112 protein-coding genes and 11 pseudogenes (1 of these 123 running past the window's edge) are annotated in these 111947 nt (G+C 56.2%); 51 read left to right on the top strand and 72 right to left on the bottom strand.

All coding sequences use genetic code 11. The annotated features are described in order from the left end of the window. Together LIX93_RS27970 and LIX93_RS27965 are read left to right on the top strand one after the other, a co-directional pair. A protein-coding gene (locus LIX93_RS27970; RefSeq protein ID WP_226507262.1) for an IS3 family transposase occupies positions 1-1139 on the top strand; the annotation gives its coding sequence in 2 pieces (ribosomal slippage) (positions 1-298 and positions 298-1139; 1188 coding nt in all); it begins 48 nt to the left of the window's first position. A 75-nt stretch (positions 1140-1214) separates the two neighbouring features. Further along, a pseudogene (locus LIX93_RS27965) lies at positions 1215-1562 on the top strand (sensor histidine kinase); the annotation flags it as partial. A 264-nt stretch (positions 1563-1826) separates the two neighbouring features. Here the strand turns inward: LIX93_RS27965 and LIX93_RS27960 are convergent. Both LIX93_RS27960 and LIX93_RS27955 read right to left on the bottom strand, forming a co-directional pair. Next, a complete protein-coding gene (locus LIX93_RS27960) occupies positions 1827-3425 on the bottom strand; it encodes an EAL domain-containing protein (protein WP_226507261.1) in 1599 nt (532 codons plus the stop codon). A 206-nt stretch (positions 3426-3631) separates the two neighbouring features. Beyond that, positions 3632-5209: a sensor domain-containing diguanylate cyclase gene (locus LIX93_RS27955; protein ID WP_226507260.1), complete on the bottom strand. Its 1578-nt coding sequence runs from the start codon at positions 5207-5209 to the stop codon at positions 3632-3634. Between the two features lie 429 nt (positions 5210-5638). Between LIX93_RS27955 and LIX93_RS27950 the strand changes: the two genes are divergently transcribed. Further along, the gene (locus tag LIX93_RS27950; protein ID WP_346015251.1) at positions 5639-5932 is read left to right on the top strand and encodes a DDE-type integrase/transposase/recombinase; all 294 of its coding nucleotides are present in this window, start codon (positions 5639-5641) and stop codon (positions 5930-5932) included. Between the two features lie 254 nt (positions 5933-6186). Here LIX93_RS27950 and LIX93_RS27945 read toward each other — a convergent pair whose 3' ends face one another. From LIX93_RS27945 to LIX93_RS27925, 5 genes and pseudogenes are all read right to left on the bottom strand, one after another. Beyond that, a complete protein-coding gene (locus LIX93_RS27945; protein WP_226507258.1) occupies positions 6187-7101 on the bottom strand; it encodes a tripartite tricarboxylate transporter substrate-binding protein in 915 nt (304 codons plus the stop codon). A gap of 187 nt (positions 7102-7288) precedes the next feature. Then, positions 7289-9103 (bottom strand): sensor domain-containing phosphodiesterase, encoded by a 1815-nt coding sequence (locus LIX93_RS27940; protein ID WP_226507257.1) that lies wholly within the window; start codon positions 9101-9103, stop codon positions 7289-7291. 123 nt (positions 9104-9226) lie between these two features. Then, positions 9227-10543, bottom strand: coding sequence for a PAS domain-containing methyl-accepting chemotaxis protein (locus LIX93_RS27935; RefSeq protein WP_226507256.1), 1317 nt, complete (start codon positions 10541-10543; stop codon positions 9227-9229). 413 nt (positions 10544-10956) lie between these two features. Next, positions 10957-12570 (bottom strand): methyl-accepting chemotaxis protein, encoded by a 1614-nt coding sequence (locus LIX93_RS27930; protein WP_226507255.1) that lies wholly within the window; start codon positions 12568-12570, stop codon positions 10957-10959. Between the two features lie 117 nt (positions 12571-12687). Next, a pseudogene (locus LIX93_RS27925) lies at positions 12688-13046 on the bottom strand (site-specific integrase); the annotation flags it as partial. A 188-nt stretch (positions 13047-13234) separates the two neighbouring features. On the opposite strand from LIX93_RS27925, the gene LIX93_RS27920 reads away from it, so the two are divergent. The 7 genes and pseudogenes from LIX93_RS27920 (at position 13235) to LIX93_RS27890 (ending at position 16856) form a co-directional block, all read left to right on the top strand. After that, complete coding sequence (locus LIX93_RS27920; protein ID WP_226507254.1) at positions 13235-14590, top strand: PAS domain-containing methyl-accepting chemotaxis protein; 1356 nt, start codon at positions 13235-13237, stop codon at positions 14588-14590. Positions 14591-14638: 48 nt separating this feature from the next. Beyond that, on the top strand, positions 14639-15097 hold the full coding sequence (locus LIX93_RS27915; RefSeq protein ID WP_226507253.1) for a hypothetical protein: 459 nt from the start codon (positions 14639-14641) through the stop codon (positions 15095-15097). A 78-nt stretch (positions 15098-15175) separates the two neighbouring features. Continuing rightward, positions 15176-15340: a hypothetical protein gene (locus tag LIX93_RS27910; RefSeq protein ID WP_226507252.1), complete on the top strand. Its 165-nt coding sequence runs from the start codon at positions 15176-15178 to the stop codon at positions 15338-15340. A gap of 43 nt (positions 15341-15383) precedes the next feature. Further along, on the top strand, positions 15384-15635 hold the full coding sequence (locus LIX93_RS27905) for an antirestriction protein ArdR (RefSeq protein WP_226507251.1): 252 nt from the start codon (positions 15384-15386) through the stop codon (positions 15633-15635). Positions 15636-15842: 207 nt separating this feature from the next. Further along, entirely contained in the window at positions 15843-16073 is a 231-nt protein-coding gene (locus tag LIX93_RS27900; protein ID WP_226507250.1) for a hypothetical protein, read from the top strand. 167 nt (positions 16074-16240) lie between these two features. Beyond that, positions 16241-16581: pseudogene (locus LIX93_RS27895) on the top strand (type II toxin-antitoxin system RelE/ParE family toxin). Then, positions 16578-16856, top strand: a complete 279-nt coding sequence (locus LIX93_RS27890) for an XRE family transcriptional regulator (RefSeq protein ID WP_226507249.1) — start codon at positions 16578-16580, stop codon at positions 16854-16856. Before LIX93_RS27895 ends, LIX93_RS27890 begins: the two are co-directional and overlap by 4 nt. A 54-nt stretch (positions 16857-16910) precedes the next feature. Here the strand turns inward: LIX93_RS27890 and LIX93_RS27885 are convergent. Continuing rightward, positions 16911-17480, bottom strand: a pseudogene (locus LIX93_RS27885) (site-specific integrase); the annotation flags it as partial. Between the two features lie 141 nt (positions 17481-17621). Here LIX93_RS27885 and LIX93_RS27880 point away from each other — a divergent pair. Further along, a complete protein-coding gene (locus LIX93_RS27880; RefSeq protein WP_226507248.1) occupies positions 17622-17810 on the top strand; it encodes a hypothetical protein in 189 nt (62 codons plus the stop codon). 417 nt (positions 17811-18227) lie between these two features. Next, the gene (locus tag LIX93_RS27875) at positions 18228-18911 is read left to right on the top strand and encodes a lipopolysaccharide kinase InaA family protein (RefSeq protein WP_226507247.1); all 684 of its coding nucleotides are present in this window, start codon (positions 18228-18230) and stop codon (positions 18909-18911) included. Between the two features lie 24 nt (positions 18912-18935). Here the strand turns inward: LIX93_RS27875 and LIX93_RS27870 are convergent, their stop codons facing one another. After that, on the bottom strand, positions 18936-20531 hold the full coding sequence (locus tag LIX93_RS27870; RefSeq protein WP_226507246.1) for a histidine kinase famiy protein: 1596 nt from the start codon (positions 20529-20531) through the stop codon (positions 18936-18938). 56 nt (positions 20532-20587) lie between these two features. Then, positions 20588-20950, bottom strand: coding sequence for a response regulator (locus LIX93_RS27865; protein WP_226507245.1), 363 nt, complete (start codon positions 20948-20950; stop codon positions 20588-20590). Between the two features lie 427 nt (positions 20951-21377). Between LIX93_RS27865 and LIX93_RS27860 the strand changes: the two genes are divergently transcribed. Further along, complete coding sequence (locus tag LIX93_RS27860; RefSeq protein ID WP_226507273.1) at positions 21378-23003, top strand: methyl-accepting chemotaxis protein; 1626 nt, start codon at positions 21378-21380, stop codon at positions 23001-23003. Between the two features lie 537 nt (positions 23004-23540). After that, on the top strand, positions 23541-23891 hold the full coding sequence (locus LIX93_RS29780; protein ID WP_346015250.1) for a DUF3800 domain-containing protein: 351 nt from the start codon (positions 23541-23543) through the stop codon (positions 23889-23891). Between the two features lie 81 nt (positions 23892-23972). Here the strand turns inward: LIX93_RS29780 and LIX93_RS27855 are convergent, their stop codons facing one another. Beyond that, positions 23973-24953 (bottom strand): IS5 family transposase, encoded by a 981-nt coding sequence (locus LIX93_RS27855; RefSeq protein WP_226507272.1) that lies wholly within the window; start codon positions 24951-24953, stop codon positions 23973-23975. A 43-nt stretch (positions 24954-24996) separates the two neighbouring features. Between LIX93_RS27855 and LIX93_RS27850 the strand changes: the two genes are divergently transcribed. Beyond that, complete coding sequence (locus LIX93_RS27850) at positions 24997-25602, top strand: DUF3800 domain-containing protein (protein WP_226507244.1); 606 nt, start codon at positions 24997-24999, stop codon at positions 25600-25602. 446 nt (positions 25603-26048) lie between these two features. On the opposite strand, the gene LIX93_RS27845 is transcribed toward LIX93_RS27850, so the two are convergent. The 29 genes from LIX93_RS27845 to LIX93_RS27705 all read right to left on the bottom strand — a co-directional run bounded on the left by LIX93_RS27845 (position 26049) and on the right by LIX93_RS27705 (position 51701). Continuing rightward, positions 26049-27710, bottom strand: a complete 1662-nt coding sequence (locus tag LIX93_RS27845; protein ID WP_226507243.1) for a DNA repair protein — start codon at positions 27708-27710, stop codon at positions 26049-26051. Positions 27711-27733: 23 nt separating this feature from the next. After that, the gene (locus LIX93_RS27840) at positions 27734-28615 is read right to left on the bottom strand and encodes a nucleotide-binding protein (RefSeq protein ID WP_226507242.1); all 882 of its coding nucleotides are present in this window, start codon (positions 28613-28615) and stop codon (positions 27734-27736) included. A 526-nt stretch (positions 28616-29141) separates the two neighbouring features. Beyond that, complete coding sequence (locus LIX93_RS27835) at positions 29142-30104, bottom strand: tyrosine-type recombinase/integrase (RefSeq protein ID WP_226507241.1); 963 nt, start codon at positions 30102-30104, stop codon at positions 29142-29144. 245 nt (positions 30105-30349) lie between these two features. Continuing rightward, on the bottom strand, positions 30350-33088 hold the full coding sequence (locus LIX93_RS27830; RefSeq protein WP_226507240.1) for a conjugative transfer ATPase: 2739 nt from the start codon (positions 33086-33088) through the stop codon (positions 30350-30352). Next, on the bottom strand, positions 33088-33504 hold the full coding sequence (locus tag LIX93_RS27825) for a TIGR03751 family conjugal transfer lipoprotein (protein WP_226507239.1): 417 nt from the start codon (positions 33502-33504) through the stop codon (positions 33088-33090). The genes LIX93_RS27830 and LIX93_RS27825 overlap by 1 nt, the downstream gene beginning before the upstream one ends. Continuing rightward, positions 33467-34978 (bottom strand): TIGR03752 family integrating conjugative element protein, encoded by a 1512-nt coding sequence (locus tag LIX93_RS27820; protein WP_226507238.1) that lies wholly within the window; start codon positions 34976-34978, stop codon positions 33467-33469. Before LIX93_RS27820 ends, LIX93_RS27825 begins: the two co-directional genes overlap by 38 nt. Further along, the gene (locus tag LIX93_RS27815; RefSeq protein ID WP_226507237.1) at positions 34968-35783 is read right to left on the bottom strand and encodes a TIGR03749 family integrating conjugative element protein; all 816 of its coding nucleotides are present in this window, start codon (positions 35781-35783) and stop codon (positions 34968-34970) included. Before LIX93_RS27815 ends, LIX93_RS27820 begins: the two co-directional genes overlap by 11 nt. Next, positions 35780-36421 carry a PFL_4703 family integrating conjugative element protein gene (locus tag LIX93_RS27810; protein ID WP_004407564.1) on the bottom strand — a complete coding sequence of 214 codons (642 nt, stop codon included), beginning with the start codon at positions 36419-36421 and terminating at the stop codon, positions 35780-35782. Before LIX93_RS27810 ends, LIX93_RS27815 begins: the two co-directional genes overlap by 4 nt. Continuing rightward, positions 36418-36819: a TIGR03750 family conjugal transfer protein gene (locus tag LIX93_RS27805; RefSeq protein ID WP_226507236.1), complete on the bottom strand. Its 402-nt coding sequence runs from the start codon at positions 36817-36819 to the stop codon at positions 36418-36420. Before LIX93_RS27805 ends, LIX93_RS27810 begins: the two co-directional genes overlap by 4 nt. A 7-nt stretch (positions 36820-36826) precedes the next feature. Next, positions 36827-37204: a TIGR03745 family integrating conjugative element membrane protein gene (locus LIX93_RS27800; protein ID WP_226507235.1), complete on the bottom strand. Its 378-nt coding sequence runs from the start codon at positions 37202-37204 to the stop codon at positions 36827-36829. 18 nt (positions 37205-37222) lie between these two features. After that, positions 37223-37462, bottom strand: a complete 240-nt coding sequence (locus LIX93_RS27795) for a TIGR03758 family integrating conjugative element protein (protein WP_226507234.1) — start codon at positions 37460-37462, stop codon at positions 37223-37225. Beyond that, positions 37459-37761, bottom strand: a complete 303-nt coding sequence (locus LIX93_RS27790; RefSeq protein ID WP_226507233.1) for an RAQPRD family integrative conjugative element protein — start codon at positions 37759-37761, stop codon at positions 37459-37461. The genes LIX93_RS27795 and LIX93_RS27790 overlap by 4 nt, the downstream gene beginning before the upstream one ends. 121 nt (positions 37762-37882) lie before the next feature. Beyond that, entirely contained in the window at positions 37883-38131 is a 249-nt protein-coding gene (locus LIX93_RS27785; protein ID WP_226507232.1) for a hypothetical protein, read from the bottom strand. Beyond that, the gene (locus tag LIX93_RS27780) at positions 38132-38884 is read right to left on the bottom strand and encodes a hypothetical protein (protein WP_226507231.1); all 753 of its coding nucleotides are present in this window, start codon (positions 38882-38884) and stop codon (positions 38132-38134) included. Between the two features lie 147 nt (positions 38885-39031). Beyond that, a complete protein-coding gene (locus LIX93_RS27775; RefSeq protein ID WP_260524946.1) occupies positions 39032-39778 on the bottom strand; it encodes a TIGR03747 family integrating conjugative element membrane protein in 747 nt (248 codons plus the stop codon). An 18-nt stretch (positions 39779-39796) separates the two neighbouring features. After that, entirely contained in the window at positions 39797-41920 is a 2124-nt protein-coding gene (traD, locus tag LIX93_RS27770; RefSeq protein WP_226507230.1) for a type IV conjugative transfer system coupling protein TraD, read from the bottom strand. 10 nt (positions 41921-41930) lie between these two features. Beyond that, positions 41931-42404, bottom strand: a complete 474-nt coding sequence (locus LIX93_RS27765; protein ID WP_226507229.1) for an integrating conjugative element protein — start codon at positions 42402-42404, stop codon at positions 41931-41933. Next, the gene (locus LIX93_RS27760) at positions 42401-42955 is read right to left on the bottom strand and encodes a transglycosylase SLT domain-containing protein (protein WP_226507228.1); all 555 of its coding nucleotides are present in this window, start codon (positions 42953-42955) and stop codon (positions 42401-42403) included. Before LIX93_RS27760 ends, LIX93_RS27765 begins: the two co-directional genes overlap by 4 nt. Next, positions 42937-43650 carry a TIGR03759 family integrating conjugative element protein gene (locus LIX93_RS27755; RefSeq protein WP_226507227.1) on the bottom strand — a complete coding sequence of 238 codons (714 nt, stop codon included), beginning with the start codon at positions 43648-43650 and terminating at the stop codon, positions 42937-42939. The genes LIX93_RS27760 and LIX93_RS27755 overlap by 19 nt, the downstream gene beginning before the upstream one ends. Positions 43651-43659: 9 nt before the next feature. After that, positions 43660-44328, bottom strand: coding sequence for a hypothetical protein (locus tag LIX93_RS27750; protein ID WP_226507226.1), 669 nt, complete (start codon positions 44326-44328; stop codon positions 43660-43662). Then, positions 44325-44846 carry a PilL N-terminal domain-containing protein gene (locus LIX93_RS27745; protein WP_226507225.1) on the bottom strand — a complete coding sequence of 174 codons (522 nt, stop codon included), beginning with the start codon at positions 44844-44846 and terminating at the stop codon, positions 44325-44327. The genes LIX93_RS27750 and LIX93_RS27745 overlap by 4 nt, the downstream gene beginning before the upstream one ends. Positions 44847-45018: 172 nt before the next feature. Beyond that, complete coding sequence (locus LIX93_RS27740) at positions 45019-45735, bottom strand: hypothetical protein (RefSeq protein WP_226507224.1); 717 nt, start codon at positions 45733-45735, stop codon at positions 45019-45021. Positions 45736-45808: 73 nt separating this feature from the next. Beyond that, positions 45809-46366 carry a hypothetical protein gene (locus LIX93_RS27735; RefSeq protein WP_226507223.1) on the bottom strand — a complete coding sequence of 186 codons (558 nt, stop codon included), beginning with the start codon at positions 46364-46366 and terminating at the stop codon, positions 45809-45811. Positions 46367-46440: 74 nt separating this feature from the next. Further along, complete coding sequence (locus LIX93_RS27730; RefSeq protein ID WP_226507222.1) at positions 46441-47019, bottom strand: hypothetical protein; 579 nt, start codon at positions 47017-47019, stop codon at positions 46441-46443. Between the two features lie 95 nt (positions 47020-47114). After that, on the bottom strand, positions 47115-47603 hold the full coding sequence (gene radC, locus LIX93_RS27725) for a DNA repair protein RadC (RefSeq protein ID WP_226507221.1): 489 nt from the start codon (positions 47601-47603) through the stop codon (positions 47115-47117). 87 nt (positions 47604-47690) lie between these two features. Continuing rightward, positions 47691-47948 (bottom strand): hypothetical protein, encoded by a 258-nt coding sequence (locus LIX93_RS27720; protein ID WP_226507220.1) that lies wholly within the window; start codon positions 47946-47948, stop codon positions 47691-47693. A 66-nt stretch (positions 47949-48014) separates the two neighbouring features. Next, positions 48015-48512, bottom strand: coding sequence for an STY4534 family ICE replication protein (locus LIX93_RS27715; protein WP_226507219.1), 498 nt, complete (start codon positions 48510-48512; stop codon positions 48015-48017). Positions 48513-49272: 760 nt separating this feature from the next. Next, complete coding sequence (locus LIX93_RS27710) at positions 49273-51255, bottom strand: DNA topoisomerase III (protein ID WP_226507218.1); 1983 nt, start codon at positions 51253-51255, stop codon at positions 49273-49275. A gap of 101 nt (positions 51256-51356) precedes the next feature. After that, positions 51357-51701 (bottom strand): helix-turn-helix transcriptional regulator, encoded by a 345-nt coding sequence (locus LIX93_RS27705; RefSeq protein WP_226507217.1) that lies wholly within the window; start codon positions 51699-51701, stop codon positions 51357-51359. Between the two features lie 188 nt (positions 51702-51889). Between LIX93_RS27705 and LIX93_RS27700 the strand changes: the two genes are divergently transcribed. Further along, positions 51890-52147 (top strand): DUF4880 domain-containing protein, encoded by a 258-nt coding sequence (locus LIX93_RS27700; RefSeq protein ID WP_226507216.1) that lies wholly within the window; start codon positions 51890-51892, stop codon positions 52145-52147. Positions 52148-52222: 75 nt separating this feature from the next. Here the strand turns inward: LIX93_RS27700 and LIX93_RS27695 are convergent, their stop codons facing one another. The 10 genes from LIX93_RS27695 to LIX93_RS27650 all read right to left on the bottom strand — a co-directional run bounded on the left by LIX93_RS27695 (position 52223) and on the right by LIX93_RS27650 (position 59710). After that, positions 52223-52666, bottom strand: coding sequence for a single-stranded DNA-binding protein (locus LIX93_RS27695; RefSeq protein WP_226507215.1), 444 nt, complete (start codon positions 52664-52666; stop codon positions 52223-52225). After that, positions 52663-53172 carry a DUF3158 family protein gene (locus LIX93_RS27690; protein ID WP_226507214.1) on the bottom strand — a complete coding sequence of 170 codons (510 nt, stop codon included), beginning with the start codon at positions 53170-53172 and terminating at the stop codon, positions 52663-52665. The genes LIX93_RS27695 and LIX93_RS27690 overlap by 4 nt, the downstream gene beginning before the upstream one ends. After that, on the bottom strand, positions 53169-53921 hold the full coding sequence (locus tag LIX93_RS27685) for a PFL_4669 family integrating conjugative element protein (RefSeq protein ID WP_226507213.1): 753 nt from the start codon (positions 53919-53921) through the stop codon (positions 53169-53171). Before LIX93_RS27685 ends, LIX93_RS27690 begins: the two co-directional genes overlap by 4 nt. A gap of 258 nt (positions 53922-54179) precedes the next feature. Next, positions 54180-55403 (bottom strand): STY4528 family pathogenicity island replication protein, encoded by a 1224-nt coding sequence (locus LIX93_RS27680; protein WP_226507212.1) that lies wholly within the window; start codon positions 55401-55403, stop codon positions 54180-54182. After that, the gene (locus LIX93_RS27675) at positions 55400-55948 is read right to left on the bottom strand and encodes a DUF2857 domain-containing protein (RefSeq protein WP_226507211.1); all 549 of its coding nucleotides are present in this window, start codon (positions 55946-55948) and stop codon (positions 55400-55402) included. Before LIX93_RS27675 ends, LIX93_RS27680 begins: the two co-directional genes overlap by 4 nt. Further along, positions 55945-57522: a ParB family protein gene (locus LIX93_RS27670; RefSeq protein WP_226507210.1), complete on the bottom strand. Its 1578-nt coding sequence runs from the start codon at positions 57520-57522 to the stop codon at positions 55945-55947. Before LIX93_RS27670 ends, LIX93_RS27675 begins: the two co-directional genes overlap by 4 nt. A gap of 12 nt (positions 57523-57534) precedes the next feature. Then, positions 57535-57744: a hypothetical protein gene (locus tag LIX93_RS27665; RefSeq protein ID WP_226507209.1), complete on the bottom strand. Its 210-nt coding sequence runs from the start codon at positions 57742-57744 to the stop codon at positions 57535-57537. 30 nt (positions 57745-57774) lie between these two features. After that, positions 57775-58620, bottom strand: coding sequence for a ParA family protein (locus LIX93_RS27660; RefSeq protein ID WP_226507208.1), 846 nt, complete (start codon positions 58618-58620; stop codon positions 57775-57777). A 2-nt stretch (positions 58621-58622) separates the two neighbouring features. Beyond that, complete coding sequence (locus LIX93_RS27655; protein ID WP_200656371.1) at positions 58623-58847, bottom strand: AlpA family transcriptional regulator; 225 nt, start codon at positions 58845-58847, stop codon at positions 58623-58625. Positions 58848-58969: 122 nt separating this feature from the next. After that, positions 58970-59710, bottom strand: a complete 741-nt coding sequence (locus LIX93_RS27650; RefSeq protein ID WP_226439379.1) for a hypothetical protein — start codon at positions 59708-59710, stop codon at positions 58970-58972. Between the two features lie 601 nt (positions 59711-60311). Between LIX93_RS27650 and LIX93_RS27645 the strand changes: the two genes are divergently transcribed. Continuing rightward, complete coding sequence (locus tag LIX93_RS27645) at positions 60312-60572, top strand: hypothetical protein (RefSeq protein ID WP_226439380.1); 261 nt, start codon at positions 60312-60314, stop codon at positions 60570-60572. A 6-nt stretch (positions 60573-60578) separates the two neighbouring features. Here LIX93_RS27645 and LIX93_RS27640 read toward each other — a convergent pair whose 3' ends face one another. From LIX93_RS27640 to LIX93_RS27630, 3 genes and pseudogenes are all read right to left on the bottom strand, one after another. Then, complete coding sequence (locus tag LIX93_RS27640; RefSeq protein WP_226439381.1) at positions 60579-61220, bottom strand: TetR/AcrR family transcriptional regulator; 642 nt, start codon at positions 61218-61220, stop codon at positions 60579-60581. A 51-nt stretch (positions 61221-61271) separates the two neighbouring features. After that, positions 61272-61892 (bottom strand): SDR family NAD(P)-dependent oxidoreductase, encoded by a 621-nt coding sequence (locus tag LIX93_RS27635; RefSeq protein WP_226507207.1) that lies wholly within the window; start codon positions 61890-61892, stop codon positions 61272-61274. Positions 61893-61966: 74 nt separating this feature from the next. Then, a pseudogene (locus tag LIX93_RS27630) lies at positions 61967-62593 on the bottom strand (substrate-binding domain-containing protein); the annotation flags it as partial. Between LIX93_RS27630 and LIX93_RS27625 the strand changes: the two are divergent. Together LIX93_RS27625 and LIX93_RS27620 are read left to right on the top strand one after the other, a co-directional pair. After that, positions 62508-63125, top strand: coding sequence for an ATPase domain-containing protein (locus LIX93_RS27625; protein ID WP_346015249.1), 618 nt, complete (start codon positions 62508-62510; stop codon positions 63123-63125). The pseudogene LIX93_RS27630 and the gene LIX93_RS27625 sit on opposite strands and share 86 nt — an antisense overlap. A 33-nt stretch (positions 63126-63158) precedes the next feature. Beyond that, a pseudogene (locus tag LIX93_RS27620) lies at positions 63159-63374 on the top strand (transposase domain-containing protein); the annotation flags it as partial. A 50-nt stretch (positions 63375-63424) separates the two neighbouring features. Here the strand turns inward: LIX93_RS27620 and LIX93_RS27615 are convergent. Both LIX93_RS27615 and LIX93_RS27610 read right to left on the bottom strand, forming a co-directional pair. Further along, positions 63425-63583: pseudogene (locus tag LIX93_RS27615) on the bottom strand (GNAT family N-acetyltransferase); the annotation flags it as partial. A gap of 17 nt (positions 63584-63600) precedes the next feature. Next, the gene (locus LIX93_RS27610; protein ID WP_226507205.1) at positions 63601-64356 is read right to left on the bottom strand and encodes a hypothetical protein; all 756 of its coding nucleotides are present in this window, start codon (positions 64354-64356) and stop codon (positions 63601-63603) included. Positions 64357-64654: 298 nt separating this feature from the next. Here LIX93_RS27610 and LIX93_RS29775 point away from each other — a divergent pair, with 298 nt between their 5' ends. After that, on the top strand, positions 64655-65875 hold the full coding sequence (locus tag LIX93_RS29775) for a reverse transcriptase domain-containing protein (protein ID WP_346015248.1): 1221 nt from the start codon (positions 64655-64657) through the stop codon (positions 65873-65875). Positions 65876-66558: 683 nt separating this feature from the next. Here LIX93_RS29775 and LIX93_RS27600 read toward each other — a convergent pair. The 3 genes from LIX93_RS27600 to LIX93_RS27590 are packed head-to-tail and all read right to left on the bottom strand — an operon-like array spanning position 66559 to position 69238. After that, positions 66559-67890, bottom strand: coding sequence for an aminotransferase class III-fold pyridoxal phosphate-dependent enzyme (locus LIX93_RS27600; RefSeq protein WP_226507204.1), 1332 nt, complete (start codon positions 67888-67890; stop codon positions 66559-66561). 1 nt (position 67891) lies between these two features. Beyond that, a complete protein-coding gene (locus tag LIX93_RS27595; protein ID WP_226507203.1) occupies positions 67892-68638 on the bottom strand; it encodes an SDR family oxidoreductase in 747 nt (248 codons plus the stop codon). Positions 68639-68680: 42 nt separating this feature from the next. Next, positions 68681-69238 (bottom strand): phosphonate degradation HD-domain oxygenase, encoded by a 558-nt coding sequence (locus tag LIX93_RS27590; protein WP_226507202.1) that lies wholly within the window; start codon positions 69236-69238, stop codon positions 68681-68683. Between the two features lie 242 nt (positions 69239-69480). Between LIX93_RS27590 and LIX93_RS27585 the strand changes: the two genes are divergently transcribed. The 9 genes from LIX93_RS27585 (at position 69481) to LIX93_RS27545 (ending at position 79114) form a co-directional block, all read left to right on the top strand. Beyond that, the gene (locus tag LIX93_RS27585) at positions 69481-70260 is read left to right on the top strand and encodes a DeoR/GlpR family DNA-binding transcription regulator (RefSeq protein WP_226507201.1); all 780 of its coding nucleotides are present in this window, start codon (positions 69481-69483) and stop codon (positions 70258-70260) included. 316 nt (positions 70261-70576) lie between these two features. After that, complete coding sequence (locus LIX93_RS27580; protein WP_226507200.1) at positions 70577-71050, top strand: NUDIX domain-containing protein; 474 nt, start codon at positions 70577-70579, stop codon at positions 71048-71050. A 140-nt stretch (positions 71051-71190) separates the two neighbouring features. Continuing rightward, positions 71191-72066: a D-amino acid aminotransferase gene (locus LIX93_RS27575; RefSeq protein WP_226507199.1), complete on the top strand. Its 876-nt coding sequence runs from the start codon at positions 71191-71193 to the stop codon at positions 72064-72066. 16 nt (positions 72067-72082) lie between these two features. After that, the gene (gene alr / locus LIX93_RS27570) at positions 72083-73168 is read left to right on the top strand and encodes an alanine racemase (RefSeq protein WP_226507198.1); all 1086 of its coding nucleotides are present in this window, start codon (positions 72083-72085) and stop codon (positions 73166-73168) included. Between the two features lie 45 nt (positions 73169-73213). Then, on the top strand, positions 73214-74236 hold the full coding sequence (locus LIX93_RS27565; protein WP_226507197.1) for a putative 2-aminoethylphosphonate ABC transporter substrate-binding protein: 1023 nt from the start codon (positions 73214-73216) through the stop codon (positions 74234-74236). 53 nt (positions 74237-74289) lie between these two features. Further along, a complete protein-coding gene (locus LIX93_RS27560; protein WP_226507196.1) occupies positions 74290-75375 on the top strand; it encodes an ATP-binding cassette domain-containing protein in 1086 nt (361 codons plus the stop codon). 9 nt (positions 75376-75384) lie between these two features. Next, on the top strand, positions 75385-77124 hold the full coding sequence (locus LIX93_RS27555; RefSeq protein ID WP_226507195.1) for a putative 2-aminoethylphosphonate ABC transporter permease subunit: 1740 nt from the start codon (positions 75385-75387) through the stop codon (positions 77122-77124). Between the two features lie 44 nt (positions 77125-77168). Then, on the top strand, positions 77169-78155 hold the full coding sequence (locus tag LIX93_RS27550) for a D-alanine--D-alanine ligase (RefSeq protein WP_346015247.1): 987 nt from the start codon (positions 77169-77171) through the stop codon (positions 78153-78155). 2 nt (positions 78156-78157) lie between these two features. Further along, positions 78158-79114, top strand: coding sequence for a bifunctional enoyl-CoA hydratase/phosphate acetyltransferase (locus tag LIX93_RS27545; RefSeq protein ID WP_226507193.1), 957 nt, complete (start codon positions 78158-78160; stop codon positions 79112-79114). 134 nt (positions 79115-79248) lie between these two features. Here LIX93_RS27545 and LIX93_RS27540 read toward each other — a convergent pair whose 3' ends face one another. Continuing rightward, complete coding sequence (locus tag LIX93_RS27540) at positions 79249-79794, bottom strand: TetR/AcrR family transcriptional regulator (RefSeq protein WP_226507270.1); 546 nt, start codon at positions 79792-79794, stop codon at positions 79249-79251. A gap of 545 nt (positions 79795-80339) precedes the next feature. Between LIX93_RS27540 and LIX93_RS27535 the strand changes: the two genes are divergently transcribed. The 3 genes from LIX93_RS27535 to LIX93_RS27525 all read left to right on the top strand — a co-directional run bounded on the left by LIX93_RS27535 (position 80340) and on the right by LIX93_RS27525 (position 83393). After that, entirely contained in the window at positions 80340-81104 is a 765-nt protein-coding gene (locus LIX93_RS27535) for an SDR family NAD(P)-dependent oxidoreductase (protein ID WP_226507192.1), read from the top strand. Beyond that, positions 81101-81979 (top strand): alpha/beta hydrolase, encoded by an 879-nt coding sequence (locus LIX93_RS27530; protein ID WP_226507191.1) that lies wholly within the window; start codon positions 81101-81103, stop codon positions 81977-81979. The genes LIX93_RS27535 and LIX93_RS27530 overlap by 4 nt, the downstream gene beginning before the upstream one ends. A 499-nt stretch (positions 81980-82478) precedes the next feature. Further along, complete coding sequence (locus LIX93_RS27525) at positions 82479-83393, top strand: alpha/beta hydrolase (RefSeq protein WP_226507190.1); 915 nt, start codon at positions 82479-82481, stop codon at positions 83391-83393. Positions 83394-83395: 2 nt separating this feature from the next. Here LIX93_RS27525 and LIX93_RS27520 read toward each other — a convergent pair. Together LIX93_RS27520 and LIX93_RS29640 are read right to left on the bottom strand one after the other, a co-directional pair. Beyond that, positions 83396-84315: pseudogene (locus tag LIX93_RS27520) on the bottom strand (IS66 family transposase). Positions 84316-84418: 103 nt separating this feature from the next. Further along, the gene (locus LIX93_RS29640) at positions 84419-84784 is read right to left on the bottom strand and encodes a hypothetical protein (protein WP_260524942.1); all 366 of its coding nucleotides are present in this window, start codon (positions 84782-84784) and stop codon (positions 84419-84421) included. 32 nt (positions 84785-84816) lie between these two features. On the opposite strand from LIX93_RS29640, the gene LIX93_RS27515 reads away from it, so the two are divergent. Together LIX93_RS27515 and LIX93_RS27510 are read left to right on the top strand one after the other, a co-directional pair. Beyond that, positions 84817-85146 carry a hypothetical protein gene (locus LIX93_RS27515; protein WP_226507189.1) on the top strand — a complete coding sequence of 110 codons (330 nt, stop codon included), beginning with the start codon at positions 84817-84819 and terminating at the stop codon, positions 85144-85146. Between the two features lie 18 nt (positions 85147-85164). Then, positions 85165-85347, top strand: coding sequence for a hypothetical protein (locus LIX93_RS27510; protein ID WP_226439386.1), 183 nt, complete (start codon positions 85165-85167; stop codon positions 85345-85347). Positions 85348-85571: 224 nt separating this feature from the next. On the opposite strand, the gene LIX93_RS27505 is transcribed toward LIX93_RS27510, so the two are convergent. Then, complete coding sequence (locus LIX93_RS27505; protein ID WP_226439387.1) at positions 85572-86333, bottom strand: SDR family oxidoreductase; 762 nt, start codon at positions 86331-86333, stop codon at positions 85572-85574. Between the two features lie 133 nt (positions 86334-86466). Here LIX93_RS27505 and LIX93_RS27500 point away from each other — a divergent pair, with 133 nt between their 5' ends. From LIX93_RS27500 to LIX93_RS27490, 3 genes are all read left to right on the top strand, one after another. Next, the gene (locus LIX93_RS27500) at positions 86467-87360 is read left to right on the top strand and encodes a LysR family transcriptional regulator (RefSeq protein ID WP_226439388.1); all 894 of its coding nucleotides are present in this window, start codon (positions 86467-86469) and stop codon (positions 87358-87360) included. Positions 87361-87541: 181 nt separating this feature from the next. Next, complete coding sequence (locus LIX93_RS27495) at positions 87542-88450, top strand: LysR family transcriptional regulator (protein ID WP_226439389.1); 909 nt, start codon at positions 87542-87544, stop codon at positions 88448-88450. A 176-nt stretch (positions 88451-88626) separates the two neighbouring features. After that, positions 88627-89610: an aldo/keto reductase gene (locus LIX93_RS27490; RefSeq protein ID WP_226439390.1), complete on the top strand. Its 984-nt coding sequence runs from the start codon at positions 88627-88629 to the stop codon at positions 89608-89610. 148 nt (positions 89611-89758) lie between these two features. Here LIX93_RS27490 and LIX93_RS27485 read toward each other — a convergent pair whose 3' ends face one another. The 3 genes from LIX93_RS27485 to LIX93_RS27475 form a co-directional block, all read right to left on the bottom strand. Continuing rightward, the gene (locus LIX93_RS27485) at positions 89759-90757 is read right to left on the bottom strand and encodes an NAD(P)-dependent alcohol dehydrogenase (protein ID WP_226507269.1); all 999 of its coding nucleotides are present in this window, start codon (positions 90755-90757) and stop codon (positions 89759-89761) included. A gap of 217 nt (positions 90758-90974) precedes the next feature. After that, entirely contained in the window at positions 90975-91763 is a 789-nt protein-coding gene (locus LIX93_RS27480) for a carboxymuconolactone decarboxylase family protein (RefSeq protein ID WP_226507188.1), read from the bottom strand. After that, the gene (locus LIX93_RS27475; protein ID WP_226439392.1) at positions 91760-92251 is read right to left on the bottom strand and encodes a cupin domain-containing protein; all 492 of its coding nucleotides are present in this window, start codon (positions 92249-92251) and stop codon (positions 91760-91762) included. Before LIX93_RS27475 ends, LIX93_RS27480 begins: the two co-directional genes overlap by 4 nt. Before the next feature lie 291 nt (positions 92252-92542). On the opposite strand from LIX93_RS27475, the gene LIX93_RS27470 reads away from it, so the two are divergent. The 7 genes from LIX93_RS27470 to LIX93_RS27440 all read left to right on the top strand — a co-directional run bounded on the left by LIX93_RS27470 (position 92543) and on the right by LIX93_RS27440 (position 100047). After that, positions 92543-93040: a DUF2255 family protein gene (locus LIX93_RS27470; RefSeq protein ID WP_226439393.1), complete on the top strand. Its 498-nt coding sequence runs from the start codon at positions 92543-92545 to the stop codon at positions 93038-93040. Beyond that, positions 93037-94290, top strand: coding sequence for a multidrug effflux MFS transporter (locus LIX93_RS27465; protein WP_226439394.1), 1254 nt, complete (start codon positions 93037-93039; stop codon positions 94288-94290). Before LIX93_RS27470 ends, LIX93_RS27465 begins: the two co-directional genes overlap by 4 nt. A 17-nt stretch (positions 94291-94307) precedes the next feature. Then, entirely contained in the window at positions 94308-95072 is a 765-nt protein-coding gene (locus LIX93_RS27460; protein ID WP_226439395.1) for a glucose 1-dehydrogenase, read from the top strand. A gap of 86 nt (positions 95073-95158) precedes the next feature. Further along, positions 95159-97543, top strand: coding sequence for a membrane-bound PQQ-dependent dehydrogenase, glucose/quinate/shikimate family (locus LIX93_RS27455; RefSeq protein WP_226507187.1), 2385 nt, complete (start codon positions 95159-95161; stop codon positions 97541-97543). Between the two features lie 113 nt (positions 97544-97656). Then, entirely contained in the window at positions 97657-98439 is a 783-nt protein-coding gene (locus tag LIX93_RS27450) for an isochorismatase family protein (RefSeq protein WP_226507186.1), read from the top strand. 9 nt (positions 98440-98448) lie between these two features. Then, on the top strand, positions 98449-99537 hold the full coding sequence (locus LIX93_RS27445; RefSeq protein ID WP_226507185.1) for an aldo/keto reductase: 1089 nt from the start codon (positions 98449-98451) through the stop codon (positions 99535-99537). Between the two features lie 81 nt (positions 99538-99618). Next, positions 99619-100047 (top strand): cupin domain-containing protein, encoded by a 429-nt coding sequence (locus LIX93_RS27440; protein WP_226507184.1) that lies wholly within the window; start codon positions 99619-99621, stop codon positions 100045-100047. A gap of 317 nt (positions 100048-100364) precedes the next feature. Here LIX93_RS27440 and LIX93_RS27435 read toward each other — a convergent pair whose 3' ends face one another. Continuing rightward, on the bottom strand, positions 100365-101051 hold the full coding sequence (locus LIX93_RS27435) for a LysR substrate-binding domain-containing protein (protein WP_226507183.1): 687 nt from the start codon (positions 101049-101051) through the stop codon (positions 100365-100367). 284 nt (positions 101052-101335) lie between these two features. Between LIX93_RS27435 and LIX93_RS27425 the strand changes: the two genes are divergently transcribed. Genes LIX93_RS27425 through LIX93_RS27420 form a run of 3 tightly spaced genes read left to right on the top strand, consistent with a single transcriptional unit; the run spans position 101336 to position 102504 of the window. After that, a complete protein-coding gene (locus LIX93_RS27425) occupies positions 101336-101839 on the top strand; it encodes an acetoacetate decarboxylase (RefSeq protein ID WP_260524941.1) in 504 nt (167 codons plus the stop codon). After that, positions 101830-102075, top strand: a complete 246-nt coding sequence (locus LIX93_RS29635; protein WP_346015246.1) for an acetoacetate decarboxylase family protein — start codon at positions 101830-101832, stop codon at positions 102073-102075. The genes LIX93_RS27425 and LIX93_RS29635 overlap by 10 nt, the downstream gene beginning before the upstream one ends. Positions 102076-102087: 12 nt before the next feature. Next, a complete protein-coding gene (locus LIX93_RS27420; protein WP_226507181.1) occupies positions 102088-102504 on the top strand; it encodes a 3-hydroxyacyl-CoA dehydrogenase NAD-binding domain-containing protein in 417 nt (138 codons plus the stop codon). On the opposite strand, the gene LIX93_RS27415 is transcribed toward LIX93_RS27420, so the two are convergent. Beyond that, positions 102501-103720, bottom strand: a protein-coding gene (locus LIX93_RS27415; protein WP_226507180.1) for an IS3 family transposase whose coding sequence is annotated in 2 segments (ribosomal slippage) — positions 102501-103375 and positions 103375-103720 — 1221 coding nt in all. Because the reading frame shifts where the segments join, the coding sequence is not laid out codon by codon here. The two genes, LIX93_RS27420 and LIX93_RS27415, sit on opposite strands and share 4 nt — an antisense overlap. 56 nt (positions 103721-103776) lie before the next feature. Between LIX93_RS27415 and LIX93_RS27410 the strand changes: the two genes are divergently transcribed. Continuing rightward, on the top strand, positions 103777-104346 hold the full coding sequence (locus LIX93_RS27410; protein ID WP_226507179.1) for a 3-hydroxyacyl-CoA dehydrogenase NAD-binding domain-containing protein: 570 nt from the start codon (positions 103777-103779) through the stop codon (positions 104344-104346). A 4-nt stretch (positions 104347-104350) separates the two neighbouring features. Here the strand turns inward: LIX93_RS27410 and LIX93_RS27405 are convergent. The 3 genes and pseudogenes from LIX93_RS27405 to LIX93_RS27395 form a co-directional block, all read right to left on the bottom strand. Continuing rightward, positions 104351-105185: pseudogene (locus tag LIX93_RS27405) on the bottom strand (3-hydroxyacyl-CoA dehydrogenase NAD-binding domain-containing protein). A gap of 88 nt (positions 105186-105273) precedes the next feature. Beyond that, positions 105274-105801 carry a cupin domain-containing protein gene (locus LIX93_RS27400; RefSeq protein WP_226439411.1) on the bottom strand — a complete coding sequence of 176 codons (528 nt, stop codon included), beginning with the start codon at positions 105799-105801 and terminating at the stop codon, positions 105274-105276. A 139-nt stretch (positions 105802-105940) separates the two neighbouring features. Further along, the gene (locus tag LIX93_RS27395; protein WP_226439412.1) at positions 105941-106978 is read right to left on the bottom strand and encodes an AraC family transcriptional regulator; all 1038 of its coding nucleotides are present in this window, start codon (positions 106976-106978) and stop codon (positions 105941-105943) included. A 132-nt stretch (positions 106979-107110) separates the two neighbouring features. Between LIX93_RS27395 and LIX93_RS27390 the strand changes: the two genes are divergently transcribed. From LIX93_RS27390 to LIX93_RS27380, 3 genes are all read left to right on the top strand, one after another. Next, positions 107111-108058 carry a 3-hydroxyacyl-CoA dehydrogenase family protein gene (locus tag LIX93_RS27390; protein WP_226439413.1) on the top strand — a complete coding sequence of 316 codons (948 nt, stop codon included), beginning with the start codon at positions 107111-107113 and terminating at the stop codon, positions 108056-108058. Next, positions 108058-108996 (top strand): 3-keto-5-aminohexanoate cleavage protein, encoded by a 939-nt coding sequence (locus LIX93_RS27385; protein WP_226439466.1) that lies wholly within the window; start codon positions 108058-108060, stop codon positions 108994-108996. The genes LIX93_RS27390 and LIX93_RS27385 overlap by 1 nt, the downstream gene beginning before the upstream one ends. Before the next feature lie 112 nt (positions 108997-109108). Then, on the top strand, positions 109109-110470 hold the full coding sequence (locus tag LIX93_RS27380; RefSeq protein WP_226439414.1) for an MFS transporter: 1362 nt from the start codon (positions 109109-109111) through the stop codon (positions 110468-110470). 758 nt (positions 110471-111228) lie between these two features. Here LIX93_RS27380 and LIX93_RS27375 read toward each other — a convergent pair. Next, positions 111229-111523: pseudogene (locus LIX93_RS27375) on the bottom strand (transposase); the annotation flags it as partial. Positions 111524-111577: 54 nt separating this feature from the next. After that, a pseudogene (locus LIX93_RS27370) lies at positions 111578-111802 on the bottom strand (transposase); the annotation flags it as partial. Positions 111803-111947: the final 145 nt, after the last annotated feature.

The following is a 111947-nucleotide window of genomic DNA, read 5'->3' as shown; positions in this document are numbered from 1 at the left end:
CGACGCCGTTGGAGCACCGACCAGAAGCTGGCCATGGTTCGCGAGAGCCTCGAACCCGGCCAAAGTGTGTCCGTAGTGGCCCGGCGAAACGGCATCAATGCCAACCAGCTGTTCCTGTGGCGCAAGCTTTACCAGGACGGGAGCTTGTCGGCGGTCAGTGCTGGCGAGGCCGTGGTACCGGCGTCGGAACTGAGCGATGCGCTCAAGCAGATCCGAGAGTTGCAGCGGATGCTGGGCAAGAAAACGATGGAGGCCGAAGTCCTCAAAGAGGCAGTGGAGATCGCCCGGTCGCGAAAATGGACTGCGCACTCACCCTTGTTGCCGGGGGACGACCAGTGAAACTGGTCAGCGAATGTCTCGGTGTGTCGCGCTCGCAATTAACGGTTCGAATCAAGCAATCCGTATCGCCCAAAGTGCGGCGACGTCGGCTGGTGAACGATACGGAGTTGGTCGCTGAGATTAAGCGGCAAGTCAGCGAGTTGCCGAGCTATGGCTACCGTCGTGTTTGGGGCTTGTTGCGCCGCGAGCGTGAAGTCCAGTTATTGGCCCCGATCAATGTGAAACGGGTTTACCGCGTCATGCGCGACCACGATCTCTTGCTGGAACGACGCATCAAGCAACCTGGTGTGCAACGCCGGCATGAAGGCCGAATTGCCGTTACTACCAGCGATACGCGCTGGTGCTCGGACGGCTTTGAGTTTCGCTGCGACGACGGTGCAAAGTTGAGCGTGACTTTTGCCCTGGACTGCTGTGACCGCGAAGCCATCGGCTGGGTCGCTAGCCCGACGGGCTACAGCGGTGACGACATCCGAGACTTGATGTTGGAAAGCGTGGAGAAGCGATTTGGGGATCAACTACCGAGCACGCCGGTGCAGTGGTTGAGCGATAACAGTTCGGCCTATATCGCCGAACAGACGCGCCTGTTTGTCCGTCAGATCGGCCTGCAGCCGGTGACCGTACCGGTACGCAGCCCGCAAAGCAACGGCATGGCAGAGACCTTCGTGAAGACGATCAAGCGAGATTACGTGGCGCACATGCCCAAGCCGGATCGAGAAACAGCGCTGCGAAATCTGACGATTGCCTTCGAGCATTACAACGAGCAGCATCCGCACAGCGCTTTGAAATATCGGTCGCCGTGAGAATTTAGGCGTTTGGTAGCAGCATCAATTTAATGGGGAGTTGGTGTCCGGTCTGGTAGGGGCAAGTCCACTCGTCTCGAGCAGGTATTTTCTAATCTGATAGGCAATGCGCTGCAGCACGGGAAGGCGAAGTCACCGGTGAAAATCACTCTTGGGACAAAGGGCGGTTCACTGAAGTTTCGTGTTCATAACCATGGGCATGCCATCCCTAGCGAGCGCCTCCCTGCGCTCTTCAATCCGATGGGGCAATATTGTCTGCAGGACACCCAAAATCGCGGTCCACAAGCGAGCCTGGGGCTGGGCTTGTATATCGCGGCTCAGATCGTGGCATCTCATGATGGCGTCATCGAGGTGACCTCAGACGAGAAGCACGGAACGGAGTTCGTGGTGAATATCCCTTTCGCTGAAAAAGATGCCGTCTGATCCAATGCCGATGGGAGGGTTGCCAGTCTCTTCCCTCCGATGACACGGTGCTTCGCATTCTGAATCGCGTCAGAGGTCGTCTAAGCGGTTTGGGATGATACAGCGCCGAGGCCTCAACGAGCACCGTTCTCATTGAACAGTACACACCTGTTCAAACGTGGATTATCGGGTTCATTCCCAAGTCGTTCCCACTCGTCGGTCTGAGTGCTCGAAATCGTGCACCGAGTGTCCATTTAGGTATATAGGTCTGATTGTTCAACTCGCCTATGCTTCAGGAGCCTCAATACCAGTGAGGCATAGAACACTGTGTCGTGGAACGGCGATGTCGGTAGCTGACTGAGGCCTCCCATAAAGGTATCCCTGAGCATAATGACAACCGTTCTGCGCTAGCCATTCAGGCAGGTAGGGCAGGTGGAAGTCCTCGATACCTTCAGCAGTTACCCTCATCTTCAGGCTTTGAGCCATTCCTAGGATTGCCTCGACCATAGGCAAATGCTCGAGCTTACCGGCCTCGAAGAAAGATCGGTCAATCTTGATCTTGTCGATGGATAGCCGCGTCAGATGATACAAACCCGAGTAGCCAATCCCAAAGTCATCCAGGGCTACGACAATGCCATACGCGTGGAGCTTACTAAGGTTTCGTTGTGCGGCTTCAAGATTTCCCACAAGAGCCTCCTCAGTGATTTCCACCTCAAAACGTTCGAATGGAAATTTCTCTTGCCGAAGCTGAGCCAGAAGGCGATCAGGAAACGACTCATCGGTAATCATGGAAGCACTGACGTTGAGCGATAAATGCAGCGAATCATCCCACTCGCTGGCCGCTTGGCAGGCTTGCTTGACCAGCGAGTGCGTCATGGCTGGAATGAGATCCAGGCGCTCGAGTTGCGGTATGAAGTCTACCGGCATTCCCGTGGTGCCATCAGCCTTCATCCAGCGGGCCAGTATTTCGTAGCCCACCACTGTTTGCGAGGGCAGGGCCACAATTGGCTGATAGAAGGGAACAATTTCCTCTTTTTCCACCGCCATGATCAGTGCAGCCTCAAGATCTTGTTGAGCCAACCTCTCTTGTTCGTAAGCACAGTCGTAGAAATTAAAGGCGGAGCGACCGCTATGTTTGCCTCTGTACATGGCGGCGTCTGCATAATGCAGCAGCATCGAAGGATCCTGTGAGTCTTTCCATGAGCGTGCCACACCAACGGTTGCCCCTAGCTGAGCTGCTATGGAGACCTCTGGCATAGGCGCGCCCAACAGTGCGATCGTCATCTGCGCGATCTGAGTCAGTTCGCTTTGATCTTTTTGACCCATCAGCAGCAGGCAGAACTCATCGCCACCCAACCGTACGGCCACGCCTTCATGTTGATTGGCAATGCCCTGTAGCCTTCGAGCCGCTTCAACCAGCGTTGCATCACCGACTGAATGGCCGTGCTCGTCGTTGATGGCCTTGAAATGATCGAGGTCGATGAGCATGATCGCCAGGGGTTTGTGCTGAGCGAGTTGCTCGCGCAACACATCCATGAAAACGCGGCGATTGGTCAGACCGGTCAAAGAATCGTTGTTGGCTAGACGCTCAGTTTGAACCTGGAGCCGCAACAAACGGCGGTGAATTTTTTGGGTGTTGGAGACCATACGTTTGAGTACAACACTTGGTACGATCATCGCAATCAGCGAAAAACTTGCTGAGGTCAGAATAAACCGCAACCGCTCGCCATCTTCAAAATCGCCGTCGTACGGTAGCCCCAGCCAGTGCATAGCATAGGCCTCAAGTTCGAACTCCCAGAGGGTGGCAAGACCGGCAACTGTCAGCAAAGTTGCGAGCAAAAGCAAAGGCAAACGATAGGGGTTGGTACGCAGCAAGTCGGTCATGGCAGGCCTCGCAGGCCCAATGTGGCGAGAGTGATATCGGACAGCCATCATCCCGCAAATGTCCCTACCGCTGATCGTTCTTGGATGCATTTCGTCGACAACTCGCTGCAGCGCTATTCCAGACCCCTGGGGTGATGAAATCCGAATACAAAATCCGTCAGTCCCAGACACTCAGATCAATTTCTGCATGCACAAATCTTTCACTCTCAACCATCACGGACCAAGTTCAATGCCGTTGCAGCTTTGCCGACCCCATCCAAACCTTGAATCAGTCGACCCTCTACTCGGTTGCGCCCCTTGGCTTTAGCGCAGTAAAGAAGCCGATCTGCCTCTTCTAACGCGTGGCTATGGCCATCCTTGATAGGTGTGCTGATCGCCACAACCCCTGAACTGATGGTCACATTACCCACCGGGCTTGCCGAGTGGTCTATGAGTGCATTTACAATAGACAACCTCACTTTTTCGGCGACGCTCAAAGCGCCTTCCAGATCCGTTTCAGGCAACAAGATCACAAACTCCTCACCGCCATACCGTGCCGCAAGATCTCCCGCCCGATTGATACAGCTGCCAATGAGCCCTGAGACTTGCCTCAGGCACTCATCACCCCGCAGATGACCATAGTGGTCGTTGTATTGCTTGAACCAGTCAATATCCAACAAAATAATTGCAATGATTGAATTATTCCGGCTAGCCCGCCCCCATTCCCTTTCTAAAACGGTATCGAAGCAGCGTCGGTTGGCTAGATGCGTCAAGCTATCAGTCTGGGCGATTATTTCCAGTTCATTCCTTGCCGTGTTAAGTTTACCTTCCGCAGTGATCAACTGCTGGATTTGCCGGCGCAACAACGCGCCCAGCAAAGCCAGGGCCAAAATTATCATGCCGATTAGAGCCATGGATCGATAGGCGTAGGCCCACCAAGGTGCGAAGACATGGTGGCAGGACACACCAGCAGCCGCGACTATGGGCAGTCCGGACACCCGGCGATATGCGTAAATGCGTTCTACCCCATCCACTACAGAATTGATCACGGCGGTGCCGCTATCGCTGTGTGGCAGATAACGGGTGAAAATGTCGCCTTTGGCCACATTCGTCGTCAGAAGTGCGCTTAGGGTAGGTCGTCTAGCCAGCAGGTCACCGTTGTTCAGGGCAAGGAAAATAACGCCCTTGTCATCCACATCCATGCGCTCGAAAAATGCTTGAAGATAGGCAACAGGCACAGTCGCCAAAGCCACGCCTGCGAACGTTCCATCAGGAGCATTGATACGCCTGCTGATCGGGATGACCATATCTCCCGTGCTGCGGCTTTCTACAATGGATCCGACATGAATGGATTCATCAACATTATCGCGGTGATAGACGAAGTAACCGCAGTCGCCGTTGTTTTTCGCCAGTATGCCTTGAGAAAATGAGTTCGCGACCCAGTTGCCTTGAGCATCGTAGATGAAGAGCCCCTGAATTCCCTCCACATTCACCACGTCTTGAGCCATTAGCTTCGCCAATCGAACTTGCTGATCACCCGCTACCCCGTCGTGCTCCACGCGCTCGACGAGATCACGCAGCGTATTATCAGCCTGGCGTACTGTGTCCTGAGCTTGCTGTTCAGCGGCTCGAACGATGTTTGATACTGCAATTTTAGCGGTAGCTACCCGTTCACGCCTGGACTGATTCATCTGCCACGTGGTTGCCAGAATCAACGATAGACAGACCAAGACGATGAAGCCAATCATTGTCCTGGTGAGCACTGACGGGGCGAGCCTCGTTGACATAAGGTAGAGAGGCTTCATAAGGTCGTCATCAATTTGGCGGTTGGACGACTCATGCAGTTTCCGTACCTGCCGGTACCGATGCAAAACTGAACCACTTGGGCGCAATGCAGCTTTTACGAGCTGCCCATGCTGTCCCAGGAGCAACGCTTGGAAATCGTCAGGGCCTGTCTATTCGGACCATCGCATCTCCAGATGCGCTGCTCGCGAAATACCATTCGACGCCACCTCAAATTACAGTCCCAGCACCAGCCTGTCGTCTATGGCCCGCGCGCAGCGCGTGGGCAAGCTTGCGCCTTTCGAGGTCTTCCTGCGCCAGCGTGTAGAGGCAGCTCGGCCGGTGCTACTCAGGGAGATCCGCGAGCAAGTTACGAAGGCGGATATTCGATCCTCACCAGCTTCCTGCTGAGGTTGAAAACCAAGGCTACTGAAACCGTCGTTCGGTTCTAAATCAAGCCTGGTGAACAGATGCAAGTGGAGTTCACCGACATCCGACGTGGCCGTGATCCATTGCTGGCATTCGTTGCAACGCTGGATTGGAGCCGGGCAAGTTATGTCGTTTTTTCCCGTCGCGAAGACTCCGCCGCATGGTGTTCCGGGATTGAAAAAGTCCTGCGCTTCTTCGGCGGAACGCCGAGGAAGCTGCTCTTCGATAACGCTAAAACCATCATCCAAGAGTGTGATGTCTACGGCCCCGGAGCATCGGTGAAATTTTGCGCTATTGAATCTGGCAGAGCGCTATAGATTTACGCCGAAGGTTTGCCGAGCCAGCTTTCCGCCTGCAAGATATCGGGACGCAACTCGTCAATCGGTCCTACTGAAAATCCACAAAAATTGGGGGTAAGTCTGTGGATAAAGCGGTTTAAAACCGCTGATACCTTGCCCTCGTTGGGCGCGAGGGAATTGGTTAAAATTTAACCGCTCCCATTGATTCTTTTAGCCGAATTTTCACAGCCCTCAGCCCTCACTATCCACGTTAGGCACGGATTTGCATGGCTTCACTCGATTTTCTGGATACCCAGTCGGTCAACCATATCTCGATAGCGATCAAACTCCTCATGCATGCGTGCAGTAATTTTTTCCGGCGTCAGGGGCTTGGCGATAAGCATCAGGGCTTTCATGACGTCTGAATATTGTGCAGAGGCCTGCATTCTTATGACGGCAGTCCGTAATGCCGTCAGTGCGGACTCAGGGGTTGCGCTCTGAGTGAACCATCCGAACCAGGCCGTCAAATCCATGGAGGAAATACCCTGCTCTGCCAGAGGGACGACTTCGGGCCAGTAGGTAAAGCGTTGAGCGCTGGTAATGCCGATCGGCCTTATCGGAGCTTCAAGCCTCGGGCTTATGCCTGGATTAGGGACGACAAATGCTGCAGCCAGCGTTTCGCTTCGAAGATCATTCAGCAAGTCCTCAGTCCCTTGGTAAGAAACACTGCTCAAAGACGCCCCCGTGCTGTTCGCCAAGGCTGCGACGGCCAGCTGACCAATCGATCCGTTAACGGAGATGCCAATACTTCGAAAGTCAGGGTTGTCATTTACCCATGCCAAGTACTTCTCCAGATTTGTCACTGTTTTGGGTACGACAGGTCCTACCACCATTAGGTAAGGGAACTCACCCAGGCTGGCGATGGGTTTGAGATCAAGGAGGGGATCGAAACCCACGTTACTGTGAAGACTAGGCATCAGGGTCAAAGATGCAGAGATAGCTTGCAGCAGGACAGTCCCATCTGGAATGGCTTTGACGGCGGCGATACTGGCGGTGCGAGTGCTACGGCCTTCGAGGTTGGTCAAAATGTAGCGTGGGCCGCCCTGAGCGGTGACTAATGGCAGCAAAGCGTTGGCCAGCTTGCTTCCGGAAGCTCCTGGTGGATAGCCGTAAAGCAATCGACCTGTTGGATTGATCGCATCACTCATTGCCGGACCGCGGATGCCTGCACTCAGAATTACGCCGGCAGAGCCTGCGATAAATGACCTTCGACTGATCAAGGGAGCCCCCTTATATTTGTATTGTAGGTGGTATTAACCAGTGCTATCGGCCGCCGGTGCTAATTCTGGAGGTCGGGTCCGACCGGCACAACGTTGCTTGAGCGACAGATATTGATCATAGATCTTTAATATTTTCGTCGAGGGCAAAGCGCTGCGCTGCGCCATCTTGCGCCAGCCATTGCATCAGCTCTTGGCCGGTCAGGGGAGGCGCGATGAAAAAACCTTGGCCTTCACTGCAACCCCACGCTTTAACGGTGTTGAAGTTCGCCTGATTTTCGATACCTTCGGCCACCACTTTGTAACCCAGGCGTTGAGCCAAATCGATGAGTGTGGTCACCAGTCGCCGATCTTTCTCTTGGTTCTGAATGTCCTTGATCAAGGATCTGTCCAGTTTTACCGAGGTAGCAGGCAGCTCCTTCAAATAGGTCCAGTTGCTGTAACCGGTGCCGAAATCGTCGATCGAAATATCGATACCCAATGCGCGCAAGCGCTTCAGTTGGAGCCGGACCTCGGCGAGGTTCTTGATCAGCGCACCTTCGGTAAATTCGATTTCCAACGCCGAACCTTCCAGTTGAAAGCGTTCAAGGAATTCGACCAGCTTGTCGGTAAAAGCCGGGCCTTCAAGATCACTAGGACTGATATTGATGGCCACCTTGAAATGATGGCCGTTTTCTCGCCACTGCTTGGCCTGTCTAATAGCAGCCTCGACGACCCAGAGGCTTAAAAGCCGGATAAGCTCGGTTTTTTCCGCCAGGGGCACAAACTCGGCAGGCCCGATGGGCCCTAGGGCCGGGTGCGTCCAGCGCAATAATGCCTCTACGGCGCAGCATGTACCCGTCTCGAAGTTGATCCTGGGCTGGAAGACTAGATTCAGTTGCTCCCGGTCCTCTAGCGCAGAGGACAGAGAACTTAGCAGCCTGAATGCCCTTTGCTGGGCAACATCGAGTTCACCCTGATACACGGACCAGCCGATACCTAGGTCACGGGCGTTGTCGGCTGCGCTTACCGCCAGCCGAACCCAGTCGCGTCCATTGAGACTAGCCTTGTCAAGTTGCAATGCGCCCATGCCCATCTGGGTTCGGATCGGTATGCCGTCGTGTATCACCGGCATCGCAAAGGCCGCCGATAACATGGAGAACAGAGTCGAAAGGCACTCTCCGAAGGGCTTGATGAAGGCAAATCGCGTCAGGCCGATTCTGTACAGGACGCAATCCTGACCGATCAATGCGCTCAGGCGGCGGCCTATTTCTTTGACTAGATGTTGAGGAAACGAATAACCCAGCGCCTTCACGATATCGTTCAAAAAAAGCGGCGAGAGGAAATCCACTGCAATCAGCAGGGGCTCTTCACCTGCGCTTAAGTGCCTATGGATGTCGTCTTCCAGGCGAATCCTGTTCATCAGGCCGGTGGGCCGATCAATAAACGATGTAGTGCGCAGTTCATGCAGCCTGTAGACCACCAATTCGCCCAGTTGATGCAAGGTCGCCCGTTGTCTGGCAGAAAGGGGTTCGCGCGGTTGCCTGTCGATGATGCACAGGCTTCCAAGTGCAAGACCATCGGGGGTGCGCAATGGCACTCCCGCGTAATACCTGATCTCCGGCTCGCCCGTCACCAGCACGTTATGCCTGAACCTAGGGTCAAGGAGAGCGTTCGGTACCTCAAGAAACTCATCGACCAATATGGTGTGGCCGCAGAATGAAATATCTCGAGGGGTCGAGGAAACAGCAATGCCTACCTTGGCAAGGAACCATTGTTGCTGTTCTTCGAGTATGGAAATCAGCGATATCGGTACGCCGAAGCTTTCGGCGGCCAAGGTCACGATACGGTCCAGTACTTCGTCTTGGACCGTGTCGAGGTAGCACAGCTCAGTTACCCGCTGGGCACGGGGTATCTCGTTGTCAGGGTAGGGGGCGGCAAAATGTGTTATCACTGATCTTCACCCAGCGAGTTGTTCGCCACGAGGGAATCCTTGCACGCAGTGGAAAGCGAATTAAAGATAGGCCACCGTGAGCCTTCGGGCATCACAGATTGTCTGGACGCCCTGTGTGAATGATCAGTCGGTAGCCTGTCGAGAAAATTGTTCTACTGCAGCCACTACGCTATTAGCACCTTCCAATATCTCTTTGATTACCCCGTCAGCATCGCTGGCCAGGGATAACGCGGTCTCTGCCTGCTGTTTACTGTGCCCAATAACGCTCACCGCGCTGGCAGCCAAGCTCTGGTTCTTGTTGACCACGTCCACAATCTCTGCGGTTGCTTTAGAGGTGCGTGAGGCCAGTTGTCTAACCTCATCTGCCACCACGGCGAAGCCTCGACCGAGCTCGCCGGCGCGAGCTGCTTCGATGGCGGCATTCAGGGCCAGAAGGTTGGTCTGGTCTGCAATGCCGCCAATGGTTTTGACGATGGTCCCGATCACCTGGCTTTGAGCGTCCAATGCTTGAATGCCGTGCGTAGCATCCTCCATCAAACCCGACAGCTGATTCAACACACTTACGGTATTTTGGACCACGTCAAGGCCCTGCCGTGCGCTGGTGCCGGTGCGCACGGACGTGTCATGGGCCATATCAGCAGCTTCAGCCACTGCGTTCTCCCGTTTAACCTGGTCGCTAATGACCGTGGCAAGCTTAACGATCTTGTATAGCTTGCCATGGGCGTCCAAGACAGGGTTGTAGGACGCTTCCAACCACACTTCCCGCCCATGGTTGTCTATTCGGCAAAATCGGCCAGCTACATAGGTGCCGCGTCGCAGAGTTTCCCAGAAGTCCTCATACTCGGCCGACTGAGCGTAGCCTGGCAGGCAAAACATCTGGTGATGCTTGCCTTGAATTTTTGCGAGCGTATAACCCATGCTATCAAGGAAATTTTGGTTAGCGGTTTGCACCATTCCCTCCAGTGAAAACTCAATCACGGCGGTGGAGCGCATCAAGGCGCCTACCAGTGCTTCATTTTCCCGTGACGCCTCGATGGTTCGCGTCAGGACGCTGGAGTAGATGGCGATACCTTTTAGCTGACCGTTTTCATCCGAGAACGGCATTACCATCGTTCTTAGCCAAACGTCGGGGCCTTCGCAACTGCACAGCCGCAGGGAGCCGCTAAAGTGCTTGCCCTCGGCGATGGCATCCAGAGCACGCCGCTGATGGACATCGTTAGCAAGCTCTGGAGGACTCAAGTCGCGCAATAGGCATCCATTCAACTGCGCTTGGGTAAACCCCAGCTCCTTTTGGAACAAGGCATTCGCCTCCAGAACAACGCCTTTTGCATCCAATGTGACTGCAACGGTTTCCCGATCAAGGGTATCCTTGACATGCTCCAGCACAGCGAGTCGTTGCTCTAAATGCCGAACTTTTTCTTTCAGTCGAGTGTTGAACATCGCAGTGTCCACGAGGAGATTGACAAGCTATCGGCTTGGGAACCGACAGCTTGAGGCATGACTTGTACTGGAAAGGGCTGTCTGTCCTGGCGCTCTAAGTCAAGCTTCAAACGTTCTTCAGAAAAGCAATCAATTACATCATTCATGAAAGGGAACGGGGTCGTATAACTGAGGCGGATGGCTAAAGTCAGGTTTTCTGCGATCCACCCTCAGATATGCAATTGCAGTTGGGGAGGCAGACTGGTCAAGAATGATGGTCTGATTACCAAAAAAATCCAGCAGCTGAGAGCTATGCATCTTTTACCGCCGGTGTCTGGTCTATCCTAGGATTGTGCCAAACCAAAGATATAGCTAATGAACCTCAGTGAGCGTTGGGCGTTCGTCGGCGTGGATTGCGTACTGAAAACGTGAGGCTAGAGCCTGAAGCGCGAGGTGGAGTCATTCAGTTTACGGCTGGAGGACACGACCGCATTCACGTCCACATTGGCGATGGTAACCGATTGCGCCGAGGCACTGACCATGGAGGCAATGCGTTCCACGTTCTGGGCCACGCTGCCGCTTGCCTGGCTTTGTTCTGACGTGGCGGAGGCCATTTCCCGAACTTGAGCCAAGGTGGCAGCCGCTTCGGTGCTGATGTCGCGCAATGCGGCAGCCGCTTCATGGGCCAGCCCGGCCGCTGCGTTCATCTTGGGCTCAATGGCCTGCATTTCTTTCACCGCCATGCCCGTATCGCTCTGGATGCTGGCCACCATCACCGTGATCTCCTCGGTCGCTTGCGCGGTGCGCTGGGCTAGCTGACGTACCTCATCAGCGACTACAGCAAACCCACGGCCCTGTTCGCCAGCGCGGGCTGCTTCGATAGCCGCATTGAGCGCGAGTAGATTGGTCTGGCTGGCAATATTGCGAATGGTACTGGTAATGCTGTCGATCTCGTCGGCCCGTGCCACCAACCCGCTTATCTGGCCCGATGCGGCAGTAATCTGTTGCGAGACCTCAGCGATCGCAACGGTAGCTTGGCTGACCAGACGTTCGCCTTCAATAGCTAGCGACGTAGAGCGCTCGGAGTTGGTCTGGGTCATCCGGGCATTGCTGGAAATCTGGTCGATAGTGACCGCCATCTGCTCTACTGCGGCTGCCGTGAGCGTGGTGGCCTCAGACGTATGCTGAGACGCATTGTCAATGTGCTGCATCTGCTCGTCTAGGCTGGTCGACGTTCCCTTGAGTTCCTCTGCTACCTGTTTGATGTCCGTTATCATGCCACGCAGTCCGGTTTGCATGCGTGCCACGGCGGCCATCAGGCTGCCAGCAGGGTAGTTGTTGCCCATGACGTGGCGCAGATCGCCGTTGGCAATGGCCCCGGTGACCTCGGCCACCTGCCGAGGCTCGCCACCTAAGGCACTGTAGATACTGCGAGACATGCGCCAAGCGATGGCGATCACTCCCAACAGCACCAGCACGCCGATGGACAGGAATTTGTACACCAGTTGCCAATACGCTTGGCTGATGTCATCGGCATATACCCCAAAGCCCATCACCCAGTTCCAACCCTGCACCTGGGTCACGCCATTGATCTTGTCCACTGGCTGGCTCTGGCCAGGGCGGGCGACTTTATCGTCGAAAAAGGCAAAGCGGTCAGTGTGCAAATGGTCTAGGTAGTTCTGCCAGGCGCTCTTGCCGCTAGGCAGCGTGGCCCCATAGTCAACCTTGCCGATTACGTCCGGGTTGGGGTGGACTATGCTCAATGCCCCATCCGTCCTTGCCCAAATATATGCATTCTTGCCGTCACGTAGGGCGCCCAGCGCCTCTACAGCACGGGCCTGAGCCGCAGCGGTAGTCAGCGTCCCGGCTTTTTCAAGTCCCTGGAAGTACTCGACTTGTTTGCTGGCCAGATTCAGCACGGTATAGATCTCGCGGCGGCGGTCTTCAAGCATGGTTCCATGCAGGGTATGAAGCGCAAACATGGCAATGGCAATCAGGCCGGCGCAGGCGCACGCGGCGATGATAAATAGGCGGTGGACTACATTCATCGGGCTCACAGGTGTAGTGGGGTCAGTACTGCGTTATCGACTTGTCGAAGCAGTACCTTAATAGTAAGTAATGGGATAAACGTCCTCATCTAGGGGGGACATTGCCAGCCGGTTACCATTGGTCTCGATCTTCTGCCATTTCACAGCGTGCACGGGGTTTCCGCCGGCGACGGCATTGTTATCCAGAAGGTGATCGAACAAGCTAGCCAGCGCCGCCAGTTTGCGTCGGATCGTCGAACCGGCCAGGCCGCGCGGTTCGAGCCAAGACCGCAGGACAGCACATGCGTGCGGGTCATCGCGCGGAATTCTTCGGTGCCGGTGAGCCCAACGAAATCGCAGAAGTCTTTCAGGTCGCCCTGGTAGGCGCGATGCGTGCGAGGATCATCAATATTGGCAAACCATTCCACTGCAGCTGGCACGCTCGCCAACTGCTGGAACTCTATAGCGGTCAGCCTGCGCTCACCGATGACGAGCAGTGCGCCTCAGGTGCCGCTTGGCAGCTCGTTTTCAGGAAATAGCGCTGCGTGCATGGTGAATTACGGCTGGCCATCGCTGCGCGGTAAGTTGATCGGAGCATCCTAGATATTTGCGTTAACTTATCCTTGATAAAAACTGACCTCTGCCGATACAAGCAAGTTGACTTTTCCACTCCCGGAGGTATGCCATGTTCAACGGATCACTCAAAAAGGAATTGGCTGCTCGGACCACTGAGGTCGCAAATTATAAGTCACTGGTCAATGCGCTTGATCGCTCCATGGCGGTCGTTGAGCTCAGCCTCGATGGCAAGGTTATTCGGGCGAACTCTAATTTCCTGGCGACCATGGGCTACCACGCGGAGCAGATAGAGCGCCTGTCGCACGGAGACTTTTGTTCCCCACAGCTTGTACGTACTGGCGAATACACCGACTTCTGGAATGATCTGCGCGCGGGCAAGTTTGTCTCCGGTACCTTTCAGCGCGTCACCGGGCAGGGCCAAAACGTGTGGCTCGAGGCAAGCTACAACCCCGTGCTGGACGAAGAGGGTCGAGTCTGCAAGGTCGTCAAATACGCGCTGGACGTGACGAAACAGGTGATGGCAGTCGCGGAAGCTCGGGGAAAACTCGCCGCAATCGACCGGGCAATGGCGATCATCGAGTTCGGCTTGGATGGCAATGTTCTGACAGCAAATGACAACTTTCTCGCCGTGATGGGTTATGCCCCGAGCGAGCTGAAAGGTAAGCACCATCGCGTGTTTTGTGAGCCTTGCCTGGTCAATAGCCACGAATACAGCGAATTCTGGCAGCGCCTTAATGCGGGAGAATTCTTCAGCGGGCAGTTCAAGCGCATTGGCAAAAATGGCCGCACCGTTTGGCTGGAGGCATCCTACAACCCCGTGTACGACGCTGACGGCAAGCTGTCCAAGATCGTCAAGTTCGCCAGCGATATTACCGAGCGCGTAGAGAAATTCGAAGAGGATTCCCGTAGCGCTTCGCGGGCATACCACATTTCTGCGGAAACCGAACGGGTCGCTGAACAGGGTGCCGAAGTTATTCAGCAAACAGCGACGGAAATGCGGCGGATCGCCGACAACATCGGCGCCTCCGCCCAATTGGTTGGCGATTTGGGCAACCGCTCCGAGCAGATCACCGCCATCGTTAATACTATCCGTGGCATCGCCGATCAAACCAATCTGCTGGCCCTCAACGCTGCCATCGAGGCGGCACGGGCGGGTGACCAAGGCAGAGGGTTCGCCGTAGTCGCCGACGAGGTACGCCAGCTTGCCGGCCGCACCAGCCGCTCGACGGCAGAGATCGCCGAGATGATCAGCATGATTCTCACCGACACCCGGGATGCCGTATCCAGCATGAATACCACGCGGGATGTGGCTCAAAGGGGTGTTACCCTCGCGGACCAGGCCGGCTTGGTGATACTGCAGATTCGTACGGGCACCAGTGACGCCGTCGAGGCGGTCAGCATGTTCGCTTCCAAGCTGGATGAGTCCGACGTGATACCTAAAACCGCTACCGGCTGGGTAGGATGAGTGACGTAACGGCTTGAAAAACCTGCGGGGCAGCGCCGGGAAACGGGGTTGGAAACGGCAGACTTGATCGCAATCCTGATTGGGATGGTCTTACAGGGCAGAACCTCGGCACTGCGTACGATGGCGACACCGGGTTTCGTGAAATCTACCGTTCAGGAATGCCTTTATGCCACCGACACCTCACCAGACTTCCTACACTCTCCGAAAAGTATCCATGTCGGTAGGAAAACATTAATGACAGGCACCAAAAAACGCATTAGCGAATTAGTTCATGAGGTTGAGTTTCCGCGACGAATGTCTACAGCCTGGTGTGCTGCTGCTTTCGAGGAACTAGCCAGTGCCGTCGACTTTATCGAGCTTGGCACTGATCAAATGACCCCATTACAGCGCCAGGTTTGGAGTCGTTACAAGGAGCAAACGGCCCAGTTTGCAGAGGATATGCTTTTAGCAGAAGGTGATCATGAAGCCATCACAAGACGCCTTGGACTCGACAGCGGCAAAGTCTAGGAAAACGCCATGCCCCTGATCCAAATCGAGCAAGACAGTCCAGAACTGATCGCCTAGGTACGCCGCCATCTCGAAGAGATGGTCGAGCGCAAGCGCAAGCACCCGAGCATCGCCATGATCGCCGAGGAGTTTGTGCACAGCTATCTGACGTCGCTGGGCGAGCAACGGCTGTTGAGTAGCGAGCAGTGGCGACAGCTGGCCGGTGAAATGAGGACTGCTGCCCACACGTCCCGCACCGTGTGAAGCACTGACCTGTAAACTATCCGCACAAAATAGGCAAGCGACCATGACACAACTGATCGAGGCGCTACGCGCAACCGCTGACAAGTGGCGAGCAGGCAATCAGGAGCACCGCGGCGGCGTCGTGCTGGTGTGGGAGGGGAATGTGTACGGCTGGAAGAATGGATTGCGGGATCCGGCAAGCGAACGCCATGGCGTCTACGCGGTGGACAAGGCTGGACTGGTCTTCAAGGCCGAAGGTGGCGACGACTACAACGGGGCGAAAGCGTGGGTCGCTGTTGACCCCGATCAGGGATAGGAAAATCACCCATGCCGACTGCCACTACCCCAGTTGTACTGTACGTGTACCGCTGCACCGTGTGCGGCCATGCAGACAAGTTGAATTTACCCGAAACATCGCCAGAGGTCACGGCGGCCTGCTCCGCGTGTGGTGCAGAAGTCCTGGTCGAATTGGACGGCGGCGTAGAGTTGGCCACCAATCAGTCCTGAGTTAAGGGAATAAACCATGACCGAACCGCTGCCCCCGGCCGACCTGATCGACGCTAACGAACTGGCCGCGCTGCGTCTGGCTGCCGAGCGTTACGCTTGGCTGCGCACGCATGCGGTGCGTATTCAGGACAGCGAGGTATGGTACAGCGGGGCCGCACTGGATGTACGCGCCGGCGTGGGCCTTGAGCATGTCGCATTTGCCAAAGACGTGACTCCAAAACGCCTCAAGACGCGCAGAAGCCTCTGACAGATAGGCGAACATGAGTAGCAAACCCTAAATTGCATTGTCGGCCTCGGCGGTATCTAGCTCGGTACTAGCGTTACTGCACCTGGAGCACATTTTTTCTAGCAACCCTACGTTTGATGGACAAGGTGACTGCCTAAAACATACAAGATTTTGTATGGTCATGGCCCATGAAACGAAATCACAAATCCATTGAATTTTGCGGCAGTGCCCTTAATGACCTGCGCACTTTTCCAGAAGATGCCCGGCGAGAAGTTGGCCACCAATTGGATCAGATTCAGCAAGGTCGCGAGCCGGACGATTGGAAACCCATGGCAAGCATAGGCGCCGGTGTTCGTGAAATACGCATCCGTGAAGCGTCTGGGCTTTCCGAGTGATCTATGTGGCGAAATTTGAAGATTCCATCTTTGTACTGCACTGCTTCCAGAAGAAAACGCAGAAAACCAGCCGCGCGGACGTTGTGCTGGCCACCAAACGACTGAGGGACCTGGTAAAGGAGTCATGCCCATGAGCCAACGTTTCGAAAGCGTCTGGGATGCCATTGAGGACACCCCAGCTCAAGCCGAAAATATGAAGGTACGTTCCGCTTTGATGATCGCGTTGAAGGAGCGCATTGAGGCTCAAGGCTTGTCGCAAGCGAGCGCCGCCAAGCTGTTCGGCGTCACTCAGCCACGCATTTCTGATCTGCTTCGCGGCAAGATTACTCTGTTCAGCATCGACACGCTCATCAACATGCTGGCCGCCGCCGGACTGCATATACAGCTGCAAATCGCCCAGGCAGCCTAAGCGTCAGTTGCGGCTAATGTGAGCCAGCGGATGGAATGCAGGTGCTGGATGCCGCCGACGCTCCTGGATGTCGCTCACCTGCAGCAGCGCCGTCTCTTCGCGGCGCAGGCCGTGGTAGAGCAGCACGGCGAGAATGGCTCGATCGCGCAGACCCTTGAGCGTGGTTCATCCGGCGCCTCGAGCAGGGCTTTGGCCTGGTGATCACCCAAGGCAGGAGTCTCGCCGTCGTTGTTTTCGATCTTCGATCGTATGACGCCGTGGACCGGGTTGCCGCCGGCGACCGCGTAATGTACCAGGAGGTGATCGAAGAGGTTGGCCAGCGCCATCAGTTCGCGTCCGATGGTGGCACCGGCCAGGCCCGATTTTCTAAATCGGGCGCCAGGCGAGCACGTGCGCCCGGGTTACCGAGCGAAATTTATCTGCATTCGCCAGGCCAACGAAATGGCAGAAGTCCTCCAGGTCGCCCTGGTAAGCACGCCGGGTGCGCGGGTTGTCGATATTGGCGAACCAATCGAAGGCCGCCGGCATTTCGGCCAGCGTCTGAAACTGTGCCGCTGTCAGCCGGCTTTCATCGGGGGAGGGGGCTGATACACCGGCGCCGGTAGTGTGCGTAAGGTCCCCCATCGAATACCCCGCCCTACAGGTCGACCGGCAGGTGCTCGCCGGCCACCCACTCCCTCTGGACGCCTGAAGGTGGATTCTGGTCTACCTTACTAGATGCGCCTAGTGCCAATCGCGTTCAAGCCTTCCGAAAAAGGAGCTCTTATGAGCAATGACATGGCGTTTTTCGATGAACATGGCCAACCGGCGGCGGCTGTTGCTTTCACCACGCTGAAGGCCCTGGAGCCGCTGACAGTTGATCCGGCCGCCACCATGGGGGTTTTGGGGCTTGTCGATCCAGCCATTGAGGCGGCGCTGGTGAAACTCGGTGAGCTGGTCAAGCTCAAGCCCTGATATCAACTTGAGGACGTAGCCTGCGCGGCCGCACGTTTCAATCGGCTTTCGGATCTGGCATAAAATAGGCTAGAAACTGGGGCCGTTGGCTGCTACCAGCAACGGGTGTTGGGCGTTTGGTCAGAAGCTCTGCAGGTCAGGCGTCAGGCAAGCGCACTCCTGAAATGGTGACGATCTCCGTGTTGGTTTAGCGAAACATTCTGCATAGCGGCTCCTGTCGAGTCAGCTTTCGTCCTGCCCGTCCAAAACGGAGGAGAATCGAATGCCTGAACTGCTGATTGACAAGATTCTTTCGAGTACTGCGTTTGGCAGGTGACAAATGCTAGCGGCCAGATCCTAGAGCGATCCGAGATTTACCGAAATCAGGCGTATTGCCTGTGATGGCCTGAATAATGCGTTGAAGTAGGGAAAACAAGTATGTTGCAAATTGCAGATGAACGCTTTGATCAGTGGTGGAATACGAATGGGCCTTGGGTTGAAGAGCCTAATGTACGCCGTGAAGGCACAAGCGGTGTGCAGCGCGTCAGCCATGAGGGAAGCACCGTCTACGTGAAGCGCCAGACCGGACACACCTTTCGCAGCATTCGCTACCCCTTAGGGCGTCCTACTGCTCTTAGGGAGGGGATTGCACTGTCCAAATTGGACCAGATCGGCGTGCTTGCACCCAAGCCGCTGTACTACGGCTCGCGGAAAATTAATGGGCAGTGGCAAGGACTGTTGGTCACCCGCGAGCTGGTAGGCTTCCGAGATCTGGAGACATGGTTAGCGGATCAGGCGCAGATGGATCTTTCTCAAGAGGATCATCAAGTCATCCTGACCAATCTCGCTGTATTGCTGGCTAAGCTTCATCGCGGACGTCAGCAGCACGGGTGCATGCGCGCCAAACATGTGTTCATTAATCCGAGCGTCATAGATGGGGTTCCGAGGTTCGACCTTGCATTGCTAGACCTTGAAAAATCTCGGACCAGGATTTCCGTAAAACGAGCTGCGCGCCACGATGTGCGTCAGCTACGTCGCCACTCGTTGTGGAGCAACGCACAGTGGGACTATTTTTTAGAACGCTACGAAAAAGAAATTGGGCGCAGCTTCCCACTGGGTTAAAGCTGCGCCCACGCGGCTGACCACTTAGCTCACCCCGTTGGGGCCTTCGAGGGCCTGTCGGACCTTTTTGGCAAGATCAGTTGGCACGTAGGGCTTTGAGATCACGTCAAATTCATTGCCCCCCGTATCAGTGCGTTCCAACGAATTCTCTGAATAACCTGTAGTCAGTAATACCCGAAGCTTGGGATACAGACGCTTGGCTTCACGAGCCAGCATCACTCCATTGATGCCACCGGGCATGATCAGGTCGGTGAACAGCAGATCGAATGATTCGCCTTTCAAAATAGACAGAGCTTCTTTACCGCTATGGGCCACCTCGCAAGAATAGCCATACTCTTCAAGAACCATTCTGGCCAACTCCGCCACGTCAGGTCTATCCTCAACGATCAAAACCCGTTCATGTCCCGTCTGCTCTGATGTACTTTCTGTAGCCACAAGCCTATGAGGGTGGCTGTCATCTGCTGGAAAATACATCCGGATCGTTGTACCAATGCCTTCTTCGGAATAAATCCTCGCCGTGCCTCCCGACTGCTTCATGAATCCGTAGACCATGGAAAGCCCTAGGCCAGACCCCTTGCCCTCTTCTTTGGTGGTGAAAAACGGGTCCATCACCCGATTGACGATAGCGGCAGGCATACCTGATCCATTGTCAGTGATGGCCACGCTCACATAGCGACCTGGCATAAGCCCGTCGTAAGAAGTGGAGCTCAGGCTCTCGATTTTAACGTTTTTCGTCTCCATGGTTAGGTGGCGGTGCTCGTTGTATTCCATTGCATCACGGGCGTTGATGAAAATGTTCAGCAGTGCAACCTCGGTCTGCGTGGGATCGACACGGCAGTTCCATAGGTCGTCCGCGAGTACTACCCGCAGATCCGTATCAATCAGTGTTCGCTCGGCCATTTCTTGGGAGGAAGTGACAATCGAATTCAGATTGACCACGCGCCCTTGTAGCTTTTGTTTACGGGCGAAGGCCAAGAGCTGCTGCGTAAGGGTTTTAGCACGCTCGGCGGCGTCGCGCGCGTTCGAGGCGCTACGTAGGATGCGCTGTTGGTCGTATTGGGGTTTGTCGGCGGCTCGCTGGATAATGTCCAGATAGCCCATCATCACCTGAAGCAGGTTGTTGAAATCATGGGCGATACCGCCAGTGAGCTGTCCCAAGGCCTCCATTTTTTGCGCCTGGCGCAGTCCATCCTCGGCATCGCGACGGCGGCTCACATCCAGTTGAGAGGCGAAGAAATAGATCAATTCTCCGGAATCGTTGTAAACCGGTGAAATAAACAAGGCGTTCCAGAAGCTCGATCCGTCTTTTTTGTAATTGACAAGCTCGACGGCTACTTCGGTCCTTGCCTCAATGGCCTCGCGCACCTCGCGTACCGCACTAGGATCAGTTTCGGGCCCTTGCAAGAATCTGCAATTGGACCCTACGATCTCCTCGCGACTGTAGCCCGTCATGTCAATAAAGGCATTGTTGGCAAAAATGATGGGGTTATCGGGCCGCTTGGGATCCGTAACAATCATTGGCATTCGGGTGGTTTCGACGGCGGCAAAAAAGATATTGTGATCCGAGCCGCTAATATCGCCGGTGGAGCTGTCGTCTACACGTGTTGGGTGATTCGGCATTGCTGCTCCGGCCAATGATCATAAAGGTTGTTGTGAGCACGATAGTGCTGTGAATTTTACGGAAGTGGTGCCAGTTTTTGGCAAATAGTCTGCAGTTTCTCGATATCAAAAGGCTTGGGCAGCCAGGAGACGTTGGGGTCATTTAGCAGCCCAGAATGACTGTGGTAGCCCGATGCGACCAGGATGGGGGTCTGGGGTTGAATTTCATGAACAAGCTTCACCAACTCGGCACCGTCGATTTCGCCAGGCATACGCAAGTCAGTGATCAGGAGGCGGGGAGGGTAGTCGCGGCCCCTGATGGATTCCCATGCGGTGTCCGCGTTCAGGAAGGCCTGAACCTTGTAGCCACGCGTTTCCAAGATTTCAGCGATTAACTCAAGAATGATTTTTTCGTCCTCGACAACCAATATTGAGTCCATAGCTGATTCTTCGCAGAGTGATATTTATAGGACTTACTGATGTATCAAGAAATTCCCGCGAAAAGCCTACCATCCATCGATGTGACGGTGTGACCGTAACAGCTCGGCGAGCTGCAATGCGTACAGAGCTTCAAGGGGTGCACTGGATCATCTCTGTGATCGTCGGCACTCAACCATCGATCTGGACCCCTGAAACGGAGGTCAGCCAAGCTGAGCGCCCAAATCTAGCGGAGTAGGAGGGATGGACCAATGATCCAGACGTAGCGGTCGACGGCAGGCCATCGCAATTTGGCTGTATGAAGTCCAGGAAATACTAGAAAGCAACAGTACGCAGCAAACGATTTTTTTTCTAAATTTATGTCTCTTATTGCCGATGGCCTGCGTACATAACTCAGAAATTCTACGTTTCCTCCTTCGGAATTGCCCTGTGAACCTACGTTCTCTAAATATCGCGCCTCGCGCGGCCTTATGCTTCGGCTTGATCACGCTCCTGGTCGTTGCACTCGGCGGCTTCGCCTACGTGCAGTTAGGGAAGCTGCGTGCTACCGAACAAGACATCGAAAAGAACTGGCTGACCAGCGTACAGACCGCTGACGACATCCAGATCGCGCTGCTCGGCGCTCGCCTGGAGAGCATCCGCCTACTGGCAACTTCGAATCCCCAAGAGCAGGCGGTCGCCGTGCAGCACCTTGAGGACGCCAAGCGCATACTCAACGACCGCACCGATTTCTACCGCAAGAACCTTGTTTCCGACCCTGAAGAAGGGGCCAAATTCGAGGCCGCGGCCGCACTAATGAAGACCTACCTCGACGGCCTGCAACGCATCGTTGACCTTGAGTCCACCCAGCATGACCAGGCCGTAACCTTCGCCAACACTGAGCAACGCGACCGTGCCGGAGCTTATCAGGCCAAACTCAATGAGTTGCGCCAGCACAATACCGACGGCGCCGCTGCCGCAGGCGTTACCGCCACTGAGGTGTATGCGCACAGCATCACCATCGTCGACGGGGTGGTACTCGCCGCGCTGGTGCTGACGTTGGTGCTCGCCACCTTGCTGACCCGCAGCATTGTCCAGCCGATGAGCGCCTCGCTGAAGATGGCCGAGGAAATCGCCGACGGCGACCTGCGTCTTGTCCTGGAGGTCAAGGGGAATGACGAATCGGCGCGGCTGATGCGCTCGCTCAATACCATGCAAGGAAACCTGCGCAGCACCATCGGGCAGATCTCTAGTGCCTCCGCGCAGCTCAGTTCCGCTGCGGTTGAGATGACGTCCATCACCGAGAGCGCCAGCCGCGCCCTAGAGCAGCAGAACAGTGAGATCGAGCAGGCCGCCACCGCGGTCAACCAGATGAGTGCCGCCGTCGAAGAGGTTGCGCGCAACGCCAACTCCACCTCCGAAGCGGCCAAGGACACCACACGCGCGGCTGCCACCGGCAACGAAAAAGTCGATGAAACCCTGCATGCCATGCGCAGCCTTACCGACCGCGTGGAAATGACCTCCGGACAGGTGCAGGGTCTCGCTGGCCAAGTGCAGGACATCAGCAAAGTGCTGAGCGTAATCCGTGCCATCGCTGAGCAGACCAATCTGCTGGCTTTGAACGCCGCCATCGAAGCGGCCCGGGCAGGTGAGCAAGGCCGAGGTTTCGCCGTGGTGGCCGATGAAGTTCGGGCCCTGGCTCACCGCACGCAGACCTCAACGCACGAAATCGAACAGATGATTTCAAGCATTCAGGCGGGCACGTCACAAGTGGTGGATTCGATGAGCAGCAGCACGATCGAGGTGCACAACACGCAGCGCACCGCTGACGAAGCCGGGATGGCACTGAAAGTCATCGCCGACTCGGTGCAACTGATCAATGACCGCAACCAGCAGATCGCCGCTGCCTCGGAAGAGCAGGCCTATGTGGCCCGCGACGTGGACCGCGCACTCGTGAGCATCCGCGATTTGGCCCTGCAGAGCAGCGGAAGCACACAGCAAACCCTGGTTGCCAGCAATGAACTTTCGCAGTTGTCGGTGAATTTGAATCAGATGGTGGCGCGGTTCAAGATTTGAAACTATCGTCAACAATGTATGTAGGTCGACCATAGAGCAGTCTGTTCATCTCCGAATACTCAAGTCGGTGCATTGTTCTTCAGAAGATACACCGCTGGAGGACAGCCACGACGGCGCCGATTACCTTTCGTGCGGCTGGATCGGCGTCAATGAAGGGGGTATTAGCGGGCCGCCGATTGAGTGGGGGCCCGGCGAACTGGAAAGAAGGCTATAGGCAGCAGTTCTGATAACGGGCATTACGTTAAACAGCCGACACGTCGCTAAAAATGTGGCGGCCTCTTTTGTACAGGACGGGCCTCAGAAAGCAGGGCCTGGGCGGTCTAGTCAGGTGAGCCCTGAGACTAAACAGCCGTGTTCTGCCGGTGCCATAGGTCGCGACATAGGACATGACGTAGCAGAAACGGTTGACACGGGTGGCAGCTTTGAATAATGATTATGCCAACGCATGAGGGGTGACCTTCGTGCCTACCTTCCGAGGCCCGCTTGAGAGAAATCTCTGCGGGCTTTCGTGTTTCCAGGGCAAGGAATCCGGTCACTATGACGCACTACGTCGCGTACCTGGACGAATTCGGGCACGTTGGCCAGTACGTCTCTCGCAACCATCCAAATTTTAAAACAAGCCCTGTATTTGGCCTTGGCGGCATGCTTCTGCCCGCTGATCAGGTGCGTGAATTCGCGATCTATTTCTACAAATTGAAATGCCAGCTTCTAGCTTGGGATCTGGTGAATGACAATCCCAGGAATCTCCCGGCGTATCAGTGGGAAAAGAAGGGTTCCCAGCTGTACTCGCTCCGTAATGTCACCCAGTATCGACAGCTCAGGCAGTCGACATTTCGGCTGCTAAGGATGCTCCGATCAACTTGCTTTTACAGCGTCCGCAAGTCGTAATTTTCTCAGCACGCAGCGCCATTTGCTGAAAACGGCCTAGTGCAGCGGGCGTCGAGGGCGTTTCTCGCCCGGTTCTGCGTGTTAAGAGCGCAACTCACCCATACCCATTAGCTGTTTTCGAGCCATCCATAGATTCGACAGGGCGAACAGCGTGGTCAGCTGAGCTGTGTTTTTCATCAGCCCACGAAAGCGCACTTTCACGTAGCCAAACTGACGCTTGATTACACGAAACGGATGCTCGACCTTGGCTCGTGTCTGAGCTTTGCAGTACTCGATCTTGCGCTTGGTCTTGTAGAGGACGCTGCGTTTATTGAGCCTGGAATACGTGCTGCGCCGCGCAGCGATTTGCCATATGACCTCACGATTTTCATGCTCTTCACGCTTCTCGACACCGGTGTATCCTGCGTCTGCATAAACCGCGTTTTCTTCGCCATGCAACAGCTCGGCGACCTGCGTGACATCGGCGACATTGGCCGCAGTGCCATGAACATGATGAACCAGGCCCGACTCCGCATCGGCGCCGATATGCGCCTTCATCCCGAAGAAGTATTGGTTACCTTTCTTGGTTTGATGCATCTCGGGATCGCGCTTTCCTTCCTCGTTCTTGGTCGAGCAAGGGGCATGAATGATGGTGGCATCGACGATGGTGCCTTGGCGCAGGGACAGGCCTTTCTCATGCAGATAACCGTTGATGACCGCGAGGATCGCAGGGGCCAGTTGATGCTTTTCCAGCAGGTGCCGGAAGTTCATGATCGTGGTGTCTTCAGGTATCGGGGCGCTCAAGGTCAGGCGTGCAAACTGTCGCATGGGCGTGATTTCGTAGAGCGCTTCTTCCATGGCCGGGTCACTCAGGGAGAACCAATTCTGCAGCAGATGAATGCGCAGCATAGTTTCCAAAGGATAGGGTTTTCTGCCACCGCCGGCCTTGGGATAGAACGGCTCGATCAAGCCCAGCAGACCTGTCCAGGGCACGACCTGATCCATCTCGGCGAGGAAGCGTTCGCGGCGTGTCTGCTTGCGCTTGCCGGCGTACTCGAAATCGGAAAAGCTCATCTGGCTCATCTGGCTCATCTGGCTCATCTGGCTCATCTGGCTCATCTGGCTCATGGGCGGCTCGGATCAGGTGGTCAGGCGATTTTCGCATACCTGTGACTTGTTCGGAGATTCCCTAAAGCACATTCAGTGTATAGGTGGGCACCTGTTCTATACCGGGGAACACAAAACGACCGATCCCGCAGCGCACGACTCGACAGAGACGTTCAAGCGTCAGTTACTGCAGTCGGTACGCAAAATTGATCGTTTTTGCGCTCGGCACGATTCCACTTTTATTCTGGTACTGGATGAGCAAAAAGCAGGGAATGAGTGGAGGGAAAAGAACGTAGAAGCTTGCACACTGGCTATGTTCGAGGATGCATCAGAAAAGTGCAGAACTATGATAGAGCCGCCGCTCCAAGGAGAAAGCTACCTGTTTCAAACGCTCCAATGTGCCGACTGGATGTGTGGTTTGATCGGGCGACTATGCGCGTTAGAGGTGTCGCCTGACGAATTTCAGGATTGGCAACCCTTCGATAAATATTTTGCGGAGCGCATAGCTGATGTTTCCATGCCGTGCAGTGGCCTGGAACATCAGAAAACCGCTGAAATCCCCGCAGAAGACGCTGGTGAGATGATGCCCGATGCTCCTGGTGAGCTAGCGGGGAAGCAGCAGTAATACGCGTAATATATTGGAGTTATTTCCAATGCAGGGACTATCAGTACTTTACCTTGTGGGTCAGGAATCCGGTTTATTCTGCTGGGGATAGTAGATCCACGTCGTGCTGAGGTTGGCATGTCAGAGACAGACCGAGACCTGGGCAATATGGGCACCATGATCTAGCGCACTGGAGGCCGCTGTGGTTCAAAGGCCGAGTACGTCCGCCGGGGTCTTCTCGATGCCGGGGCATTGGCATAGTGGCCTATATTTGTATAAATGCCATTGGCCGTCACGGTAGTACCCGTCTGGATGTCGCGTAGCGGCATGAATAACGGCACCTTCACATCAATCAGGTGGTGCCCCGATCGCTTGAGGTATGCATGGATAGGCGCGGCCGCGACAGAGTACAGGTACAGGTCGGCCGACCAAAGCGCTTGACATGTAACCTCTGCTACAGAGCAAGATTAGTCAATGCTTTCAGCGTCAAATATATCATGCTGATCTGCAATCACATCTAAAGAACGGTGAAGCATCTTGTGAACCTTAAAATGCTCCGCTCTCTTAATCTCTCCTTTAGTTACTGAAGTCTGATCTACATGCGACCAAATGTAAGTATCTGATGAGCTGATCTTGATTCCAATAGCCCCGACTCTGTAGAGGCATGAAAACATTGTTATTTGTATTTCTGAATCTTTTACTATGCTATTTGCTTCATAATATTTACGCACAATGGCTACGCATGGATCCCGGGAGTCTCCTTCACTAAGACTCACCATAACATCTTCCAAGGTTGTGTCTTTAATCATCGATCTTGTAAAGGTTGACTTAATGTTGCGAAGAATTTCCACAGTATCTTCAAAGTTTGGAAATACGTCACCCCATTCCTCCTTAAGAGACTTTAACCTCTTTTCTGAGTACTGAGCTTCGGCGGCCTGCATTGCACGCCAAGAAATTCTCTCACGATCATAGGCTATAGAAAAACATTCGTTAACAAATTGTAGTGCGTCTCTCGGGCGTCTGAGAGTTCGTTCAATGATGAAATCTATAGAAGTCTGGCCGCCGCCTTTCCTAGGCTTCGGGAATAAGTCTGTGAATTTTATTCGTTGTTTAGTGTACTGGCTTTTGAATACTTCGTTAAGTCGCGTTTCAATTAGATTGGCGATATCATCCGCTGACCATTTAAGTGTCAGTAGGTAGGATTCATACTTTTCCTGTTGAAAGCCAGAGTCTCTGGTCTTATCGAATACTTGGTCGAGAAGGTCTTTCCTTAATGCGGCTATGATTTTTGTTTGCCGTATTTTCCGAAATGTTTTAATTTCTTCAATCAGGGCTCGTATAAATCTTACGCGTGTCTCGGTCGCTGCCCATTCTTCATCGAGCTGATCTATTAGAATAAAAAATTTTTTCTGAGGATCTGAAAAAGAGTGCTCGGCAAGTAGATCTAACACTTCATTTAGCTTTCTAATTTGAAGGCCGCTGACTACTTGGCTTGCCCGTTGAGATACCTCAATTCGCTCCAGATCGGTCAGTCTGGAAACACTTGTCGAATTCAAACCTATTTCGGAATACTTAATGCCGATGTAGCTTTTTGTGTCAGCTTCTAACTTTCTTGTTATTTCTTTAAGGTGCTCGTCAGTATCAAGCCAGAATTTATTACCCCACTCGTTGAAATATTCAACGGCTTTTTTCTTTGTCACATCACGGCTGAACGTATTAAATAGACCGTCAATGAAGCTTCGGCTGTCGCTTTCGGATTTAATATCGTACCGTAGCTTCAAGAATTCTACCGTAAGTACATGACGCCAGAGCAGTCTATAGAACAAATCGAGACTCACACCAAGGCTATCAAAAAACTGGATAATATCTGAACTCTCCAAAAAACGGACTGATATATCATTTGGATCAAGCCTCACAAATTTCTGAGCCGTTTTTTCTACTTTATAAAGAAGAGCACTCTTCCCTGAGCCGGTTCGCCCTAGAATGATTGAGGCTGGAGAATCAACATCCATTATCTGGCTAAGATAACCATTATCTATGAAGCATTTGTTGAGGAGATCTGTATCAGCTTCAGCATCCAACGCGCCGACTTTGAGGTTTCGAGTTATTTTAAGTACTGGATCATCCATGCTATGTTCCCCTGCTTAAATTCTCACGAAAAATTATAACCTGAAGCTTTCAGGTCTTTTATTATGCTGTATGATATTTCTTCAATGCTTTTTTCGAATCGTTTGTACACCATTCCGTTTACATCGCTTGGTAGTGCCGTGTGGCCTGTGTGAAGGCAACATACCCGTGATCTACCGAGTTTTCCTACAAAATATCCAAACTCAAATATCACATTAGGCCGCGCGCGGTACTCTTTTTTTCGGTTGTCGTCAGGAAATGTGTCTTCGGAAACAAGATAAGCTATCTCATCAGGGGTAAGTAGGATAAATGCATAGCCGACATCGCTATGCTTCTCGAACTTTTCGATAATCGTCATGCCCTCGTCAGCTTGTCTGTGCAACACAACTGGCTCAAGACCTATTTCATGCAAAAACACCTCTAGGTTCGTTTTAGATATTTCGTCTTTACCGTGCACAATGAATACTTTATTTGACTTTGAGGTTTTCAGGTTAAAAGAGTCTTTTGAGCTTTTAGTTGTATCTTTTAAGGTGTCGTCTAAAGGTATTAGCTCAAGTCGTTCAGAAATAGAGTCTAAGCGATTAATTTTTCTGTCAATGTCCTTGTAGGTGCTAGCAATTTTTTCGCCCAAAGAAGGCTCTCTTAATGCAATAGCTGCCACTCCCCAAAAACTATATTCTTTGGATATCTCATTCGTATTGAAACTTTGCTTCAGAAGTTCTGTATTAAACGAGTCCCACTTGCTGTAGTCGTTTGTAAGTATCTCAAAAGATTCACGGGTGTCAACCTGCCGTTGTTTAAGTTCTAACCCTTTTTCAATTCGCTCTTCTATCTTGGTCTTTACCTCATCCTTGGAGCGGATGAGCTTTAATGTGTCGGATTGAGAATTAGGACGCTTGCTTGGCATGATCCATTCCTTTATTGGGACAGCGGTATCAACAACAGTAGCAACTAGCTATCATAAGTGCCAGGCGAAACGGTAAAAAATAGGCGTTTTTCTTCAAAAAACGCGTGCGAAGGCTGGTGCTTGATTCCTCGGCTGAAGGGCATTCAGCGGCCTTCCACTTGCTGATTACATGTTTACTACGTGAATGATCCAGTTTGCAGGTATAGGGCATGCTGTAAAAAAGCCTGTTTGAAAGGAATACAGCACAAGGAGATCATCGTGTAGAGTTTTGACTATAGCAGACCTGTCCCCGCGACAAGTGTGGCGATTTTGGTACCTGTGTAGTTATAGCTTCCATTCAGACGAATAGAGTTCAAGCGGCCACTCTAGCATCTAAGTTTGTACACCATGAGCTGTGATGCAAACATAAACTTCATTTGCACTGCGCAGTTATCTATTATCTCTAATAAGGGGTGCTTTTGGCCTTTAGTAGCCTTCACCTAACCGCAGCTATGGGTTAATAGCAACCTTTGCCTTGTACCTAGAGTCAGTACTTTACCTTGTACGTAGGCGAATCCTCCAGCCGGTTCTGCCGCCGATCGTAGATCTTGGTGGTGCTGATGTTGGCATGGCCCAGCCAGGCCTGGACCTTGGCGATATCGGCTTCATGCTCGAGGGCATTGGTCGCGGCCGTGGCCCTTAGCCCGTGCACGCCCAGCCCAGCCACCTGAATCCCCGCCTTCTTGGCGTAGGCCTCGACCACGGTATAGATGCCGTTGGCCGAAACACCGGCACCGGTCGATCGGCCGCGCAGCGGCCTGAACATCGGCACCTTCTTGTCGTCCAGATGGTGCCCCGAGCGTTCCAGGTACATATGGATGCGCCCGGCCGCCACCGGGTGCAGGGGCAGGTAGCGGATCTTGCCACCCTTGCCGTGGATTTTCAGGTGCTGGATGCCGCGGCGCTCCTGGATGTCGCTCACCTGCAGCAGCGCCGCTTCTTCGCGGCGCAGACCGTGGTAGAGCAGCACGGCCAGAATGGCTCGATCGCGCAGCCCCTTGAGCGTGGTTTCATCTGGCGCCTCGAGCAGGGCCTTGGCCTGGTGATCACCCAGGGCAGGGGTCTTGCCTTCGTTGCTTTCGACCTTCGGTCGTTTGACCCCGTGCACGGGATTGTCGCCGGCGACCGCATTGTTTTCCAGAAGGTGATCGAAGAGGCTGGCCAATGCCGCCAGTTTGCGTCGGATGGTGGCTCCGGCCAGGCTGCGCTTTTCTAAATCGGCGCGCCAGGCCAACACGTGCGATCGGGTGACTACACGAAACTCGTCCGCCGAGGCCAGACCGACGAATCCACAAAAGTCTTCCAGGTCATTTTGATAGGCACGACGAGTGCGCGGGTTGTCCAGGTTGGCAAACCACTCGACCGCGGCTGGCACCCGAGCCAAATTCTGAAATTCGACTGCCGTGAGCCTGCGCGGGTCGTGGGGGCCGACTTTCGTCACTTCCTGCATGTATAGCCCTAAATCGGATCATCGGCGATCACGTATCGCCATCTGAGTCACCATAGCGACGCCAGTACCCAGCAGCGTACACGATTAGGAAAAAGTCGCAATAATTGGTGATAACCTATTTTATCAACACTTATCCGAAATCGTTCGAGCCCGGCTGATTTGAAGAATGCAGTCGACGCCGCATGGTCTCTTGCAAAGGAAACTGAGAGTCGAGTGTCTGTTGAGCGACCATCTGATTCAGGACGCTAACTAATCCCCCGAGCTGCGTCGATTTTCCCCGCGATACGTATGGCTGCGGAGAGTTCTGAGCACTCCATCATTTGCATTTCCTGCCAACGCTGTGCTTTTTCCTCTGGCTCAGTCATGGCAAGCGCGAGGTACAAGCTCGGTGGGACGACTCTGAATAGAGTCTCGACTTTCTTCGACAAAATCACCCCTTCGGTGTACTTGCTGGATTCCTTGCTAGCAGTCAGCAGTAGTGATTTTTGTGCGGCCGTCAGTTTCTTGAAGCGCGCAATCTCTTCAATCTCCGCCGGTGGCATATTGAGGCATACCCACCATTCGATCATGTTGAGCATGGTCTGTGCGGCATTCGGAAAGTCCGCCAAATTCTGTGTCGCGAGCCAAAACCATGCCCCGAGCTTTCGCCACATTTTGGTCCCCTTCACCACGAATGGAGCGAGGAGGGGGTTCTTGGTGATGATGTGTCCCTCGTCAGTCACCATGATGATCGGACGGCCAAGGTACTGGTCGCGCTCGGCGAGGTTGTTCACCGTGTTCATCAGGCTGATGTAGCTGATCGACATCTGGGCCTCATAGCCCTCCCGGGCATAGGTCGCGAGGTCGACGATGGTCACATCGCTCTCGGGCCACGGTGCGCCTTCACGGTCAAATAGCTCGCCTTCGAAACCCTGGCAGAACAGATCGATGGATTCAGCCATCTCCTGAGCTCGGTCGCGGCGTTTGTCAGGCAAGTGCGCGTTGCCGGCAACCTGTTGCAGTGCATCACGGATATGTCGCGTTCTGACAGATATCTGGGTGACCTGGCAAGCCCTCGCTGCATCCAGAATGCATTCACGGATAAGACTGCGATCGGCGCGGGTGAGCCGAGCCTCTTCTTTGGCTTCACCGCCCGTGATCATCAGCCGCGCGGTGATCTCCAGTTCGCCCAAGACATCGCGTTGTTCATCGCTGTCACCCTCAGCTTCGTCCAGATCTTCAACTGCCAGAGACGCCACCTTGTGCGGTTCATCGACCAAGCGCCTCGCATCAGCGAACGGCGCTAGGCTGACGCCGGTACCGGGCTTGAGCTGTATCTTGTTGACCGATAGGCCGAGCGTCGCAAAGTAATCACCCTGCAGCCCAAAGGAATTGCCCGCCTCAACGATGAACAGCCGCGGACGGTAGATGGCCATGACCTGCATCAGCAGCGAGACGAGAGTGGCCGACTTGCCAGAGCCTGTGGGACCGAACAATAGCAAGTGGGCGTTCATGGCACGGTCGTGGCGTGACAGCGGATCCATGGTCAGTGGTGCGCCGCCACGATTGAAAAAGCTCATGCCTGGGTTGCCGGTACCAATGCTACGGCCCCACAGGGGCAGCAGATTAGCCAGGTGCTGGGCAAACATCAGCCGGGTATACCAATTGCGTTTGTCTTGGATGGGGTTATAACCCATGGGCAGCCAGCGCAGATAGCTGTTACAGGAGGCCACCTCGTCACCTGCGCGCACAGGTTGAAGCCCCGCCGCCAGCAATACGTTAGCCGCCTGAATCGACCGCTGACGCAGTTCGCGATCGTCTTTACCTCGAAGGTAGAGCGCCAGCGTTCCCCGGTAGAGTTTGTGTTGCCGGCCGATGATCGCCCGCGCTTCCTGAACGTCTTGTCGCGTCTGAGTGGAGGCGAGGTTCTCGCCAATGGCCTTGTGAGACAGGCGATTGAGCTGTTCTTCAAGTACGTCCTGCGGCGTCACCACCATGGTCAAACTCATGATGGTGTCTTCGGGCAATTGATCGAAGAGCGCGTTCAAGGCCTCACCTTTGCGGGTTTCGCCGGTGACCTGGCCGATGTGTGGCGGCTTGCGAAGTTTGTCCACCACCATCACCCGGTGGGGCTGATTGTCGAAGTACCATCGCCCGTGATTCACATCAGATCGAGGTTCGTTGTAGAACAGTCGCTCAGTGAAGTCATGATCGAAGGGCAAGTCCAAGGATTCGCCATCAGACGTCTCGGGATAGGGGACACGGGCGTAAAAGTCAGCGGGCGCCTCATCGGTCAGCGTCGGTGCGGGATTGAACCAAGGCAGAAGCCAGGCGTAGAAAGCTTTACCGTCGACACGCCTTGGTGCAACGCCGCAGGCCTGCAATGATGCAGATATGCGCTCGCAGGCGCGCTCCAAAGATGCGACAGGCGATCCTGTGTCATCGTCTGAGCTCTGCACGCGGCGGTAGATCACCAAGCGAACGCGACGATTGCTGCCTCGCCATGGCAGGTGCGAGACAGCCGTGTCCTCGAACAATCCTCCGGGTTTGGCAATGGCCTTCAGATGTTGCCGGGTCAGTTCAAGGTAGGCTTCGGTGAAGGCGGTTCCGCGGGCGCTCGGCTGGATGTAATCCGACAGCTTTTGCAGGTACGGCGAGAAGTCGCTGTCGTCCTGGCAAAAGAACTGCACCACCCATGGCGCACGATCCAGCTCCTCGAAGCTGTCCTGCAGGGCATCTTCGAGGGCATCACGCGCGGTCATTAGCCATTCTGGTTCTCGCCCTTCGGTGCCAATGGGAGTCAGCTCGAATGTGGCACCGACGGAACGGTTGTCGTCGAGCAAAAAGCATTGGCTTTCCTCCAGGTATTCCACCCAGGGAAGATGATCCGTGAAGCTGGGGTTATGGTCATATAACTTTGACTCGTCGCCTTGGGTGGCGCGGCGACGTCGGTCATCGCGCCAGGGCTTCCAGAACGACCGAGGGTCCGCTTGATCTTCCACCATCACAGGTCATCCACGCGTTCGCCGGGCTGCGCATACTGCACCGTGCGATAGAGCGGAAACACCGTCGAGTACCCAGGCACCGGCGCCTGCTCGGAGCCGCTCAGGTGCGGATAGACATAGAGCACGAGGTCCGGATTGGGCAGCCGAGGGAATAGATTATAAATCTCGGTTTTAGCCGTGCGGATGTAACTGGCCTGCTCACCGGCATTTGAGGAAGGATCCACCAGCGGGCGTCTTAGCTCGCTGCGTGCATCGAACAACTGCTGCTGGGTGCCGACAGATCCAGCACTGTTCCAGATATCCATCATGGTCTGCTCTCCGTGGGGCAGCATGGCTTCCTTGTCGGTAGAGCATCCCGCCAAAAATACCAGCAGGAGGCTAGTCGAGATCCAGTGACGAAACCGATGTGCTTTCATGGTTCACCCTCCGGCCCTTGGGCTCGTAGTCGATTGCGATCTCATGGTCCAGGTGCAGCGCAACCTTGGCCGACGGCGGCACATAAACCGCAGCAAAGGCTTCGCCGTATAGCTTGTTGACCCACTCGCGAATATCGCTGATGCCGCCGCTGAGCACCGAGTTCAAAGCGCTGTTGCCATTGCTCTGGGACATGCCCAGCGCCGTGCTGCCCGAGCTGATCACACTGGTGCTGTTTTGCTCGTTGCTCAGCACCGAGGCCAGTCCGGCACCGGCGGCGGTGATCAGGCTCTGGCTGCCCAGATATTGCTGCGCGTTGGAGCGGCGCTCGCCGGCGATGCAGGGGATGCCATAAGGATCGGAGAGAAAGCCCAGGCCGCCGCGAATTTTTTCGGAGCTGCTGGACTGTGTGGCGGCTGTGTTGCGGTTGACCACTGCTTTCGGCTGCGGGACGGTGCGCACCGTGCCGTCCTGGAAGACGAAGGTAATCGACTCGACCTGTCCGCGTACGCATGAAAGCGTCCAGTCACCCGAAGCCGTCCCGCTTACGACCGCCCCTGCCACGTCGGGCAGATCGATGCCATTAGCGGTGAGGTTCTCCGGACCGACCACCACCTTGAAGGGGTATGGGTCGTTGACGGTACCGTCCACTGGCACCCTGCCGATCAGTGCGGTCATCGCCACCGATCCCATGAGGGTCGAGTTTTCGGGAATGGTGTAGACGGGACGGGCGCCCTCGGTGCGGTCGGTCTTGCCGTCCAGGTCGCGCTCGCCCTTCAAGCTGGCGCGGAGTTGTTTTTGGCCACGATCGATGGCGTTGTCTTTCAGCCCGTCTAGTTTGAACTGCGAGGGAAGGTTGGACAGCGCAGTCGAGCCCTCGCTGGGCTTGGGGGAGGTGACTCTGTCTGAGGGCTCGACCCAGCGCATGGCATCGTTCTCGCTGGCCGCTGACTTGAATTGGTCCCCATCGCCAGGCTCGAGGCCGAATCCCACTGGCAGATCATCGTTCTTTCCCCCCAATCCGGAGAGTTGATCCTTCAACTGGGACAACAAGGACTTGGCCTCGCGGTTGTCCTTCTCGGCTTTCTGGCGTGCCGCATCGGCTTGCTTGCGCTCCTCGCTGACCTGCTGTGTCACGCTACCGAGTGCTGATTGAATACGGGTATCGATGCTCCCTTCGCGTGTGCGCAGACGATTGTTCTCCGATTGCAGGGAGTCGTTGCTTTTCTTCAGTGACAGCATCTCGGTGCGCATCGCTTTGACCTGTCCGACCAGCGTTGCGACCGTGTCGCGGGGAGTGTCACCGGCGATGCCCAGGGACTTCGCTTGGTCGGCGGTCAGTTGCACCTGCTCCGCTTCTGCTGAGACGATAGAGCTGGAAGTTGGAGCATCGCTGACCCAGGAGCGGAGAATAATCAGCACCACTGCCACCAGGGCGCCCGGTACGAGCCACTTCAGCAGTGCATTAGCCTTCATGGTCGTCACCTGCAGACTGGGTCGGTGGCAGCAGAACAGCTTGATCCAGGCCACTGCCGCGTGTAACCAGATAGGCAACGGTGGTGTCTTCGGCGGTCCCGGATCGACCCAGTGTCGAGTGTTGAAAAGCAGCACCGAACAATTCAGCTTGCAGTTCGCGAGGATCCAGCTCGATAACCTGAAGACTTAGATTCTTGATCTTCACGGCAGTGACCCAGAAGTCATCGAGTCGCCAGGCAGACAGCGGGGTGATCGCAACGTGTTGGGTGGGAAGCAAATGACGCAAATCGGTAGGGACCTTCAACGCCATACGTCGAACGCCGGGAAGCGGTTCGACTGTGCGCAAGGGCGCATACAAGTTTTGGGCGGCGTAACGGGTCAAGGCGACGGGAACGGGCGTACGCTGCGGTGGACGTTCGGATCTACCTGTTTCATCGGCTTCAGTGGTCGAAGATTTGATTGCGATTTGAATGGGTTCCAAAGCGCGCTCGCCGGGTTGAGCGTCCACATCCAGCAAAATGATTTCGCCGGTGCTGATCGATTGCAGCTGGAGCCGCGTTGGGCCGATCGAGTCGGACGGCAGCAGATACACCGTGCCTCCGATCGACTGCACTCGCAGCTTGCCGGCAATGCCCCCCGGCATGCCGACTCGGACGTCCTGGTCGACAAAAATAATGCGTTCCTGTCCAACGATCAGGGGTACGGCGATCGGTAGGCGGTCCCATTGCTTGACCTCGACGGCCTGGGCGCCAGTGCTGATCCCTAGGCACAGCGCTAGCAGAGTGCGCCACGAATGTGGGTTCATGAATCACCTCCCGGCAATATCAGCTTCTGTGGTGTGCCTTGGTAGCAGTCGAGCGCCAGGCCCCACTTGTTCCGCTCCGGATCAATGTCAAAGCGGATGACCCGCAATGGATAACGCACCACAACGCGTTTTACCGGTTCCGCGGCGTAATACTCGTCGGCGTTCAGATCCAGTTTCACCAACCAGGAATCTGCGTCGAGCTGGGCGACCCGCAACTCGGGGTCGTCGCTGTACCCGCGGCCAAGCACTTCATAAACCCCCCGCACTCGATCGCGCAGTTCGCCGGCGGCCTTGCGAAACTCGAAGTCGCCTTCCAGGAACGTTCTGCACGAAGGTGTCAGGTAGGACTGCAAGGCATAGATGGCGCGTTGATAATCAGCTTCGCCATCCGTGGGCCAACGGTTGAGCTGGCCGAAGATGTACAGCGCAAACGAATAGATGTTCTCGGGAGGCACGTCCCACCATTTGCGCGTGCTGCCTGAGCGCAGGTCCGGCGGCACATGCACCGTCAGCGAGGTCGGCGCAGACTGCCAGCCATACCACAGGCCGGCGCACACGAGGGTCAGCGCAATCACCCCCATGCGTAGACTGATGATATGGGCCTGTTGGGCATCCACCTTGTTGCGGAATCGGCTCATGGTCTGGGTCCTCGCAGGCGGCGCGTACGGCGAACCGTCCAAGGGCCGGAATGGATTACCAGTGCCTCCTGGCCGATGTGCCAACGAATTGCCAACTGCCATTGCAGGTTGCGGTACAGCCAAGTCTCAGGGCGTGCACGCTTGGCGCGGCGCAGCAGGGTGCCGCTGACCAAGAGGATGATCGCCATGCCAACGATCATTCCTGTGGGCGCCATGGCGATCGACGCCGTGACGATCGCCAGCGGCACGCCGAAAACAAGGCCGATCACCGCGCCGGCACTCAACGACACCCACATTTCGTCGTTGGTGAGCCCGCGCAGTACGGCAGGATCGCGGTTCAAACGCTCTGGCAGGAAGCTCAAGGTGCCATCTGCCAGGCGAGCGATATCATCACTCATGCGGGCCTCACAGAATGGTGGCGGCTTTGTCGAGGAACCAGAGAATGATCACCACCAACAGAGCGCCGATCCCGACCACCGAGCCCAGATCCTTCCAGGTCTTGCGCTGGTTCTGCACGTCGGCGTAAACCGTCAGGGAGTGCCAGGCGACCCCCAGAAAAGCCAGAACGGCAATGAGCAACCCGATCATGATGCCGCCGTCATAGGCGTAGTTCTTGATGGTCTCGATCAGGCCGCCACCTTCGCCGCGGGAAGGCGCTTCCATGGCAGGCAACTCGGCCAACGCCATACCCGGCCCCAAAATCAGGACCAGACCGAAAGCCTGCTGCTTGGCTTGTGTGTAGCGGGATTTGATCAGCGCAGTGTTGAGGACGGTGGGGATCATGGCATTACCTCCAGGGCATCAGGACAACGTGAAAAACATCAGGACCAGCAATGCGACGGACACCCGGGCAGCGCTGCCGCCCAGTGCCCCGAAACTCACATGACCCGCCGTCCAGCCTCGGTAGCCGGTCCACAACGCCCAGCTACTCCAAAGCAGCGCGATCACCAGCGTCAGCGAGATCCAGAGCGCAGAGCTCAGTTGCGGGGTATAGCCTGCGGCGCCCTGAAAGGCGGCGGTTTGTGCATCGCTCATGCTCATGGCGATGACTCGCGGGCGGGCTCGGCAGCGTAGTCGCCGATCAGGTCGGTGGGATCGGCAGGTTGGGCACGGCGAGGGGATAGATAATCCTGGAGGCCTGCCTCGATACGCCGAAGGTCCTGGCGAAACCGGGGGTAATCAAATCGGTAGCGCGCAGTTGAGTTCGACGGTTGGTCGGCACGCTGCGCAATTTGATTGATCGCTAGGATTTGCTGGATGATTAGGTCCAGTTCTGCGCGCTCATCGCCGGCATACGCCATCGCATTGAGCGATGCCATCGCAACGAGGCTGAGCATCATGGTTCGGGGCTTCAGAGCAGGCATGAGACTGATCTCAGAGAGGACTGAGATCTAGGGTGTTTGAATGATGCTCGGCGATCATTCATTTAATCGAATAGAGAGGTATCACATTGGCAGCGAGCTAATGGAGCGTGGTCTTGGGGCTGTAGCTGGCCACCATGCGATGAAGTATGTCGATTGGATCTTCCTGCACGAGCTCGAGTAGCTGTCTTAGCTCTTTCAACGCCAACCGATTGTTAGAATCCTGACGTAACCACGCCGCAAGTAATTTGAGCGGCTGGCGCTGGCCGGGGGCCTGCAACACTTGATCATATAGACGCATGGCGACACCTCGCATGGAGTCGGTCACACAATCAAGTTCGTCTTCCATTCAGTTTACCTTTTTGGCATCGCTCGTTGCCTGCTTAGAGCGAAGCTTGATGTGAGTCCTGCGAACGATTTTGCCATCGGAACCGCGAATTTTATAAAGAATATCGTCACGGAGCAGGTAGGTGGTATCGGGCATCGCGAGGACAATGATACCGCCTATGAATCCGCTCTCTGTCCATACTTCCTGTTCGACCGCCAGCGCACCTACGCTGTCTGGATTGACCTTTAACTGGGCAGCGACCTGACTCAATGTCTTCTGCTTCATCGGGTCGTAGGCAAACCAGTAGGGCCCAGTCAGCAGGAAGAACAGCACCATCGACAGCGACCACGACAACAACAGTTGGAGAAGTGCATGTAGACCATTCATAAAGCGTAATACGAGTGCGGCGATCGGCATGGCTAGCCCGGACGCGGTAGCAGCCACGGCGAGCTGCCCGGAAAATGTCATATTCAGGAACCCGATATACCCGAAGGCAAGCAGGTCGGATACGGAGAAAGAGACCTCGGTTCTACTGATTTCAAAAGGGTCCATGACCCCGACATAACGCATATACCCCAAGGCCACCAATGCCGTGTTTGCGAACGCGACCATGACAGCGACTAGTTTGAAGAACTGGTCCCAGGTCAGGAATTTTATCGATGGATTCTTCTCGGGAGCACGGGCTCGCTCATTCGCTGCTGGCTTGGATTCAGCGATGATGGTGGGAGCATTGATCAGCTCCACTCGGATGGGGTCGTTTCGCTTCCAAAACATTCAAGGCTCCTTAGCATAACTCTACAGCTCCATGGCATCCACGACTGAAAAAGCTGCCGCCCTGACGTCGATGCTCGCTATAAGTAACCAGAGACAGTCGCACTTCGCGGATGCCAATTTATAACCCGTACGTGGCCAAGTTTGAAGTCACAAATACTTTTTAAACGTGGAGGCAGTAATTGCCACCATGACGCCTAGCATGCTTGCACAGGGGGCCAATACCCATAGCGGGTTCACGCTGATTGGCAGAGACAGATAGACAATCCAGGGCATGAACATCAGCGGAACGAGAGATCGCTTGGCCCGGTGGTAGATGAAGCTGCTTTCGCGTCCGGCGCCGAACTTTCGCAAGTCCCGGCGCATCAGTCCGTCGACCAGCCCCGTCAGCGTCGCGAGCAAAAACAGCGGTGTCGCCAAGGTCAGCACCGCCAGGCGCACCGCAAAAGTCATCGTTGTGTAGACCGCAGCGAGGATATAGTCCTTGGTGAGCACATACACACTACCGACCCACGCCCAGAAGCTATCGGATTGACCGATCTCGCCGGCGCGAGCATCCAGGTGTGCTAGCCCGGTTCGCTCGATGAGCCACTCCTCCAGAAGGGTTAAAACCTTCAGCGTTGCTGCTCCCGGTTGCTCAACAATGAGCGAGTTCTTGAAGTGGCTGCTGAGCCACGCGAGCTCGCTGTCGAGCATCGCATAACTGTGGTGCCAGCCTTGCTCCGGCCAGAACCAGATCAGCCCTATGTATTCCATGATGATCGACGCCAGCAAGGACATGAAGAGCAGTCCGATGATTTTTAGCACGCCGGCAATGAACGACATGATCAGGCCAGGACGTTGCTGCGGTGGGGCCTGCCGCGGCGGATCGGCGCTCACGGTACTAGCCGCTTGCATAGGGACTGTGCAATACCGCTATCCACGTCGGCGTCCAGGCGGGGGTTGCTCTGGGTCATAGTCCACGGTCGGACCACCGCCGCTGGCGGTCCACCACTTGTTCGCGTGGGCGTTGTACGCCGCACGCATGCGGGTGGCAAGTTCCTGCAGGTCCTTGGGCATGGCATCGTCATCCGCCGGTTTAGGCAGGGGCATCCGCACCTTCCAGAGCTGTCCGCCTTCCTGGAAGGAAAACATTTGGCCCTTGGGCAGACTGACGATGTGCGCGGGTTCGATCAGCGGCACGGCAGTGGTGCTGACGCGATCCTGGGAGGACGAGGTGAAGTCGGTATGGGCATCGGGATCCGCGGTATCAGTGGCGCCCGAGACCAGGGTGCGTGTCTGCACATTGACCCGGGGCAGTTGGTGCGTGAGCAGCTCGGCGGTCGCGGTCTCGCGCACACGAAGCATTTGCAGCGTGTTGAAGTTGCCGATGACCTGACCGGCCTTGGCGCGATTGCCGATCCTGGCTTCGATATCGCTCAAGGTCTGGGTATAGGCTGTCACCTGGATACCGGCGCCACCGCCCTTGTTGATCAGCGGAATGAACTCATCGCCCATCAGCTCGTTGAACTCATCGGCGTGCAGATTGATCGGGAGTTTTTGCCCGGAGGCATCGGCGCCCGGCAGGCCATGGTCAACGCCATGTTTGTAGATATGACCCGCGACCGACACCAGGTCCGCGAACATGGAGTTGCCGACTGCCGCGGCCACTTCTGCGTCGGTGAGGGCATCCAGGCCGACGTAAACAATGCCTCGTTTGCGGATGATCTGCATCCAATCGAAGATCGGCCGCGGATCCTCGAGGTCGGTGTAGTTGGGGGCTAGCAACTGCGCGGTCTTGCCGCTGGTGAGCTTTTCCAGCAATGGCAGTAGGGAAGCCACGATCTTGTCGAAGTAAGTGCGGTCATAGCGTACCGCCGAGCGCAGACCATCCATGACCGGATCAAAGATGCGCTTGGCGGCCAGGTATTGCTCGATCGCTACCACACGCTTTTCGCGCCCGACCATGTGCCGCGGGATGTTCTTCTCGTTGAGCTTGCCCTCGATCTGCACGATGGCTTCCCAGGCGCTGGCATCATGCCGGGCAAAGAACTGCTGGGCGTATTCGATGAACAAGGCGTCGATGTTCACCACGTGTCGCTGGATCTGCAGATAGTCAGGCCGGCGACCCAGCTCGACCAGCGCGCGGGCGATGATGTTGACGAAGCGCCAGGCAAACTCGCGAAACGCCGCCGAGTTGCCTTCGCCACTCAGTTGGCCGGCAATGCGGGTGGCCACCTCTGAGATGCGGCCGAAACGACCGACTGCGTTGTAACGCGCGGAGATGTCTGGCCAGCCCAGGTGAAAGACATAGAATTCCTTCTCGCGACCGGCCCTGCGCGACTCGACGTACATGCGCTTGAGCAGGTCGGCATCGCCCTTGGGGTCGAACACGATCACCACTTCGGGTGCTTTTCGGTGGATATCCTGGGTGATGTACACCTCTGCCAATCGCGTCTTGCCGACCCGGGTAGTGCCCAGAACCAGGGTGTGTCCAACGCGTTCACCCAGCGGTAGGCTAACTTCGGTTTCGTTGGGTTCGACCCCATGCAGCAGCGGCGAGCCGCCCACAGGCGGCAGCGGTCTGAAGGGGTTGAGGGTGCTGTCCCAGGCAGTGGCGCGGCCCAGCAGGGTGAGCGGATAGGGCGCCCATTCCAGGCGCCTTTCGAGGTGGCGGGCCATGCGATGGGGCAACGATTGGTTTACGTAACGGGCGACATCCGGATCCTGAGCTTCGACCAGGCGCTGTGTATGAAGGCGGGTCCAGCGAAAGCCCCTGCCCATGAACAGTCGTTTACGGCTCACCGGTATTTGGCGGCTGGTCAGCTCGTAGTGGGGCAGGCGCCGGATATTGCGCCGGTAGCGCAGCACCATGCGCGCTTCATTGAGCCGCTTGAGGCCGAAGGCTGTGTAGGCCATGGCCATCCCGGCGCCGATCTCCGGGGAGAGAGCGACAGCCCACGGGGAGTGCAGGCACAGTGCAGCGGCCCCTCCGCAGACCGCCACGGTATACAGCTCGACGGCGGGGCGTAGCAACGACTCCATCACGTGATCGGCCATGACGGGGACCTTACTGTTCTAGGGCAGTGGCGGTAATCAGTACCGGGTAATGGGAGAGCTGTAATCGCTCCGCAATATCATCGCCACTCACCGGCATGACGGTCAGCTCGGGTACCAGCGACTGGATGTGTTGCAGAGAGCCAGCGTCAGTCACGTCCACCACGAGTCCGGCGGCGCCTAGCTCCGTCAGTCGTCCGGCATTGACGGTTAACCATTCCAGCGAGCTCGCCTCCTCTCCCACCAGGAAAAATGGCTTGAGGCCAGGCATTTTCAGCGCCCTGGCTTCAACACGGCCAGGGCTCAGCTTGGGGCTGCGTACCGGCAGGATCCATTGCAATCCCGAAGGGAGAGGCAGGTCGGTATGGATGATCAACGGCGACACCGGGTTGAGCTTTCGGGTGTTGTCCTGGGCCGCTGCGGGTGCAGCGCACAGCGCAGCGATACCCAGCGACAGCAAAAGGCGATTGAGGTCATGTCCAATCATGGTGAGGATTCCAAGGTGGGAGAAGTCGAGGCCTGTAACTGCTGCAACTGCTGTTGAAACTGGGCGCGGTAGCGCGCGGCGATCGCACCACCCGCTGGACGGTGGTAGCGGCCGGCCGCTAGGACCCAATCGCCGGTCAGCTCGTAGTGTTCGCGCAGTAGCGTGGCGGTCACGATGAGGTTTTGCTGCGGGTCCAAGGCGGCACATGGGGATGAATAGCGTGCGCCGTTATGGCCCAGGTTGGTTTGCCCCAGGCCGACATCAATACGTTTGAGATCGTGTTGCCTCGCAGCCTTGTGTATCCCTTGGCAGGCTGCATCCCGGGTGGGATAGCGTTGCCCCTGACCGGCAATGTTCAGTGTCCAGGGCCAGGGGATGCGCTGACCGCGAAGCAGCGTCCCGCTCTCCTGCAGCGCCACCGCGAACAGCACGGTCGCCGGGACGCCGGAGCGCGCTGCGGCGAGTTGGTAAGCCGGCGGCGGGATGCTCTCAGCAAGCACCAGCCGCACCGGCAGCAGCACCGCCAGCCAGGCTATTCGATGCGCTGCCATTGGCCATCGACCTGTTCGAAGCGGGCGGGGAGCGAGCCATAGGCACCGAGGCTGAACCAGCGACCGCGGTCATGATTGAGGGTGATCTGCCGACGTTGAACATTGGCTGGGACAATCCCCGCTGCCTTGGCCCAGCGCCGCACTGAGTCATCGTCACCGTCGCTACCCACCAGGTACAGATCGAACGCCGTACCCTGGTCCTGCAGATGCTTCGCCGCACTCATGCAGGTGTCGCAATCGTCTTTGACGAAGAGCGCGCTGCGAGTGGCGGTTTGAGAGGCGGTACTGGCAGTGGTCGCCATGCCCTGGATTGGCATCAAATCGGGGTACAGCTTGGCCCACGCCTGCGTGTAGGCCTTCTGATAGGCAAGCTCGCGTTCGGCACGCTTGGCCTCAAGGCGAACCTGCAGCTCAGCATAGCGCTGGCGTTCCTGGTCCGTCTCGGCCTCGACGCCGAGGGTCGTCAGAGGATCGAGTTGCGGGCTCCAGTAGCGGCGCGGACCCGTTTGCAGTGATTCGAATTTGGCCCATTCCTGTTCGGTGAGCCCCCATATCTCCTGGGAGTGCTGGGCTGAAGCCCGCAATGCTTGCCGCTCAGGTGCAGTGTGGTCTGCGGTCGAGATGTCAGGGGCGGCCAGGGCTAGGTTGCAGAAACAGCCCATCGACCAGGCGGATAACGACACGAAGGTTTTCATGGCACCTCCCTATGGAATGGGCAGGGTTTGAGCCTGGCCGGCGATCGAGAACACGGCAGTGCTCGTGTTCAGGCTGTCCAACCGCCATCCGCCAAAGGTCTCACCAGTTTGAATCAGGCGTACCGAGCTAAGCATTCGGTCGCCCAGTGGCAGGAGAGACAGGAATCGTTCGGGTCCGCGACGTTCGCTGCCCATGATCGAGAAGGGGGGCGTTGGCGGTTGTGGGCGGGGGACGGCCGGCGACCTGCTTGAAGCGCTGGCGGGTCTCGCCTTGGGCTGAGGCGCCGCTTGCAGACGGACTTGAGCCAGTTGCTCCTCGATCACCGAAAGCCGTAGCTCCAAGGGCTGCAGGTCGACATTGGCAGCTGGTGCCTGATTGGCAACCCTAAGGGATTCGATGTCGCTGGCCAGTTGCACTGTCTGCTCACCGTGCTCGGTTTGTGTCGAGGCCAGCTTGGATAACGTGCTACGCAGTTGCGCGATGGCGGTATCAGTCGAGCCTTGCTTGTTGTTCAGCTCACTCCATTGGCGTTGGTACTCGGAGACCGTCATTTCGTCCTGCGGTTTGGCCTGCAACGCTTGTAGCAGCCGATGCTGATTAACGGCCACCGCCGCCAGTCCCGACGTGCACAGGCACAGGGCGCCGACAATCAGCGCCTGAAAGGAAGTCGATTTCATGGCTGGCCCTCGGCTGGTAGCGATGGGTCGTTGATAACGACCTGCCGCTGGGTAAAACACACGGTGCGAAGCACCGGATTCGTCTGTAATTGCCAGGCCTCGCCCCCCAACACGTCCAAGGCGTCCATCATCGAGATGGGGCCGAGTTGGTAATGGACCGACGGCAGTGGACGACTGAACAGCGTCTGGACCCCAGGGGTAGCGGCGCACAGGGAGTACCCGGATCGTTGCAGGACGAAGTGCAAGGCATCGACGACCGTAGCGTTGAGCGTCGGCGTGATATGGACGTCGATGATCTGAAGCAATGGATCACGTTGTTCCACGGTTGGCTGGGTGCTCACCAGGCCGTAGCGCCCTTGGGCGATATCTGGAGCCGACTTCGACTTGAGGCTGGGCTTAGTAGCGCTGGATCCCACGGGCGCTGCCGTCTTGGGCACAGGCGTAGCGTCAGTGCGGGCGGTGGCGCACCCCGTCAGTGCGAGGGCCAACGCGAGACTGATGGGAAGATTCAGGTTCATGATGAACTCCCGGCATTTGCGAGGGGTAACCATGGCAGTCAGGATGACGCTGCACTTACCAGAAACCCGAATTCAACCTGGCCACTTTTCTGAGCTACAGGAAGCGATAGCCTTAGGTGGTTGCCGGTGCGCCACGCAGAAAAAAAGCGCCCGTATCAAGGGCGCCTTTGGTTCAATCATCAGGAAAAATAGGTAATCCAGGCACTGCTGCAGCGTCAGGATCAAGGAACAAAAACCGCACATCGGCCTCACCTGCCAGCATCAGAATCCTGATCAGCGCTTCGGGCACACCTTCGCTGCGCAGGCGCGCTTCGACATCGCTACTGTTGGCATCGAACGAACGTCGAGAAGGATTTGCCGACCACGGAGTCGAGTAGAGCTTGAACCCGACCGCGGTACTGCCCGGCAGGCTGAAGCACTCGAAGTAGCCCATCGATCGCCCGCTGCTGGCCGGAAAGCAGAAAGTCCATAGGTCCGGCTGAGGCACGTGGGCACTGCTGATTTCCCAACTGCGGCTGTAGTGGCCGGTCTCAAACGCCATCTGCAGGATCGCCGATTGCGCAGCAGCCTCGGTGGGGAAATCCCCAAGGTGCACAGCGCTACCGAAATGGTCAGCCGTTACCTGGTAGATCACTGCCGCGACGGTGCCTTCGGACATGCATGGCGCTTCCAGATCAGGGTCTGGCTTTGGATCAGTACCGGCCCATACCATGTCGTCGTTGAAACGGCAGGCAATGTGCTCGATGTGCTCGTCGCTCAGATGAAGCTGTGACGGGTGCAGCGTGCGGTAGCAGGGCGGCTGCTTGTCGTCGTAGATGATCATCAGCACGCGTTCGCTGACAATGGCCAGGTAGCCACGGGCGAAAGGGTTTGCAGGTGTGTTGTTCATGCTCGGGTTCTCCACAAGGTGAGGAGGACCCAGCCCCAAGGGGGAAAGGCCCCCAAGGGATGTGAGTTGATAGTCAGATGTTCAGCAGCTTCAGCACGTGCGGTAGCCAGCGAGTGGGGATGATGCGGGCCTGGAGATGGTCTGCCTGACGCCGCAGGTTGTTTGCGGTGCTGTGGTTGTCCCAACGATCTTCGTCGATGGCATCTGCCAGCAGGCGTCTTATTTGCGCTTCGGCTAAGAGCAATTCGTCACCGGTGCAGTAGGGCGGCAACCAGGTCAGCGTGGACTGCCTGACGAGGCCTGACAGCACGGTTTGACCGCCGCGATCCTGAACCGAGATACGCTCCGGCCGAAAGTCCAGCACCGCATCGCCGATGAAGCCAGCGTTGCCCGAGACCAGATAATGCAGGGCCTTGAGCAGGCACTGCTCGAGCAAGCCGCATTGTGCGAGCTCGATTGTCAGCGGCATCCAGAAGGTGTGAGCAAAGCCATCATCATCAGCGAGTTCTGCCTGGCCGTGGGCGAGCACCCGGAACTGACGTTCGAAGATGTCCTGGCGCAGGGCTGTTCCAGCGAGATAGGGGTTGTGAACGAAAGCGACGCCATCGAAGTGCTGTACATGAAGGTTCATGCTGTCTCTCCAAGGTTATCGAAAAACCGGGAGAGTCCGCCCGATGGGAAGGTTACTCCCCGGTCGGGTCTGGGTCAGTGCGAGAGCGAGAGCGAGAGGGCTTGCAGCGCGTGAGGTATCCAGTGTTCGGCGATCATTCTGCCTTGCCACTCTTCGGCCTCGGTGCGCAGTTGCCGGGCGGCCTCGTGCAGACCGTCGTGGGTGTGCACTTGTGCCCGATTCAACAGGTCTTGAGCGGTCAGTCTGGCGTACATCCGTTCGGTTCGAGTCACACAGGGCGACAGCCACTCGATGCTTGCTTCACGGACAATGCCCGACAGCACGGTGCGGCGCTGCAGGTCGACGATGTTGACTTGGTGGATTCTGAAATCCACCGCGCACGCCTGCTCTAATGCACGCAGCCCAAAGGCGTCGCTAAACAGGCAATCGTGAGCGATCGCCATGCCCTCGGTGATCAGGCCGCAGTAGCCCAGTACCACCAGCGCTCGTTCCTGAAAGGCCTGAGAGCAAAAGCTGCTTTTGGAAAAGATCATCTCGCCGTGACCCATCACCACGAATTGACGCTCGAGCACGTCGCGTCGCAGCAGGGTGTCGGGTGCGTACGGGTTTTCCACAAACTGAACGCCCGCCAGATCATTGATGGACAGTTCCATAGTGACTCTCCTGTTTCGGTTGAGTGAAACCGGAGTCACCGCTTCCCCAGCGGGGAAGAGATTTCCCCGGCAGGGTGAAGCGTTTGCACGTGAAGTCAGAGCCAACCCATCTCGGCGAGCGACACGGGTTTTCCCTCACCCACCACGAAGTGATCCAGAACGCGAACTTCCACCAAGGCCAGGGCGTTCCTGAGTTGTGCAGTAAGGTTGCGATCGGCCTGGCTGGGTTCGGCGCATCCCGAAGGATGGTTGTGAGCGAAAATGACCGCGGCGGCATTGCACGCCAAGGCGCGAATCACGATCTCTCGCGGGTACACGCTGGCACTGTCAATGCTGCCGAAGAACACTTTTTCAAAACTCAGGGTCCGGTGGCGTGCGTCCAGACAGACCATGGCGAAGACCTCCTGGTGATGCCCGACCAGTTGTAGCTTCAGGTAGTCGGCCACCGCAGTCGGACTGAACAAGCACTCACCACGGGTGAAGTAACGCCGATCCAGCAGGTTGAGCGCTTCGGCAATCATCTGGTCTTCTGCACCGCGGCGGGTGACATCGGTACCGTCGATCAAGGTGAGGGGAGCGTGCATGGTGTGATCCTCCAGTAGCAAAGGGGCACACCCCAAGGGCGTGATGGCCCCTGATGGCTTGGGTGAAAGAGCTTTGGATTTCAGTAATCACAATCGGGTGAAACGGTGGCGGGTGCCGTGAAGCGAGCAGTGGCACGCATCACAAGGTGACGTGGAAAAGTCGTTGATGCCTAGGCCGGTCTCTGAGTCGAAATCAGCGCTCAGGGGCATCAGTTCTCGCACGCACGCACGGACTCCGGCCATGCGCTGCTCGACTTTCTCATCGGTGTAATACAAAGACAGCGCGCTGAAGTCGTCATAGGCGACGGCAAACAGGCAGGTTTGGCAGAGCCAGAAGGATTCCATCGGAGCCTCCTGTGGTGGAAGAAAAGGCGCTCGGGGGAGAGCGCCTGTTGCGGGATAGCGGACGGATCAGGCGGTTTGCCGTGCCTGCGATTCGTCCTGATGCTGTGCGTGATCTGCATCAGCGGTGGGTTGCTCAGTATCGGTGGCAACGGGTGTGCGGGCCGGAGCCTTGTACACCAGGGTGCCATCGACCTTGATCCACTCGATGAAGATCAAGCGGCCTTTGAGGCTGGCGCCGGGTTGACCCTGGCGTTCGCCTTTTTCGTAGATGAACGCATCGGTCCACAGATCGCCGATACGAAAGCCCAAGAGGACTTTGCGTTCGGCCTGGACGTCGGCCATGTATTGGCGGATCAGCCTTTCCGCTTCACCACCGGCGACCTTGCAGTCGAACCGGGTGTATTCCACGTCATCGCTGGCGCCATGCAGGGCAGCGATATCACAGGCCATGAACGGCTGGCCGCGACGAACCGTGACTTCACGCACGCGGTTCAGATAGCCGATGCCTTGGGTGTGCAGGTTGAAGTAACTGGTAGTTTGGGTTGGAGTAGTGGACTGAGTCATGGTGAATCTCCTGTTTGCAAGAAACGCGGAAACCCACCGTCCCGGCGGGAGGTGAATTCCGCAGGGGGATGACAAGTAGGCCCAGAAGGGCTGAGAAAACAATCAGCGTTCATCACCGACGAATCAATGACCGTGCGAGCTGCCGAACGCGAATCGCACTTGGGAGAACCACCATTGAAATGGCGCAGCCTTGAAGGTTCAAGCTGCCTGGGCGCTGTCATCGACAGCATGTGCAGACCATCTATAAAACGCGATCAATGGGACGTCAACAGCCGATCGAGCAGAGGCTGTTGGCCCAGATTCGAGTGGCACACAGTGGAAACGTCGCGGGCGAAAAATAGCCCGACGGTCATCGGGCTGGGGATAAAAAGGGACCACCTTTGGCCAATCGCGACAACGTCGCTCCTCGTGACAAGCACACGTTGGCAGGACCTGACCAACCGACCCTTGTCGTGGCCTGGGTCGGAATTTTCTGGCACGCATCCGCGCACAAAAGGTGCCCAGTGTTTCGCCGGCGGGCACCGGAGCTGATCGTCATCGCCGAAGCGAATGACCCCTGCGGCCTGATAAAAAGCGGCACGGGTCATTCGCTGCAACGATATGCAGGGCGGTGAAGGGCAACCAGGTTGCAGGAAAAAGCGGCTCCGAACTCATGAAGTCCGACCGAGCTGCCCGGAGCGAATCGGTCTTGGCTCGCCAATGGCGAAAGGCGTCCTCACTACAACAGCCCCGACCAGGCCCGTCAAGTGCACGGTGAGGGTCACGATCCCTTGGACTTGGGCTTCGACACCTTGGGCTTGGCCAAGGGCTTGGTGCCCTTGCAGTCGGGATAACGCGAGCACGACCAGAAGGTGCCGGTCCGCCCGGTGCGTTTGCGCATCACCGTCTTGCAGATCGGACAGCCCGGGCCGCGCGCCACCGGCACATTGAGTTTGAGTGACGCGTGGTGCTTGATGAGTTGGCTGAGCCATTCGCTTTGCTTGAAGAGAAAGGCGTCCACGGTCAGCCGACCGGTTTCGATATGCTCCAGCGCCTGTTCCCACAACGCCGTCATCACCGGATCAGTCACCTCGGGCGGCACGGCCTCGATCAGCGTGTGACCGGCCGCCGAGGCCGACAGGCTGCGCTTCTTTTTCACCAGGTAACCGTGATCGATCAGCCCCTGCAGGATGGAGGCCCGGGTGGCTTCGGTACCGATACCGATGCTGTCCTTGAGGCGTTGGCGCAGGCGCGGATCCTCGATCTGATTGGCGATGGATTTCATGGCCCTGATCAGCGTGCCTTCGGTGTAGGGCTTGGGCGGTTGTGTGGTGCGGGCATCGACTTTGGTCGAGCACACGGTCAGGGCCTGGCCTTCGTGCAAAGCGGGCAGCACCTGCGAGGCTTCGGCCTGGCCGGTGGGGTCGGCTTCGTTGATGCAGGGCTTCCAGCCAGGTACCAGAATCTGCATGCCCGTGGCCTTGAAGGTTTCGCCGGCCCCGATGAACAGTGCTTCTGTCTTGAGGTACTCGTGCAGCGCGCAGAACTGCGCCAGGTACCGGGCGCGAATCAACGCGTACACCGCACGTTCACGCGGGGGCAGGCTGTCGATCCGGAACGCCACGGCGGTCGGGATAATGCCGTGGTGGGCGGAGATCTTGGCGGTGTTCCAGGCGCGCGAACGCACGGACAGGTTCAGGTCTTGGATACGATCCCGAAGCGTTGGATCGGCTTGAGTGAGCGCCTCGAGCACCGCTGGTGCGTCGTCGATCATGCTCTCGGGCAGATAGCCGCAGTCGCTTCGGGGATAGCTGGTGACCTTGTGGGTCTCGTACAAGGCCTGGGCGCATTCCAGCGTTTCCTGGGCGCCCAGGCCGAGTCGGGCCGAGCAGATTTCCTGCAGAGTCCCTAGGTCGAACGGTAGCGGTGCGGACTCGCGCACCCGCTCGGTTTCGACACTGTCGGTGTGCACCTGTGCGGCCTCGAGCACTCTCTTCAGCACCTGTTGGGCAGCGCTTTGTTGGGTACAACGGCCTTGGTCATCGCAGACCGTAGCGGGCGGTTGCCAGCGGGCTTGAAAATCTGCGGCCCCTGCGGCCAGGCGAATGTCCAGCGTCCAGTACGGCTGCGCCACGAAGCTCGCGATGGCCCGATCGCGGGCTACCACCAGCTTCAGTGTCGGCGTCTGCACGCGCCCCACCGGCAGGACTCCGTCATAGCCCGCGCGGCGCCCAAGCAGGGTGAACAATCGACTGAGGTTGATGCCCACCAGCCAGTCGGCCCGCGAACGGGCCAAGGCCGAGTGATACAACGGCACGGTTTCCGCACCGGGCTTGAGCGCCGCAAGCGCCAGTCGGATCGAGGCATCGTTGAGCGCCGACAGCCACAGGCGCTGCACCGGCCCGCGGTAGCCTTCCAGTTCCAGGATCTCGCGCGCGATCATCTCGCCTTCGCGATCGGCGTCGGTGGCGATGACCACCTCGTCGCACCGGCCTAGCAAGCCGCGAATGACCTTGAGTTGGGAAGCGACCTTGGGCTTTGGCAACACCTTCCACTGCTGGGGCAGGATCGGCAGGTCTTCCAGGGCCCAGCGCTTGAGGTGGCTGCCGTAGGTTTCAGGTGGCGCGGTCTCCAGGAGGTGCCCAACACACCAGGTGACGGTGACCCGTTCGCCCACCAGGCAGCCTTCGGCACGCCGGCCGGCCTGCAACACGCGGGCGATGTCGCGCGCCTGGGAGGGCTTTTCGCAGATGAACAATTGCATGGCTTCGCTCCAGTCGGATGACTGAAGCAGGGTGACGCTCAGGGGGGAGGGAGCCAGCTTAAAACTGAATATGCGGGGTCCAATTGGACAGTGGCGGCAGACTAGCGCTGCTTCAGGTGGGCAATCAAGTGCTCGGTCGAAGACAGGATGAACTGCCGATCGGCATCGGACAGCGGCGCGAGCAGCAAGCCGATCTTGTGACCTTGGTCACTGGGGCGTGGGCTGAAGTCGGTCACCAACTCGGCCAACCCACAATCCAGCGCGCCCGACAGCTGAATCAGCTTGGGGACCGACAGCGACGTCTTGCCCAGTTCGAGCCGGGAATAGGCCTCACGACCCATCGACAGGCTCTCGGCCAACTGGTCCTGAGTCAGACCCAGGGCGCGGCGACGCTTGGCGATCATTTGGCCGATCTGCTTATCGGCGGCGGCGATGATTTTCGGCAACTGTGCGGGTCTCCCATTCAACCTGAATGGTCGAGCAAAGACCTCGTAAGATGAACAACCTATTGGGTTGACTCTGGGCGATATGGGTTGTATTTGTTCAATTGAGTGTGTGGATTGCTGAAAATGGGCAAGAATCAGTGGCGGTCGCTGCGCGCGCGAGGCGCGTGTTGACGTACAAGGAAACTCTCGTGGATACAGCGGACGATGGGCTGATAGGCCAGGTGCGATTGCAGGCGCTTCGACGCTTTCTGGAGATTCATCGATCACCCGAGGACAAGGACAAGCTCAGCGCCTTGGCGCAGTGGTTGGAACAATGCCCTACGCACCGGCAAGCGTTTCGGGAACTGGGGCAGGCGCTGGCGAAAGTCGCTGAGGATCCGGACGTGTTGGAGACGGCACTGGAGGCGATGTTGTTGCAATACAGTGCGGGTTTGACACGGCATTGAAGTGACTCGCGTCGATGGGCCAGGGTTTGGATGAGCGCCGCGCGGTGAGGCGCTCATTCCACTGAGGTCCACTGATCAGTTCTTGGCTCGATCTCCTTTGCGACTATTGCCGGTGCTCGCTTTGTCGGCCGGGCCTGATGGCGCGGCGTCGGGGGACTTTTCACGCATGCTCACGCTGGCCAGCCGATGCGGCAGGATACCGATGCGACGCGCCTCGACCTTGAAGGTCACCCGCGCGTTGTCTTCGCTGTCCTCCCATTCATCGCGCACCGTGCGCCCCTCGACCAGCACGCGCATGCCTTTTTGAAACAAAGTGCTCCAGCGCTCGGCATCGCGGTGCCACAGTTCAACCGGGGCCCAGTATCCACCTCGGTCTTCGTAGCCGCCCTCACGCGGTACCGGGTTGTCGAAGTAGACGTTCAGGCGCAGCAGACGCCGCGGCTCATCATTGCCCGAGGTGAATTCCTGAAAGTCCGGCGCGCTGCCGATGTTGCCTTCGCCGACAAAAAAAGTGCTCATGGTGATGTCTCCGTTCCGGATGGGGATTGGCGCAGCACGCCTTCGGCGTTGGCCATCTTGTGGCTGCAGTCGAGCGCCTGGCGCTGCAGGGAATGCAGGACGCTCATCTGCAGGTTCAGCGCGATGCGATTGCATTCGAGCTGGAACAGGGCAGTGCGCAGGTCCGGGGGCAGGCGCGGATTGCTCATCAGCCGTTCCCAGACCAGGGCGCCCATGCGGGAAAAGTCCTGGGTGCGCCAGCGCAGAAAGGTGGTGCCGGCGCCGGTGTTCTGCAACACCAGGCGAATGCCCAGCAAGGACAAGGGCGGCAGCGCCATGATCGCCGCCTGGGTGCCCATGAGCTGCGCCACACGCTGTTCAAGCCCCCTCGTTACGTTCGTCAGCTGAACCAGTTCCCCCTTACCCTTAAAAGGCTTTAAAAGGCCTTTTAGGGAGGCAGCGTGTTCGATGTCCCGATAGGCAGTGGGTGCGAGGGTCAGATCGGCGGGAAAGTCCCGTGGGGTCATAACGGCTTATCCGCAGCGGCCGTCACGTCGTCCGCCGGAACGTCATCACTTGCATTGGCCGGCGCACTCTCCGTCGATCCCACCACCGCGATGATGGGCGGGGCGAACTGGGAGCGGCGCTCGCCATCGAGCACATCCTGAGGCGGGCGACCGTATTTATCGACCGCTTCCTGAAAGCGAGCATTGTCGGCGACCACATCGCTGCGGGTGACGCCGGACACGCGGCATCGATGGGCAATACCAAATAAGCTACGCACCTGGTGGGCGCCCTGGTCGATCCAGCCCTCCATGTCCGGCCGGCCGATCAGTGCCGTGTGATGGGCCAGCAGCACACGCCTGACCAAAGTGTCGTAATCAGTGAGCAGGTACACTGCCAGAAATCCCAGCTGGCTGGCGATGAACAGCGGAAGAGTCACGGGGTGGATGTTGAGGTTGTCACCCACGTCGATTTGCGAGGGCAGGAGTTTTTCCAGATGGCTGACCTGCTCGATCAACTGGCCCATCTGCGCCTTGGCGAGCAGCACCTTGTCTTCGAGCATCAGCATGAACCAGTCGGCGAAGGGGTCGTCCTGCGCCGCCGCTTGCTTGAGGATGTTGGTGATGTTGATGTAGGCCGCCATGCTCATGATCGGATGGCTGCCTTCGCGGGCCAAGCGGCCCTGCCACAGCCGCGCGGCGTGATGGGTGTGCAGGGTCAGGGTGATGGTGCTACGCAGCGAGCCCAGGTTGAGCTGGAAATGGTCGGCCATGGGCAGGTCCTCAAGTCGGCGGATGAGGACACGGTGCCGGGCAAACACGAGTGTGACTGCTGAAAACCTGAAGGACCTGTGTTCGGATAAGCTATGGCAACTGGAACAGTATGGATTTGATGCCTGAGGCATCAAATCTACTGAGGTCTGGTGCTCATTACAGCATGCGCGCGAAGCCGAGCTTCAGGTTCGATCAACGCCCGCGGCTGAACAGAGCGACTGGACGTCCATGGATTTGATGCCTTAGGCATCAAGCCATTAAGCGCTACTCATCACTCCACACTGTCGACGCAGTTTATCCAGGCAGGCCCGTGCCACGGGGGACGCCGATCGCGGCGCGACGCTGCGTTCAGCACTCTTCGGCTCTGGCAACGCCTGATGGACCCGCACGGCTTTGGGCGGCGGCACCTTGGTCGCGATGTCTTTGGCGGCCCACAATCGAAAGTCCCCCTCGATCGCTTTCCTGATCAACCCCATCAGGTAAGCGGCTGGGCGCCGCACGCCCCCCGTCGTGCACCGGGCCACAGCCTCCTGCAGCACGGCCACCCTGGCCTCATTGGGCAATGGGGTCATGGCCTGCAAGGCGATCTGCCGATCACTCGCGCTGATGGGCAGATTCGCTGGCCACTCGAGTTCGGATTTTTCCTCTTCGCGAAGTACCGTACTCTTTTGCTCTATACGCTCTTGTACAGTACTAGGGGGATTCGGAATCCGAACCACCGCTAAATCCGAGGCTTTCGCCGGCAGTTCGGATTGATGTTGTGCCGGGTAGGGCAAGGAAGCGACATCCAGCGAAGGCTGTTCGGATTCGTGAGCAGGAGAGGGCGCCTGGAGCTCGAGTGAGCGTTGTTCAGGCGCCAGCGGCACCAGGGCGAGCATTTTGGGTACAAAGGCCGCCGGTACCGTTTGGTCGCGCCGCAGTTCCCCCAACACATGTCCGGCGGTGATGCGTACGCCCTTCGCGGCGTGCTTGAGGCTGCGCTTGATCAGGTCCCCGTAACCCTCGTCCAGTTGCAGTGCTTCGGCCGGCGTCAGCGGCTCGTCGTGCAGGACATAGATGGGGGCTCGCAACCGACCTTGATCGTCGCGAAGATGCGTGACCAGGCTGAGCCAACGGGTCAGCCGCAGGTTCTGCAATACACGCGCTATTGTCTCGCGTGAAGCTTTGTCGCCGCAGGGGACGGCGGACAGATACGGCTGCAGGTCCTCGTAGCGGGGGTATTTGAGCTCGCGCTCTACGATCATGAAGTGCAGGGCCTGCCAGGCGTTACGCTCCAGCGGTGTGAGCCGGGTATCAAGCAGCAGAGAGCGAGGCATGATGTTCTGGGGTTTGCCGATGTAGCGAAACTGGATCGAGGTGTCGGGCGGTGGCTTGGGTTTGGGCGGCGAGGGGAGTGGAAACAGGTGAGGGTTGTCCTGCATGTATTGGGCGCACTGGCGCATGGCCCGTTTTAGATCCTCCAAGCTGAGACCGTGCCTCATAGCTGCTCTCCGTACAGGTGCAACTGTTGCCAGACCATGGTCAGAGTGACGCCCTGTTCCTCGGCGAGCATCATCATGGTGTCGAGCTTGTCGGCGGTACCGTCCTGCTGTCTCAGCTGACGCCAGCGCTGCCACAGCGCATGTTCCTGGGCTTCGGTTAGACTCTGTGGGCGACCGCGGCTGACCTCGATCTTCAATAGGCGGCGGCGCATGGCAGTTTCGGAGTGGTCCAGGCCGAAGCACTTGTTCATGATCAGCGAGCTCGCGCCGAGCTTGAGTGCGCGATTGATCAGGCGTTCGTTTTGCTCGTCACGGTCGGCCTGCGCGATCAGCCGGCGCATCACCGCGGTATCGACCTTGATTTCCACCCAGGGGACTGCGGCATGGGCTAAACGCGAGAGCGTGGTCGGTGGCAGGGATTGCAAGATCTCCAAATCCTCTTCGGCCAAGCCCAAGGCGCGACAGCGCTGAAGGTGGCCTTGCCGCAGCTCATGCAACACCTGGTTGAGCATGGTGTTATTAAGCAGGGCGAAGATCGTGTTCATGAGAGTGTCTCCGAATCGTCCTGAGATGTGGCCTGGGTCAGGTCCACGATACGTCGTGCCAGCACCACCAACTGGACCCACTGATTCACTTGCGCGTCGCGAAGGCGCTGAAGTTCGAAGGTGAGTCTGGAATTGCCCCCGAGCGGGGTCAGATAGTCACCGACCAGCAGTTGGCCCACCAGTGTTGGGGGGAGCTGCTGCTTGAGTTCCCATTCGACCCCGTCCTGGGCGCGCAGAATGGAGGTGAGCAGCAGCTGCACGGCCACGGCTTGGGGGTCGGTGGCCACAGCGGCCTGCCAGTTGAGCGTGAATCCAAGACCATGCTCTGCGCCCACGACAAAGTTTGGCAGTGCCGCGTAGTGGGCCAATGACTGCGCCAATTCGGCGGCGAGGCTGCGCAGTTCGGCGATGGCCAGTGGCGCGATGGAATCCATCAGCTGTGACAGAGAAGGGAGCGATGCGGTACTGGTCGTCTGCGCTTCGATCACCTCTGTGCTAACTGGGCGCAGACCACCAAAAATATCGTCCAACCGTAGCGGGTCCTCGTCGACCGGCCCGTCATCGTCCCGGACTCGATCGGTCGGATAGGGAGGAGGCGGTGTCTGACTGTGAACCAGCGGGGGCGCGCTTGCGGGTTTGGCGCCGGCATCTAGCAATTTGTTTGCCCTCGCGGTGGGCCGCTCATTGGTGGAGGGTTCACTAGGCGGCGTAGCGTGAGAGCCGTTCTGCGTCAGTTCCAATTCCATCAGCCGCGGCGTGATGTCCAGCACCTTGGCCATCTGCGCCAACAGGGCGCCGCGCACCTCCTCCCAGTCGAACTCGTCGGACGTCGTGTCGAAATTGGACAGCGTCTCCTGCCACAGCACAAGCAGTTGATCGAGCGGGGCCAGCAGGCGGTTCCACACCTGTTCGGCCCTTTTGCGCAGCAGAATGAGGCGCTCGATCTGAGGCTTCGGTAACCCGGAACACAGGGCATTGGGCAGACTGGGTAGCAGGTATTCGACGGCGTCGAACATGCGACTGATCTGCGATTGCGAGACCGGATACCCGCCCGATGCCAACGCCTGGGCGAGTTCGCGCTGCGAAAGGGACCTGCCGTCATCTTCCAGCAATGCCTTCACGGTGACCACCGCCAGCGCGCGTTCAATGAACGCCAGCTGTCCGTGCAGATCGCTTTCAGCCAGATGTCCGAGCAAGGCGTGGGTCTCGCTGGTCCAGGGGCGGTAGCGGCAGGCGATCCGGAAGTAACGCTCGTCGCGCGTTTCTTTCCACAGTTCGTTCAGAATGGACAGGCGGGTGTTACCCCCATTCAAGATGATGAAATAGGTCTCGCTGGGTCGTCGGGTGATGGAAGGCGCCTGGTCCAGCCCGCGTTCACGAATCGACGACTTGATGTCGTCATACAGCGGGTTGCGGATGAATCGGGGGTTGCGCTCGTAGGGCCGTAATTGCTCCAGGGTCACCACGATCTCTGACTCCTGGTCGAACTCCGGCGCCACGCTTTCGCCTGGACTGCGCAGCAACATCTGTGGGCGCAGTCCGGCGTTGATCTGTTCCTGGGTGGGTTTGATCATGATGGGCCTCAATTACGCCTGCGGTAGCTTGTCGCCGACTTCAAACTTGATCACGAAGGCTGTGCCCGGCAATTCGAAGTGCTGGCTGAGCTCATGCAACAGCTTGGTGATAGCGGGGTGACCGCCCGGGAGGTCGAACACCACGGTGCAATAACAGGGTTCTGTTACCTCGCGGTGGGGAGAGGCTGATGGCGATGGGATCACGCAGCGTGGCTCATGCATGGCGAGCTCCAATAAGTTAGTGGGAAGAATTCAGTAGCGGGCACAGACATCCGGTGCTGACGCCGGGTCGATGAGTCGGTGCCATTCGGGAAACAGCTCAAGCGCTAGCTGCCGCATCGACTGCGCCGCGCTCAACCCGCCAGAGGGAGAAGGGCGATAGTCGATCCGGTGCACAGGCAGGCCCAGCGAGGCCGCGTTCAGATAGGCCACACGATCCAGCACCACCGCGGAACACAGGGTGACTTGGTCATGTGCAACAAAGTCTGCAGACAGGCTCTGAATGATCAGCCGCGTATCACGGCGGCTCAAATTGACCTGATTCAGCAGCAGCCGTGCCGGGGGAGGGCGGACGCCCAACTGCTCATAGGGCGCCAAGCTTTGCAGCAGCGCAAGCGTGCCGCGGTGCAGCTCTCGGGCCGCGAGCATTTCGGGTGGGATGGGACTGAGCATCATGTCCGAGGCCAACACGGACATCTCGACGATGACGCTGCGCGCGCCCTGGGTGTCGATCAGCACCACATCGTAGAAAGGCTCGAAGACATGGAGCAGATTTTTCAGCCGCAATCGGCCATCTGGGGCGTGCAACAAGAGGGTATTCAACTGGCCAAGCGGATCATTGGACAGGACCACATGCAAGCCTTCGACACAGGTCCGTGAAACGATTTGATCGAGATCTACCAGGCGATGGCCGATCAGTTCAACGCTGCCCGCAGTGCCGGCGCAGGTTAGTGGGTAGTAGCTGGACAACGTCGGCTGACTGTCCAGATCGATCATCAACACCCTCAAACCGGCATCGGCCAACAGGCCGCCCAGATTGGCCGTGACGGTTGTCTTGCCAACGCCGCCTTTGGTCGACACTACGGAGAGCACCTTCACCGTCACGCCTGCGCGCCGAGGCGTTCGGCGATCCACCGGTCGATCTCAGCAGAGTCCCAACCGACGGCGCGCATACCAATGCGTCTGGCCAGGGGGAACTTGCCTTCCTTCATCAGGTTGTAGATGTGGGCGCGTTTGAATCCAGTACGTTTCTCGACCTCATCACGGCGCATGATGTAGCGGTCGGTTTGGGCAGGGCTAACGGTCACGTCAGTTTGGGTTTGCATACGTGTCACTCCTTGGCGCCAGATGGCTTGCGATGGGAAGTGACATGAGTCAACACCAGTAAATCGAGCTTGTCATTGCAATGCAATCGCCGACGATTGCATTGCAATTTGGTACAGGCGCGCTATTTGAAGCGCTTGTTTGCGTCCGCAAACCGTTGATCCAACGTACGTTTTTTGAAGCCCGGATGGTCGGGGAACTGCTGCTGAATTGCGGCAACGATCGCGTCCTGGCTAGGAAAAAAAGGATTATTTTTTTCTCCAGGACTTCCGTTGAGCAAAAGCCTCAGCAGGGCGCCAATGACATTCAGCAAGCCCGCTTCGGTACGTGCATCCGCGGGCTTTTCCTCCTCGGCGGTGGCGCGAAGCTGCTCCACCTCGACCCCAAGCGTTGCGAGTTGCTCCACTACTTCAGCGTGAGCTTTTGTCAGCCGGTTGCAGAGAACCTGAAGCATGTCCCTGTCAGCTTTCAGTACCAGATAGTGCCCCCATTTAACCGAGCCCTCCGCGTCCGCTGCGTAGGCAAACAGGAAGGGCGGTTTCTGGTCTGGGTGGTAAAGGCTCATCCACGCTTTCAGTTCGCCGTGGCGGATGCGCAGCGAGCTCGGCCCGAGATTGGCATCAAGCCCGGTAAACAACGCCTGCGGGTGATTCGGTAGCTCCTGGTGCTGCACGGCATCCAGGATCATGCCGACATGCGTCGCCAGGCAGCGCCATCGGGGAAAGATCTTGAGCAGCTGTTCGGGGTACAACCAGTTTGCTTGGGTGATCTGTGTCTCGAACGCCTGAAGCCCACACCACCGGAGTGCTGCTTCGATAGGGGTGTAAAGCAATTTGAAATGCGGATCCGAGCATTGTCGGCACATGGGACCTCCTATTTCTAAGGATGGCCTTTCGCGTTGGTGAACTAATCCAAGCAAAGTAATGTGGCTACTATCGATCTTGGTACGCGTTCAGCGAAAAGGCGTTCGTTGCAGCTTGAACAGCTGTAAGGCCCTTGCTGAACTGCTCCCAGGCGATGAGCGAATCCATATCAGACTCAGGCGTCCGTAATAAACTCCATTCAGGAGGGGCAAGCGTAGGAAAAGGAGGAGCCTGGAGCAAGTGCTCAAGATCAATGCTCTCAGCGATAGGTGTCAAAAAATTGGACATGTAAGATGCGTATTCCTAGATTGTCCTTAATTCAGGGGGGCGGCCTAGTAGCGTAACTTTCTTGACAGCGCTTGGTCTGAAACAAAAAGTAACAAACTCGGCACTCCCAGCGCTGGCTTTTTCGTAGGGGTTAGTTACTACAGAAAGTGGAAAGCCCCCAACTGGGGTGCAACCAGCGCCCGTTTTTCAGGCGGGAACGGCCTGTCGGCCCAACCCTCAACTTGATGAGGCACAAGGCGATGGACATGTCGCAGCCCGGCGACATCGTCGTGGTGGATGCTGGTGGGGATCTAAAAACGCGATCGGTGGCGACTGATGGTAGCTCATGCCGTGCAGCGACGGTTGGGAGGGCTGGTGATCTTCGGCGCGATTCGCGACAGCGACGCTTTGTGCCATGGAGCCATTTCTTTCCTCGCCGTGGATGTCAATGGTCGCAGGCCGTTCAAGGATGGACCGGTTAGGTTAACGTTCCGATCGCCATCAAATCTGCGCAGCACCTTTGCGGCAGACAAGGCCACTTGGCCACCTCTGGGCAAGCAAGTGGCCTGGCTGCGCATCAATCCCGGCAGCCACTGAATCCGGTCAGCCTGCCGCCAGCCCGCGCAGTACCTGATCGCGAGCGTAATCCAGCCAGTGCTCGCGCGCGCCCTTGCTGTTCAGATCGGTGCCCAGGAAGGCGCCCAAGGTATGCAGGTTGGAGTTATAGAAGTAGCACAGCGAGGAAATCATCAGGTAAGTGTGGATCACATCCACATCCATGCGAAACAGTCCCTGCGCCTGCCCCGCCTGGATGATTGGCGCGAGGGTATCCAGCGCCGCGCCCGACAGCGCCAACAGATGGGGCGACTTGCGCGAGTGCTTGCCTTTGTGCAGGTTTTCGCTGTTCAGGATGCTGATGAATTCGGGGTGGCGCCCGTAGTAGTCCCAGACGAACCCCACCAGTTGCTCAAGGGCCGCGACCGGCTGGGCGAGGTCGAAGCGCTGGCGGCTTTCGGCTTCGTTGAAGTCGGCGTAGATGCCCTCCAGGACACGGATGAACAACTGCTCCTTGCTCTTGAAGTAGTAATAGATCATGCGGTCGTTGGACTTGGCCAGCCGCGAGATCTTTTCGATGCGGCCGCCCGAATAGCCGTCCTGGCTGAACACTTTGGTGGCGGCCTTGAGGATGCGTGCGCGGGTTTCTTCAGCTTGTTGGCTGCGCAGCCCGGAATTGGGAGTGGCCATGGAGGTCCTGTGGCTGAAAGTGCAGCGCCAATCATACGCCATGCTGCCCTGCTATCGACCGGCCCCTGCTGGCGCGCAGGCACTTGCACGAATCTTCAGCGTGAATGGCAGCTGTACGTGGCGTTCGGCCAACGGCTTGTTTTCGATCAGGGCGACCAGCCTGTGTACGGCGTGGCGTCCAAAGTCTTCGGCCGGTTGCTCTACGGTCGTCAACGGCGGATCGCAGTAGGCGGCCATGGAAATATCGTCGAAGCCTGCCACGGATATATCCGTGGGCACCTGCAGCCCTGCTTCCTGAGCGACGAAAAAACTGGCCTTGAGATTGATCTCCAGTGTCGTGTCCCAAGCGTTTTCGGTGACGTCGAGCGCTATGTCGAGCACCGCGACCCCAGCGCTGTTGACCAGATAATCGATACGCTTGAAGTGATCGGCGACGGTATCGATGGTGCGGGTGATCTGGTCGATCTGGCGCAAATCCACTCTGAGGCCGATGTGCGCTGTGCCCAGGCCGGCGGCGATTTCGACGAATGCAGGATCACGGTCCAGCAACACAACCCGTGCCCCTCGCTCAACCAGCAGGCCGGCACAGGCCAAGCCTATGCCGGCCGCCCCGCCAGTGATCACCGCGCAGCGGCCGTCCAGGTCGAAGGCCCTGTTCCAGAATTCAGACATGAAGATGACTCCTGTGTCGCGCCCGGTAGATCGATCGTTGCTCGCGCTCGGCGGCAACGATAGGGGGGCGATCGCTATTTGCCGCCGCTGACCTGCTGATAGAGCGCATCGGCATTGCTGTCGGTCACTGGCACCCACGGCAGGATGTAGTTTTTGTCAGTGCCGTCGCCCCACTTCACGTCTTTGGTGTAGCGCTCCCAGATGACCGACTGCGGTTTGTAATCCTTGCCCGCCAAGGCGCGCAGGGTCACATCCAATGCGCCTTGAGACTGCGCCTGAGCATCTTGGAGGAAGGTCGTGACTTCGTTTTTCTTCGCGGCCTGGATCGCGTCGGGCATCCCGTCGATGGACGTGACCGGCACGCCGGCAGGCGTCAGGCCGCAGGATTTGACGGCTTGCAACGCGCCAAGGGCCATGTCGTCGTTTTGCGCGATGATTCCGGAGATACCCCCGTTGGGGTGCGCATTGAGCCAGTCCTCGGTCAGCGCGAGGGCTTCTGCACGGGACCAGTTGGCAGTCTTCATTTCGATGATCTTGATGTCGGGGTGTTTTTTGAGGACTTCCATTTCGCCCTTTTCGCGGTCGATCTGCGCCGACTGGCCGATCGGCTCTTGAATGATTACGACGTCGCCCTTGCCCTTGAGTTTGTCGACCATGGCTTGCGCCTGGAGCCGACCACCCTCGGCATCATCGTTGCCCACGGCCGAGGTCGAGCAGCGCGGCAGTTCTATGATTGTCGTTGATAGCCTCAATGGCTACATGGCGGCAATGCCACAGAAACAACAACTGATTTTGCAGATTCATGAGCTGCTTTCCTATCTTAGCCAGCTCGGGGTCGTGACCTTCCTGATCAATCCTCAGCATGGACTGGTCGGTTCTATGTCCACTAATTTCAACGTTTCCTATGTGGCGGATACGGTCATCTTGATTCGCTTCTTCGAAGCTCAGGGCCGACTGCGCAAAGCGATATCTGTGCTCAAACATCGAGGTGGCGCACACGAGGATGCCATTCGAGAACTTCGTGTTGATTCGAGAGGGGTGCGCATTGGCGAACCTTTGTCCAATTTCCGAGGGGTTCTGACTGGAACACCCGAGTATTTTGGCGCCGATGTTCCGCTGATGGAAGGTCGAAAGTTACCTCGGATGGTTGAATATCAACTGTCGGAAATGGGTAGGCAGCTTCTTCCCGTTCTCATAGCTACGCGTAGGTTTTCGGTAAGCCATCCGTCCTAAACTGCAATCGAAAAGCAAGGTGTGATCCGCAGACGCTTACGGTCGTGGGCACTCGGGCGCTCGAACTGGTTGTTTGCAGGATCGCTACGCAGCGGAAAACGGGCAGCGGCGATCATGAGCCTGATCCAGTCGGCGCGTATGAATGGACATGATCCGTATGCCTATCTCAAAGATGTGGTGACATTGCCGACACACCGAGCCAGTGAGATCGGGCAATTACTACCAAATCAATGGATGCCGGCCTGCTGAATAAAAAATCGCCCTGAAGCAGAAGCTTGGAGCGATTCACGATTACACCCCTAGGCGGGCAGAGCTAGGTGCAGCAAGGGTAAGGGGCGGCTCTCGCAATCCAGCGGAGAACGACTTGTTTGAACAAAACCTTGATGTAAATAGAATGCTACCGCTTTGGAGTTCTGTTCATTCACATCAACACTCATGTGACTGGCATTACGAATGCCAGCGCCCAGCGAACCATCTAGAGCTGCATTACAGCGAGCGCCCTGCGCAGGGGCTCGTCGGATATCTGGATAGGGCCGTGAAATGGCACATCCATGTCCAATACAAGGTAGACAGAGCCCGCGATGAGCAATGACGAGATGATAAACATTCCAATCACCATCGAGTTTTGGGGAGCGCGGTATCCAAAACTGGCGAATATGAGTGTCAACCAAGCAGCCAGCATCCCAATCAAAGGGCCTGGAATCGCTCCCTCTGACTGCTCGACGATCCTCCAGCGTTGTTCAATGAGCGAGTGATATTGCTGACGGATATCCTGAAGCATCGTTTCATGGAAGCGATCCGGCGGCTTGATGCTGGTCAACGACTTGCCTATGTCATCCAAATATTTAGCTGCTTCGCTATTGCGATGTTGCAATGCCTCGTCACCTCGATACGGGTTCTCGATAGCGTGCTCAAGATAGGTGATCAGACGGTTGCGCGTGTCTTGTGTCGCATCTCCATAGCCTCGCAGCGTCCGGTCAAAAATAATCAGGCTAGTTGCATACCCATGGAAGTTTGCATCAATGGACTCGAAGGTGTTCTTGGCAGAGTTGATCATCAGACCAAACACCAGCGATGTCATGACCACAAAAATGTTGGCTACCAAGCGAATGACGGTGTTTGTGTCGTCATCTCTGTGGTGGGAAGCGAGCTTAGGGTACCAATGCATCATGAAAAGCGACGCAGCAACCAGGCAACCGAAAATGGCCAGTGCGATCCAGAGAGAGTTCATGCATTGCCGCCCTGAAAAAGTGAAGTCAAGTCTTGAAGAATAGACTGTCGTGCGTCCTCGAAGGTTTCCTCTTCCGACATAGGTTTGGCATATGAGAAGTGATCATATAACGGGTTATAAACCGGCGTTGGTACAGGGCCGGTAGGTGAGGCAAGCTGCCATGGAAGCTGGAGTAGGGAAAAGATTCGAAAGTTGTGTTTACCGTCCGCTTAGAGCGCCAGTTAAAGCTGGCAGAGGATAGTCGATGAAAGTTCGATACTGGTAAGAAATGGCGAATCAACCATACCCCGAGTCATGCATGCTGCACCGCGAGGTGCAGGGTGAAGCGTTGACAGGGGAAACCGATGGGCCAGCCATTGAGCCGCGTAATCAGGAATTCGGGATGCCGATGCTGTTAAGCGAAGCAGAAGGCAATACGGAGCATGGCGTTATACGCCAGTCATGCTCTGATCCCGGGCGGTCGGAGACCCTGTGCACGTCGGGAAGTCCTTTGCACAGAAACTGGGAGATCTCAGCGGCGCCCGGTGTGCAAGCACCGGGCGGAGCAGTAAAGGCCAAAAGCCGTAACCCTGCTGCCTACGCCGCTGAGAAGTCGGATACGTCCGTAGTACCTGAGAAGTCATCGAACAAAGGGCCTAGCCCTGCGGAGATGGTGGAGGAATGGGACGTAGCCAAGGGAAACACCGACAGGCCTCCCGTGCCCCGGACACAGAGCCGGATCAGTTGCGCGTCGATGGGACTTGAAGGTGTACGTGAAGCAGCCCGCAGGAATAAGGGCATGCAGTTCACGGCATTGCTGCATCACATCACACCACAGTTATTGGCGCAGAGTTTTTATGCACTGCGTCGCGATGCTGCGGTGGGCATGGACGGTATGTCGTGGCGAGACTATGAGGAAGGTCTTCCCCAGCGTGTGACCGAGTTGCACGGAAGGCTTCACAAAGGAGCTTTTCGAGCAACGCCATCGCGGCGGGTCTACATTCCCAAAGCCGATGGCAGGCAGCGCCCGTTGGGTATTGCTTCTGTGGAGGACAAGATCGTGCAGCAGGCGGTTGTCACCGTTCTGAATGCGATTTATGAGGAAGACTTTCCTGGATTCTCGTACGGGTTTCGACCGGGCCGCAGTCAGCACGATGCGCTTGATGCGTTAACGGTCGCGCTGAAAAGCCAAAAAGTGAACTGGATACTTGATGCGGATATCACCTCGTTCTTTGATGAGATCGACCATGAATGGATACTGATGTTTCTGGGGCACCGGATTGCAGACCGACGCTTGCTCGGGCTTATCTGCAAATGGCTTCAAGCGGGTGTTATGGAGGATGGCCGTAGGGTGGCTGCGACCAAGGGGACGCCCCAAGGCGCGGTGATATCGCCGCTGCTGGCGAATATCTATCTTCACTACGTGCTGGATCTATGGGCAAGGCAGTGGCGCGAGCGCCACGCCCGTGGCGATGCGATCTTCGTGCGCTATACGGATGACAGTGTGGTGGGGTTCAGGACGAAAGTGCAGGCTCAGTAGTTTCTTGTGCAGTTGCAGGAACGGTTGGCTAGGTTCGGTCTATCGCTCAACGCCTCGAAAACACGGCTGATTGAGTTTGGTCGTTTTGCCGTGATAAATCGCAGGAAACGAGGTTTGAGAAAATCGGAGACTTTTGATTTCCTGGGTTTTACCCACTGTTGTAGTGTCAGTCGACGCGGTGACTTTCAAGTACTGCGACTGACTGTCAAAAAGCGTATGCGTGAGACGCTTCTTGCTATCCGTGAGGAGCTGAGCCGCCGGCGTCATGACCTTGTCCGGGTTCAAGGGCAATGGCTTACCCGGGTGGTAAGTGGGTACTTCAATTACCACCCGGTACCGGGAAACTTGAAGCGGCTGAGTGGCTTCAGGAAAGCCGTTTGTCGATATTGGCGCCAGGCGCTCATGCGACGTAGCCAGCGGAATCGGCTGCAATGGTCTCGCTTCGGGTTGCTCACAAATCACTACATACCTAGCCTAAAGAATGCACACCCATACCCTGAGGATCGCTTCGCGTCATGTACCCGAGGCAGGAGCCGTATGCGGTAGTTCTGCACGTACGGATCTGTGCGGGGGTGGCGGGTAACCGCCATCCCTACCGCGACCCTTGTAAACGCGCCTACGCGCCACATAAATACGACCGGCGTTGGTGTTCAGGAATCATCTAGGCAGACAACATTTACGCTTCATGCTTGAATCCTATCGCTTAACTTTGCCAGAGCCCGATCCAGCTTTTCCATTCCCTCTGCGAATTGACCTTCACTGATAATCAGCGCTGGAGCTAGTACTGAGATGCTGTATTTGCCATGCAACCAGAGCCCGTCGTTGAGAAGATCACGATAGAAGTCTTTAGTGATACGTGAATCCTTCGCCTGCCAAGCGACCACTGGTTCCCTTGTCGTTCGATCTTTTACCAACTCAATCGCAAAGTATGCCCCCAAACCTCTAAAGTCGCCGATGATCTCATGTTTGACGGCTAGCTTCCCTAGCGCAACCTTCATCCAGCTTTCGATCTCGTAAGCTTTTTTGAATAAATTTTCTGACTGAAGCGCTTTCAAGGTGCCCAGTCCCGCCGCCATCGCCAATGGATGGCCTGAATGCGTATGGCCCGCATCGAATAGCCGTCCATCGAACTCGCACGCGAGGCCCTCGCGAACCAGTACTCCGCCGAGAGGTACATAACCACTGCTCGATCCTTTGGCGAAGGTCAGCAGGTCGGGATTAACTCCAAAACGGCTTGCGGCGAATAACTCACCGACCCGACCGAACCCGGTAACGACTTCATCAAAGATCAATAGAATGCCATGGCGCGAGGTCAGTGCTCGTAACCCAGCCAGATAGCCTTCGGGATATACGACCACCCCTTCGGACCCCAGCACAGGCTCGATGATGAGAGCGGCTACATTCTCAGGACCCTCCTGAGTTAAGACTCGGTCGACATGGTCCAACGCCCTGCGGGTTTCCTCAGTTGGATCATCAGTATAGAACGGGCTGCGGTAGGGATGAGGTGCCCAGAAACGCACTACACCGCCAGGGAGATTCGGCTCGCTCGCCCATCGCCGCAAGGAACCAGTCAAAGCTGCCGCGCCCTGGGTATTTCCGTGATAAGAGCGGTAGGCGGCTAAGATTTTGCTGCGCCCAGTCAGTTGGCGGGCAATACGAACTGCATCATCGTTGGCTTCGCCGCCACCGGTGGTGAAGTGCACCCTGCAACCTTCTTCCCATGGCGACAGGTCGGACAAAGCTGCGGCATATTGCGCCCGTACATCGACAACAAAGTTAGGCGGTGCCCAACATATTTTGTCGAGCTGCTCACGAATTGCCTCCAGCACAATGGGGTGGCCATGTCCTAATTGAGTAGCGGCCCAGCCGCTAGAGAAATCAAGGATGCGACCGCCGCCAGCCTTGATGAAATAAGGACCATCGCCTCCAACTATCAAAGTTTCGCCCTGATTGACCTGCACAGACCATGGCATCAGCACATGGCGGTGTTTTCCGAGGAGCGGACTGTCGGTCATGTCATTTTCCTCCGGTAACGTCAATGATAGCTCCGGTCACATACGACGCTTTTTCACTGAGTAGCCAGACAATCGCTTCGGCGACTTCTTCTGGCTGACCACCACGCCCCATCGGAATAGTGCTCTTAAGGCGATCGACGCGTCCTGGCTCACCTCCGTTGGCGTGGATCCCCGTGTAGATATGCCCTGGGCGTACACCGTTTACACGGATACCGTCGCGGGCAACTTCTTTTGCCAGGCCAATAGTCATGGTATCTAAGGCTCCCTTGGTCGCGGCATAGTCGACATACTCGCCGGCGGAGCCTAGCCGTGATGCTGACGAAGAAACGTTGACGATCGCACCACCTGATCCGCCGTTCGGGGTAGCCATGCGGCGGATTGCTTCACGCGAGCATAGGAACGGGCCAATACTGTTGACCGCAAATATCCGTTGCAAGCGAGCGTAAGATAGTGCTTCCACACGACTCTGAGTGTCCAGAACTGCGGCATTGTTAACGAGCCCGACAATGGCGCCCAAATTGCTTTGAGCGGTCTCGAAAAGAGCAATGACGTCCTCTTCTTTCGAGACATCCACGCGCACTGCGATCGCTTCACCCCCGGCCTCAACGATGTCGGTTACCACGTTTTCTGCCGCTTTGGCATCGGACCCATAACCTATGCACACCGCATAACCGTTACGCGCCGCCAACTTAGCCGTTTCGGCGCCGATACCGCGGCTGCCCCCAGTGATAACCAATGTTTTTGCCATGACTCAAATAACTCCTCGCTGTACGGATAGATGTTGGGAAGATCAAGGTTGGTTAGTGATTGCTGTGGTTTTTGCTACGATTGCCAAAAAATGCTCTAGCGATTGTGTTTCTCGCCCGACTTCCTTGGCTTGATCATCCCAGCGCCGAAGCAGGACGGCGTCGGCGGCGTAAGGAAGTTGGCGGAATTCATTGACGTCGGCGGTGGTCATAGCTCCTCCTTGAAGCATTAGCGAACGGCGAGATACGGCCGACAAACGATCGTGGTATTCGGGGTCTATCGCACAGAGGTAGGCCTTGGCAGCAACGTGCAACCTGACGGGCTCAGTGACCGCGGGTGGAAACGATGTTTCAAGGAATTCGGCGCCTTGGCGCTCATGCCTGGCATCTATACCGTCCAAAGCGAGACGCTCATCGTCCTTATCGAGCATGTGGCCAATGTCGTGCAGTAGTGCAGCAGTGATGAGGGCATCGCTCGAGCCGAAGGCCTGCGCAGCTTGGGCGCATTGCAAGGCATGCTCGGCCTGAGTCACCGCTTCGCCGGCATAGGGCAGAGGGCCGGTAACAGCGAAACACTTTCGAATCACAGTTAAGACGTCCACGCAACTCTCCATGAATGGTTGATAGTGATTGAATATGGATCGTAATGGAGTTTTGTGATTGACGCAAGCGACTGAAAATGGATTTCAAGACGTTGTTTTCTTGGTGGGGACGCCCCGATGAAACCAGATTTGTTTTGACTGTGGAGCCATTTAGGAGGAATTGATTGAATATGACCGAACGGTTACAATCGCCGGCGTGAAGGCGCCGATGCCAGCGAGGTCGGAAATAAAGGGAGGGACTAATGCACAAAGCTGCACGTCAGAAACAGATTCGAGAGCTACTGACTACTAATGGTGACGCGTCGGTAGCGTTTCTGGCGGAGCGCTTTGGCGCTTCGCTCAATACGATTCGCCGCGACTTGACCGATCTTGATTCGCAGGGCCATGTGTCGCGCACCCGGGGTGGCGCCATTTTCGAGCGCGAAGCCAGGTCGCCGTTGACGGGGCCAGACTATGCGGTGCGTGTGCGCGAGCATCCGGCTCAGAAAGTTATTATCGGCGAGCATGCAGCTGCGTTGATAGATAACGGCTCCAGCTTCCTTATGAGTGGCGGCACGACCATGCATGCGCTGGCCGTAGCATTGGCGGGGCATGAAGAACTGCAGATCGTGACCAATGGATTGACAGTAGCTATGGAGCTGGAAAAGTGCCGGTCCAGTCGAGTATTTTTGATTGGTGGCGTGGTGGATTTCACCAAAATGTCCACGGTCGGGCAGGCAGCGCAGGATGCTCTTCGCGATATCGTCGTTGATCAAGCTTTCATCGGTGTTAGCGGGCTTACAGCTGACGGTGGGATGGCAATGTTCAATCCTCAGGAAGCCGAGGTGAATCGAGCATTCATCCAAGCTGCCAGGTACGTAACAGTCCTAGCTGACTCAACCAAGTTCGAATCCAAGGCGATGTTCAAGATATGTAGCTTGGACCAAGTAGATCGTTTGATTACCGATGATGGCATTTCCGACCGGGATCGTTCGGCCATTGAGGCATTGGGGATCGAGCTGATCATCGTCGGTCGGGCTTGACGTGGTTGCGGCCTGGTGGGAACGAGTGTGCCGATCAGCTGTACAGCCCTCGGCAATACGACGGGTAGCATTATTCTGCCAGGGAGAGGTCATTGGCTCGGTTGCCGAGCCGCTTATCGAGAAGATGCGTGCCGAGCATTTTGAACGCTTACTTCGCTTACGGGGTGGGCGATTGCATCTATGTGGCGAGCCTGACGACGCGTTGGCTGAACTCTCCGTCTGGTTACGGGACCAGGGATACGCGGCTCCCTGGCGTGATGAGCAGGTTGCTGTAATGACGTCTCGAGGCCGGACTGTTGGTTTTGTGGAGAGGGCAGTGGTGCGTAATCTAGGTATCGCCACCCAAGCGGTGCAGCTTCATGGTCGTGCTTCAGGCGACGATCGATACTGGCTGCAACTGCGTGCGTTCGATAAGCAAACCGATCCGGGTCGTTTGGACACTTTAACGGGGGGGTTGGTCGCTAATGCCGAAATCCTTGAACAGACACTGGAACGCGAGACTCAGGAAGAGGCAGGCCTTTCCATTTCGACATTGCTGAATGTTGAATGCCGAGGGTGCTTCACGTTACGCCGGCCTGTCGAAGATGGGGGGAGCTACGGCTTCATGGTGGAAACAGTGTATGCATGGCACTGTGTGATTCCCGAGGCAGTCAAGCCTTGCAACCTAGACGGTGAAGTAGCCCAGTTCGTCATGCTTTCTGATGCCCAGATAGACGATGCTATTCTGCAAGGCGAGATTACGTTGGAGGCAGCTGTCGCTATCGCGCTCTGTCGCGGCTATGCAGGTTGAGCAAGTGAGTGCTGAGCCTGGCATTTTGGAGTTTTATGGTGGAATTTGGGTGATTCGGGTTGCGTTCTCAAAATCGATCAATTACGATCTTTACATCGAGCGGTCAGGTGCCGCGATCGTATAAAGCCCGAGGATCGATCATGCTTTGTCATTACAACGGCCAACTGCAGCAACTCTCTACTCTGAATATCCCGATCCAGGATCGCGGCTTCATTTTCGGCGACGGTGTGTATGAGGTGGTTGCCGTATATGGGCGCAAGTTATTCGGCGGCCGTGGTCATGTACAGCGCCTGCTTCGAAGCCTCGGCGAAGTCAGCATCGCCTCGCCCTATAATGAAGATGGCTGGCTGGCCCTCCTTCAATCCGTAATCGATAACAATCAATGGGAAAACCAATCGGTTTATCTTCAGGTTACGCGAGGTGTTTCACCACGTGATTTTGCTTACCCTGATGTCCCGCCAACCGTATTTGCGATGAGCAAGGAGCTAGTATTACCGACTCCGAATGTTCTCAAATCGGGTGTGGCCGCAATTACAGCCGAGGACACACGTTGGGCGCGTTGTGACATCAAGTCGGTTTCATTGCTGCCCACGGTCCTGTTGCGCAACAAATCGGTAGCCAGCTGTGCTGACGAAACCGTCTTGTTCAGGGATGGCCTGTTGACCGAAGGGTCTGGCGCTAACATTTTCATCGTGCGCGATGGGAAAATCGTAACGCCGCCCAAAAGCAACCGTATTCTTGCCGGCGTAACGCGAGACATAACCATTGAGGCCGCTGCAAAAGTTGGCATGATCGTAGAAGAGCGCGACGTTACTGAGGCAGAGGTTCGCTCAGCGGACGAAGTCTGGTTGACGGCTTCGCCACGTGAGGTGCTCCCTATTACTCGACTTGACCAGCAACTCGTAGGGCACGGTGATTTGGCGGGTAGCCCAGGTCCAGTATTCAAACGTGTTTGGCTGGCCTATCAGCAGGCTAAGCTGGAGGCGTGTAACGTGCCTCTGCCCACGGCGATTTGACCGGTCCGGAGCCACTATGGAACGAACACTTTCAAATTCCAGGCCAGTGGTGGCGACCGTTGATACTGCCGCGCTTAGGCATAATGCCCGCAGGATACGCCAGTTGGCACCCGGGTGCAGCATCTATGCGGCAGTCAAAGCCAACGGCTATGGCCATGGGGCACAATTGGTGACCCAGGCGCTTGCCAATTCGGTCGACGGATTCGCCGTCATCGAGATCGAGCTGGCTGTTGCCCTGCGCCGCTCCGGCTTCACCGGGCCAATCTTGGTCCTAGAAGGGTTGTACGAATTCGTAGATGTGGAAACCTTTGTGGCCCACGATCTGGAAGCCGTGGTGCACTGCATTGAGCAGGTGGATTGGGTAGCTCGTTATCGCGGGATGTCGCTGAAGGTTTGGCTCAAAGTCGATACAGGAATGAATCGTCTTGGAATTCCGGCATCGCATTTCGATACGATGCTAGCCCGCCTGCGCAGTAGTCCGGGCGTTACGTTGTGTGGGGTGATGAGTCATCTTGCGCATGTAGATAATCACAGTAGCGTTGACCAACAGATAAGGCGCTTCAAGGCTTTGCAAATTCCGCCGGAAATGCCGCGCAGCCTGGCTAGTTCGGGCGCGGTCATGCGCTACCCGACGACGCATTTGGACTGGGTCCGTCCGGGGTTGATGCTCTATGGTATTTCTCCACTTTTGGACTCCACGGGAGCTGATTGGGGGTTGAGACCAGTCATGACCTTTGCCAGTCGTGTCATCTCGCTGCGCGAAATCATGCCGGGGGAGTCGATAGGCTACGGCGAGACGTTTGTTGCCGTGCGACCGATGAGGGTCGCGAACGTGGCAGGTGGTTACGCCGATGGTTATCCACAAAGTGCCCCTAGCGGTACACCCGTACTGGTAGACGGGGTACCAAGCCGCACGTTGGGCCGGGTATCCATGGACAAGTTATGCGTTGATGTTTCACATATCCTCACCGTGAAGGTCGGTACCGAAGTGATCTTCTGGGGAGCGCAACTTCCAATCGAAAGAGTGGCTAAAGCCGCCGGTGGTAGTCCGTATGAACTTTTGTCACATATTGCTGGCAGAGTACGCTTAGAGTCAGTCTGATTACGCTTTCAATCTGCCGTTTCCCCTAATAATTGGAGAAGTACGATGAAATTATCGTGTGCTATTTTACGCACGGCTTCACTTTTGCTCGCGAGTGTTTGCATGCAAGGTGCTTGGGCTGAAACATTGACTGTGTATTCCGCCATGGAGCCTGATGAAGTTCATGAGTGGACCGATCGCTTCGAAAAGGCTAACCCGGATATTAAGCTGGAAGTCATTCGTGCATCGACTGGTACATTGGCCGCTCGTCTTTATGCCGAAAAAGATAATGCTCAAGCAGACGTCATCTGGCGACTTTCAAACTTCCAGCTTATTAGAATGGCTAAAGCGGGAATGCTTCAAAGCTATATGCCCAGAGGTGCTGAGAAGCTGGCGCCACCTTTTATCGATCAGGCGAATCCTCCTGCCTGGGTGGGGCAGGATGGCTATCTCGCTGCGATCTGTTTCAATACCGTCGAGGCGAAAAAGAAGAACTTACCGGTGCCAACTAGCTGGCGCGATCTGGCAAATCCGGTCTACCGCGGACAGATTGTCATGCCCAATCCAAATGCCTCGGGTACGGGACTCGTCATGGTCTCCAGCTGGTTGCAATCCTACGGTGACGCGGCAGGTTGGCAGTTTATGGACGACCTCAACAAGAATATCGCTCAATATGTGGCGAGTGGCTCCAAGCCGTGCCAGTTGGCCGCTACAGGTGAATTCCCGATTGGGCTGTCTTTCTCTACGCGCGCTGCGGCGTTGAAAACAGAGGGGGCGCCCATCGACATCATCTTCGCCAAGGAAGGGGCAGGTTGGGATCTCGAAGGGTCTGCGATATTGACGGGCACCAAGCACCTAGCACTGGCTCAACGTTTCATGGATTGGTCGGTTACAGATGATGCATTGAAGTTGTATTCAGAACACTATGCCATTCTTCCGCGGAGTGTGCCTGATGCCAAGAAGGTTCCGTTCCATCCTGCGGACATCAATACGCTGCTGATCAAAAATGATTTTGACTGGGTCGCAACTAATTACCAGGCCGTACTGGCGAAATGGGCAAGCCGCTATGATGCCCAGGTGCCTAAATAACTAGAGCTTTTAGTTTTCCTGTTTTTCACTGCTCAAGTTAATCGAGGTTATATATGGCCAATGTTTTCGCTCGCTCAAAATCAATAGACGTCATCAGTGTCAATAAGCAGTTTGGCAGTTTTACTGCACTCAATGGCATTTCGCTGAAAATAGAGCCCGGAGAGTTTGTCTGTTTTCTAGGGCCCTCCGGCTGCGGAAAAACAACTTTGCTCAGAATGTTGGCGGGGTTGGAAGCAGTTTCCAGTGGTACCATCAAATTTGGTGTCCGGGATGTGACCCGCGTGCCTGCGCTGAACCGAGATGTAGGTATCGTTTTCCAGTCTTATGCCTTGTTTCCTAATTTGACAGTTCGTCAGAACATCGAATATGGCCTCGTCAGTCAAAAAGTTGCGCGCGAAGACCGGAGAAATAAGGTCGACGAGTTGGTAGAACTAGTTCGCCTTGAAGCAGCAGTAAATAAATATCCACATCAGATTTCAGGTGGACAGCAGCAGCGCGTGGCGTTGGCCCGAGCGCTGGCGATTAATCCATCGATCCTGCTGCTGGACGAACCCTTGTCGGCGCTCGATGCCAATGTGCGGGGACACCTCCGACTGCAACTCAAGGAGCTTCACAGACGTATAGGTCTGACCACCATCATGGTGACCCATGATCAGGAGGAGGCCATGGTGCTCGCGGACAAAGTCGTCATCATGAATGCTGGTGTTATTGAGCAAGTCGGTAGACCGCAGGATATCTATTACCAGCCGAGCAGTCAGTTTGTCGCTAATTTTGTGGGTTCTATGAATATGTTGGAGGTTGAGGTCACAAGCCCGAGACTCGGCAGGATAGGCCCGTGGCAATTGAACCTTGGCTGTGTTGGTGATGGCCGGGTCGGGGACCGGTTGCGAGTCTGTTTCCGGCCTGAAGATGGGCTGATCAGTAGTGACGGCATCGGCGAGAACATCCTGGCAGGAGTACTGATCGAGCATGAGTTCATCGGCCCCGTCGTTCGCTGCCACGTTCAGGTAGATGGAGTCGAAAAGCCTCTGGTCGTAACGGCACCTGTCGGACCGACTACCCTGGATAAATTCAATTCCGGGGCGTTGCTCACTTTCCATGTTCCAGCCGATCGCATGATCGTGCTGCCAGTTGCCTAAGAGGTGATCATGACCGAAATCATCATGAGTTCGACCAAGGCCTCCTCACAAAGCACGGGATTCAAGAAGACCAAGGCCGAATACACGATTTACGTTGCAGGGGTGGTGTGTCTGACTTTTCTTTGTGTTTTCTTCATTTTCCCTGTAGCCGCTATTGGTCTTAAAAGCCTGCATAACAGTGAGGGGGGATTCGTCGGGTTGGCGAACTATATATCGTTTCTATCCACGCCAACTGCCTTGGAACTGACGCGTAACAGCTTGCAGGTTTCGTCTATCGCCACTGCTACTGCAGTATTACTGGCATTCACTTATGCGGCATTTCTAACGCAAACAAAAGTCCCGCTTGTAAGTCTCTTTCGTACCATCGCACTGGCACCAATGTTGGCCCCTTCACTCTACAGCGCGCTGTCAGTGGTTCGGGTATTCGGCAATCAGGGGATCGCTAAGTCTTTGATGGGTGAGCATTCGATCTACGGTCCGATTGGTATCGTGTTGTGTGATGTGTTCTACACCTTCCCGTCAGCCTTTCTGATCATCCTCACAGCTTTTAAATCGCTGGACGCGCGGCTCTACGATGCCGCGACTATGCTCGGCGCTGGTAAGCTTCGAGCATTCCTAACAGTGACACTGCCTAACGCCAAGTATGGGCTGATTAGCGCCACCTGCATCGTCTTCACAATGGATATTACCGATTTCGGTATCCCCAAGGTCATCGGTGGGCAATTCAGTGTTTTCGCCACTGAGGTGTATCGCCAGGTGATCGGTCAGCAAAATTTCGAACTCGGTGGGGTGATTAGTGTGTTATTGCTGGTGCCATCAGTTTTGACATTTTTGATCACTCGCAGCATTGGCACAAACCATCAAACCTCCGGCGCAACCCGCCTGCCTGCCAAACCCAACGAATCCAAAGTGTTGGCCGGTCTGGGGCTGCTATTCTGCGGTGTGATTTCGCTACTAATTCTAGGCGTATTCACCATTGGCATAGGTGCCAGCTTCGTTAAGTTCTGGCCTTACGATCTGTCGCTCGGTCTTTCCAATTTCGACTTCTCGAACAAGACCGATATCGGGTGGGCCGCAATCAGCAACTCAATCATCATGGCTAGCGGTGCGTGCTTTTTCGGTACTGCACTATCGCTGGTCACCGCCTATTGCATCGAGCGAAGGGCTCTACACCCGATGCTCATTTCGATACTCCAGGCGATCGCTATCGTACCCAGTGCCGTACCGGGGCTGGTCATCGGATTGGGCTATCTGATGTTCTTTACGTCGCGAAGCAATCCGCTATCCTTTCTTTATGGCACTACCGTCGTGCTGATCATTTGCAGCATCGTCCATTTCTTCACCGTATCGACATTGACGTTCCAGACTGCTCTGAAGAAAGTCGATGCCAATTTTGAATCAGTCTCAGCTTCGCTCGGTGTATCCACCTTCAGCCTATTGAAGCGGGTCATCCTGCCTATGCTTGCGCCCACGATCGTCGATGTAGCTGCGTATTTCTTCGTCAGTACCATGTGCACTGTCTCGGCAATTATTCTACTTTATCGTCCAAATACCGTCACTGCCACGATCGGCATCGTGGGGTTGGATGACAACGGTTCAATTGCCACAGCGGCGGCGATGGGTAGTGTTGTGGTGTTGGTGTGCATGATTGCCCGCGTGCTCGAACATTTAATCCGTGGCTGGGCAGAACGTGGTAATAAAACCGCGAACTCCTCAATGGTCCCTGAAGTGTCGGTGGCTGTCTTATGACTGGGAAAGAGTCCATGAGTATCGGGAGATGTAAGTCACTCCGCGTGGCCTTGCTGTTCGGAGGGCCTGGCAGGGAACGAGACATTTCGTTCGCCAGCGCCAGACGGGTGTTGGCTGCGTTGAGAAGCAAGGGGCATGAGGTGACGGCGGTAGATCTGTCGATCGGCCCACTGACTTTTTTGGATGAGGCACGTTCGCTGGGTGACCGGGATGTGTCGAAGCAGGTTCCGGACAGTGTGGTGAACGAGGGTCAGGTGTTTCGGGTGATCAACGATCTAGTGCCGGCCGACTATGACATGGTGTTTCTCGCGCTGCACGGCAGCCCGGGCGAGGATGGTTTGGTGCAGGCGGCCCTTGATCTCAGGGGCATACTTTACACCGGCAGTCGTTTCGCTGCTTGTGCCAGGACATTTGATAAACATTCGGCCAAGCAGTGGCTGCACCTGGCCGGTATTGACACACCAGAATGGATGCTGATCAGGCGCGGTGAGGCATTGCCTGATGTTGCGCACCTCGGCTTGCCGCTTGTAGTCAAGCCACGAAGCGAAGGGTCGACCATTGGTATTTCGCTGGTCCAGTCGCACGATGACCTTGCAGCCGCAGTAGCGCGCGCGCGGTTGTTTACGGAAGACGTGCTCATCGAGCGCTATATAGCTGGGCGTGAGTTGACTGTTGGTGTCCTTAATGGAGCAGCGTTGGCGGTGGGTGAGATCCTCCTGGCACCCCTGCAACTGTTTGACTATGTCAGCAAATACCAGCCGGGAAGAGTGCTTGAGGTCTTTCCGGCGCGCACTACTGCGGAGCTGACGCAAGAGGTCCAGCGCGTCGCCGTTGCGGCTCACTGTGCTCTCGAATTAGGTTGCTACAGCCGAGTCGATATACGTCTTGATGCGCAGTTGCGCCCTTGGGTGCTGGAAGTGAACTCACTGCCTGGGCTGACTCAAAACAGCCTACTGCCGCAATCTGCACTCGCCGCTGGAATCGGCTTTGAAGCGCTTTGCGAAACGATCATCAGAAAAGGTTTGGTCTAGTCATGCCTGCTACTTCACTTGCTTCTCCCGCCGTGACTCACACTACGAAAACAATTCTTGACACAGTCCTTGAGTCTGCAATCATACTGGGTCGCCGTCGCATAGCAATGGTCTATCCGTGTGATCTGGCTTCGCTTCAGATCGCCGCTGAGCTGCAAGCCCAAGGTATTGCCAATATCGTTTTGGTTGGACCCCTCAACTCCCTGATAGCGCTCTCCAGCGTGCATCACATTAACTTGAGTTTGTTCGAACTTATCGATAGCGGTCCTCACGTTTCCGGCGCCGCGCAGATAGCATGCGAGCTCGCCCGTTCTGGCGAGGTCGATATGCTCATGAAGGGCTCGTTGCACACGGACGATCTGATGCGCGCAGTAGTGTCACGCACGTATGGCCTACGAACAGGCGGGCGGGTGTCGCATGCTTTCGTGCTGCAACTGCCCGATCGACTGCAGCCTCTGATCATCTCAGACTGCGTCGTCAATGTCGCACCAACACTATCGGAAAAGGTTGAGATTCTGCAGTTGGCGTTGAAGCTGGCTCGGGCGCTCGGAATTGAAAAACCTCGCGCTGCGATCCTTTCCTTCACGGAGTCGATCCTTTGCAGTGTACAGAGCACCCTTGATGCCGCTGTCATAGCCAAAATGGCTGAGCGCGGTCAGATCGAGGATGCTCTGGTCGACGGGCCATTGGCCTTTGACAACGCGGTTTCGGCGACGTCTGCGGCGTCCAAGGGTATACAGTCTGATGTTGCCGGGCATGCAGATATTCTACTGGTTCCGAATCTTGAGACCGGCAACGCGCTGTACAAGTCGCTCATTTATATGGCAGGCGCCAAATGTGCAGGTGTAGTGCTTGGTACTCGGACGCCGATAATCCTGACTAGCCGCACCGACAGTATGGAGTCCAAGCTCTATTCAGCGGCACTCGCTTGCCTTCTATTGGACCCCATCAGCGAATAGATACACCTCCCGCCCAAATGGTCTTGGTTGCCGCTTATGTGATTGATCATTTCTGGCTTGAGACCTCGGCCAATATCCCCGGCGGCCGTTCCTATGGTTTTTTTTGTTCAGGCACCAGCACTGCGCAGCGAATGTCAACGGGGTTTTAGGCCAACCATAATATTTCCAATCACCACTTTAGCTACCTCCTCAATAGGAATACCACCCAGTCTCCCTTCGACGGATAGGGAAATGAGCCCTTCAACAGCGGAGAAAATAGTAAGCGCCAAATCAATTGTGTCACCTTCAATGACTGCCCCAATGCTTTGACCGTAGGCGATAGTCTTTGGACCCGATGACAATGCTCGGTAGCTCAATTCACGAAGCTCTGCGGATGCGTCGCTCCTCTGCTTTGAAGCGAACATTAGGCGAAAAAGGGCTCTATGGTTTGATACGAAGCGAATATTGGCATTAACCACCGCGAGCAAACGCTGCATGAACTCAGGCTCGTTACTAGACGCTGCTTCATCGAGCGCGGCCCCCATGCGCTCGAATCCCTGCACCGCCAAGGCGTCCAATAAAGATTGCCTGTTCGGAAAATGTCGTCGAGGCGCGTTGTTACTGACTCCGATTTCTCGTGTGACCTCGCGCAAGGACAGCGCTTCAGGGCCGACACGCTCGAGCATAGCCTCAGCCGCCACCAGCAGGGCAGATCGGAGATCTCCATGATGATAGGGCCTAGCCGTTCGTAGGGTTTCCAAGGCAATTACCTTTTTTTTTGAATATCCCTATCATACCCAATGTTGCCATTGACAACAAATGTTGTCGCTGTGTACATTGGCCGGGCACCGCTCATCCAGGAACCTCCCATGACACTGGCCCGAATCACTAGCTCTATACTCATTTCGACTGCCTTGGTGATGAGTGCTCGGCACGGTGCCGGCCTAATCCGGTCAAGTCCGGATCAGGTCCAGGAACTGTTAGGTCTTAGGCTTGAGCCCATGACTATTTGGGCTCTAGGAGCTTTGACGACACTTGCCGGTATACTTTTGCTAGCTCCGCAAACATTCTTCGCTGCTAACGTATTGACCGGAGGCGTGATCTTTTATTTGGCCGCTGCACAAAGTAATGCCCGCAATTTCAGTGGGATGGTAATGGAGCTTCCCTTCCTGATATTGCCGCTTGTTCTACTGTATCTAGGCCACCCACTAAAATCTCGTTGATAAAACTAAAACTCTGGAAATTTATGAAACTCACGGGCAAAACGATAATCGTCACCGGTGGTACGCGAGGTATCGGGCTAGAACTTGCAAAGCAACTTATGGCTTTAGGTAATACGGTTCTTGTCACAGGTCGAGATGCGGTAAGTCTTGAAGCAGTTCGGGAAGTTCTACCTGGCATTCACACCTTTCAAAGTGATGTCAGTGACCCGGAGCAGATTACCCTCCTTTACCAAGAACTAAGCTCAAGGTTTCCGACGCTTGACATACTCATCAATAATGCCGGGGTTATGCGGAATATAAATCTGACTGCAACCCCAGACCTTAACAAACTAACTAGTGAGATTGCGATAGGTTTGTCTGGCCCCATCCTGCTGACCCAGTGTTTGCTACATTTGTTGCAAAAGCGACCTGAAGCGATGATAGTCAATGTGTCATCTGGCTTGGCGTTGATCCCATTTGCTATTGCGCCCATCTATAGCGCAGCCAAGGCGGGGCTACATGCCTATACAAGATGCCTGCGCACCCAGCTCAGACACTCCAACGTTCGAGTGGTAGAGCTTCTGCCTCCGGGTACAGAGACATTACTGTTCAGACGTGAATTTGAGAATGAAATGAAAGGGCAAAAAGCTATGCCAGTTGATGAACTGGTTCGTCACGCTATCAGGGGGATGCAAGACGATGAACAAGAAATCAGGCCTGGACTAACTAAAGTGCTCGGCCTGATGAGCCGAATTGCACCTGAATTCATGATGGCGCAAATAGCAAAAATGGCGGTGCCCAAGCCATGAACGCTAAAGTCGTAGATACTCCAAAGTCAAGGAGTCGACGATATATCACGTCGCCTGACCGCACTGTGATAGGATACGAATCGATAGGTGAAGGCCCAGGTCTTGTATTGGTACAGGGTGCGATGGGGACTGTGCAGAATTACTATCAGCTTGCCGACTGCTTAGCAGCCCATTTCAAGGTCTATCTCCCGGAACGACGAGGACGCGGCATAAGTCCCAAACCATACGAAAAACACCACTGTATCGCTGACGATGTTGCTGACTTGCGATCTATCGTGGACGAGACCGGTGCGGAGTACCTATTCGGTCTTAGTTCGGGCGCCATGATCGTACTCGCCGCTCTCATGGATGGTATTTGTGTAACTAAAGCTGTGGTCTATGAACCGCCCTTTTATCTAGAAGGAATGGCTATCCATTTAGTGCGCCATTTCAATCATCAAATCGAAGTCGGCCGTTATGCAGATGCCTTAGTCACTGCGGCTAAAATTGTTGGACTAGGCTCGCCCTGCTTGAACTCTATTCCTCTGTGGTTACAGAGATTAGGCGCTAGGTTCGCGTTGATGACAAATGCAGGACGGCCAGATGGTTATGTTTCTATCAAAACGCTGGTTCCCGCGATGCGATACGATTTCAATATCGTATTAACGATGAACGAACAAATCCAAAACCTGCGCAACATTCGGCAAGAAGTATTGCTCATGGGGGGCGACAAAAGTCCTGGCTACCTTAAAAATGCGTTGACAGCATTGGAGTTGGTGCTACCAGATACAAAGCGAATAAATTTAGCCGGTGCAGATCATTCTACACCTTGGAACACGGATCTATCAGGAAGGCCGTTGCTAGTTGCCCAGTGCTTGATTAGTTATCTTAGATAAATTTTCGTTCGTCGCTACGCGTTGGTTCGCTTCAATGACATTGTTCATATGATGATATAAAATATGTCCTCGTAAATTTTAGGTCAGGAGCCATATTCGGTGGGTATAAGGTGCTGGGTAGGTAACTTTACTTTCACGTGCAAAATTCTGCAGATTGACCTAGAATCTATAGCGGCAAAAACAAAAGTACCTTGCGTGAAAACTAAAATACGGCTTTCACGGATAGGTGCATGTGCCGTTTGACTAGTTATCCATATGACTGTTAATGCATCAAGACAGTCGATAGCTATATCAGATAGTCAGCAGTTTTTTTGCAGCGGATGATGGCGAATATATAGGCCAATAGTGAATGAAAGTCTATAAGTCGTTTTCACGGATGGTAAAAAGACTTTTGCTCCGACTTCCCTAATTAGATACGCACAGCCGAGACAGAGTCCCGCTGCCCGGGCCTAAAATTAAAGTAACGTCAAATGTTTTTCTTTAAATCAAAGGGTTTGCAATGAAACGTCGCGAATTTCTTGTAGGTACCAGCGCTACATTGTTGACATTGAAGCTTGCCGCAGTCCAAGCCAGTGGCTGGAACTTTGATGGCGAAAGAATTAATTTGTGGCGGGGCACACCGCCTGGCGGCGGTGGCCCATCCGGTAAAGAGGTGCTAACCGACAAAGGGGCGCTCAGCAATGTCGCTGTCCCCCACCTGCAGGTGTTTAGGCCCGCGCAGCCTAGTGGCAAAGCAGTAATCGTTGCATCTGGCGGTGGCTATAAGCGCATGGAGATGGGCACTGAAGCTATTCCAGCAGCAAAATGGCTAGTTGACCGAGGTTATACTGCCTATGTGCTGGTCTATCGCTTGCCGCTGGAAGGATGGCGATCGGGCAGCATAGTTTCACTTCAAGATGCTCAACGGGCGCTGCGCATCGTCCGCAGCTTAGAAAAACATGTCACCTTGCTAGGATTTTCTGCTGGCGGCCATCTCCTTGGAATGACTGCTACCATCGGCGGCGTGCAAACCTACGAGCCCACAGATAGCATCGATGCAATACCTACGGTCGCCTCAGGGGCCGCTTTGATCTACCCGGTGATCACGTTGGAGAGTCCGTATACCCATACTTCGACTCACAAGGTATTGGTCGGGCCGCGGGCCACTTCTGAAGAAGAGGCTAGTTGGTCCGTTCAGACTCGAGTCAGCCACCGAACGCCCCCAATGTTTTTGGTACAAGCCGAGGATGATCCCATCTCTGATCCTAACAACACCCTTATCATGTCTGCAGCCTGCGAGGCTAAGCATGTGCCCGTAGAGATGCACCGCTACGCTACAGGTGGTCACGGGTTCGGGTTGGGCAGGCCAGGTACACCAACGATGGAGTGGCCAGCCCGATATGAGCCATGGTTGCATGGTTTAAATCTGGGTTGAGCTCACCTGCTTAACACCCTGTAGCTCAGGCGTGTGGGCGCGTATAGATACGCATACGGATCATGCCCGTTCATGCGCGCCGGCTGGATCGGAATCATGATCGCCGCAGCCCGTTTACCACTGTGCAGCGATCCAGCGAAGAGCCAGCTCGACCCACCAAGCGCCCACGGCCTGATCTGGTTCTCCACGGCATTCTTGTCGATGGGCACAGCACCATCATCCAGGTAGCGCCTCAGTGCTACCCAGCGTTTCAAGCTGTAATCCAGTGCTTTGGACGTGGCCGATCCCTCGGGCACAAGCGCGCTGAGCCGGCATCCACTCATACAGTTTTTCAGCGATAGGCACCGCTATTTTTCTGACGTAATTGCCTGCGGTCTTCATCGCCCATTTCTTCGGCCCGCCGTTCGACTTCTTATAAGCCGCTGATGGAGTGCAGCGCTTGCTCTGCCAACTGGGTTTTGTTCGCCACATGCAGGTCGAAAAAACTTGCGCCGGGCATGGGCCATGCTACCGATTTCGATGATGCCTCGCTTGAAGCTGGCCTTGTAGCCTGCGAAGTCATCGCACATCAGCTTGCCGTTCCAGGTACCCAGGAAGTTGCGCGCATGTTCGCCTGCATGGCTGGGACTGAAGTCGTAGACCACTGCTCTCAGTGCCGAGAATGGTGTCGTGCAGTAGGCCCGGACGCACGCTCGATGTGTTTTCTTTTCGCCCGGTGCCAACATCTGCACCGGTGTTTTATCTGCATGGACGACCGCTGTGCCAGCACGGCTTCGCGCAGTGCATTTACCGACGGTTGCAGTTGTACGCCAGTTTGGCCGGCCCACTGAGCCAGTGTCGAACGCGGGATCGCCAGACCGACACGGCCGAAGATCTTTTCCTGCTGGTACAGCGGCAAATGGTCTGCGAACTTCGCCACCATCACCATCACCATCACCATCACCATCACCATCACCTGGGCCGGCACTGGTGCTTGAGTCAGTGTTTCGCACTCAAGGCAGACCCACTCGCCAGGCACATACTGTTCAACAGGGAACAAACCCGGCGTGTAATCCAGTTTCTCGCTGACATCTTCGCCGATGCGTTGAAGCTGTCAGCCGCAGGCACACTCGGTGTACTCCGGCTCGTGATGAATGACGGTACGTGCAAACTGCGTTGGTAACGGCGCGCTTGGGTTGTTGGCGTGCCTCGTCCGGTGCCGGGGCGGGACGAAGTGATTTCAACTCGGGGTCGATGGCTTCGAGGTCGGTGTTGAGCAAGTCATCCAGCAAGCTGCCTTGCGCCGGTCCGATCTGCTCACTGCGCTCGGCAAACTTGTGGCGTTTGAGGATGGCGATCTCGTGAGAGAGCTGCTCGATGATGGTCTTGTCGCGGCGGCTCTCTCGGCCCATGGTATCGACCTTCGACAGCAACTGCGCTGCGAGTGCAGGCGCAGAACGAAGAGGTCCGCGGCGAGCTGCGCGAGGTGATGACGCAGCATCAGCAGGGACAGCGGCATGCCACTGAGCTCGAGCGTCTGCTGGCTTCGCACCAAGCCGAGCAGGCGCGCTTCGCGCAGACGCATGCGGCCGAGCTGGCCAGGCTGCAGGCGGTGCACCAGGAAGAGAACGGCGCACTGCGCGCCGAGGTCAGCCGCCAAGCCGATATCTTCGAAAGCACCACCAACCACCTGATGATGGAACCCAGCCGGGTGCGCGATGCGGCCAAGCAGGACACCGAGCGGCTGACCCGGGAACTGGGCCACAGCCGCTAGCTCGTTGACCAGCTGCGCGTGCAGCGCTCGAACGCCCGCGAGGAAAGCGCCGGGCTACGGGCCCAGGTCGAGAGCGCGGCGCTGCAGCTGCGTCAGCTGCAGAAGGCCTACGACTGGCTCGAAGGTCAGCATGTTGGTCGTTCAGGGTTTCAGGCGGGCGAGGACGAGGGGATCCTTCAGACCCGGACGCCTGGCGAATGAGCAGACTTCAAACGCCAAGCCGTTAGTGGCCGTTACAGCTGCACGGAAAGCCTTAACGTACGATTTTTCCCGTTTTCTCTATTCGCCCCTTGATGCCCTTGTCAGCTGGCCTCATCAACTCCCATGAAGAGGCACGCACACAGCTCCTTGATGCTGCCGAGGGTAGCGCCGGCGTAAGCTGCTTAAAAGCGCGTACGCGAACTTGTCAGCGATGACGCCACGGCTTAATGGGTGGTGAACCCACCGTCTACGCAGAGCGCCGCTCCAATCACGAAACTGGCGGCGGAACTGGATAGCCACAGTACGGCCGCTGCCAGTTCTTCGGGGCGTCCCATCCTGCCAATAGGCTGGCTGCGCATAAACTCAACAATAGAATCCTGATCAATCCCCTCAACCATGGGTGTATCGAAGGTGCCGGGGCAAACGGCGTTTACCCGGATGTTCTTGGTTGCAAACTCCAGGGCTGCGCATTTGGTGATTCCGAGCACCCCGTGCTTGGTTCCGTGGTAGGCAGTGCGACCTGGTAAGCCGACCAAACCGCCTAGCGAAGAACAATTCACGATAGCGCCGAACCCCTGTTTCTCCATTTGAATCAGTTCATGCTTCATGCACGCCCAAACACCTTTGAGATTAACGGCATTCACCTGATCGAAGCCTTCCTCGCTCTCTTCGGTAATCGCGCCCGTAGGGCCACTGACACCCGCGTTGTTGAACGCCATGTCCAATCGGCCGAAGGCAGCGACCGTCTTTTCAACCAGTGCTTTCACCTGAGCTTCCTGCGTTACATCACACGGGACGGCGAGCACGGCAAATCCCAGGTCTTTCAGTTGCTCGGTAGCCAGCTTCAGAGATTCGGTGTTGCTGTCGGACAGCACGACCGATGCGCCGCTCTGAGCGAACGCTTTTGCCGTGGCAAAGCCGAGGCCTTGGCTTGCGCCAGTGACCAAAGCCACCTGGCCGCTGAAATCGTAGGTCGGATAAGACATGTTGAATTCCTTTGCTGTGGTTCAGGCGTGGCGGATATGGCCACATCATTTGAAAACTGAGCACAGCCTAGGCGAATGCGATTAGTATTATAAGCGTCGATAATCTAAGTATTGAGCTGAGGAAAATTCAGTAATGAGCGCTCCCAAACTTAACGACCTCCAGTGTTTCGTGGCAGTCGCAAGAGACCAGAGCTTTACGAAGGCCTCGGTGAAGTTGGGGGTATCGGCATCAGCGCTCAGCCACACAGTGAGAGGGCTGGAAGAAAGGCTGGGTGTGCGCTTGTTAACGCGCACCACACGCAACGTAGCGCCGACTGACGCAGGCGAGCGGCTTCTAAACTCCATTGGCCCGCTGTTCGATCAGATAGTGGCAGAGGTCGATGCGCTTGGAGTGCTTCGGGACAAGCCGTCAGGCGTCATCCGAATCACTTGCTCTGACGATGCGGCGGAAAGCACGTTGCGGCCAATGCTGCCGGCTTTTCTTGAGCAATACCCCGACATACACGTAGAAATCAGTATCGATTATGGGTTCACCAACATTGTCAGCGAGCGATTCGACGCCGGGATACGGCTCGGCGAGTCGATCAGCAAGGATATGATCGCTGCCAGGGTGGGGCCGGATTGGCGGTTATCAGTTGTAGGCTCTCCTGAATACCTGAATCGGCATGGCCAGCCGCTCCAGCCTCGGGATTTGACCGAGCACGCGTGCATCAATATCCGGCATTCGTCCAACGGGCCCTGCTACGCATGGGAGTTCGAAAAGGATGGGCAGGCAATCAATATCCGGGTCACAGGTCAGTTCACTGCGAACAGCAGTATCCATTTGCTCAATGCAGCCTTGGACGGAATCGGGCTAGCTTACGTCCCAGACCACCTTGCCAAGCCTCACCTACAGAGTGGCGGCTTGATTGAGGTGCTGTCAGATTGGTGCCCGCATTTCGAGGGATATCACTTGTATTATCCGAACAGGAGACAGGCATCTCCGGCGTTTCGTGCATTTTTGGAGGCTGTGCGATTCAAAGGGTAGCCAGCTGAAGCCTACATCAAGGCGCCCTATTGTCCAGTGTGGGGAACCGGATAGGCATTGTTGAGAATTATGCAATCACGCAATGAGCAAGACTCATCAATATCCCGACCTTGGGTAGGTAAAATTCACTCACGAAGCGGCCTGCCCGGGTCGCCGACAACCTGGTCGCCAAGGATATTCCATGAGCGTAAGCCGCGCGAATCTCGCTGATTTTGTTTATTTCCTCGCCATCGCGCGGCACCAGAGTTTCAGCCGAGCAGGCCAGGAAGTCGGCATCAGTGCGTCTGCACTGAGCCATGCGATCAAAGGCCTGGAGACCAGGATTGGCGTACGGTTACTCAATCGCACCACCAGGAGTGTGACGTTGACCGACGCCGGCGAGAGGTTGCATCAGGTAATCAGCGCGCCGATGCAGGAAATCGACGATGCCATGGAGATCCTGAACAAGTTTCGCGACGAGCCGACAGGTCGCATCCGATTGAATATTCTGAGTGACGCCGCTGAGCTCTTGCTTGGCCCTGTGCTCCCGATATTCACAGAGCGCTATCCGGAGATTGAGATAGACCTGACCGTCACGAACCTGATCGTCGACGTGATCGGTGGAGGCCACGACGCCGGTATACGTTACGGAGGGACAGTCCCTGAAGACATGGTTGCCCAGCGTTTATCGCCGGACATTCGATGGGTCGTTGCCGCGACGCCCGATTACCTCAAGCGTTTCGGTATCCCCAGGCACCCCAATGATTTGAATAACCATCGCTGCCTGCGTATTCGCCTGGGCAGCGGCGCGATGTACGACTGGGAATTTGAAAAAGGTAAGCAGCGGCTCGCGATTGCCGTGCCTGGAGCGATCACGATCGATGAAACGCGTGTGGGGCTGGCTTTGGTGCGTTATGGCGCAGGTCTGATGTATGCCCCTGAGCCCGCCATGCAACCTCTGATCGATTGCGGTGAGGTCGTCACCGTTCTGGATGACTGGGCTAGCGTCGCGCCTGGCTACCATATGTATTTTTCCAGCCACCGGCAGGTGCCCACGGGGCTGCGGTTGCTGATAGATCTCATTCGAGAAATCCATCCTCTCGGCGAATAGCCACGGGTCGCCCCCTGTATGACGGTGTGGCCATCAAAATCTATTCTTCCCCTAAAGCGCGAGCCGCAGTGAGCGGATCTCATGAATCCCTGGCAACCCTCGTAGGTACTAACTAATGGGCCCGGTACAGCCGATTTGGCGTGTGCGGGAGAAAACTCTTTAGTCACGAGGTAGATATGGAATACAAGCATCTTGGTCGGTCGGGACTTAAAGTCAGCAGGCTGTGCCTAGGCACCATGAATTTTGGTGAGCTCACGGACGAAACCACTAGCTTCAACATCATGGATGAAGCACTCGATGCGGGCATCAATTACTTCGATACTGCAGACGTTTATGGGGGCCCTAATTCCCCGGATATGGCCAAAGGGTATGGGATTTCGGAAGAGTACATCGGACGCTGGCTTGCCCAAGGTGGTCGTCGTGACCGGATTGTGCTGGCCACCAAGGTCTATCAGCCGATGGAGCTTGGCCCGAATGATCGGCGTCTCTCGGCTTACCGTATCCGGAAGGCGTGTGAGGAAAGCCTGCGCCGTCTGAAGACTGACCATATTGATCTCTACCAGATGCACCACATCGACCGTAACACCCCCTGGGAGGAGATTTGGCAGGCCATGGAGTTGCTCGTTCAACAGGGCAAGATCATCTATGTTGGCAGCAGTAATTTTGCCGGCTGGGACATCGCCACCGCGCAGGCAGCAGCGGCCAGCCGTTCCTTCATGGGCCTGGTTTCAGAGCAGAGCATCTATAACCTCTCAAATCGTGCAATCGAGCAAGAGGTCATCCCAGCTTGTCGGCATCTTGGGCTGGGCGTAGTGCCGTGGAGCCCTCTGGGAGGAGGCCTTTTGGGTGGTGCTTTGCAAAAGATCACCGAGGGCCGGCGTGCAAAGCCAAAGGTCGCCAATCAGGTCGAGCGCTTGCGTCCGCAATTGGAAAAATACGAAGCATTGTGCGCTGAGCTTGGCGAGTCACCTGCCGATGTTGCACTGGCTTGGCTGCTTCACCAACCGGCGGTCACCGCGCCTATCATTGGGCCTAGGACGGTGGCACAGCTGAAGGAAAACCTGCAGGCCCTTAACGTAAATCTCTCGTCCAGCACCCTTGAACGCCTGAACGAGATCTGGCCCACTCAAGGTGAAGCACCTCAGGCCTATGCATGGTAATAAGCGGCTTAGTTGATCTGAGACCAGACCTCGGCTGCTCGCAAGGACTATCGTGATTTACCACTGCGCCCATTAGCCAGGTGATGGGCGCAGTGGTCGGTGATGCGAAAAATGCCCTATATCAGAACTCAGCAGGTACCAGTATTTGTCATGCTTTGCGGGCAGAAGCGAAGTCGATCACGAAGCGGTACCGTACGTCCTTGCCGATGACCTGCTCATACGCTTTATCGATCTGCTCCGGCTTGATCATCTCGATATCGGCGGTGATATTTCGGGCGGCGCAGTAGTCGATGACTTCTTGGGTTTCAGCAATTCCGCCAATCAACGAGCCAGCAAAGGACTTGCGCCCAAATGCCATGAGCATGCCGTCGAGCCCTTCGAGCTTTCCGAGTGCCCCCACGTTGACGAAGGTTGCATCGAGCTTCAGCAAATCTACGAACTGCTGCATCGGGTAGGATTCTGGCACCGTCGAAATGATCAGATCGAAGTGGTTAGCCAAACGTGCGAAAGCCGCTTTGTCGCTCCACAGTACGGCGTCATGGGCGCCCATCCGCTTAGCGTCTTCGAGCTTGCTGGATGTCGTCGTAAAGACGGTAACTTCCGCGCGCCGAGCCACGCCCAGCTTCACTGCCACATGGCCCAGCCCGCCCATGCCAATGATCCCCACTCGTTGTCCAGCCTTGAGCTGCCAGTGCTGCATTGGCGAGAAAGTCGTGACACCTGCACAGAGTAGCGGTGTCATGGCAGCGAGGTTCGCACCCGCCGGCATTCGGATGGCAAAGTGTTCCTTGACCACAATCCGCTCGGAATAGCCGCCGTAGGTCATGCCGCCCATTACCTTGTCGGGTGAGGCATAGGTGAAGGTAGTGCCTTTCAGGCAGTTCTGCTCCCGATCGGCCAGACAGTTCTCGCATGCACCGCAGGAGTCGACCATGCAGCCCACACCGGCATAATCTCCCACCTTGAACTTGGTGACCTGATCGCCAATCGCTGCAACCTTCCCAACGATTTCGTGCCCAGGCACGCAGGGATAGGGTGTCTCAGACCACTCGCTACGCGCAGTGTGAATGTCCGAATGGCATACCCCTGCATACTCGACGTCGATCAATACGTCTTTGGGCCCTACGGCTCTGCGCTGAATCTGCATCGGAGCAAAGCCCGACTTGGCGCCTTTGGTGGCGTAGGCTCGTACTGCAAATGGGCCCTTGAGAGGCGCCGGCTCAGTCAATGCTGCCGCTGCGCTGCCGGCGTCAGCGAGCAAGGGTGCAGCCGCGAGACTGGCCCCTGCCAGCATGATCTTGCGGCGGCTCATGGTCGCGGGCCCTTCACCCATTCTGCTGTCGTCACTCATCCTTGCATTCTCCTCAAGATTTCTGTCGGCTGGTGAATACGTCGTTGACTACCGGCACGGCGGTAAACACGTTGGGCCACCCGGTGTAGAACGCCAGCTGGGTCAACATTTCCGAGGCTTGCCCCTGGGTCAGTCCGTTGTCCATGGCGCGATTGAGGTGGGCCGCCAGTTGTGCGACCTGCCCTGTAGCGATCAGCGCACTAACGGTGATCATGCTTCGGTCTCGTGGCGCCAATCCCGGCCGCAGCCACAGGTCGTGGAACAGCGAAGCGCTGGTGTAGTGAACGAGTCCTGGCGAAACGGGGCCGACGTTCTTGTCGACGTACGCCGTGCGCACCTTCTCGGAGGCCTGGTCGATAGGCAGCAGGGAAGGTGATACAGGGGGCAATTGATCTGGGGTGATACCGCGCTTGGCAAAGACATCTTTGGTGGTAAGGATCGTCGCGGTGGCGTTGCCCCAGCCGCTGTAGAACGCAAGATGGTTGATGGCTTCAGAAATTTCCGCAGGCTTGACGCCGTTGTCCAAAGCCAAATTGAGGTGGTAGGCGAGCTCCACCGTTTGCTGTTTGGAGATGAGAACTGCCAGCGTGACAAGACTTCGATCACGCGGTGACAACCCCGGGCGCTTCCATACCTCACCTAATAGCGTGGACTCAGTGTTATAGGCCAGCGCCGGAGAAACAGCGCGCATGTCATCCAGCGTGGGAACGGGCGTCAAGCTATCTGTGGTCATGTGACTCGTAGGCGAGCAGGCAGCCAGCAGCAGGGTGGAGCAGGCAATACCTGCTTTCGCGAACTTCACCGGGAAGCCTCGTATTGGGCTTCAGTCACAGGCTCCATCCACTCGACATTTTTGCCATCAACAGCTTCTTGAATCGCCATGTGAGTCATGCCGGTGGTGGCCGTAGCGCCATGCCAGTGCTTAACGCCTGGCGGTGTCCAGATGACGTCCCCTGGCTTTATCACTATCTTCTCGCCGCCTACCTGCTGTACCCAACCCGTACCCGCAGTGACGATCAGCGTCTGGCCTCTTGGATGAGTGTGCCAGGCCGACCGTGCGCCCGGCTGAAACGTCACGGCGCCTGCTGAAACGGTCGATGGCGCGCGAGCAGCGAAGAGCGGGTCAATCCGGACATTTCCGACAAAGTTGGCAGGTGCTCCCATGGTCGATGCTTGATCACCATTGCGGCTGATGGCCATGGCCTGGTCTTTTGGAATGTCAGCGCCATGGGCAGATATAGCGGCGCACATCATCGCTACCAGCGAAGACGTTTTGAAGAGTGCTCTCATGGACAAGCTCCTGCTCAATGGGCGGAGCTGACACGCTAAATGAGGATCTGCGCTGGCACTACCAGCCAAAACCAACATGATCCGATGAGCCCTGCTCAGTAATGTCAGTCCGCGCACGTTTTGATGCGTACATCCGCTTTAAATCGACGCGCTCACCAATTGATGAGTGCTGCTCAGTAGAACATCCCAAGTTTGCCCGGTATTCAGGGCCGTTCCGGTTGATTAGCGTGGGCGGACTTAAAACATTCAGTGCCAGCGTTCACTGATCTCCCAACCGAAGAGGACTTGAAGATGAACACACGACTTCTTCCGGGCACGGCGTTCGCTGCCTTGCTTATCTACAGCGGCCTGAGCCCCAGTGCTGTTTGTGCAGAGACGGTGAATGCGCGAGCGCAAAAGGGGGCATCAATGAAGTGGGAGCAAGCTGAACTGAGCGCCATCGTTAAGGCCGACGATTTGCATATCTCCGTGTTCAGAGAGGACATGGTGAATTACGGGACGCCAACCTTTATATGGTGTGTCGAGGTGGGGGGTGACCTTTACGTCCGGGCTTACAACGGCGTCCAGTCTCGCTGGTACCAAGCGGCGTTGAAGCAAAAGGCGGGCAGGATCATCGCAGCTGGCAAGAAGCTGGACGTGAGCTTTGAGCCAGTTGGCGGGGCCCTCAATGACCGCATCGACGATGCCTACCGGGCGAAATACAGCACCAGCAGCTACCTAGTTCCTATGATCAGCGAGCGCTCACGGGCAGCTACTGTTCGGATATTGCCCAAAGGCAGCTCGCAGTGAGTGAGATCGGCGTAGCAACGGCAGAGCACCGTTCGCAAGATGTTCAACGATCGGGGCGTGAGCGGCAGCGTGGTATCCGTATCCTGTTGATCCTGAGCGCTTTGCTGGCGTTCGCGTCCATTTCCACCGACCTCTATTTGCCAGCGATGCCCATCATGGCTTCATCGCTGCATGCGGACGACGGCGCGATGGCATTGACCGTGAGTGGTTATCTAGCGGGGTTCAGTGCCGGGCAGTTGTTCTGGGGCCCGTTCAGTGATCGATTTGGTCGCCGGCTGCCTGTAGCGCTTGGGTGCATCCTGTTCATCGCGGGCTCAGCCGGCTGCGCGCTTGCCGCCGATGGAACAGCTTTAATCGGCTGTAGGGTTGTGCAAGCGTTGGGCGCGTGCGCCAACGTTGTTCTCGCTCGGGCAATGGTGCGCGATCTTTATGAGGGCCGTCGTGCCGGACAGATGATGTCGACATTGATGACCATCATGGCCGTTGCGCCGCTGGCCGGGCCCACTGTAGGTGGACAGATCTTACACCTGCTCTCATGGCAAGCGATCTTCTGGACATTGGTTGTAATGGGCTTGGCCACGCTGGCCAGTCTGGTGATGTTGCCCGAAACGCTACCACCTGAACAGCGAAGCCCGACTTCACTGCACACGATCATGCAGCGCTATCGCGTCCTACTGCGCACACCCAAGTTCATGGCGTACATCGCCACGGGTGGTTTTTTCTATGCAGGCACCTTTGCCTACATCGCCGGATCGCCCTTTGCTTACATCGCGTATCACCACGTCAATCCGCAGTGGTATGGCGCGCTTTTTGGTGCCGGCATCGTCGGCCTGATGGTGACGAACCAGCTCAACGCGCGATTTCTAAACCGCCATGAGATCGATTCTCTTTTGCTAGTTGGAGGCGTCATTTCGGCCGTTGCTGGAGGCGTCATCGCATTCACCACATGGGCGGATTGGGGCGGGCTACCACTTCTGATCTGTGGATGTTTTGTATTCGTTGCTGCCACAGGTTTTGTCCTCGCCAACGCCATCACGGGCGCCCTGGGGTGCCTTCCCCAGTTTTCCGGCACGGCATCGGCTCTCGCCGGTGCACTGCAGTACGGCGCAGGCATTTTGGGCTCGGCTCTAGTCGCCACATTTGCAGATGGCACTCCCTGGCCCATGGGCTTGGTGGTGGGTATCTGCGGACTTGGCTGCTTCCTTAGTGCGGCCTGTGTGCTGGCAACTCATAAATCTGATCACATTTGAAAATCGAGGAATATTCGATGAGCTTTTCGTTTGAAAACAAAGTTGCATTGGTCACCGGTGCAGCCTCTGGTATTGGTCTGGCAACCGCCAAGGCGTTCGCCCAGGCAGGGGCATCGGTAGCGCTTGTAGACGTCAATGGCGAGGCTGCACAGGCTCAGGCGCAGGCACTGGTCGCTGCCGGCCATAAGGCGATCGGCCTTCGCTGCGACGTCGCCGACATTGATCAGGTCGAGTCCATGGTCAAAGAGACCATCGCTACATTCGGACAACTCGACGCGGCGTTCAACAACGCAGGCATCCAGAACATCTTGGCCGAAATCGCCGACGCCACCGTCGACGACTATGACCGCGTCATGTCCATCAACCTTCGTGGCGTCTGGGCCTGCATGAAGTTCGAGCTGGAGCACATGCGTCGGCAGGGTAGCGGCACCATCGTCAACTGCTCTTCGTTGGGTGGTTTGGTGGGTGGTGCAGAGCGCGCCAACTATCACGCCGCCAAGCACGGGGTGATCGGCTTGACCAAGAGCGCCGCGCTTGAATATGCCGCCCGCGATATCCGTGTCAACGCAGTATGCCCCGGGCTGATCTGGACACCAATGGTTGATCAGATGGTCGCATCGGGTCAGGGCGAGGCGCTCGAAGGCATGACCAAAGCCGTGCCGATGGGTCGTCATGGGCAGCCTGAAGAAATTGCTGACGCAGTGCTGTGGCTGAGCAGCAAGTTCTCTAGCTACGTGACTGGGCAATCCATTTCCGTCGATGGCGGTTTCATCATGCGCTGACCCATCTGGAACGCTGAGTTTTCCTCGTCTATGCCCAGGCACGCCCAAGAGTATCAATGCCCAATACAGTATCAAGGAAGTCATTTATGTCGGACACAAACCTATCACGGACAGCCCGTACGCTGCTGATCGCACTAGGCATTATCACCTTGCTTCCTGGGGTTTTCATGCTCGTTGCGGGTGCTTACCTCATCACGTTGGGTGGCTCTTGGTACTTTGCATTGGCGGGACTGGGCATGACCGCTGCCGGGATACTTTTGGCGCGCCGACGTCTGCCTGGGGCCTTGTTGTATCTGGCAGTGTTCGTTGCGTCGATAGCCTGGTCTGTGTGGGACGTAGGCCTGACATTCTGGCCACTGTTTTCTCGCTTGGTAGCGTTGGCCGTTCTCGCTCTACTGGTACTGCTGGCAATACCTGCGCTGCTTTCTGGCGTCAAGCCATTACAAGCCAGGCTTTCCAATGTGGGCGCATTGGTGGTGGCCGTGGGCATCGCCGCCACGTTCTACGCAGCGCTGCAGCCACAGCCAATCCAAACAGCCGACGGAGCACCGACTCCAGTGCCTGGCAAAGCCGTTGGCACCGTTGAGCCTGCTTCCGATTGGCGCTACTTCGGGCATACCCCATCGGGTACTCGCCACGCCGTCCTGGACAAGATCACTGCGCAGAACGTCTCTGACCTCAAGGTCACCTGGACGTATCGCACTGGAGAAATACCCAAAGGTAGCAACGAAGGCCATGTGGTGACGCCGCTGCACGTCAACGGCGTGCTCTACGGTTGCACTCAGTCGAGCCAGCTGTTTGCCCTGGACGATGAAACCGGGAAAGAGATCTGGCACCACGATCCGAAGGTGCAGACCAACAATGTCTACCCGCGCTGTCGCGGGGTGGGTTATCACGATTCGACCGTGCAAACATCGGATTCGGATTCGGATAGCTCAGCGCCTGCTGCTTGCAGTCGGCGGATTATTGCCACCACTGTCGATGCGCGCCTGATAGCCGTGGATGCGCAAACAGGGGAGGCATGTACCGACTTTGGCGACCATGGCAGCGTAAGCTTGCGTATCGGCTTGGGAAGCTCTGACAAAGAGCTCTATTTTCCGACTGCGGCGCCGACTGTAGTTCGCGATTTGGTCGTCGTCGGCGGACTGGTCTGGGATAACCAGAAAACCGGCGAGCCGTCCGGAGTGGTACGCGCATTCAATGTCCGCACCGGCGCGCTAGTCTGGGCGTGGGACTTGGGAAATCCCGCGATTACCCGCGAGCCCCCAGAAGGGCAGAGCTATACGCCGGGTACGCCCAACGTCTGGTCGACACCGGCGTTTGACGACGCGCTGGGCCTGATCTATCTGCCCACGGGCAATGCGACACCCGACTTCTGGGGCGGCGAGAGATCTGCTGCTGACGATCGCTATTCCTCCTCCATTGTCGCGCTGGATATCGCCACGGGGCGCGAGCGCTGGCACTTCCAGACTGTTCATCACGACCGGTGGGATTACGACGTGCCGTCGCAACCGGCCCTTTACGATGTTCCGGATGGCCACGGTGGTACCTTGCCGGCCCTAATCCAGACGACCAAACGTGGTCAGATCTTCATGCTCGATCGCCGAACGGGCACGCCGATCGCCAAGGTCGAAGAGCGTCAGGTTCCCCAGGGTGGCGTGGTGGACGACCGCAGTTCGCCGACCCAACCGTATTCCGTAGGCATGCCCGCTATCGGCACTGAGCCCCTCAGCGAGAAGCGCATGTGGGGGCTGACACCGATCGATCAGTTGATCTGCCGTATCGATTTTCGCAAGGCTCGCTATGAGGGTGAGTTCACACCTCCCAGTGAGCGCCTGACGATCCAATACCCAAGCTGGTTGGGCGGCATGAATTGGGGCTCGGTCTCCGTCGCGGAAAATCTCGGCTACCTGATCGTGAACGACACCCGTGTCGCCATCTGGAATCGCATGATTCCTCGCAAAGCTTACGACGAGGCCGGTGTCAAAGGGGGCGGCCATGAGGGCAATGCTCCGCAGGCAGGTACACCATGGGGGATCGAGATGGGGCGTTTCCTGTCGCCATTGGGGATCCCCTGCCAAGAACCGCCGTACGGAACCATAAGCGCTATCGACCTGGCCACACGCAAGGTCGCATGGTCTATGCCGCTTGGCACGACGCAGGACACTGGCCCACTGGGTATAGCCACCCACCTGCCTATGCCTATCGGCATGCCGACGCGGGGTGGGCCAGTCACCACGTCGACCGGCCTGGTGTTTATCGCGGCGTCGCAGGATTTCTACATCCGGGCATTCGATGTGCGCACGGGTAAGGAGTTGTGGAAGGGACGCTTGCCAGTGGGTGCAGAAGCAACGCCGATGACGTACATCTCGCCGAAAACCGGCAGGCAATTTCTGGTCATCAGCGCGGGCGGGAACTCCGCTACGACGAAGAAGGGAGACTACGTTGTGGCATACGCACTGCCTCAGTGATGGAGGTACCTGATCGACGAATACTCCGCCTTGGTATCCGGTTACGGAAGTAGGCAAGCACCTTGATCTAAAACCGGGCTGAGGCTCAGTCCGTCAGGTAGGAGCTCAGGCTGATGAGAGATTTTCACGGTAACCAAGTTGATCAACTTAAGGGTAGGCCCGACGGTGGACAAGCCGGGAGACGATCGCTGCTCAAAGTGACTGCTGCATTGCTTGGTGCAACCTTGATACCGGGCATTTCAAGTCGAGTCATGGCGGAGCCTACAGACTCTGAAAACAAGCCCGTATCGGCTTCAGCGGGCCGATCCAGCTCGTCGATGGGCCGGTTCGATGCTCGGCCTCAGGATGTGCAGATTCTTTTTGTGGATCTGCAGGATGCGTTGACGCAGGGTAGCCGTTCAATAACCCCGGCTGCGCTTCGGAACAATGCCGGAGTGCTCGCAAAGATTGCCCGACTCCTGGGGATACCGATGACTTTCTCCCTCGTCCCTGTCAAAGGAAAACCTGGTGAGCTCATTTCGGAACTCCGGCCGTACTCGAATGCGCATAACACTTCTCAGCGCTTATTGGCTCCAAGCTTCACTGACGAGGCGATGGTTGCGAGCCTGGCGAACAACCGCCGCCAGACATTGATCATCTGTGGATTTGCGACGGAGGTAGCTGTATTGGAGTCGGCATTGGGGGCTATCAATTCAGGTTATACCGTGCACGTCCCTGTCGATGTTATCGGCAGCGCGTCTTCTCGGACGGAGTCAGCGGCACTACGCCAAATGGAGCTGGCGGGGGCGTTGCCCACATCGATCATCAGCTTGGCGGCGAAATGGTCACCCAATTTTTCCGAGGAGCCAGGGGCATCTGTGCTCGCGGCATTTTCCGAAATTCAAACTACCAACTAGGAGGCTTCCATGAAGTACCGTAGGTTAGGTAATACGGGCGTGGTGGTATCTACGCTCGGTCTGGGCACCATGTATTTCGGTGACCAAACTTCAGAGAAGGATGCTTTCGATATTCTCGATGCGTATGTCGAGGCAGGTGGAAACCTGATTGATACCGCCAACGTTTACGCCGGAGGTGCTGCTGAACAGGTCGTAGGGCGATGGTTTGCCAACCGGCCGGACGAGGTCACAGGCCGTGTTGTGCTCGCTACCAAAGCACGATTTGGTACAGGCCCGGATGTTAACGATGTGGGCTTGTCTCGTCGCCATCTTCAGCGTGCGTTGGACAAGTCCCTTAAGCAACTGAACGTCGACCGGATCGATCTTTACCAAATGCATGGCTGGGATCCTTTGACCCCTGTTGAGGAGACGCTCGCGTTTTTGAATGAAGCTGTCCGGTTGGGAAAAGTCAGCTATATCGGGCTTTCCAACTTCACGGGTTGGCAGTTGCAGTTGATGATATCTACTGCTAAGGCTATGGGCGTATACCTCCCTGTGGCGCTTCAGGAGCAGTACAGCCTGCTCTCTCGTGAGATCGAGTGGGAAGTCATTCCGGCAGCATTGCACAACGGCATTGGCGTGTTGCCTTGGTCACCTCTGGCTGGTGGCTTCCTGACCGGCAAGTACAATCGCGGCGGCAGGCCGGACTCTGATACACGTGCGGGTTCGGACAACAAGCTATACCAATGGACGTCCGCCGAGTACGCAGACTCAGATCGCAACTGGGCGACTATTGACAAGCTCGTAGAGATCGCAAAAGAAATGGGCGTGCCGGCTTCGCAAGTCGCTTTGAGTTGGCTCTCCCATCGACCGGGTGTAACGGCGCCGATTGTTGGCGCACGTACGCTTAAGCACCTTACCGATAACCTTGGCGCTGTTGAACTGGTGCTGAGCTCGGACGCAACGTCTGCATTGGACGAGGTGAGCGTACCTGTTTCAGGTGGGTATCCCTATGGTGCGTTTGGCGTCGGCCAGCGCGCAAGATCTGTGGACTCATCAGCTCAAGCCCTCGGGGCTTTGGTTGGCAAAGGTTCTGATCACCCACTGGGGCATGCGTAACCCCAAACCCCAAATCCTGCCCCTAGCTCAGCCTCAAGGTTGAGCTAGCTTCAATATTCTGCTCTTTTCAAGGAAACCAATATGGAATTCAAACGCCCAGGATCTCAGCCATCCATGAAAGGCCCTGAAGAATGGTTCACCGGTACCGTCCGGATTGATCCATTAAATTTCCCGCCTGAACCGGCCAGGGTTTCTGTGGCCAGTGTCACGTTTGAGCCTGGCGCGCGCACTGCTTGGCATACCCACCCGCTTGGCCAGACCCTGATCGTCACGGCTGGATGTGGTTGGACGCAATGTGAAGGGGAGCCAATCGTGGAGATTCGCGCAGGCGATGTTATTTGGTGCCCGCCTGGACACAAGCATTGGCATGGCGCTTCACCGACCACCTCAATGACCCACATAGCAGTTCAGGAAGCTTTGGACGGCAAAAACGTTGAATGGCTTGAAAAGGTTACTGATGAGCAATATGAGGTTGGCCCTACTAGAGATCTCAATGATCATAGCCATTGAGCTGACGTCTTAGGCGTGACGCTACTCGAACACTTTAGCGCTGCATGCACCATTGCGGTAGAAGGCATGAATCGCCCCAGTAAAATACCCCAACTAATGCTACCGGTGTCGATAGCTTACTCACCTCGATGCCTCAGTCGCTCCTCGCTTGCTCGGTCGTGGTGCTGTAAACGCAGCGTGCGGGTTCTTAACTGGCACTATCGTCCGGTTTCAGTGCTGGCCGAGGCCGCCGAGGGCGTGACCACTCGCAACGATGAGGATCTCGCGCAAATGCTTCAACCCTTCGTCTTTATCGGAACGTGGGTGCCAAGCCATGCTCAATGTGTAGGGCGGCACTTGAAAGGTAATTCGAATGTGTTGAGATCATGGTCATGAGATTCGAAAATCCTACCGGGGAGCGTTGCGATGAAGTCACTCTGGCTTAGGACCTTCGGGATAGTGGCGAAGCTTTCCATCACACCAACCACCTCGCGCCTCCGTCCGATATCTATCAAAATTTCGTCCATATGCCCACGTAGATTTTCTCGAATGCTTGAAACCACTAAGTGCTTCATCTGACAGTAGCTGTCGATGGTCAGAGGGGCGGTGCCTCTAGGATGGTTTTGCCGGTGTGCAGCGACAAACGCATCCTGTATCAATATCCGCGCCTTCAACCCCTGAGGAATATTTCTATCGGTGTCCAGCAGGAGATCCAAGTCCCCATTTTCCAGCGCCTCTACGGATGAAGGATACCTCGGGGCTACAAACACTATTCTCGATGCCTCGGATCCTCCGGCCCCCTTGATGATGACGTCACGAGCGAGTCGATCAAGCGCGTAATCATTTGCCGCGATTCTAAAAGTCCTCGCAGCCTTCGCGGTCTCAAGCTGACCTTGGTCGCCTGCGACCTGATTCAGCATCTCGATGATGCTTTGCAGTGAACGAGCCATTTGAGTAGCACGCGGCGTAAGCACCATTCCCCGCCCGGATTCAGCCTTGACCAGCAGTGGATCATCAAAAAGCAACTCTCAGCCTTTTGAGCTGTGCAGAAAGTGCAGGCTGAGTGATTCCAAGCTTGACAGCTGCATAGGTGATGTTGCGCTCGCTCAGGAGCACATGAAGGGATTCGAGCAGGTTTAAATCGATCTTAGGGCGTGTGGCCATAATTGCCAGTGATACCTGTATAAGCGCTGTGATTTTGACTCAGCCCTGCTCGCGGCAGAACATGTTGATGACTTTTTTACCGATCCAAAGGGCTGCGAATGAATCCTTTTGATCGGCCAATTCCATCGACATGAGATCTGCCGAAATGACTGAAGACCAAGTTCGCGATATCGCTTATTGCAGCCCATTGGGTGGGAACGTCTACCCACGTGCCCCGTTCAGGTTTGTAGACCGTGAATACCTCATCGTGACCTATCGGACGGATCCCGAGGCGCTGGCCAGGGTAATACCGGCCCCGCTCATGCCAGCCGAGCCTATCGTGAAATACGAGTTCATTAAAATGCCCGATTCCAGCGGGCTGGGTGATTACGTTGAGTCAGGGCAGGTGATTCCGGTGACATTCGAAGGTAAGCCAGGTAGCTACACCCACCGGATGTTTCTCAATAACACCCCAGCTGTATTTTCGGGGCGCGAACTGTACGGGTTCCCTGAAACACTGGCGCAGCCGAAGTTTGAGATGCGCAGCGACACGTTGGTCGGGACGCTGGACTACGAAGGCGAGCGCATAGCGACCTGCACCATGGCCTACAAACATCAGCACTGGATCCTGCGGACATTGAGCAGTCACTGCGCCAACCGGTGTTTCTAGTGAAAGTGATTCCCCACGTGGATGGCACTCAGCGCGTGCTGGAACTGGTCAACTGCAAGATTGGCCGAGTAAAAGTACGGGAAGCATGGTCGGGGCGCGCCTCGCTTCTATTGAATCCTCACTGCTTCTCGGACATGCACGAGCTGCCGGTAATGGAAGTGCTTTCCGCAGTGCATTTCGTAGCAGATCTCAGCATTGAGAATGGTGAAGTCGTCCACAATGATCTGGCGTCCTGAGGGCATAAAGACATGACTCGCAAAATTGAAACGGTCAGCGTCGTCGGTGCCGGTGTCATCGGTGCGAGCTGGGCTGCACTGTTTTTGGCACACGGCTATAAGGTCATTGTTACGGATCCTGCGCCAGGCGCAGAGAAGGCCTTGCATTCGGCGATCGCGCACGCATGGCCGTCACTGATCGAGTTAGCGGGCGCTCCCAGCGATTATCCCATGGCTAATATTGCCTTCACTTTGAACCTTTCGGAGGCAGTGAATAAAGCGGACCTCATTCAAGAAAACGGCTCCGAGAATCTTGATTGGAAACTGGATTTGTACGCTGAACTGGATGAGCTGGCCCCTGCACATACCATCATTTCCTCAAGCTCCTCGGGGTTGCGTATAGGAGACATGGACTTGCCCCTACCAAACCAGACACCAACTCCCCGTTAAATTGATGCTGCTGCCAAACGCCTAAACTCTCTCGGCGACCGATATTTCAAGGCGCTGTGAGCATGCTGCTCGTTGTAATGCTCGAAGGCAATCGTCAAATTGCACAGCGCGGTTTCTCGATCCGGTTTAGGCATGTGCGCCACGTAATCACGCTTGATCGTCTTCACGAAGCTCTCTGCCATGCCGTTACTTTGCGGGCTGCGTACCGGTGTGGTCACCGGCTGCAAGCCGATCTGGCGAGCAAACAGACGCGCCTGCTCGGCGATATAGGCCGAACCGTTATCGCTCAACCATTGGACGGGCGTGCTCGGTAGTTGATCGCCAAATCGCTTCTCCACGCTTTCCAGCATCAAGTCTCGGATGTCGTCACCGCTGTAGCCCGTCGGGCTGGCGACCCAGCTGATGGCTTCGCGGTCACAGCAGTCCAGGGCAAAAGTCACGCTCAACTTCGCACCGTCGTCGCAGCGAAACTCGAAGCCGTCCGAGCACCAGCGCGTATCGCTGGTCGTAACGGCAATTCGGCCTTCATGCCGGCGTTGCACGCCAGGTTGCTTGATGCGGCGTTCCAGCAATAGATTGTGGTCGCGCATGACACGGTAAACCCGTTTCACATTGATCGGGGCCAATGACTGGACTTCACGCTCGCGGCGCAACAAGCCCCAAACACGACGGTAGCCATAGCTCGGCAACTCGCTGACTTGCCGCTTAACCTCAGCGACCAACTCCGTATCGTTCACCAGCCGACGTCGCCGTACTTTGGGCGATACCGATTGCTTGATTCGAACCGTTAATTGCGAGCGCGACACACCGAGACATTCGCTGACCAGTTTCACTGGTCGTCCCCCGGCAACAAGGGTGAGTGCGCAATCCATTTTCGCGACCGGGCGATCTCCACGGCCTCTTTGAGGACTTCGGCCTCCATCGTTTTCTTGCCCAGCATCCGCTGCAACTCTCGGATCTGCTTGAGCGCATCGCTCAGTTCCGACGCCGGTACCACGGCCTCGCCAGCACTGACCGCCGACAAGCTCCCGTCCTGGTAAAGCTTGCGCCACAGGAACAGCTGGTTGGCATTGATGCCGTTGCGCCGGGCCACTACGGACACACTTTGTCCGGGTTCGAGGCTCTCGCGAACCATGGCCAGCTTCTGGTCGGTGCTCCAACGGCGTCGGCGTTCCTGGCCGAGCAGCTCGCCACCCTTATCGTTGCTGTTAGTCATATACATACCCGTTTGCCTATCCCTTATCTTAAGGGGGGAACGGTGTCCTGTCTTTCATGGGGCTCGTTCAAGACATCCAGGCAGCTTATCAGCGCCACCCCGAACGTACACTGATTGGTCACCCGTTCAACCCCCCTCATCTACTCCCGTTGGTCGAGCTGGTCGGTGGCCCCAAGACGTCCGAGGCAACCATCAACGCCGCACGGGATTTTTACGAGGCCATGGGTAAGAAAAACATTGTGCTTCGTAAGCAAATCGTCGGCCACGTAGCAAACAGACTCCAGGCAGCACTCTTTCGCGAGGTCACCCATTTGGTCAAAGAGGGCGTGGTTTCAGTGGAAGATGCGGATGCCGCTGTGCGTTTTGGCCCAGGTCTGCGGTGGAGCGTAATGGGCCAGTGTCTTCTTTACCATCTCGGCGCCGGAGACCAGGGGCTGGATAAGTTTTTGGATAAATTTGCACCCTCTATCAATAGTTGGTGGGCTGATCTAGGTACTCCAGTGCTTGATCAGGAAACCAGAGCCGTTTTGTCTGCGGGCGTCAGGAAAGAGGCAGGATCGCGAAGCCTCGCTGATTGGGTCGCCTGGAGAGACAGGATGCTCATTTCGCGGCTGAGGGCAGATTGAATCATTACGACTTTTCGAATGTTTGGCAGGAGCAGTAATCGTAGAACCCTTTACCGGTTTTCCTGCCTAGCAGCTCGGCTGCAACCATTTCCCTCAGGAGCGGTGCGGCCCGGTATTTGTCGTGCCCGAACCCCTCTTGAAACGACTCCATAATCGCGAGCATCGTATCCAGTCCAATGAGGTCTGCGAGTGCGAGCGGGCCTATCGGTTGGTTGCATCCGAGCTGCATGCCGGCATCGATTTCCTGTGCCGAGGACAGGCCTTCCTCTAATACGAAAATCGCTTCGTTGATCATTGGAATTAGTATTCGATTCACAACGAATCCGGGTCGGTTGCTTGCGTTAATCGCTGTCTTCTCAAGCTTCTCTGCCAACCTCCATCACACGCTCATGGCAGGCGTCCGAAGTCCGGAGCCCCCGAATGACCTCCAGCCTCATCATCGGTACCGGATTGAAAAAGTGCAGGCCTATGAATCGCTCCGGATGATCAATAGCAGCAGCCAACTGCGTTACCGAAAGTGAGGAGGTATTCGTGGCAATAACGCACTCACAATCAATATATGTCGCGATCTGGTTGAGCACTCGAACTTTCAGCTCTAAACTTTCTGTCGCAGCTTCAATAGCCATGGCTACTTGAGACAAAATCTCATAATCGGTGCTCGGCTGGATTCGCGCATAGGCGTCGTCAGCAATTTGCTGGGTTAGTGCCTGCTTCGCTACTTGCCGATCAAGATTCTTACGCAGTGTGCTCAAGCCCCGATCCACAGCGGCCTGGCTGATATCCAACAGGAAAACATCGTACCCTGCGACGGCACACACCTGAGCGATACCGTTTCCCATGGTTCCGGCGCCGATCACGCCTATAGCTTTTGATTTCAAGGTGGGTGTACTCCCGGGAAGATGGTTCAGTCTCCTGAACTAATGCCGATTAGTCGCCTTTCGCATCAACCAGCACGGCCATCAAAAGCGCATCCACTTCGCCTCTGTTGACCCAACCGTGGTTGGTGCCTCGTTGGATGACGACGTCGAATGGATTCATGTCCACTTCTGCATCATCGAGTATGAGTGTGATAGAACCCTGGAGAAGGATGATGTAGTCCGTGGTGGCGCTTCTGTGCATGCCAGGGCCCCGACGCGTGTCTGGCTGAACATGCGAGGCGTTCATTCTGGCAAACAAGTCGCTCCATGCCTTCGCTATTTCATCGGGGCTTAGATGCGCCGTGCTGGATTCAGGGGGGATCTGAAAGAAACGAAAAACAGTCCCGAAGACGGGGGGCTCCAGTGAATTGGACTGCTCACCGCGATCAATCCTGAGGTCATGGTCGTGGGGTGTTTTGCCAGTAGTCCACAGTTCGGTCAACCCACCGATGACATGAGTGGCAGGGCCGTCGATAAAGACGGAGGAACGACCGTTTGCGTCATCAAAGGTGATAATGCGTCGAACCGGTATGAGCATGGGAAGGCACTCTTATTTTTTGACTGGGCCATTTGGTTTGTAGACCTCTTGGGATCTGCCTTGCGTCATACTACGAATCCCATCCGGTAAATACGAGGTCTCCAGTGACACCAAAGGGGTCTGAAGTGGACACGTGTTTTTACCTCGTTTCATCTCGCAATTGGCGGGGGGTTTTGCCCGTCCAGCGTTTGAAGGCGCGACGGAAATTGGTGCTGTCGCTGAAACCCAACTTTGCTGCAATATCCTCTGTGCTCATTTTCGTCGTTTGTAGATACTCGATGGCCAGGCTACTGCGGACGTCATCCAGGATCGCTCCGTAGTCCGTATCTTCCGCCAGCAACTTTCGCCGCAGCGTCCGGGTAGTCAGCTGCATATGCACAGCTATTTGTCCCATGGTCGGAAACTGGCTAGGGGTCAACATCATCAGTTGGTAGACCTCTCCGGCCACTCCCCTGGAGGTCTTCGCCCTCCCGATCAATCGGTCACACGTTTCCTGGAGCATAGTGCGGGTCAATCGATTTGCGAGCTGGGGCGCCTGGGACAAAATGGCTCGCGGGTAGTGAAGTTCGGTTGCCTGAGCGTCGAACACACACTCACAGCCCAGGAATCGCTCATACCTGGCTTTGTCAGCCGGAGTGGGGAATGTGAATAGCGCCCTGACCGGTGTGCACTCATTGCCAGCAGCGTCCCTGAGGTGAGTGACGTGCTGGGCCATCTGCTGGCGGATAAGGAACTCTCGGGTCTCTGCACTCATCAGGTGGTGATAGAGTTCTGTGAACTCCCAGATGGCTGCGTCTTCTTCCTCACGCCAACTGATGAGCACGGTGGGCGTAGCCAGAACGTGATATTTCACGCCAAAGTCGAAAAAGTCGCGCAAGGTCAAACTGCACATCAGTGCGTAGCCATACATCCCATACGCCGAGAGATGCATTCGTGACCCCACTTGGAAAGCCGTGGAGGCGTCGGCTGAAGCCCTGATGACATTGTCACAGGCCTCGATGTACTGATGAATCGATGTGAGTGTGTTGGGATCGTTGATCTGATTTGCGTCGAGCTGTGTGCCCATTAAAACCACGTCGGGGGTTATGCCTTGATCTGCCACCGTTTCGACCAGCGTGGCGATCTTGTAAGGAGCAAAGATTTTCTGATTTAGGAAAACCTGATTCGGTGCAGGCATGGGCGAGTCCATTTTTGTAGGTGTCCGATTAAGACTGGCAGCTGTCCTTCCAAAACCTTACCAGTTTATGGACTCGCTCGTAGTATGACTCCAACAAGAAAGCCCAACGGGCTCGATAAAAACGGAGTCATCATGCAAAAAATCCTTAACGCCTGTGTCATCGGTGCGGGGCTGATGGGGCATGGCATTGCACAAGTCTTTGCCCTGGCTGGTCACAAGGTCATCCTCCATGACCCTGATCGGGCGATCCTCGACGTTGCTCCCCAACGCATTGCCCACAACCTTGATCAGATGGGGCTCGCCTCCGCATCTGTTCTTGCCAATATCTCTCTAGTTAGCGACTTGAAGGCTGCTGTTGCAGGCGCCGATATCATTATCGAAGCCGCGCCTGAACGGCTTGAACTGAAGCAAAAGCTGTTTGCTGAGGTGGCTGAATTCGCGCCCAGCCATGCGATCTTAGCGAGCAATACATCTGTCATCCCGATCACTGCAATTGGCGAACTGCTCGAAATGGATGCACGGGCTCGCCTGGTTGGAACGCACTGGTGGAATCCCCCCCATCTTGTCCCTCTTGTCGAAGTCGTACGCACCGAGTACACCTCCGCACAGGTATTTGACTCGACTTTTGAGCTTCTTCAGAGCCTGGGCAAGTCCCCCGTAAAAGTAAACCGCGATGTCGCAGGCTTTATCGGCAATCGGCTTCAGCACGCGATGTGGAGAGAGGCAATCTCGCTAGTTTCTCAAGGCGTCTGCGATGCGCAAACCATCGATACCGTAGTTAAGCAAAGCTTCGGTATGCGCATGCCATTCCTCGGCCCAATGGAAAACGCTGATCTGGTAGGGCTTCAGCTCACCCAGCTAGTACACCATGTAATCTTTCCTGATTTGTGCAACGACCAAGCACCTAATCCCCTACTGGAAACGCTCCTTTCCCAAGGTCGTGAGGGGATGCGCACGGGCCAAGGACTTCGTTCCTGGACTCCGGAGCAAGCCGACCAGGTTCGTATGCAGTTGGCGTTGCGACTCATTGAGTCCATCAATACGCCTGCCCTTAAAACGCTAGTGGTTGAGTCCGTATGATGACCAATAAGAATCGCAAGATCATCATCACCTGTGCTGTAACAGGTGCTATGCACACTCCGACCCTGTCGGAATATCTGCCAATCACGCCGGAGCAGATTGCTCAGCAGGCGATTGAGGCCGTTGAGGCCGGGGCCTCCATTGTGCATCTGCATGCTCGCGACCCGATTGATGGCCGGCCCTCGCCAGACCCTGCATTGTTCGATCAATTTGTTCCCGAAATCGCGCGTCAGACCGGCGCGGTGATCAACATTACTACCGGTGGCAGTACCCGTATGTCGTTGCAGGAGCGACTGGCCTACCCACTGCGTGCACGACCCGAGATGTGCTCGCTGAATATGGGCTCCATGAATTTCTCCATTCATCCCATCGCACGCAAAATCGACCATTGGCAGCATGAATGGGAAAAGCCTTATGTCGAAGGCATGGAGGATTTGATTTTTCGAAACACCTTTAAGGACATCAAGCACATTATGCAGGACTTGGGTGAGTCCGGAACCCGGTTCGAGCTGGAGTGCTATGACGTTGGCCACCTGTACAACCTTGCGTATTTCGTCGAAGAAGGGCTGATCAAACCGCCATTCTTTATTCAGTCCATATACGGCATTCTGGGCGGCCTCGGCCCCGACCCAGAAAACCTGGCCATGATCCGGGGTGTTGCTGACCGCCTGTTTGGTCGTAGCAGCTATGAGTTCTCGATCTTGGGAGCAGGTCGCCATCAGATGTCACTGTTGACCGTCGGCGCGATTATGGGCGGTCATGTTCGTGTTGGCTTGGAAGACAGTATTTATCTGGAAAAAGGCGTGAAGGCCAAGACCAACGCTGAGCAAGTCAGGAAAATCCGTCGGATCCTCGAAGAGCTGTCGTACGAGATCGCAACCCCTGATGAAGCACGTCAGATTCTGGGCTTGAAAGGGGCCAGCAACGTGGGTTTCTAAGCCTGCGGTCGCGACTGTGTACGTTCCACGCTGGAAGCATTGGGGACTATGGTTAGAGTCCTTGAATGTTTCCAACTACCTAAAACAATAATAATTATCGCGAGGATTGACCATGGCAAATCTCGGATCACTTTTGGGAGTTTCCCCAGACCTTCATTCGTTGGATGAAAGCCTCAAGGCCGAAAACTCTGTTTACCGAAAAATCACCTACCGTCTCGTTCCACTGCTGTTCTTGGCTTATCTACTGGCCTTCCTTGACCGAATCAATGTCGGTTACGCCAAGCTGCAAATGAGTACTGACCTTGGCTTTTCCGAAGCCGTCTATGGGCTCGGCGCAGGAATTTTCTTCATCAGCTACCTGCTGTTCGAGGTGCCTAGTAACCTGTGGCTTGAGCGCATCGGAGTTCGAATCACCATGCTCCGGATCATGGTGCTCTGGGGATTGGTGTCAGCATCTACGATGCTGGTAAAGACGCCTGAGCAGTTTTATCTTGTCAGGCTCTTGCTGGGTATCTGCGAAGCCGGTTTCTTTCCAGGCATCATTCTGTACCTCACCTACTGGTTTCCAAGCACTCGACGCGGGAAGGTTACAGGCCAATTCATGTTTGCCATCCCGGTAGCAGGTATCATCGGCGGCCCGATTTCGGGTTGGATCATGTCATCGATGAATGGGGTGCACGAACTGGAGGGCTGGCAATGGATGTTCCTGATCGAAGGGCTGCCGACCATAGTGATCGGATGTCTCTGCTACTTGTTGTTAGCCAATCGTCCAGCAGATGCAAAATGGCTGAGCGCCGACGAAAAGCAGATTGTCATCAAAGCGATGGCAAGAGATACCGATCCATCTAGTGCTAATGGTCATGTCGGAGTGTTGACCAAGCTGCGTCTGGCCCTGAGTGATATCAAGGTCTGGCTGCTCGCGTTCATTTACTTTACAACCGCATGCGCGAATTACACCTTCACGTTTTGGATGCCTACGATCATCAAAGGGCTGGGTGTAACAGAGGTTTCCCACATCGGGGTTCTGTCAGCAATCCCCTACATCTTTGCTGCCTTAGGTGTGTTGTTCATCTCGGCCAGTTCGGATCGGCGGAGGGAGCGTCGATGGCATGTTGGCGGCTCATTGATACTTGGCGCAATCGGCCTCGCCATTACGCCTTTTTTGAATAACTCGCTGGTGGCAACCCTCGCGGTCTTGAGTATTGTTGGCTTTTTTCAGTTCGGTGCCGGCATCGCCTATTGGGCGATACCCTCTACGTATTTGAACAATGCGACTGCGGCGGTAGGGATCAGTCTAGTCAGTTCGATTGGCGTTATCGGTGGCTTCGTCAGCCCTGCTTTGCTCGGCTTTATTAAGGATCTGACAGGCAGCTTGGATAACGGCATATACACTATCGCACTGCTCATGCTCGCAGGCGGCTTAGCCATATTGCTTGCATTGCCTCCAACCGCTGTCAGGGTGGGACATCGTTGATCGCTCAAACTCCTGCGCCCGGCTGATGCTTGGCCAACGGTGCACACCACCGAGCTCTATTGGCAACCTTGAAATTTTCGATCATTTCAAGACTAAGCATGAAAGGCTTTCGTATGAAAATCATAGATATTGCGGGCCCACCACTCTCTATATTCATAGAGGTCGTAGAGGAAGGCGACTGTATTGCCATTGTCGGCAACCGACGGCCTTCCTTGAAGAGAAGTTCTACGGCTGCCTCAACTTCTGGCGAGGTGCTGCACGGGGTGAGCATCCATTCGGAGATGTCAGTCGACTTGGACGGCGAGATTGAGGCATTATTCAATTCGCTGAAGTGACTTTGCTGGTAACCCAGCTTAGCTTGCCCATCGAGGGTGGGCTTCAGTGATTAGCCGATCGCTTTCGCGATATCGGTCTTTGGTGGCTGGCCGTGTACACCCAATAATAATAGAATGATATTTTAAGATTTAAATAGACGTGACTGTAATGAGCTTGATCGTCAATGTGATCGGGAGCTACCTGAGCGCTGGTATATCTCCGTATTATTGTCAAGTGATCCATTACGCTACATGATGCAGTGGCTCCCTCACCGCCGTGGCTGTGCGTAACCAGTCGTTTACAAGGCTGGACAAATTACCCTCTCGGCATCTGAGGGTCGCCAATTGCGGCAGTACGCATAACAGCAGTATCGAGTGACATCAAAGATTGAGCACAACACATACCTGCTCCTCCGAGCTCAATTGATCGACTAACGAAAGCGCTCGTCCTCCTCGGACATCAAGAGCGTAGTAGCCTGTTTTTAAGATGGATTTTCCCGTTTAAGACGGCTGATCCGGGCGTCCAGCTCTGAATTTTCTGCTGTTTGGGTGTCAGCGCTTTGCTGGTCGGTGTGGCACCGCCTCGTTCCTGCTAGAGATGGTTGACCCAACGTCGCAGGGCCGATTCTACCAACCCGAGCGACTGGGCTGCATTAGTGTGGCTGTAGCCCTGGTCAAGCACCAGGCCGGCAGCTTCGCGCTTGAATTCAGGGGTGATGGTACGTCTTTGTCTGCTCATCAAACACCTCTATGTGGCGATCATTTTTGCCTAAAAAGGTGCCCGGGGTTAGTAGACCACTACACTGATCGCCGGATCGTTGGGGAAGATTCCTACGACATCAGTGCGACGTTTGATTTCCGCGTTCAGCCGTTCCAGCGGGTTAGTGCTGTGCAGTTGCTGGCGGTGAGCCTTCGGGAAGGCCATGTGAGCGAGTACTTCATCCTCGCAGCCGTCCATCAGCGCCGCGATTTTCGGATATTTCTCGCGCAACTGATCGGCCACCAGACGCCATTGTTGGTGGCATTCAACGCGACTTGTCACCGCCAATGTAAAACTGACCCCCTAACGCCAACTCAATTTTGACCCCCTGGGCGATCATGGTGGCTTTGAGCTGCCGAGATGTTGACCCAGGAGCAGTCAGTGGAAATCAAGGTATTGGCCC

It is taken from the genome of Pseudomonas sp. MWU16-30317 (genome assembly GCF_020515695.1).
Taxonomy (GTDB): domain Bacteria; phylum Pseudomonadota; class Gammaproteobacteria; order Pseudomonadales; family Pseudomonadaceae; genus Aquipseudomonas.
The sequence above is the reverse complement of the archived record's forward strand: the minus strand, read 5'-3'. Positions and strand labels throughout refer to the sequence as shown.

Excerpts from the sequence above, each read along its gene's own strand:
- LIX93_RS27960 (WP_226507261.1), bottom strand. The coding sequence starts at position 3,425 with ATGACCGACTTGCTGCGTACCAACCCCTATCGTTTGCCTTTGCTTTTG.
- LIX93_RS27955 (WP_226507260.1), bottom strand. The coding sequence starts at position 5,209 with ATGAAGCCTCTCTACCTTATGTCAACGAGGCTCGCCCCGTCAGTGCTC.
- LIX93_RS27945 (WP_226507258.1), bottom strand. The coding sequence starts at position 7,101 with ATGAGTGATGCGATCAATCCAACAGGTCGATTGCTTTACGGCTATCCA.
- LIX93_RS27935 (WP_226507256.1), bottom strand. The coding sequence starts at position 10,543 with ATGTTCAACACTCGACTGAAAGAAAAAGTTCGGCATTTAGAGCAACGA.
- LIX93_RS27930 (WP_226507255.1), bottom strand. The coding sequence starts at position 12,570 with ATGAATGTAGTCCACCGCCTATTTATCATCGCCGCGTGCGCCTGCGCC.
- LIX93_RS27920 (WP_226507254.1), top strand. The coding sequence starts at position 13,235 with ATGTTCAACGGATCACTCAAAAAGGAATTGGCTGCTCGGACCACTGAG.
- LIX93_RS27910 (WP_226507252.1), top strand. The coding sequence starts at position 15,176 with ATGGTCGAGCGCAAGCGCAAGCACCCGAGCATCGCCATGATCGCCGAG.
- LIX93_RS27905 (WP_226507251.1), top strand. The coding sequence starts at position 15,384 with ATGACACAACTGATCGAGGCGCTACGCGCAACCGCTGACAAGTGGCGA.
- LIX93_RS27900 (WP_226507250.1), top strand. The coding sequence starts at position 15,843 with ATGACCGAACCGCTGCCCCCGGCCGACCTGATCGACGCTAACGAACTG.
- LIX93_RS27890 (WP_226507249.1), top strand. The coding sequence starts at position 16,578 with ATGAGCCAACGTTTCGAAAGCGTCTGGGATGCCATTGAGGACACCCCA.
- LIX93_RS27880 (WP_226507248.1), top strand. The coding sequence starts at position 17,622 with ATGAGCAATGACATGGCGTTTTTCGATGAACATGGCCAACCGGCGGCG.
- LIX93_RS27875 (WP_226507247.1), top strand. The coding sequence starts at position 18,228 with ATGTTGCAAATTGCAGATGAACGCTTTGATCAGTGGTGGAATACGAAT.
- LIX93_RS27870 (WP_226507246.1), bottom strand. The coding sequence starts at position 20,531 with ATGCCGAATCACCCAACACGTGTAGACGACAGCTCCACCGGCGATATT.
- LIX93_RS27865 (WP_226507245.1), bottom strand. The coding sequence starts at position 20,950 with ATGGACTCAATATTGGTTGTCGAGGACGAAAAAATCATTCTTGAGTTA.
- LIX93_RS29780 (WP_346015250.1), top strand. The coding sequence starts at position 23,541 with ATGACGCACTACGTCGCGTACCTGGACGAATTCGGGCACGTTGGCCAG.
- LIX93_RS27855 (WP_226507272.1), bottom strand. The coding sequence starts at position 24,953 with ATGAGCCAGATGAGCTTTTCCGATTTCGAGTACGCCGGCAAGCGCAAG.
- LIX93_RS27850 (WP_226507244.1), top strand. The coding sequence starts at position 24,997 with ATGGGCGGCTCGGATCAGGTGGTCAGGCGATTTTCGCATACCTGTGAC.
- LIX93_RS27845 (WP_226507243.1), bottom strand. The coding sequence starts at position 27,710 with ATGGATGATCCAGTACTTAAAATAACTCGAAACCTCAAAGTCGGCGCG.
- LIX93_RS27840 (WP_226507242.1), bottom strand. The coding sequence starts at position 28,615 with ATGCCAAGCAAGCGTCCTAATTCTCAATCCGACACATTAAAGCTCATC.
- LIX93_RS27835 (WP_226507241.1), bottom strand. The coding sequence starts at position 30,104 with ATGCAGGAAGTGACGAAAGTCGGCCCCCACGACCCGCGCAGGCTCACG.
- LIX93_RS27830 (WP_226507240.1), bottom strand. The coding sequence starts at position 33,088 with ATGGTGGAAGATCAAGCGGACCCTCGGTCGTTCTGGAAGCCCTGGCGC.
- LIX93_RS27825 (WP_226507239.1), bottom strand. The coding sequence starts at position 33,504 with ATGAAAGCACATCGGTTTCGTCACTGGATCTCGACTAGCCTCCTGCTG.
- LIX93_RS27820 (WP_226507238.1), bottom strand. The coding sequence starts at position 34,978 with ATGAAGGCTAATGCACTGCTGAAGTGGCTCGTACCGGGCGCCCTGGTG.
- LIX93_RS27815 (WP_226507237.1), bottom strand. The coding sequence starts at position 35,783 with ATGAACCCACATTCGTGGCGCACTCTGCTAGCGCTGTGCCTAGGGATC.
- LIX93_RS27810 (WP_004407564.1), bottom strand. The coding sequence starts at position 36,421 with ATGAGCCGATTCCGCAACAAGGTGGATGCCCAACAGGCCCATATCATC.
- LIX93_RS27805 (WP_226507236.1), bottom strand. The coding sequence starts at position 36,819 with ATGAGTGATGATATCGCTCGCCTGGCAGATGGCACCTTGAGCTTCCTG.
- LIX93_RS27800 (WP_226507235.1), bottom strand. The coding sequence starts at position 37,204 with ATGATCCCCACCGTCCTCAACACTGCGCTGATCAAATCCCGCTACACA.
- LIX93_RS27795 (WP_226507234.1), bottom strand. The coding sequence starts at position 37,462 with ATGAGCATGAGCGATGCACAAACCGCCGCCTTTCAGGGCGCCGCAGGC.
- LIX93_RS27790 (WP_226507233.1), bottom strand. The coding sequence starts at position 37,761 with ATGATGCTCAGCCTCGTTGCGATGGCATCGCTCAATGCGATGGCGTAT.
- LIX93_RS27785 (WP_226507232.1), bottom strand. The coding sequence starts at position 38,131 with ATGGAAGACGAACTTGATTGTGTGACCGACTCCATGCGAGGTGTCGCC.
- LIX93_RS27780 (WP_226507231.1), bottom strand. The coding sequence starts at position 38,884 with ATGTTTTGGAAGCGAAACGACCCCATCCGAGTGGAGCTGATCAATGCT.
- LIX93_RS27775 (WP_260524946.1), bottom strand. The coding sequence starts at position 39,778 with ATGCAAGCGGCTAGTACCGTGAGCGCCGATCCGCCGCGGCAGGCCCCA.
- traD (WP_226507230.1), bottom strand. The coding sequence starts at position 41,920 with ATGGCCGATCACGTGATGGAGTCGTTGCTACGCCCCGCCGTCGAGCTG.
- LIX93_RS27765 (WP_226507229.1), bottom strand. The coding sequence starts at position 42,404 with ATGATTGGACATGACCTCAATCGCCTTTTGCTGTCGCTGGGTATCGCT.
- LIX93_RS27760 (WP_226507228.1), bottom strand. The coding sequence starts at position 42,955 with ATGGCAGCGCATCGAATAGCCTGGCTGGCGGTGCTGCTGCCGGTGCGG.
- LIX93_RS27755 (WP_226507227.1), bottom strand. The coding sequence starts at position 43,650 with ATGAAAACCTTCGTGTCGTTATCCGCCTGGTCGATGGGCTGTTTCTGC.
- LIX93_RS27750 (WP_226507226.1), bottom strand. The coding sequence starts at position 44,328 with ATGAAATCGACTTCCTTTCAGGCGCTGATTGTCGGCGCCCTGTGCCTG.
- LIX93_RS27745 (WP_226507225.1), bottom strand. The coding sequence starts at position 44,846 with ATGAACCTGAATCTTCCCATCAGTCTCGCGTTGGCCCTCGCACTGACG.
- LIX93_RS27740 (WP_226507224.1), bottom strand. The coding sequence starts at position 45,735 with ATGAACAACACACCTGCAAACCCTTTCGCCCGTGGCTACCTGGCCATT.
- LIX93_RS27735 (WP_226507223.1), bottom strand. The coding sequence starts at position 46,366 with ATGAACCTTCATGTACAGCACTTCGATGGCGTCGCTTTCGTTCACAAC.
- LIX93_RS27730 (WP_226507222.1), bottom strand. The coding sequence starts at position 47,019 with ATGGAACTGTCCATCAATGATCTGGCGGGCGTTCAGTTTGTGGAAAAC.
- radC (WP_226507221.1), bottom strand. The coding sequence starts at position 47,603 with ATGCACGCTCCCCTCACCTTGATCGACGGTACCGATGTCACCCGCCGC.
- LIX93_RS27720 (WP_226507220.1), bottom strand. The coding sequence starts at position 47,948 with ATGGAATCCTTCTGGCTCTGCCAAACCTGCCTGTTTGCCGTCGCCTAT.
- LIX93_RS27715 (WP_226507219.1), bottom strand. The coding sequence starts at position 48,512 with ATGACTCAGTCCACTACTCCAACCCAAACTACCAGTTACTTCAACCTG.
- LIX93_RS27710 (WP_226507218.1), bottom strand. The coding sequence starts at position 51,255 with ATGCAATTGTTCATCTGCGAAAAGCCCTCCCAGGCGCGCGACATCGCC.
- LIX93_RS27695 (WP_226507215.1), bottom strand. The coding sequence starts at position 52,666 with ATGAGCACTTTTTTTGTCGGCGAAGGCAACATCGGCAGCGCGCCGGAC.
- LIX93_RS27690 (WP_226507214.1), bottom strand. The coding sequence starts at position 53,172 with ATGACCCCACGGGACTTTCCCGCCGATCTGACCCTCGCACCCACTGCC.
- LIX93_RS27685 (WP_226507213.1), bottom strand. The coding sequence starts at position 53,921 with ATGGCCGACCATTTCCAGCTCAACCTGGGCTCGCTGCGTAGCACCATC.
- LIX93_RS27680 (WP_226507212.1), bottom strand. The coding sequence starts at position 55,403 with ATGAGGCACGGTCTCAGCTTGGAGGATCTAAAACGGGCCATGCGCCAG.
- LIX93_RS27675 (WP_226507211.1), bottom strand. The coding sequence starts at position 55,948 with ATGAACACGATCTTCGCCCTGCTTAATAACACCATGCTCAACCAGGTG.
- LIX93_RS27670 (WP_226507210.1), bottom strand. The coding sequence starts at position 57,522 with ATGATCAAACCCACCCAGGAACAGATCAACGCCGGACTGCGCCCACAG.
- LIX93_RS27665 (WP_226507209.1), bottom strand. The coding sequence starts at position 57,744 with ATGCATGAGCCACGCTGCGTGATCCCATCGCCATCAGCCTCTCCCCAC.
- LIX93_RS27655 (WP_200656371.1), bottom strand. The coding sequence starts at position 58,847 with ATGCAAACCCAAACTGACGTGACCGTTAGCCCTGCCCAAACCGACCGC.
- LIX93_RS27650 (WP_226439379.1), bottom strand. The coding sequence starts at position 59,710 with ATGTGCCGACAATGCTCGGATCCGCATTTCAAATTGCTTTACACCCCT.
- LIX93_RS27645 (WP_226439380.1), top strand. The coding sequence starts at position 60,312 with ATGGTAGCTCATGCCGTGCAGCGACGGTTGGGAGGGCTGGTGATCTTC.
- LIX93_RS27640 (WP_226439381.1), bottom strand. The coding sequence starts at position 61,220 with ATGGCCACTCCCAATTCCGGGCTGCGCAGCCAACAAGCTGAAGAAACC.
- LIX93_RS27635 (WP_226507207.1), bottom strand. The coding sequence starts at position 61,892 with ATGTCTGAATTCTGGAACAGGGCCTTCGACCTGGACGGCCGCTGCGCG.
- LIX93_RS27625 (WP_346015249.1), top strand. The coding sequence starts at position 62,508 with ATGATTACGACGTCGCCCTTGCCCTTGAGTTTGTCGACCATGGCTTGC.
- LIX93_RS27610 (WP_226507205.1), bottom strand. The coding sequence starts at position 64,356 with ATGAACTCTCTCTGGATCGCACTGGCCATTTTCGGTTGCCTGGTTGCT.
- LIX93_RS29775 (WP_346015248.1), top strand. The coding sequence starts at position 64,655 with ATGCTGCACCGCGAGGTGCAGGGTGAAGCGTTGACAGGGGAAACCGAT.
- LIX93_RS27600 (WP_226507204.1), bottom strand. The coding sequence starts at position 67,890 with ATGACCGACAGTCCGCTCCTCGGAAAACACCGCCATGTGCTGATGCCA.
- LIX93_RS27595 (WP_226507203.1), bottom strand. The coding sequence starts at position 68,638 with ATGGCAAAAACATTGGTTATCACTGGGGGCAGCCGCGGTATCGGCGCC.
- LIX93_RS27585 (WP_226507201.1), top strand. The coding sequence starts at position 69,481 with ATGCACAAAGCTGCACGTCAGAAACAGATTCGAGAGCTACTGACTACT.
- LIX93_RS27575 (WP_226507199.1), top strand. The coding sequence starts at position 71,191 with ATGCTTTGTCATTACAACGGCCAACTGCAGCAACTCTCTACTCTGAAT.
- alr (WP_226507198.1), top strand. The coding sequence starts at position 72,083 with ATGGAACGAACACTTTCAAATTCCAGGCCAGTGGTGGCGACCGTTGAT.
- LIX93_RS27565 (WP_226507197.1), top strand. The coding sequence starts at position 73,214 with ATGAAATTATCGTGTGCTATTTTACGCACGGCTTCACTTTTGCTCGCG.
- LIX93_RS27560 (WP_226507196.1), top strand. The coding sequence starts at position 74,290 with ATGGCCAATGTTTTCGCTCGCTCAAAATCAATAGACGTCATCAGTGTC.
- LIX93_RS27555 (WP_226507195.1), top strand. The coding sequence starts at position 75,385 with ATGACCGAAATCATCATGAGTTCGACCAAGGCCTCCTCACAAAGCACG.
- LIX93_RS27545 (WP_226507193.1), top strand. The coding sequence starts at position 78,158 with ATGCCTGCTACTTCACTTGCTTCTCCCGCCGTGACTCACACTACGAAA.
- LIX93_RS27535 (WP_226507192.1), top strand. The coding sequence starts at position 80,340 with ATGAAACTCACGGGCAAAACGATAATCGTCACCGGTGGTACGCGAGGT.
- LIX93_RS27530 (WP_226507191.1), top strand. The coding sequence starts at position 81,101 with ATGAACGCTAAAGTCGTAGATACTCCAAAGTCAAGGAGTCGACGATAT.
- LIX93_RS27525 (WP_226507190.1), top strand. The coding sequence starts at position 82,479 with ATGAAACGTCGCGAATTTCTTGTAGGTACCAGCGCTACATTGTTGACA.
- LIX93_RS29640 (WP_260524942.1), bottom strand. The coding sequence starts at position 84,784 with ATGGGCCGAGAGAGCCGCCGCGACAAGACCATCATCGAGCAGCTCTCT.
- LIX93_RS27505 (WP_226439387.1), bottom strand. The coding sequence starts at position 86,333 with ATGTCTTATCCGACCTACGATTTCAGCGGCCAGGTGGCTTTGGTCACT.
- LIX93_RS27500 (WP_226439388.1), top strand. The coding sequence starts at position 86,467 with ATGAGCGCTCCCAAACTTAACGACCTCCAGTGTTTCGTGGCAGTCGCA.
- LIX93_RS27495 (WP_226439389.1), top strand. The coding sequence starts at position 87,542 with ATGAGCGTAAGCCGCGCGAATCTCGCTGATTTTGTTTATTTCCTCGCC.
- LIX93_RS27490 (WP_226439390.1), top strand. The coding sequence starts at position 88,627 with ATGGAATACAAGCATCTTGGTCGGTCGGGACTTAAAGTCAGCAGGCTG.
- LIX93_RS27485 (WP_226507269.1), bottom strand. The coding sequence starts at position 90,757 with ATGCAGATTCAGCGCAGAGCCGTAGGGCCCAAAGACGTATTGATCGAC.
- LIX93_RS27475 (WP_226439392.1), bottom strand. The coding sequence starts at position 92,251 with ATGAGAGCACTCTTCAAAACGTCTTCGCTGGTAGCGATGATGTGCGCC.
- LIX93_RS27470 (WP_226439393.1), top strand. The coding sequence starts at position 92,543 with ATGAACACACGACTTCTTCCGGGCACGGCGTTCGCTGCCTTGCTTATC.
- LIX93_RS27460 (WP_226439395.1), top strand. The coding sequence starts at position 94,308 with ATGAGCTTTTCGTTTGAAAACAAAGTTGCATTGGTCACCGGTGCAGCC.
- LIX93_RS27455 (WP_226507187.1), top strand. The coding sequence starts at position 95,159 with ATGTCGGACACAAACCTATCACGGACAGCCCGTACGCTGCTGATCGCA.
- LIX93_RS27450 (WP_226507186.1), top strand. The coding sequence starts at position 97,657 with ATGAGAGATTTTCACGGTAACCAAGTTGATCAACTTAAGGGTAGGCCC.
- LIX93_RS27445 (WP_226507185.1), top strand. The coding sequence starts at position 98,449 with ATGAAGTACCGTAGGTTAGGTAATACGGGCGTGGTGGTATCTACGCTC.
- LIX93_RS27440 (WP_226507184.1), top strand. The coding sequence starts at position 99,619 with ATGGAATTCAAACGCCCAGGATCTCAGCCATCCATGAAAGGCCCTGAA.
- LIX93_RS27425 (WP_260524941.1), top strand. The coding sequence starts at position 101,336 with ATGACTGAAGACCAAGTTCGCGATATCGCTTATTGCAGCCCATTGGGT.
- LIX93_RS27420 (WP_226507181.1), top strand. The coding sequence starts at position 102,088 with ATGACTCGCAAAATTGAAACGGTCAGCGTCGTCGGTGCCGGTGTCATC.
- LIX93_RS27410 (WP_226507179.1), top strand. The coding sequence starts at position 103,777 with ATGGGGCTCGTTCAAGACATCCAGGCAGCTTATCAGCGCCACCCCGAA.
- LIX93_RS27400 (WP_226439411.1), bottom strand. The coding sequence starts at position 105,801 with ATGCTCATACCGGTTCGACGCATTATCACCTTTGATGACGCAAACGGT.
- LIX93_RS27395 (WP_226439412.1), bottom strand. The coding sequence starts at position 106,978 with ATGCCTGCACCGAATCAGGTTTTCCTAAATCAGAAAATCTTTGCTCCT.
- LIX93_RS27390 (WP_226439413.1), top strand. The coding sequence starts at position 107,111 with ATGCAAAAAATCCTTAACGCCTGTGTCATCGGTGCGGGGCTGATGGGG.
- LIX93_RS27385 (WP_226439466.1), top strand. The coding sequence starts at position 108,058 with ATGACCAATAAGAATCGCAAGATCATCATCACCTGTGCTGTAACAGGT.
- LIX93_RS27380 (WP_226439414.1), top strand. The coding sequence starts at position 109,109 with ATGGCAAATCTCGGATCACTTTTGGGAGTTTCCCCAGACCTTCATTCG.